110 protein-coding genes, 3 tRNA genes, 1 pseudogene and 1 riboswitch (2 of these 115 running past the window's edge) are annotated in these 113,087 nt (G+C 59.4%); of the genes and pseudogenes, 62 read left to right on the top strand and 52 right to left on the bottom strand.

Features of this window, described 5'->3' with window-relative positions; translation table 11 throughout:
* On the top strand, positions 1 to 817 hold the 3' portion of the coding sequence (locus tag LGL98_RS04195; protein WP_136029190.1) for a nickel/cobalt transporter. 140 nt of this gene lie to the left of the window's left edge; only the last 817 of its 957 coding nucleotides appear in the window; its start codon lies beyond the left edge, outside the window; the stop codon is at positions 815 to 817.
* Here the strand turns inward: LGL98_RS04195 and LGL98_RS04200 are convergent.
* Positions 814 to 1,320: a MarR family winged helix-turn-helix transcriptional regulator gene (locus tag LGL98_RS04200; RefSeq protein ID WP_020805182.1), complete on the bottom strand. Its 507-nt coding sequence runs from the start codon at positions 1,318 to 1,320 to the stop codon at positions 814 to 816. The genes LGL98_RS04195 and LGL98_RS04200 overlap by 4 nt on opposite strands.
* 81 nt (positions 1,321 to 1,401) lie before the next feature.
* Between LGL98_RS04200 and LGL98_RS04205 the strand changes: the two genes are divergently transcribed.
* Positions 1,402 to 2,298 (top strand): EamA family transporter, encoded by an 897-nt coding sequence (locus tag LGL98_RS04205; protein ID WP_136029192.1) that lies wholly within the window; start codon positions 1,402 to 1,404, stop codon positions 2,296 to 2,298.
* 95 nt (positions 2,299 to 2,393) lie between these two features.
* Here the strand turns inward: LGL98_RS04205 and LGL98_RS04210 are convergent, their stop codons facing one another.
* Complete coding sequence (locus LGL98_RS04210) at positions 2,394 to 2,603, bottom strand: YdgH/BhsA/McbA family protein (protein ID WP_002916131.1); 210 nt, start codon at positions 2,601 to 2,603, stop codon at positions 2,394 to 2,396.
* A 704-nt stretch (positions 2,604 to 3,307) separates the two neighbouring features.
* Here LGL98_RS04210 and mrkA point away from each other — a divergent pair.
* The 5 genes from mrkA to mrkF all read left to right on the top strand — a co-directional run bounded on the left by mrkA (position 3,308) and on the right by mrkF (position 8,846).
* On the top strand, positions 3,308 to 3,916 hold the full coding sequence (mrkA, locus tag LGL98_RS04215; RefSeq protein ID WP_136029194.1) for a type 3 fimbria major subunit MrkA: 609 nt from the start codon (positions 3,308 to 3,310) through the stop codon (positions 3,914 to 3,916).
* A gap of 95 nt (positions 3,917 to 4,011) precedes the next feature.
* Complete coding sequence (mrkB, locus tag LGL98_RS04220) at positions 4,012 to 4,713, top strand: type 3 fimbria chaperone MrkB (RefSeq protein WP_136029196.1); 702 nt, start codon at positions 4,012 to 4,014, stop codon at positions 4,711 to 4,713.
* 11 nt (positions 4,714 to 4,724) lie between these two features.
* Positions 4,725 to 7,211 (top strand): type 3 fimbria usher protein MrkC, encoded by a 2,487-nt coding sequence (mrkC, locus tag LGL98_RS04225; protein ID WP_136029197.1) that lies wholly within the window; start codon positions 4,725 to 4,727, stop codon positions 7,209 to 7,211.
* The gene (gene mrkD / locus LGL98_RS04230; RefSeq protein ID WP_136029199.1) at positions 7,202 to 8,197 is read left to right on the top strand and encodes a type 3 fimbria adhesin subunit MrkD; all 996 of its coding nucleotides are present in this window, start codon (positions 7,202 to 7,204) and stop codon (positions 8,195 to 8,197) included. Before mrkC ends, mrkD begins: the two co-directional genes overlap by 10 nt.
* Positions 8,198 to 8,210: 13 nt before the next feature.
* Positions 8,211 to 8,846 carry a type 3 fimbria minor subunit MrkF gene (mrkF, locus tag LGL98_RS04235; protein WP_136029202.1) on the top strand — a complete coding sequence of 212 codons (636 nt, stop codon included), beginning with the start codon at positions 8,211 to 8,213 and terminating at the stop codon, positions 8,844 to 8,846.
* A gap of 34 nt (positions 8,847 to 8,880) precedes the next feature.
* Here the strand turns inward: mrkF and mrkJ are convergent, their stop codons facing one another.
* The 6 genes from mrkJ to LGL98_RS04265 all read right to left on the bottom strand — a co-directional run bounded on the left by mrkJ (position 8,881) and on the right by LGL98_RS04265 (position 14,228).
* On the bottom strand, positions 8,881 to 9,597 hold the full coding sequence (gene mrkJ / locus LGL98_RS04240; RefSeq protein WP_136029204.1) for a cyclic-di-GMP phosphodiesterase MrkJ: 717 nt from the start codon (positions 9,595 to 9,597) through the stop codon (positions 8,881 to 8,883).
* A gap of 143 nt (positions 9,598 to 9,740) precedes the next feature.
* On the bottom strand, positions 9,741 to 10,325 hold the full coding sequence (gene mrkI, locus LGL98_RS04245) for a transcriptional regulator MrkI (RefSeq protein ID WP_136029206.1): 585 nt from the start codon (positions 10,323 to 10,325) through the stop codon (positions 9,741 to 9,743).
* Positions 10,326 to 10,330: 5 nt separating this feature from the next.
* Positions 10,331 to 11,035 (bottom strand): transcriptional activator MrkH, encoded by a 705-nt coding sequence (gene mrkH / locus LGL98_RS04250; RefSeq protein WP_136029208.1) that lies wholly within the window; start codon positions 11,033 to 11,035, stop codon positions 10,331 to 10,333.
* A gap of 380 nt (positions 11,036 to 11,415) precedes the next feature.
* Positions 11,416 to 12,294 (bottom strand): oxidoreductase, encoded by an 879-nt coding sequence (locus LGL98_RS04255; RefSeq protein ID WP_136029210.1) that lies wholly within the window; start codon positions 12,292 to 12,294, stop codon positions 11,416 to 11,418.
* 119 nt (positions 12,295 to 12,413) lie between these two features.
* Positions 12,414 to 13,643, bottom strand: a complete 1,230-nt coding sequence (locus LGL98_RS04260) for an amino acid permease (protein ID WP_136029212.1) — start codon at positions 13,641 to 13,643, stop codon at positions 12,414 to 12,416.
* Between the two features lie 123 nt (positions 13,644 to 13,766).
* Entirely contained in the window at positions 13,767 to 14,228 is a 462-nt protein-coding gene (locus LGL98_RS04265) for a multidrug/biocide efflux PACE transporter (RefSeq protein WP_136029214.1), read from the bottom strand.
* Positions 14,229 to 14,330: 102 nt separating this feature from the next.
* Between LGL98_RS04265 and LGL98_RS04270 the strand changes: the two genes are divergently transcribed.
* The 3 genes from LGL98_RS04270 (at position 14,331) to ompK26 (ending at position 17,442) form a co-directional block, all read left to right on the top strand.
* On the top strand, positions 14,331 to 15,194 hold the full coding sequence (locus LGL98_RS04270) for a LysR family transcriptional regulator (protein ID WP_136029216.1): 864 nt from the start codon (positions 14,331 to 14,333) through the stop codon (positions 15,192 to 15,194).
* Positions 15,195 to 15,318: 124 nt separating this feature from the next.
* A complete protein-coding gene (locus LGL98_RS04275) occupies positions 15,319 to 16,497 on the top strand; it encodes an acetyl-CoA C-acetyltransferase (RefSeq protein ID WP_136029218.1) in 1,179 nt (392 codons plus the stop codon).
* Between the two features lie 249 nt (positions 16,498 to 16,746).
* A complete protein-coding gene (gene ompK26, locus LGL98_RS04280) occupies positions 16,747 to 17,442 on the top strand; it encodes a KdgM family porin OmpK26 (RefSeq protein ID WP_136029220.1) in 696 nt (231 codons plus the stop codon).
* A 132-nt stretch (positions 17,443 to 17,574) separates the two neighbouring features.
* On the opposite strand, the gene LGL98_RS04285 is transcribed toward ompK26, so the two are convergent.
* Positions 17,575 to 18,750 (bottom strand): oligogalacturonate lyase family protein, encoded by a 1,176-nt coding sequence (locus tag LGL98_RS04285; RefSeq protein WP_136029222.1) that lies wholly within the window; start codon positions 18,748 to 18,750, stop codon positions 17,575 to 17,577.
* A 485-nt stretch (positions 18,751 to 19,235) separates the two neighbouring features.
* On the opposite strand from LGL98_RS04285, the gene kduD reads away from it, so the two are divergent.
* Complete coding sequence (gene kduD, locus LGL98_RS04290; protein ID WP_025711277.1) at positions 19,236 to 19,997, top strand: 2-dehydro-3-deoxy-D-gluconate 5-dehydrogenase KduD; 762 nt, start codon at positions 19,236 to 19,238, stop codon at positions 19,995 to 19,997.
* A gap of 295 nt (positions 19,998 to 20,292) precedes the next feature.
* Positions 20,293 to 21,714 (top strand): arabinose-proton symporter AraE, encoded by a 1,422-nt coding sequence (gene araE, locus LGL98_RS04295; protein ID WP_136029224.1) that lies wholly within the window; start codon positions 20,293 to 20,295, stop codon positions 21,712 to 21,714.
* On the opposite strand, the gene LGL98_RS04300 is transcribed toward araE, so the two are convergent.
* Complete coding sequence (locus LGL98_RS04300) at positions 21,711 to 22,706, bottom strand: LacI family DNA-binding transcriptional regulator (RefSeq protein WP_136029226.1); 996 nt, start codon at positions 22,704 to 22,706, stop codon at positions 21,711 to 21,713. The genes araE and LGL98_RS04300 overlap by 4 nt on opposite strands.
* Positions 22,707 to 22,779: 73 nt before the next feature.
* Here LGL98_RS04300 and LGL98_RS04305 point away from each other — a divergent pair, with 73 nt between their 5' ends.
* The 4 genes from LGL98_RS04305 to LGL98_RS04320 all read left to right on the top strand — a co-directional run bounded on the left by LGL98_RS04305 (position 22,780) and on the right by LGL98_RS04320 (position 27,107).
* Positions 22,780 to 22,935 carry a hypothetical protein gene (locus LGL98_RS04305; RefSeq protein ID WP_226651851.1) on the top strand — a complete coding sequence of 52 codons (156 nt, stop codon included), beginning with the start codon at positions 22,780 to 22,782 and terminating at the stop codon, positions 22,933 to 22,935.
* A gap of 12 nt (positions 22,936 to 22,947) precedes the next feature.
* Positions 22,948 to 24,189, top strand: a complete 1,242-nt coding sequence (locus LGL98_RS04310) for an MFS transporter (RefSeq protein WP_136029228.1) — start codon at positions 22,948 to 22,950, stop codon at positions 24,187 to 24,189.
* 19 nt (positions 24,190 to 24,208) lie between these two features.
* Positions 24,209 to 25,642 (top strand): glycoside hydrolase family 32 protein, encoded by a 1,434-nt coding sequence (locus LGL98_RS04315; protein ID WP_136029434.1) that lies wholly within the window; start codon positions 24,209 to 24,211, stop codon positions 25,640 to 25,642.
* Positions 25,643 to 25,763: 121 nt separating this feature from the next.
* Complete coding sequence (locus tag LGL98_RS04320; protein WP_136029230.1) at positions 25,764 to 27,107, top strand: carbohydrate porin; 1,344 nt, start codon at positions 25,764 to 25,766, stop codon at positions 27,105 to 27,107.
* A 58-nt stretch (positions 27,108 to 27,165) separates the two neighbouring features.
* Here LGL98_RS04320 and LGL98_RS04325 read toward each other — a convergent pair whose 3' ends face one another.
* From LGL98_RS04325 to LGL98_RS04345, 5 genes are all read right to left on the bottom strand, one after another.
* The gene (locus tag LGL98_RS04325; RefSeq protein ID WP_136029232.1) at positions 27,166 to 28,452 is read right to left on the bottom strand and encodes an ABC transporter substrate-binding protein; all 1,287 of its coding nucleotides are present in this window, start codon (positions 28,450 to 28,452) and stop codon (positions 27,166 to 27,168) included.
* Between the two features lie 16 nt (positions 28,453 to 28,468).
* Positions 28,469 to 29,596: an ABC transporter ATP-binding protein gene (locus LGL98_RS04330; RefSeq protein WP_136029234.1), complete on the bottom strand. Its 1,128-nt coding sequence runs from the start codon at positions 29,594 to 29,596 to the stop codon at positions 28,469 to 28,471.
* 12 nt (positions 29,597 to 29,608) lie between these two features.
* Positions 29,609 to 30,511 carry a carbohydrate ABC transporter permease gene (locus LGL98_RS04335; RefSeq protein WP_002915996.1) on the bottom strand — a complete coding sequence of 301 codons (903 nt, stop codon included), beginning with the start codon at positions 30,509 to 30,511 and terminating at the stop codon, positions 29,609 to 29,611.
* The gene (locus tag LGL98_RS04340; protein ID WP_002915995.1) at positions 30,504 to 31,394 is read right to left on the bottom strand and encodes a carbohydrate ABC transporter permease; all 891 of its coding nucleotides are present in this window, start codon (positions 31,392 to 31,394) and stop codon (positions 30,504 to 30,506) included. Before LGL98_RS04340 ends, LGL98_RS04335 begins: the two co-directional genes overlap by 8 nt.
* 452 nt (positions 31,395 to 31,846) lie before the next feature.
* Positions 31,847 to 32,173 carry a cupin domain-containing protein gene (locus tag LGL98_RS04345; RefSeq protein WP_136026068.1) on the bottom strand — a complete coding sequence of 109 codons (327 nt, stop codon included), beginning with the start codon at positions 32,171 to 32,173 and terminating at the stop codon, positions 31,847 to 31,849.
* Between the two features lie 139 nt (positions 32,174 to 32,312).
* Here LGL98_RS04345 and LGL98_RS04350 point away from each other — a divergent pair, with 139 nt between their 5' ends.
* On the top strand, positions 32,313 to 33,026 hold the full coding sequence (locus tag LGL98_RS04350; RefSeq protein ID WP_136029238.1) for an aspartate/glutamate racemase: 714 nt from the start codon (positions 32,313 to 32,315) through the stop codon (positions 33,024 to 33,026).
* Here LGL98_RS04350 and LGL98_RS04355 read toward each other — a convergent pair.
* A complete protein-coding gene (locus tag LGL98_RS04355) occupies positions 32,992 to 33,918 on the bottom strand; it encodes a LysR family transcriptional regulator (protein ID WP_004205422.1) in 927 nt (308 codons plus the stop codon). The genes LGL98_RS04350 and LGL98_RS04355 overlap by 35 nt on opposite strands.
* A gap of 136 nt (positions 33,919 to 34,054) precedes the next feature.
* Here LGL98_RS04355 and lysA point away from each other — a divergent pair, with 136 nt between their 5' ends.
* Entirely contained in the window at positions 34,055 to 35,317 is a 1,263-nt protein-coding gene (gene lysA, locus LGL98_RS04360) for a diaminopimelate decarboxylase (RefSeq protein ID WP_136029240.1), read from the top strand.
* Here lysA and LGL98_RS04365 read toward each other — a convergent pair.
* Positions 35,310 to 36,311, bottom strand: a complete 1,002-nt coding sequence (locus LGL98_RS04365; RefSeq protein ID WP_004229436.1) for a LacI family DNA-binding transcriptional regulator — start codon at positions 36,309 to 36,311, stop codon at positions 35,310 to 35,312. The two genes, lysA and LGL98_RS04365, sit on opposite strands and share 8 nt — an antisense overlap.
* Before the next feature lie 299 nt (positions 36,312 to 36,610).
* On the opposite strand from LGL98_RS04365, the gene LGL98_RS04370 reads away from it, so the two are divergent.
* From LGL98_RS04370 to LGL98_RS04385, 4 genes are all read left to right on the top strand, one after another.
* A complete protein-coding gene (locus tag LGL98_RS04370; protein ID WP_136029242.1) occupies positions 36,611 to 37,948 on the top strand; it encodes a PTS sugar transporter subunit IIC in 1,338 nt (445 codons plus the stop codon).
* A gap of 7 nt (positions 37,949 to 37,955) precedes the next feature.
* The gene (locus LGL98_RS04375) at positions 37,956 to 39,383 is read left to right on the top strand and encodes a glycoside hydrolase family 1 protein (protein ID WP_136029244.1); all 1,428 of its coding nucleotides are present in this window, start codon (positions 37,956 to 37,958) and stop codon (positions 39,381 to 39,383) included.
* A 67-nt stretch (positions 39,384 to 39,450) separates the two neighbouring features.
* Positions 39,451 to 40,224 (top strand): GntR family transcriptional regulator, encoded by a 774-nt coding sequence (locus tag LGL98_RS04380; RefSeq protein WP_002915985.1) that lies wholly within the window; start codon positions 39,451 to 39,453, stop codon positions 40,222 to 40,224.
* A complete protein-coding gene (locus LGL98_RS04385; protein ID WP_136029246.1) occupies positions 40,221 to 40,700 on the top strand; it encodes a GNAT family N-acetyltransferase in 480 nt (159 codons plus the stop codon). Before LGL98_RS04380 ends, LGL98_RS04385 begins: the two co-directional genes overlap by 4 nt.
* Here the strand turns inward: LGL98_RS04385 and galR are convergent.
* Positions 40,661 to 41,677, bottom strand: a complete 1,017-nt coding sequence (gene galR, locus LGL98_RS04390; RefSeq protein ID WP_002915981.1) for an HTH-type transcriptional regulator GalR — start codon at positions 41,675 to 41,677, stop codon at positions 40,661 to 40,663. The genes LGL98_RS04385 and galR overlap by 40 nt on opposite strands.
* A gap of 621 nt (positions 41,678 to 42,298) precedes the next feature.
* Between galR and aas the strand changes: the two genes are divergently transcribed.
* Entirely contained in the window at positions 42,299 to 44,458 is a 2,160-nt protein-coding gene (aas, locus tag LGL98_RS04400) for a bifunctional acyl-ACP--phospholipid O-acyltransferase/long-chain-fatty-acid--ACP ligase (protein ID WP_087804657.1), read from the top strand.
* A complete protein-coding gene (lplT, locus tag LGL98_RS04405) occupies positions 44,451 to 45,644 on the top strand; it encodes a lysophospholipid transporter LplT (RefSeq protein WP_136029248.1) in 1,194 nt (397 codons plus the stop codon). Before aas ends, lplT begins: the two co-directional genes overlap by 8 nt.
* 103 nt (positions 45,645 to 45,747) lie before the next feature.
* On the opposite strand, the gene LGL98_RS04410 is transcribed toward lplT, so the two are convergent.
* The 5 genes and pseudogenes from LGL98_RS04410 to LGL98_RS04430 form a co-directional block, all read right to left on the bottom strand.
* On the bottom strand, positions 45,748 to 46,788 hold the full coding sequence (locus LGL98_RS04410) for an NADP(H)-dependent aldo-keto reductase (protein WP_136029250.1): 1,041 nt from the start codon (positions 46,786 to 46,788) through the stop codon (positions 45,748 to 45,750).
* 220 nt (positions 46,789 to 47,008) lie between these two features.
* Positions 47,009 to 47,227 carry a YgdI/YgdR family lipoprotein gene (locus tag LGL98_RS04415; protein WP_002915974.1) on the bottom strand — a complete coding sequence of 73 codons (219 nt, stop codon included), beginning with the start codon at positions 47,225 to 47,227 and terminating at the stop codon, positions 47,009 to 47,011.
* A 123-nt stretch (positions 47,228 to 47,350) separates the two neighbouring features.
* Entirely contained in the window at positions 47,351 to 48,064 is a 714-nt protein-coding gene (locus LGL98_RS04420; protein ID WP_004205441.1) for a TerC family protein, read from the bottom strand.
* Between the two features lie 62 nt (positions 48,065 to 48,126).
* Complete coding sequence (gene mutH / locus LGL98_RS04425) at positions 48,127 to 48,822, bottom strand: DNA mismatch repair endonuclease MutH (protein WP_136029252.1); 696 nt, start codon at positions 48,820 to 48,822, stop codon at positions 48,127 to 48,129.
* 88 nt (positions 48,823 to 48,910) lie between these two features.
* Positions 48,911 to 49,051: pseudogene (locus LGL98_RS04430) on the bottom strand (hypothetical protein); the annotation flags it as partial.
* A gap of 453 nt (positions 49,052 to 49,504) precedes the next feature.
* On the opposite strand from LGL98_RS04430, the gene rppH reads away from it, so the two are divergent.
* From rppH to recD, 12 genes are all read left to right on the top strand, one after another.
* On the top strand, positions 49,505 to 50,035 hold the full coding sequence (gene rppH / locus LGL98_RS04435) for an RNA pyrophosphohydrolase (RefSeq protein ID WP_004205443.1): 531 nt from the start codon (positions 49,505 to 49,507) through the stop codon (positions 50,033 to 50,035).
* A 12-nt stretch (positions 50,036 to 50,047) separates the two neighbouring features.
* Positions 50,048 to 52,294: a phosphoenolpyruvate--protein phosphotransferase gene (gene ptsP, locus LGL98_RS04440; protein ID WP_002915935.1), complete on the top strand. Its 2,247-nt coding sequence runs from the start codon at positions 50,048 to 50,050 to the stop codon at positions 52,292 to 52,294.
* Between the two features lie 245 nt (positions 52,295 to 52,539).
* Positions 52,540 to 53,415, top strand: a complete 876-nt coding sequence (lgt, locus tag LGL98_RS04445) for a prolipoprotein diacylglyceryl transferase (RefSeq protein ID WP_002915934.1) — start codon at positions 52,540 to 52,542, stop codon at positions 53,413 to 53,415.
* A gap of 6 nt (positions 53,416 to 53,421) precedes the next feature.
* Positions 53,422 to 54,216 carry a thymidylate synthase gene (gene thyA / locus LGL98_RS04450; protein WP_136029256.1) on the top strand — a complete coding sequence of 265 codons (795 nt, stop codon included), beginning with the start codon at positions 53,422 to 53,424 and terminating at the stop codon, positions 54,214 to 54,216.
* Positions 54,217 to 54,402: 186 nt separating this feature from the next.
* Positions 54,403 to 54,954 carry a prepilin peptidase-dependent protein gene (locus tag LGL98_RS04455; RefSeq protein WP_136029436.1) on the top strand — a complete coding sequence of 184 codons (552 nt, stop codon included), beginning with the start codon at positions 54,403 to 54,405 and terminating at the stop codon, positions 54,952 to 54,954.
* Positions 54,951 to 55,508, top strand: a complete 558-nt coding sequence (locus tag LGL98_RS04460) for a prepilin peptidase-dependent protein (protein ID WP_136029258.1) — start codon at positions 54,951 to 54,953, stop codon at positions 55,506 to 55,508. The genes LGL98_RS04455 and LGL98_RS04460 overlap by 4 nt, the downstream gene beginning before the upstream one ends.
* Entirely contained in the window at positions 55,505 to 55,912 is a 408-nt protein-coding gene (locus LGL98_RS04465; protein WP_136029260.1) for a DUF2509 family protein, read from the top strand. The genes LGL98_RS04460 and LGL98_RS04465 overlap by 4 nt, the downstream gene beginning before the upstream one ends.
* A complete protein-coding gene (locus LGL98_RS04470; RefSeq protein ID WP_136029261.1) occupies positions 55,897 to 56,220 on the top strand; it encodes a prepilin-type N-terminal cleavage/methylation domain-containing protein in 324 nt (107 codons plus the stop codon). The genes LGL98_RS04465 and LGL98_RS04470 overlap by 16 nt, the downstream gene beginning before the upstream one ends.
* Before the next feature lie 12 nt (positions 56,221 to 56,232).
* On the top strand, positions 56,233 to 59,610 hold the full coding sequence (gene recC / locus LGL98_RS04475) for an exodeoxyribonuclease V subunit gamma (RefSeq protein WP_136029263.1): 3,378 nt from the start codon (positions 56,233 to 56,235) through the stop codon (positions 59,608 to 59,610).
* Between the two features lie 120 nt (positions 59,611 to 59,730).
* The gene (gene ptrA, locus LGL98_RS04480) at positions 59,731 to 62,616 is read left to right on the top strand and encodes a pitrilysin (protein WP_136029265.1); all 2,886 of its coding nucleotides are present in this window, start codon (positions 59,731 to 59,733) and stop codon (positions 62,614 to 62,616) included.
* Positions 62,613 to 66,149, top strand: coding sequence for an exodeoxyribonuclease V subunit beta (gene recB / locus LGL98_RS04485; protein ID WP_136029267.1), 3,537 nt, complete (start codon positions 62,613 to 62,615; stop codon positions 66,147 to 66,149). The genes ptrA and recB overlap by 4 nt, the downstream gene beginning before the upstream one ends.
* Positions 66,146 to 67,990, top strand: a complete 1,845-nt coding sequence (recD, locus tag LGL98_RS04490; RefSeq protein ID WP_136029268.1) for an exodeoxyribonuclease V subunit alpha — start codon at positions 66,146 to 66,148, stop codon at positions 67,988 to 67,990. Before recB ends, recD begins: the two co-directional genes overlap by 4 nt.
* 58 nt (positions 67,991 to 68,048) lie before the next feature.
* Here recD and LGL98_RS04495 read toward each other — a convergent pair whose 3' ends face one another.
* The 3 genes from LGL98_RS04495 to argA all read right to left on the bottom strand — a co-directional run bounded on the left by LGL98_RS04495 (position 68,049) and on the right by argA (position 70,318).
* On the bottom strand, positions 68,049 to 68,369 hold the full coding sequence (locus tag LGL98_RS04495) for a hypothetical protein (protein ID WP_136029270.1): 321 nt from the start codon (positions 68,367 to 68,369) through the stop codon (positions 68,049 to 68,051).
* 67 nt (positions 68,370 to 68,436) lie between these two features.
* A complete protein-coding gene (locus LGL98_RS04500) occupies positions 68,437 to 68,757 on the bottom strand; it encodes a hypothetical protein (protein WP_136029272.1) in 321 nt (106 codons plus the stop codon).
* Between the two features lie 229 nt (positions 68,758 to 68,986).
* Positions 68,987 to 70,318 carry an amino-acid N-acetyltransferase gene (gene argA / locus LGL98_RS04505; RefSeq protein WP_004149616.1) on the bottom strand — a complete coding sequence of 444 codons (1,332 nt, stop codon included), beginning with the start codon at positions 70,316 to 70,318 and terminating at the stop codon, positions 68,987 to 68,989.
* 227 nt (positions 70,319 to 70,545) lie between these two features.
* On the opposite strand from argA, the gene amiC reads away from it, so the two are divergent.
* On the top strand, positions 70,546 to 71,799 hold the full coding sequence (gene amiC / locus LGL98_RS04510; protein WP_136029274.1) for an N-acetylmuramoyl-L-alanine amidase AmiC: 1,254 nt from the start codon (positions 70,546 to 70,548) through the stop codon (positions 71,797 to 71,799).
* Positions 71,800 to 71,816: 17 nt separating this feature from the next.
* Positions 71,817 to 72,893 (top strand): threonine-phosphate decarboxylase CobD, encoded by a 1,077-nt coding sequence (gene cobD / locus LGL98_RS04515; protein ID WP_136029276.1) that lies wholly within the window; start codon positions 71,817 to 71,819, stop codon positions 72,891 to 72,893.
* A gap of 3 nt (positions 72,894 to 72,896) precedes the next feature.
* Here cobD and LGL98_RS04520 read toward each other — a convergent pair whose 3' ends face one another.
* The 21 genes from LGL98_RS04520 to pduA form a co-directional block, all read right to left on the bottom strand.
* The gene (locus LGL98_RS04520) at positions 72,897 to 73,763 is read right to left on the bottom strand and encodes an L-threonine kinase (protein WP_136029278.1); all 867 of its coding nucleotides are present in this window, start codon (positions 73,761 to 73,763) and stop codon (positions 72,897 to 72,899) included.
* Between the two features lie 91 nt (positions 73,764 to 73,854).
* Positions 73,855 to 75,069 (bottom strand): acetate/propionate family kinase, encoded by a 1,215-nt coding sequence (locus tag LGL98_RS04525; protein ID WP_136029280.1) that lies wholly within the window; start codon positions 75,067 to 75,069, stop codon positions 73,855 to 73,857.
* On the bottom strand, positions 75,066 to 75,506 hold the full coding sequence (pduV, locus tag LGL98_RS04530) for a propanediol utilization protein PduV (RefSeq protein ID WP_136029282.1): 441 nt from the start codon (positions 75,504 to 75,506) through the stop codon (positions 75,066 to 75,068). The genes LGL98_RS04525 and pduV overlap by 4 nt, the downstream gene beginning before the upstream one ends.
* A gap of 4 nt (positions 75,507 to 75,510) precedes the next feature.
* A complete protein-coding gene (pduU, locus tag LGL98_RS04535) occupies positions 75,511 to 75,861 on the bottom strand; it encodes a propanediol utilization microcompartment protein PduU (protein ID WP_002915850.1) in 351 nt (116 codons plus the stop codon).
* Positions 75,861 to 76,415, bottom strand: coding sequence for a propanediol utilization microcompartment protein PduT (gene pduT / locus LGL98_RS04540; protein ID WP_136029284.1), 555 nt, complete (start codon positions 76,413 to 76,415; stop codon positions 75,861 to 75,863). Before pduT ends, pduU begins: the two co-directional genes overlap by 1 nt.
* A 10-nt stretch (positions 76,416 to 76,425) precedes the next feature.
* Positions 76,426 to 77,790, bottom strand: a complete 1,365-nt coding sequence (locus tag LGL98_RS04545; protein WP_136029286.1) for a 4Fe-4S dicluster domain-containing protein — start codon at positions 77,788 to 77,790, stop codon at positions 76,426 to 76,428.
* Entirely contained in the window at positions 77,787 to 78,899 is a 1,113-nt protein-coding gene (gene pduQ / locus LGL98_RS04550) for a 1-propanol dehydrogenase PduQ (RefSeq protein ID WP_136029288.1), read from the bottom strand. The genes LGL98_RS04545 and pduQ overlap by 4 nt, the downstream gene beginning before the upstream one ends.
* A gap of 11 nt (positions 78,900 to 78,910) precedes the next feature.
* Positions 78,911 to 80,299, bottom strand: coding sequence for a CoA-acylating propionaldehyde dehydrogenase PduP (gene pduP, locus LGL98_RS04555; RefSeq protein WP_136029290.1), 1,389 nt, complete (start codon positions 80,297 to 80,299; stop codon positions 78,911 to 78,913).
* Positions 80,296 to 81,312 carry a two-domain cob(I)yrinic acid a,c-diamide adenosyltransferase PduO gene (gene pduO, locus LGL98_RS04560; protein WP_136029292.1) on the bottom strand — a complete coding sequence of 339 codons (1,017 nt, stop codon included), beginning with the start codon at positions 81,310 to 81,312 and terminating at the stop codon, positions 80,296 to 80,298. Before pduO ends, pduP begins: the two co-directional genes overlap by 4 nt.
* A gap of 10 nt (positions 81,313 to 81,322) precedes the next feature.
* Positions 81,323 to 81,598 (bottom strand): EutN/CcmL family microcompartment protein, encoded by a 276-nt coding sequence (locus LGL98_RS04565; protein WP_002915814.1) that lies wholly within the window; start codon positions 81,596 to 81,598, stop codon positions 81,323 to 81,325.
* 3 nt (positions 81,599 to 81,601) lie between these two features.
* Positions 81,602 to 82,093 carry a microcompartment protein PduM gene (gene pduM, locus LGL98_RS04570; protein ID WP_136029294.1) on the bottom strand — a complete coding sequence of 164 codons (492 nt, stop codon included), beginning with the start codon at positions 82,091 to 82,093 and terminating at the stop codon, positions 81,602 to 81,604.
* Positions 82,090 to 82,722, bottom strand: coding sequence for a phosphate propanoyltransferase (locus LGL98_RS04575; RefSeq protein WP_136029296.1), 633 nt, complete (start codon positions 82,720 to 82,722; stop codon positions 82,090 to 82,092). The genes pduM and LGL98_RS04575 overlap by 4 nt, the downstream gene beginning before the upstream one ends.
* Positions 82,722 to 83,168, bottom strand: coding sequence for a BMC domain-containing protein (locus LGL98_RS04580; protein WP_136029298.1), 447 nt, complete (start codon positions 83,166 to 83,168; stop codon positions 82,722 to 82,724). Before LGL98_RS04580 ends, LGL98_RS04575 begins: the two co-directional genes overlap by 1 nt.
* Positions 83,169 to 83,189: 21 nt before the next feature.
* Positions 83,190 to 83,465, bottom strand: a complete 276-nt coding sequence (pduJ, locus tag LGL98_RS04585) for a propanediol utilization microcompartment protein PduJ (protein WP_002915806.1) — start codon at positions 83,463 to 83,465, stop codon at positions 83,190 to 83,192.
* A gap of 18 nt (positions 83,466 to 83,483) precedes the next feature.
* Positions 83,484 to 83,834 (bottom strand): glycerol dehydratase reactivase beta/small subunit family protein, encoded by a 351-nt coding sequence (locus LGL98_RS04590; protein ID WP_136029300.1) that lies wholly within the window; start codon positions 83,832 to 83,834, stop codon positions 83,484 to 83,486.
* On the bottom strand, positions 83,824 to 85,656 hold the full coding sequence (locus LGL98_RS04595; protein WP_136029302.1) for a diol dehydratase reactivase subunit alpha: 1,833 nt from the start codon (positions 85,654 to 85,656) through the stop codon (positions 83,824 to 83,826). The genes LGL98_RS04590 and LGL98_RS04595 overlap by 11 nt, the downstream gene beginning before the upstream one ends.
* Before the next feature lie 12 nt (positions 85,657 to 85,668).
* Positions 85,669 to 86,193 (bottom strand): propanediol dehydratase small subunit PduE, encoded by a 525-nt coding sequence (gene pduE / locus LGL98_RS04600; protein WP_136029304.1) that lies wholly within the window; start codon positions 86,191 to 86,193, stop codon positions 85,669 to 85,671.
* 14 nt (positions 86,194 to 86,207) lie between these two features.
* Positions 86,208 to 86,888, bottom strand: coding sequence for a propanediol dehydratase medium subunit PduD (gene pduD / locus LGL98_RS04605; RefSeq protein WP_136029306.1), 681 nt, complete (start codon positions 86,886 to 86,888; stop codon positions 86,208 to 86,210).
* A 10-nt stretch (positions 86,889 to 86,898) separates the two neighbouring features.
* On the bottom strand, positions 86,899 to 88,563 hold the full coding sequence (gene pduC, locus LGL98_RS04610; RefSeq protein WP_002915744.1) for a propanediol dehydratase large subunit PduC: 1,665 nt from the start codon (positions 88,561 to 88,563) through the stop codon (positions 86,899 to 86,901).
* An 18-nt stretch (positions 88,564 to 88,581) separates the two neighbouring features.
* Positions 88,582 to 89,394, bottom strand: coding sequence for a propanediol utilization microcompartment protein PduB (pduB, locus tag LGL98_RS04615; protein ID WP_136029308.1), 813 nt, complete (start codon positions 89,392 to 89,394; stop codon positions 88,582 to 88,584).
* Entirely contained in the window at positions 89,391 to 89,675 is a 285-nt protein-coding gene (gene pduA / locus LGL98_RS04620) for a propanediol utilization microcompartment protein PduA (RefSeq protein ID WP_002915737.1), read from the bottom strand. Before pduA ends, pduB begins: the two co-directional genes overlap by 4 nt.
* Before the next feature lie 523 nt (positions 89,676 to 90,198).
* On the opposite strand from pduA, the gene pduF reads away from it, so the two are divergent.
* The 21 genes from pduF (at position 90,199) to cobT (ending at position 108,444) form a co-directional block, all read left to right on the top strand.
* Complete coding sequence (gene pduF, locus LGL98_RS04625) at positions 90,199 to 91,008, top strand: propanediol diffusion facilitator PduF (RefSeq protein ID WP_136029309.1); 810 nt, start codon at positions 90,199 to 90,201, stop codon at positions 91,006 to 91,008.
* 203 nt (positions 91,009 to 91,211) lie between these two features.
* Positions 91,212 to 92,123: a transcriptional regulator PocR gene (gene pocR, locus LGL98_RS04630; protein ID WP_136029311.1), complete on the top strand. Its 912-nt coding sequence runs from the start codon at positions 91,212 to 91,214 to the stop codon at positions 92,121 to 92,123.
* 281 nt (positions 92,124 to 92,404) lie between these two features.
* Positions 92,405 to 92,582: riboswitch (cobalamin riboswitch) on the top strand.
* Positions 92,583 to 92,675: 93 nt separating this feature from the next.
* Complete coding sequence (locus LGL98_RS04635; RefSeq protein ID WP_136029313.1) at positions 92,676 to 94,052, top strand: cobyrinic acid a,c-diamide synthase CobB; 1,377 nt, start codon at positions 92,676 to 92,678, stop codon at positions 94,050 to 94,052.
* Positions 94,049 to 95,008, top strand: a complete 960-nt coding sequence (cbiB, locus tag LGL98_RS04640) for an adenosylcobinamide-phosphate synthase CbiB (protein WP_136029315.1) — start codon at positions 94,049 to 94,051, stop codon at positions 95,006 to 95,008. The genes LGL98_RS04635 and cbiB overlap by 4 nt, the downstream gene beginning before the upstream one ends.
* 10 nt (positions 95,009 to 95,018) lie before the next feature.
* Entirely contained in the window at positions 95,019 to 95,654 is a 636-nt protein-coding gene (locus LGL98_RS04645) for a cobalt-precorrin-8 methylmutase (protein ID WP_025713323.1), read from the top strand.
* Positions 95,651 to 96,790, top strand: a complete 1,140-nt coding sequence (gene cbiD, locus LGL98_RS04650; RefSeq protein WP_136029317.1) for a cobalt-precorrin-5B (C(1))-methyltransferase CbiD — start codon at positions 95,651 to 95,653, stop codon at positions 96,788 to 96,790. The genes LGL98_RS04645 and cbiD overlap by 4 nt, the downstream gene beginning before the upstream one ends.
* The gene (locus LGL98_RS04655; protein WP_136029319.1) at positions 96,784 to 97,389 is read left to right on the top strand and encodes a cobalt-precorrin-7 (C(5))-methyltransferase; all 606 of its coding nucleotides are present in this window, start codon (positions 96,784 to 96,786) and stop codon (positions 97,387 to 97,389) included. The genes cbiD and LGL98_RS04655 overlap by 7 nt, the downstream gene beginning before the upstream one ends.
* Complete coding sequence (locus tag LGL98_RS04660; protein WP_110216635.1) at positions 97,379 to 97,948, top strand: decarboxylating cobalt-precorrin-6B (C(15))-methyltransferase; 570 nt, start codon at positions 97,379 to 97,381, stop codon at positions 97,946 to 97,948. Before LGL98_RS04655 ends, LGL98_RS04660 begins: the two co-directional genes overlap by 11 nt.
* Entirely contained in the window at positions 97,941 to 98,714 is a 774-nt protein-coding gene (locus LGL98_RS04665; RefSeq protein ID WP_004149602.1) for a cobalt-precorrin-4 methyltransferase, read from the top strand. The genes LGL98_RS04660 and LGL98_RS04665 overlap by 8 nt, the downstream gene beginning before the upstream one ends.
* Positions 98,695 to 99,750, top strand: a complete 1,056-nt coding sequence (gene cbiG / locus LGL98_RS04670) for a cobalt-precorrin 5A hydrolase (protein WP_136029321.1) — start codon at positions 98,695 to 98,697, stop codon at positions 99,748 to 99,750. Before LGL98_RS04665 ends, cbiG begins: the two co-directional genes overlap by 20 nt.
* A complete protein-coding gene (locus tag LGL98_RS04675; RefSeq protein WP_004143930.1) occupies positions 99,750 to 100,475 on the top strand; it encodes a precorrin-3B C(17)-methyltransferase in 726 nt (241 codons plus the stop codon). Before cbiG ends, LGL98_RS04675 begins: the two co-directional genes overlap by 1 nt.
* Entirely contained in the window at positions 100,472 to 101,257 is a 786-nt protein-coding gene (locus LGL98_RS04680) for a cobalt-precorrin-6A reductase (protein ID WP_136029323.1), read from the top strand. The genes LGL98_RS04675 and LGL98_RS04680 overlap by 4 nt, the downstream gene beginning before the upstream one ends.
* A 10-nt stretch (positions 101,258 to 101,267) precedes the next feature.
* The gene (gene cbiK / locus LGL98_RS04685) at positions 101,268 to 102,062 is read left to right on the top strand and encodes a sirohydrochlorin cobaltochelatase (protein WP_136029325.1); all 795 of its coding nucleotides are present in this window, start codon (positions 101,268 to 101,270) and stop codon (positions 102,060 to 102,062) included.
* Complete coding sequence (locus tag LGL98_RS04690) at positions 102,059 to 102,772, top strand: cobalt-factor II C(20)-methyltransferase (protein WP_136029327.1); 714 nt, start codon at positions 102,059 to 102,061, stop codon at positions 102,770 to 102,772. The genes cbiK and LGL98_RS04690 overlap by 4 nt, the downstream gene beginning before the upstream one ends.
* Positions 102,769 to 103,506, top strand: a complete 738-nt coding sequence (gene cbiM / locus LGL98_RS04695; RefSeq protein ID WP_004143926.1) for a cobalt ECF transporter S component CbiM — start codon at positions 102,769 to 102,771, stop codon at positions 103,504 to 103,506. Before LGL98_RS04690 ends, cbiM begins: the two co-directional genes overlap by 4 nt.
* Before the next feature lies 1 nt (position 103,507).
* The gene (locus LGL98_RS04700) at positions 103,508 to 103,789 is read left to right on the top strand and encodes an energy-coupling factor ABC transporter substrate-binding protein (protein ID WP_012967312.1); all 282 of its coding nucleotides are present in this window, start codon (positions 103,508 to 103,510) and stop codon (positions 103,787 to 103,789) included.
* Positions 103,776 to 104,453 carry an energy-coupling factor ABC transporter transmembrane protein gene (locus LGL98_RS04705; RefSeq protein WP_136029328.1) on the top strand — a complete coding sequence of 226 codons (678 nt, stop codon included), beginning with the start codon at positions 103,776 to 103,778 and terminating at the stop codon, positions 104,451 to 104,453. Before LGL98_RS04700 ends, LGL98_RS04705 begins: the two co-directional genes overlap by 14 nt.
* Before the next feature lie 8 nt (positions 104,454 to 104,461).
* Positions 104,462 to 105,286, top strand: a complete 825-nt coding sequence (locus LGL98_RS04710; RefSeq protein ID WP_136029331.1) for an energy-coupling factor ABC transporter ATP-binding protein — start codon at positions 104,462 to 104,464, stop codon at positions 105,284 to 105,286.
* On the top strand, positions 105,283 to 106,806 hold the full coding sequence (locus LGL98_RS04715; protein WP_136029332.1) for a cobyric acid synthase: 1,524 nt from the start codon (positions 105,283 to 105,285) through the stop codon (positions 106,804 to 106,806). Before LGL98_RS04710 ends, LGL98_RS04715 begins: the two co-directional genes overlap by 4 nt.
* Positions 106,800 to 107,345 carry a bifunctional adenosylcobinamide kinase/adenosylcobinamide-phosphate guanylyltransferase gene (gene cobU / locus LGL98_RS04720; RefSeq protein ID WP_136029335.1) on the top strand — a complete coding sequence of 182 codons (546 nt, stop codon included), beginning with the start codon at positions 106,800 to 106,802 and terminating at the stop codon, positions 107,343 to 107,345. Before LGL98_RS04715 ends, cobU begins: the two co-directional genes overlap by 7 nt.
* A 43-nt stretch (positions 107,346 to 107,388) precedes the next feature.
* The gene (gene cobT / locus LGL98_RS04725) at positions 107,389 to 108,444 is read left to right on the top strand and encodes a nicotinate-nucleotide--dimethylbenzimidazole phosphoribosyltransferase (protein ID WP_136029337.1); all 1,056 of its coding nucleotides are present in this window, start codon (positions 107,389 to 107,391) and stop codon (positions 108,442 to 108,444) included.
* Between the two features lie 95 nt (positions 108,445 to 108,539).
* Here the strand turns inward: cobT and LGL98_RS04730 are convergent.
* From LGL98_RS04730 to LGL98_RS04740, 3 genes are all read right to left on the bottom strand, one after another.
* A tRNA-Met gene (locus tag LGL98_RS04730) sits at positions 108,540 to 108,616 on the bottom strand.
* 32 nt (positions 108,617 to 108,648) lie between these two features.
* A tRNA-Met gene (locus LGL98_RS04735) sits at positions 108,649 to 108,725 on the bottom strand.
* 33 nt (positions 108,726 to 108,758) lie between these two features.
* Positions 108,759 to 108,835: transfer RNA gene (locus tag LGL98_RS04740), tRNA-Met, on the bottom strand.
* A gap of 210 nt (positions 108,836 to 109,045) precedes the next feature.
* Here LGL98_RS04740 and mltA point away from each other — a divergent pair.
* Positions 109,046 to 110,143: a murein transglycosylase A gene (mltA, locus tag LGL98_RS04745; RefSeq protein ID WP_008806279.1), complete on the top strand. Its 1,098-nt coding sequence runs from the start codon at positions 109,046 to 109,048 to the stop codon at positions 110,141 to 110,143.
* An 87-nt stretch (positions 110,144 to 110,230) separates the two neighbouring features.
* A complete protein-coding gene (gene tcdA, locus LGL98_RS04750) occupies positions 110,231 to 111,040 on the top strand; it encodes a tRNA cyclic N6-threonylcarbamoyladenosine(37) synthase TcdA (RefSeq protein ID WP_008806278.1) in 810 nt (269 codons plus the stop codon).
* A 141-nt stretch (positions 111,041 to 111,181) separates the two neighbouring features.
* Here tcdA and csdE read toward each other — a convergent pair whose 3' ends face one another.
* Together csdE and csdA are read right to left on the bottom strand one after the other, a co-directional pair.
* Positions 111,182 to 111,619 carry a cysteine desulfurase sulfur acceptor subunit CsdE gene (csdE, locus tag LGL98_RS04755; RefSeq protein ID WP_136029339.1) on the bottom strand — a complete coding sequence of 146 codons (438 nt, stop codon included), beginning with the start codon at positions 111,617 to 111,619 and terminating at the stop codon, positions 111,182 to 111,184.
* Complete coding sequence (gene csdA, locus LGL98_RS04760; RefSeq protein ID WP_136029341.1) at positions 111,619 to 112,824, bottom strand: cysteine desulfurase CsdA; 1,206 nt, start codon at positions 112,822 to 112,824, stop codon at positions 111,619 to 111,621. The genes csdE and csdA overlap by 1 nt, the downstream gene beginning before the upstream one ends.
* Before the next feature lie 197 nt (positions 112,825 to 113,021).
* On the opposite strand from csdA, the gene LGL98_RS04765 reads away from it, so the two are divergent.
* Positions 113,022 to 113,087 carry the 5' portion of a YgdI/YgdR family lipoprotein gene (locus LGL98_RS04765; RefSeq protein ID WP_002915549.1) on the top strand. The gene runs 159 nt beyond the window's last position, so only the first 66 of its 225 coding nucleotides appear in the window; the start codon lies at positions 113,022 to 113,024; the stop codon falls past the right edge of the window.

Genomic DNA, 113,087 nt, shown 5'->3' on the forward strand with positions numbered 1-113,087 from the left:
GCATCGCTATCTGGTGATGTACCTTCTGTTGCTGAATAACCATCAGTACAGCGGCGGTATCTGGCTGCTGGTGGGGGCCTTTCTCTATGGCGTGCTGCACGCCGTCGGACCGGGACACGGTAAATTTATCGTGACGACCTACCTGAGCACCAATCAGGAGAGCCTGACGGCGGCGCGAGTGGTGCCCTTTCTCGGCAGCCTGTTGCAGGGCGTCACTGCGATACTTTTCGTCTTTATTCTTGCGGTGGGGCTGAATCTGGCCGCCGGCGATCTTAGCGCCAGCCGCTGGTACGTCGAGAAGATCAGCGCCCTGACCATCGGCGTCTTTGGGGCTTATGTTATCTTTCGCGCTCTGCAAAGCCTGTGGCCGGCAAAACAGGTGATTCGCCGTCTGACGCCAGCGCATCAGCATGACGCCTCGTGCGGCTGCGGCCACCACGGCGTGGGGCAGGATCTGCAGGGCGCTGACTGGAAGACGCGCCTTGGCGTGGTGCTGGCTATCGGCGTTCGGCCCTGCAGCGGGGCGATCATGATTTTATTATTCGCCAACGCGCTGGGGATTGTCAGCTGGGGCATCGCCGCGGTGATGAGCATGGCGCTGGGCACCGCGCTCTCGATCCTCGGTCTGTCGCTGCTGGTTCACTATGCGCGTCATCGCACGGTCAAACGATTGGCCACGAATCACCGCCCGCGGCCCTGGCTGGTACCGCTGGTGAAGATCCTCGGCGGTCTGGCGCTGATCCTCTTTGCCGTGGGATTGTTTTTCACCGTGGTGCCGATCAGCGCCAACGGCGACTTTATCGCGGCTGGCTGTTAGCCCGTTTCCAGCAGTCGCATCAACACCCGCAGCGCCTGATCCAACTGCTGGCGTTCACCGTCACTGAGTCCTGCCAGCAGTTGTCGTTCGTTGTCGACGTGGGTTTCCACTGCGGCATCGATTCGTTCGCGTCCGGCGGGCGTCAGGGCGACCAGCATACTGCGGGCGTCTTCCGGATTGGGCAGGCGGGTAATAAACCCGCGTTTCTCCAGCGCCTTCAGACGATGGGTCATGGTGCCGGAAGTAATCATCAGCGTAGAGAAGAGCTGGGTTGGCGAAAGTACGAAAGGCGCCCCGGCGCGCCGCAGCGTCGCCAGCATGTCAAACTCCCAGCGCACCAGATCGTGGCGCGTAAAGGCCACTTCCACTTGCGGCTCCAGCAGCATAGCGCATCGTTTCAGGCGACCTATCGGCCCCATCGGGCTGCAGTCCAGATCTGGCCGCTCCCGCTGCCACTGGGCGAGGATGCGATCCACGGCGTCGATCGGCGGTGATTTGTCCATCAGTGCTCACTTGTCTTGATATCAAGATACTTGGCGGTACATACTTCAGGCACCAATTTACCTTGAAGTGAAGATAAAATCATGGCTTTTCTCTCACGTAATCTGATGATCGACTTATTGCTCACCGCGCTGGCGCCCGCTATCTGGGGAACAACCTACATCGTCACCTCCCAGTTTCTTCCCCCTGATCGACCCTTTATCGCTGCGCTATTGAGGGTGCTGCCGGCAGGTATCGCCCTGCTGATCTGGAGCCGTCGCTTTCCGCAGCGCGGCGAATGGGTAAAGCTTATCGTCACCGGCATGTTAAATATCGGCGCGTTTCAGGCGCTGCTGTTTATCGCCGCCTATCGCTTACCCGGCGGGCTGGCGGCGGTGATCGGTGCGATCCAGCCGCTACTGGTGATGCTCCTCGCCTGGTGCGTAGACCGACAGCGTTCGCCCTGGCTGGCGGTGTTCTCCGCCATCGCCGGCATACTCGGTATGGCGATGCTGCTGCTGTCGCCGGGATCCGTCCTTGATGCGCTGGGCATCGGCGCGGCATTTCTTGGGGCGCTCAGTATGGCGCTGGGCACCTGGCTCTCCCGGCGCTGGGCGCTCTCCCTGCCGATCGTCGCGCTGACCGGCTGGCAGCTGACGATCGGTGGGGTAGCGCTGGCCCCGCTGGCGCTACTGATTGATCCACCTTTACATCAGGTGACAGCGCTACAGGTGGCTGGCTATCTGTGGCTATGCGTGGCGGGTGCGATGCTGGCCTATGGTCTGTGGTTCCGGGGGATTGGCCGCCTCTCGCCGGTGGCGGTATCGGCGATGAGTCTGCTGAGCCCGGTGACCGCCGTGGTACTGGGATGGATATTCCTCGGACAAAAGATCCAGGGAATGGCGCTGGTGGGACTGATCGTGGTGCTGGCGAGCGTGTTGTCTATCCAGCGCGCGCTGGCGCGCCAGGCAGCGGGAGCAAAAACGAAAAAAGCCCCGTAACGGGGCTCGACATTGCTGCGTATGGGGTGGGCGGCGGGAGCCAGACCAGCCACCCGCAGGCGGCCTGTCCGGCAGCTCCCTCTGCAACCATTCGCTTATTTAGACAGCTCGGCGGTCATATGGACCTGGTTGCCGGTGTAGGCTTCGGTGATGTGGTAGGAAGCGCCTTGTTCTTTCGCAATGGTTGCGATTTTCGCTTCTGCGCTGTCCAGGGTGTCAGCGGTCACGCTCACCGGATGAGCGAAGCTAGCGAAAGAAACCAGAGAGAGCATACCGGCAGCGGCGAGTAATTTTACGTTTTTCATGGTGTTTATCCTTTAAACTTTTATGGTGGAAAGCGTGTTTGCTTTCGATGGGTTTATAATAAGTCTGCTAACTATAACGTGCGTTGCAAAAAGTGCGATTTAGATCACGTTTTTGTGGCGGAGGGATGATAAGGGTAGCGGTGTTTATCTATTTTTTAATTTAAAAACAATGATTTGATGATAGTGTTATGCAAGGAATATCACGCGAGCTGCTTGCGTACACAGGAAGGAATGCGCCTCATTTACCTCTATATCATTCATTGCGTGAATTAGTTGGTGTTATTTTCCTCGCTACCAAGGAGGTTTAGGACTTATCGCGATGGCGCCGTGTCGGCTTTTGCGGCAGTCTGATCGGCTTCATTTCCCCTTGCGCGGCGTTAGACATTCTGCGCTGTAAATAACCACAGTCTCGTTTTCATCTATCAATAATCATTTATTAATAGCTTACGCTTGTTTGTTATATATCTTAATGAAACGTGAACAAATGTATATTTGTCGGCGAATGAATAGCATTCTTTGACGCCGATAGCACCAGCGAACTTATATTTTTAGGTTCGTTACCTGACGCCTTAAATATTGCGGCTCCCGGTCAGTCGAAGATTCTATTAGCAGTGGCATAAATCAGCATCGCCTGATGTTTCTGGTTCTATGCGAATTCACAGTGTGCTCATTGATTCGTAATTCACTCTGACAAGGAAATGGCAATGAAAAAGGTTCTTCTCTCTGCAGCAATGGCAACCGCGTTTTTTGGCATGACTGCTGCCCATGCAGCTGATACCACTGTTGGCGGCGGCCAGGTTAATTTCTTCGGTAAAGTTACCGACGTATCCTGTACTGTTTCCGTTAACGGCCAGGGTAGCGATGCGAACGTTTACCTGTCTCCGGTAACCCTGACTGAAGTTAAAGCGGCAGCAGCGGATACTTACCTGAAACCGAAATCTTTCACCATTGACGTCTCTAACTGCCAGGCTGCCGATGGCACCAAACAGGATGACGTAAGCAAACTGGGCGTGAACTGGACCGGTGGTAACCTGCTGGCTGGCGCAAGCAGCAAGCAGCAGGGCTACCTGGCGAACACCGAATCTGCTGGCGCGCAGAACATCCAGCTGGTGCTGTCGACTGACGACGCCACCGCGCTGACCAACAAAATCATCCCAGGCGACAATACTCAGCCGAAAGCGAAAGGCGATACTTCCGCTGTAGCCGATGGCGCGCGCTTCACCTACTACGTTGGCTATGCCTCCAGCACGCCGGACACTGTGACCACCGGTGTGGTCAACAGCTACGCGACTTACGAAATTACTTACCAGTAATTCCGCCAGAAAATAAAACTGCCCCGCTATGGGGCAGTTAATAACAATAATAAAGCGGCGATGACCGCCGCTTCTATTTTTATTCTGAGGTCAGCATGAAGCGTATTGCCCTTTTTTTCTGTTTCATTTTTAGTTTTGCGGCCCATGCCAACAACATTATTGTTAACGGTACCCGCTTTATTTATCCCGGAAATGAAAAAGAAATAACGGTACAGCTTTCAAATAACGCCGACCGTCCGGCGCTGGCGCAGGCCTGGCTGGATAATGGCGATGCCGACGCGACACCGGATACCATTACCACCCCGTTTATTATCACCCCGCCGATCTCGCGTGTTGACGCCAAAAGCGGCCAGACACTGCGTATTAAACTCGGCAGCAATGCCGGCCTGGCGAAAGATAAAGAAACGCTGTGGTGGCTGAACCTGCTGGAAATTCCACCTGTGGTGGCCGATCAGAAAAATGAAGGCCAGAACGTGCTGCAGCTGGCGATCCGTTCCCGATTTAAATTTATCTACCGTCCTGCGGGGTTAGGCAACCGCGATGCGGCGGCCGAAAAGCTGGTTTTGACCGCCAGCGGCAGTAGCCTCGGCATGAATAACCCGACGCCGTTTTACATCACCGTTAGCCGTATTTCCCGCGACGGCGGCAAAGCCCTGAACAGCAAAACCGTGATGCTGGCGCCGCAGTCCAGCCAGACGGTAGCGCTCTCGTCCGCTGTCAACCGCGGTGAAACCTTGACCATTAATAACATCAATGACTATGGCGCCGATGTCGCAGTGAAAGTGGCCGTTAAATAAGGGAAACGCTAATGAAGCAGAGGTCATTCTGCCCGGGAAGATTAAGCACCGCGATCGCCCTCGCGCTGTGCTGCTTTCCGCCATTTTCCAGCGGACAGGAAAACCCGGGAACGGTATATCAATTTAACGACGGCTTTATTGTCGGCAGTCGCGAAAAGGTCGACCTGTCGCGCTTTTCGACCAGTGCGATTAGCGAAGGCACATACTCCCTTGATGTCTATACCAACGACGAGTGGAAAGGGCGTTACGATCTGCGCATCGCGCGTGACAAAGACGGTCAACTCGGCGTCTGCTACACCAAAGCGATGCTGGCGCAGTACGGCATCGCTGCGGAAAAGCTCAATCCGCAGCTGAGCGAGCAGGAAGGCTACTGTGGCAGCCTCAAATCCTGGCGTAACGAAGAAAACGTCAAAGATAACCTGGTCCAGTCCTCTCTGCGACTGAACATCTCGGTGCCGCAGATCTATGAAGATCAACGGTTGAAAAACTATGTCAGCCCGGAATTCTGGGACAAAGGCATTACCGCACTTAATCTTGGCTGGATGGCCAACGCCTGGAACAGTCACACCTCTTCGGTAGGCGGATCGGATAACAGCAGCGCCTATCTGGGCGTTAACGCTGGTCTGTCATGGGACGGCTGGCTGCTGAAGCACATCGGTAACCTGAACTGGCAGCAGCAGCAGGGTAAAGCGCACTGGAACAGTAACCAGACCTATCTCCAGCGCCCCATTCCGCAGCTCAACTCCATTGTCAGCGGCGGACAGATTTTTACCAATGGTGAATTTTTCGACACCATCGGTCTGCGTGGGATCAACCTTTCTACCGATGACAATATGTTCCCGGACGGCATGCGCTCCTATGCTCCGGAAATTCGCGGCGTGGCGCAAAGCAACGCCCTCGTCACCGTGCGCCAGGGCAGCAACATCATCTATCAGACCACCGTTCCGCCCGGGCCGTTTACCCTGCAGGATGTCTATCCTTCCGGCTATGGCAGCGACCTTGAGGTTTCGGTGAAAGAGGCGGATGGCTCGGTGGAAGTCTTTAGCGTGCCTTACGCTTCCGTCGCCCAGCTGCTGCGCCCGGGAATGACCCGCTACGCGCTTTCTGCCGGTAAAGTGGACGACAGTTCTCTGCGCAACAAGCCGATGCTCTATCAGGCCACCTGGCAGCACGGGATCAATAACCTGCTGACCGGCTACACCGGGGTCACCGGTTTCGATGACTATCAGGCCTTCCTGGTGGGGACCGGGATGAACACCGGCATCGGCGCGCTCTCCTTTGACGTGACCCATTCGCGGCTGAAGAGCGATACCTATGATGAATCGGGTCAGAGCTATCGCGCGACTTTTAACCGCATGTTTACCGATACTCAGACCAGCATCGTGTTGGCGGCGTATCGCTACTCGACGAAAGGCTATTACAACCTCAATGACGCGTTATACGCCGTCGATCAGGAAAAAAACAGCCGCAGCAACTACATCCTGTGGCGGCAAAAAAACGGCATGACCTTCACCGTGAACCAGAACCTTCCGGAAGGCTGGGGCGGGTTTTATCTCAGCGGCCGTATCTCCGATTACTGGAACCGTTCCGGGACCGAGAAGCAGTATCAGGTCAGCTACAACAATTCCTTTGGCCGTCTCTCCTGGTCGGCGAGCGCCCAGCGCGTCTATACGCCAGACAGCTCCGGTCATCGCCGCGACGATCGCATTTCACTCAACTTCAGCTACCCGCTGTGGTTTGGCGATAACCGCACCGCCAACCTGACGTCGAACACCTCGTTCAATAACTCGCGCTTTGCCAGCTCGCAGATTGGCATCAACGGTTCGCTGGACAGTGAAAACAACCTGAACTACGGCGTGTCGACCACCACGGCTACCGGCGGCCAGCACGATGTGGCGCTCAACGGCAGCTACCGTACGCCATGGACCACGCTCAACGGCAGCTACAGCCAGGGCGAAGGCTATCGTCAGAGCGGCATTGGCGCCAGCGGGACGATGATCGCCCACAGCGGCGGCGTGGTGCTTTCGCCGGAAAGCGGTTCGACGATGGCGCTGATTGAAGCCAAAGACGCGGCCGGTGCGATGCTCCCAGGTTCGCCAGGCACCCGTGTGGACAGCAATGGCTATGCCATCCTGCCGTATCTGCGCCCGTACCGGATTAACGCCGTCGAGATCGATCCGAAAGGCAGCCATGACGACGTGGCCTTCGATCGCACCGTGGCGCAGGTTGTGCCATGGGAAGGCAGCGTGGTTAAGGTGGCGTTCGGCACTACGGTGCAGAACAACCTCACCCTGCAGGCGCGCCAGGCGAACCACGAGCCGTTGCCGTTCGCCGCAAGTATTTTCTCCCCTGAGGGTAAAGAAATCGGTGTCGTTGGCCAGGGCAGCATGATGTTTATCAGCGATGCGAACGCCAAACGCGCGATTGTGAAGTGGAGCGGCGGGCAGTGTTCGGTGGAACTGGGACAGCAAACAACAAAGGATAGCGTATGTCGCTGAGGAAATTACTGACGCTTTTTATCGTCTTAATGGCGCTGGGAACCACCTCGTCCTGGGCCGTCTGTACGCGTCTCTCTTCGCCAACGGTGATGCTGGACATGGTGGTGGGCAGGGTGGTGGTGCCCCCGGATCTGCCGGTGGGATCGGTGATCCTCACCCGCGACTGGACGATGAGCGCCCCCGGCGGCGCGAGCTATCGCTGTACCTCCGGCACCAACCGCTTTGCGGCGAAGATTGTTGCGCCAGGGGCCACGGACCTCGGGAATAAAATCTATTCCACCAACGTGCCGGGTATCGGCATGCGTTTCAGCCGCGGCGGCGCGACGGTCAATATCGTCTATCCCGACGTCTTTTCGTCGCGGGTATCGGGTACTACCAGCTATTCGCTGGAGGGGTCGCGCTTTACGCTGGAGATAATCAAAACCGCGGCAACTACCGGCAGCGGCACTCTGGCGGCGGGGAAATACACCTCCTATGACTGGGAGAGCGGCGGTAACCCGATCCTCGAAACCTATTTAAGCGCCAACGCCATCACCGTGGTTTCGCCCTCCTGTACGGTGATGAGCGGGAAGAATATGAATGTCGATGTGGGCTCCATCCGGCGCAGCGATCTGAAAGGTGTGGGAACCACTGCGGGCGGGAAAGATTTTAATATCGATCTGCAGTGCAGCGGCGGTTTGAGTGAAACCGGGTATGCCAACATCAGCACCTCGTTCTCCGGAACGCTGGCTACCAGCACTACAGCGACCATGGGCGCCTTGCTGAATGAAAAGGCTGGCAGCGGCATGGCGAAAGGCGTCGGTATCCAGGTGCTGAAGGATGGAACGCCGCTGCAGTTTAATAAGAAATACACCGTCGGCCGCTTGAACAACCAGGAGACTCGCTACATCACCATACCGCTGCACGCGCGCTTTTATCAGTATGGCCCGACGACCAGTACCGGCGAGGTGGAGTCGCATATGATCTTTAACCTGACGTACGATTAATACGGGAGGGGGAATGAAGGGATTGCCGAAACACACTATCGCGTGGCTGCTGTTTTGTGGCTGCCTCGCCGCCCCCTCGGCGTGGGGTTTTGAGACCAATTATGACCGGGGACGTGTCGATTTTGCCGGGCGGGTAACAGATATCTCCTGCAGCGTTGCGCTAAACGGGGGTCAGCATGCTGGCAGCGGTAATGTCTGGCTGGCGCCGGTCAGCCTGGCGGAAGTCCACGATCGCGGGGCCGGGGCGTTTATGAAACCGCAGCCGTTTACCCTGGCACTGTCAAACTGCCAGCTGCGCCATGACGGTGGGGCCGCCTCGCAGGATGAGGTGCGTCGGGTCAGCGTGCGCTGGGTCGATGGTTTTTTACTGACGGCGGTTGGCAACGAAAACGCCGGCTATCTGGCCAATACCTTGCCAGATGGTGCGCAGAATATTTATCTGGCGCTATCGACTAACGATAATAATACGCTGGATAAGAGTAATAAAATTGTCCCGACGGACCCGCAGCAAAATCAGGTGCGTTTGCAGGAAAGCGCGGTCAGCGGCGGCCTGTTTACTTATTACGTTGGCTATGTTTCGCCCACGCCAAAAAGCGCCACCAGCGGGCCGATTACCAGCTGGGCAACGTGGGAATTAGTTTATAATTAAGTAATGTCAAAAAAGCCGGGAATTCCCGGCTTTGTTACATGGCAATATCGTCGGCGACCAGTTGTTCAATACTGACTTCCCGCCAGTAATGTCCCTGGATAGCAAACCACTCCATTCCCTGCAGCCATTCTTTATGGGCTTCGCTTTCTACACCTTCAATAATCACATTATGATGATTGCGCGATAAAAAGGTCACCAGCGCATCCATCAACTGACGGCCGGACTCTTTGCGCATCAGGTGCCAGAAAAAATCCTTATCAATTTTCACATAGTCAAAATGATAACCGCGAATAGCATTAATCCCGGCGTAGCCGGAGCCGAAGTCGTCGAGCCACAGGGAGGTATCCTGTGGATTCTGCCAGGCGGCAAGAGAATTATGCAGCAGATTCTCGGCGTTTTCGGTTACCTCAAAATGGACGCAGGTCAGGGCGGCGACTTTGGCTTTTATATCCTTCTGGCGCAACAGGTTCAGGATATGGTCATCAACGTTAATTGTTGCGGAAATATGGTTACGTAAAAACCATGCTTTATGCTTTTCAATCAGCGCCAGTTGTTCGAGAAAAATACGTTCCCGAACAGCGGCGGTAGCATGGCGGAAAAAATCTTCGGGGGAAATAGAAAGATTATCAAAGCGGCTTAAACATTCCACCGCGACCAGAGTGCCTTGTGGGGAAAACATTTTCTGAAAGACGTAGCGTACAGCGATATCATTACGAGATGAAATGTTGTCTTCGGATATTTTAGTGTTCATTATCCCTCATCAAGAGGTTAGTCAGACAATAGGTAGAGGATACATGAATTATAGGCTACCTGATGATTAATGGGAATGGCGTGAAATGTAAATCAGCAGCGAATAAGTACGCTTTCTCCGCTACCGATTTACCTCATTTACATTTAACATTGATGCAGGGCGGCAATACGCTGATTCATGGTACGGGAATTATCTATACCCAGTTTTTGCATGATATGGATTCGGTGGCTATGAACCGTTTTATGGGCAATACCGAGCAGGGCCGCAATACGCTTATTGTTATTGTTGGCAATCAATAATTCCAGTATCTGGCATTCGCGTTGCGACAGCTGTTTGCGCAATCGCTGCGGTGGTAGTTGACTGACGCCGCTCGCGCGCTGGGCGATAGAGGCAAACAGGGTGAGTGGTGATTTTTCAGTAATAATCATCGCATTATCAATCTTTATCAACTCCCTGCACAGCCCGGCAATCTCGCTTTTTACCACCAGCACCGGCTGCTGGTAGCGCAGCAGGGAAAAGCGCAGCGTATTCAACAAGCCCACCAGTCTGATGACAGAAATATCCTTATTGATTAAATTGAAAATAACCGTCTGAGCGTCCGGATTATGATTCCCATGGAGAAAATCCTCATAGCTCAGACGGGTGGCATTTTCATCGCTATCAATAAGGTAGTGATAGATTGAATGACCAATAAGATTATCATTGGTGTACAACAATATACTGTCCAAGGTTATCAGATTCTCTTTTTGCGCTTGGCTTCTAAGATCAGGTCCAGCAGTATCTTCTCTATTCTGCGTTGGTCATCGAGATGGCGAAACTTAAACTGACAGGATATCTGATAGTAACTTTCGCTCTCTTCATTGGTGTTATCCAGGGTGATAACAATGACATTCTTTACCATCAGGTCGATGGTGATCTCACCATATTCCGCCAGCATCAGTACGGCGTTTTTCAGCAACGCGTTATGGCTGAGGAATTTCAGATTTGGCGTCTTGGTTATCAATGCGCAACCGCCGTCAGAAATGTCTTTGATCTCGAAAAGATAGTTTTCGCCATTCTTATGGCGGCCGCGACAATAAAAGTCATGTTCATGGCGTAAACGAAAGCGGGGATCGCGGCGACGCTGTACGACCTGGAGGCATTCAGGCAATGAAAAAGCATAGCGGATACCCTTGTCCACACCGCTATTGTCATGTTTTGTCAGCGTTGCATTAAACTCTATTTTCCCTGAATCACTATGCAGGAGAAAGCGAGTCTTATGGCCTGACGGGATTTTACGATGGGTCTGAATATGAAACTCGGCAAAATCCACGCGTGTTAGTTGGGTAATGATACTGGTGTTGTTAAAAAATATTTCAATTTCAGTACGTTTGCGCAACTCCTCGCGGAAAATAGCAATAATTTCATACTTACTGGTCTTTATCGTTCCCTCTGTCATGTGCATCCCTTGTAAATAGTTGTGATGAAGCGTTTGATTTTTCTTATAGCAATAGCAACATTCTGATTGGGTTAATCAGATGTTTTTATGAGCGTTTGATGTTATTGGCTATCTTTGCAGCCAGATTGATTTGTATAAACTTGGAATTCGATATTGTTTTTCCTGTAATCAAGAGTTTCCAATTTTGGTCGTGACAAAAACGACAACGGCCTCCAAGCTGGAGACCGGTCGAAGGATATAAACTTAAGATTGATTATCGGGGACGATGAGAAAAGATCGTCGATCATGCCCCATTTGTAGGATCTATAGTGCCAGCAGTGTTGGGGTTTTTCCAGGCAAATATTGAGGAGGGAGGGGGCCCCTCCATTTCGTCTGGTGGGTCAGGGGTGCGTACTGGCAGCAATATTATCCAGAATACGCAAGGCCTCCGCCGGCAGGGCCAGTTCGGCGGCGGCTATATTTTCCGCCAGGTGCGTCCGGGATGAGGTGCCGGGGATCAACAAAATATTAGGCGAACGCTGGAGCAGCCAGGCGAGGGCGACCTGCATCGGCGTTGCCGCAAGCGAGGCCGCGACGTCGTTCAGCTCTTGTGCCTGCAGCGGTGTAAAACCGCCCAGCGGGAAGAAGGGCACCCAGGCGATGTGCTGGGCGGCGAGCGCGTCCACCAGCGCGTCGTCGGCGCGATGGGCGATGTTATAGAGGTTTTGTACGCAGACGATGGGCGTCATTTTCTGTGCATCGGCGACCTGTTTCGCCGTCACGTTACTCAGGCCGATATGGCGGATCAAACCCCGCTCCTTAAGCTCCAGCAACGTAGCGAGCGGCGCCTCCAGCGACCCTTCCACCGGGCCATGGGGGCTCAGCATACTGCGCAAATTGACCACCTCCAGCACGTCGAGCCCCAGATGACGCAAATTGTCCTCGACGGCCTGGGTCAGTTCGGCAGGCGACATGGCCGGCAGCCAGTTGCCTTTCTCGTCACGGCGGGCGCTGACCTTGGTGACAATGCACAGATCGTCAGGGTAGGGGTGGAGCGCTTTGCGGATCAGCTGATTGGTAATATGCGGCCCGTAAAAATCAGAGGTATCGATATGGTTGACTCCGGCCTCGACGGCGGCCTGCAGTACGCGCACCGCCTCCTCGGGATCTTTCGGCGGGCCGAAGACGCCGGGGCCAGCCAGCTGCATTGCGCCATAACCCAACCGATAAACCTGGCGATCGCCGAGCGTGCCGCGACCGGATAAGGTGACACTGGACATACGAACTCTCCTCACGATGGCTAAGCCGTAAGTGTAATCCGCTCAGGGGAAAGGAAAGGGCGAGAATATTGTCAGAATGTGCGACAGCGGCTCAGGCAAGCCGCTGTCGCCAGAGGCGATTAGCCGAAGAACATCACGGAGACGCAGAGCAGGCCGACCGCCAGCGTAATGGCGTTACCCACCGAGCGGTACGGCTTCAGCGCCGGTATGAGCCAGGTCGACAGCGTGGGCATAATAAACAGGATCATGGCGATAAGCGGCCCGCTGATGGCGTAGATCATGGAGATAGCATTCGGGTTGATGAAGCACACCGCAAAGGTGAAGGCGGAAACCAGCAGGATCGACATTGCCCGGTTGAAGGCGCGGCTCTTGCGTACGCCCAGCAGGCCCAGCGAGCTTTTGACGATTTCGCTGGCGCCTTCAATCACCCCGAAGTAGGTGCCGAGAAACGATTTCGACATGGCGACCACGGCGACGATGATGCCGGTTACCGCCAGCCAGCCCGGTGCGCCCGGCACCATCGACAGGGCGGAGAGGATGGTCACTCCCTGATCGCGGGCGGTCTCTATATAGGTCGCCGGGATCGCCAGCAGGCAGCTGAAAACAAAAAACAGCACGCTGGCGCAGATGATGGTGTAGGCCACCTTCATGATTTTTTTGCATTTACCCATGGCCAGGTCGCCGTGTTTCTCCTGCTGGTCGATAGCAAAAGTCGAGATGATCGGCGTATGGCTAAAAGCGAAAACCATCACGGGAATGGAGATCCAGACCTGGTGGAGGGTTTGAGTGCTGAACTGCATCTGGCTGGTGAGATGCTCCGGATGCCAGTCGCGGATTAAATAAAGGGAGAGGAACAGGAAGCAGGCGATAAGCGGGAAGACCAGAAAGCCCATCACCTTAATGGTGACCTGCCGTCCCATGAGAAAGATCAGATTGAGAACCAGCACAACGCCCAGGCTCAGCAGCGCCCGCAGCGCAGGCGTCATCGGCATGTGATGCGCCACCTGCTCGGCCAGCGAGTTGGTGATGGCCACGGCGTAGATGAGCACTACCACAAAGAAGGCGAGGAAGTAGAGGCCAGTGATCAGGTTGCCAATTTTCTTACCATAATAGTGATTGACCGCGCCGGTGATCCCGGTGCCCGGCGCGATATTGGCCGAAAGAATAAACTGGCTTAACGCTTTATGGGGCCAGTAAGTGAGCGGCCACGCTACCAGCGCGGTGATGAAAAGGACAATGGCGCCAGCCGAACCCAGCTGGATCGGTAGAAATAGCGTCCCAGCGCCTACTGCAGTGCCATATAAGGCAAAACTCCAAAGAGTTTCTTCTTTAGACCAAATTTTAGACATTATGCGACTTTATCAACCGTCAAACCAAAAAAAAGGAGTGCAATTTACCATATTTATGGTTTGCCTGTTGCGATAGTTTTTGGTGATAAAGTCGCGGCGGATCGCGCAGGATCCGCTCCGGAGTTACCCGCGCGCCGCCTGGCGCGGGCGGCGATGACGAATAACGCGCTCGCGAAGGGTGTCCCATACCCAGTTAAATGCCATGGTGTAGGGCAGGAAGAAGAGCATAAAGCCGATCTCCAGCATAAACGCCTGCAGCAGCGAGACGCCCAGCACAATGGCTACCATGGTGACGCCGATAATGACGAATCCGGTCTCAAAGCCAAGCGCGTGCAGGGCGCGCACTTTTAGCTGACGGGGAAAGCGGGCGACCGGCCACAGGCGATCGAACGCCGCGTTATAGATGATGTTCCATACCATCGCCAGGGTGGCGAGCAGAATGCTCAGCCCGCCCATCTCCACCACCGAGCGCTGCATTAGCCAGGCGGCGGTGGGGGCGAGGATCAGCGTCGCCAGTCCTTCGAAGGTGATGGCATGGATAACGCGTTCGGTGAGCGTCTTGCGCTGATGTGGGGTCTGTTGCATGGCGAGCTACCTCCAGTTTGAGCCTGAACAGGAAATTACCCGGCAGTTTATGGAAAAATATGATAAACAAAAGATAGAACCCATCGATAAAGTAGATACTTCATGCGTTATTCACCGGAAGCGTTAACCGCCTTTGTAGAGGCGGTCGACAGCGGGTCGTTTTCCGCGGCCGCCCGCCGCCTGCGCAAAAGCCAGTCGACGATCAGTACCGCCATCGCCAACCTGGAGGCCGATCTTGGGGTCACCCTTTTCGATCGGGCAACGCGGCAACCGACGCTGACCCCGCAGGGGGAACAAGTGCTGAGCTATGTCAAAGCGATCCTTGCCGCCAGCGAGCGGCTGGACGAACTGGCAGTGTCGCTGTCCGGCGAGACGGAGCCGCGGCTGACCTTTGTGCTCTCGGATACCTTGCACCCGGACGTGCTGGAAGATCTGCTGGTGCAGTTTGACCGCCGCTTCCCTCATACCGAGTTTGAGTGTTTGATTGGCGAAGACGAAGATGTCATCGATCTCCTGCAAAAATCCCGTGCTCAGGTCGGGCTGATTGAAGCGAGGGATCGCTACCCTGGTGACATCGGCAGCACTCGCCTGCCGCTGCAGACGGCGATGGGCATTTACGTGGCCCCTGAACATCCGCTGGCGGCGCAGGGTAAGGTTGCCTGGGACGAGCTGCACAGCTGGCGCGAGCTGCGTTTAAGCACCTTTCTGGCAAGTGCCACGGAGCCGGCACGTGGCCAGGTCTGGTCGGCGCCGAACTACCTGCTGCTGCTCAGCATGGCGGCGCAGGGATTCGGCTGGTGCATTCTGCCCTGCGCGCTGGTAGCGGAGTTTGCACCACAGGGCAGGCTGGTGGCGCTTGATATTCCCGGCTGGCCGCGCTCGATTTCGGTCGACCTGCTGTGGAATAAGAACGCGCCGCCGGGAGCGGCCGGCAGCTGGCTACGTGAGCATCTGCAGCGGCGTTAAGGTTAAGGGAAGGATATTTCTTTGTGATTGGCTTCACTTTTTTTAAACAATTACAAAGTTTTTTGATAACAATTATCTAGTATATCGCTGTTTCTTTGCGCAAAAGCATGGGCAGGGGTAGAGGATGAAGGATGTCGTGATCGTCGGGGCGCTGCGAACGCCGATTGGCTGCTTTCAGGGCGCCTTATCGCGCCATTCAGCCGTCGAGCTGGGGAGCGTGGTGGTGAAAGCGCTGGTTGAGCAGACGGGGATCGATCCGCACAGCGTGGATGAGGTGATCCTCGGCCAGGTACTGACCGCCGGTACCGGGCAAAACCCGGCGCGTCAGTCCGCTATTCGCGGTGGGCTGCCTAACACCGTATCGGCGATCACCATTAATGATGTCTGCGGTTCCGGCCTGAAGGCCCTGCACCTCGCCACCCAGGCGATCCAGTGCGGGGAAGCGGACGTGGTGATCGCTGGCGGTCAGGAGAACATGAGTCGCGCTCCGCATGTCCTTACCGATAGCCGCACCGGCGCCCAGCTGGGCAACAGCCAGCTGATTGATAGTCTGGTGCATGACGGCCTGTGGGACGCCTTCAACGATTATCATATGGGCGTCACGGCGGAAAACCTGGCCCGGGAATATGGCATCAGCCGTGAGCTGCAGGATGCCTGGGCGCTCAGCTCGCAGCATAAGGCGCGCAAGGCGATTGATTCCGGGCGCTTTCGTGACGAGATTGTCCCGGTGGTTACAGAGTATAACGGTATGCCACGCACCGTGGATACTGATGAACAACCGCGGGTGGATGCCAGCGCGGAAGGGCTGGCCAGCCTGCAGCCCACCTTCGATCGCCTCGGGTCAGTCACCGCCGGCAATGCCTCCAGCATCAATGATGGCGCAGCGGCGGTGATGATGATGAGTGAAGCCAAAGCCCTTGAACTGGGGCTACCGATCCTCGCGCGGATCCGCGCCTTCGCCAGCGTCGGGGTCGATCCGGCGCTGATGGGCATCGCGCCGGTGCACGCTACCCGCCGCTGTCTGGAGCGGGCCGGCTGGCGACTGGACGACGTCGATCTGATCGAAGCCAATGAGGCCTTCGCTGCTCAGGCTATCTCGGTGGGCCGGGTCCTGGAGTGGGATGAGCGCCGGGTCAACGTCAACGGCGGCGCGATCGCCCTCGGCCATCCCATCGGCGCCTCCGGCTGTCGGATCCTGGTGTCGCTGGTACACGAAATGATCAAGCGCGATGCGCGTAAAGGACTGGCGACGCTGTGTATCGGCGGCGGCCAGGGCGTGGCGCTGGCGGTAGAGCGCGCCTGACGCTCTGTCTTGATCTCCATGGCCTCCTGCGGGAGGCCTTTTTTATGCGCCGCGCTTTACTGAATCCTGCTTCTTTCTCCTGTATTTCACTCTCCCACCTGCAGATTTATTGAGCTACGTCACGTCTTGTTGTGCCACCTTTTTTGAAACAAATAACTACGATCTTGGTCACTAAAACAATGGTACTTAAAAAATAAAATGATGTTTCATAAAAACGAAATGACATTTTATTTATTGTAAGGGTACCCTATGTTAAAACGAGCTCTGGTCCTTGCCGCCCTCTGCGGTATGTCTTTTGCGGCAACTGCGGTAACGATAGATTTACGTCATGAATTTATTGATGGCGGAAAGAGCGATAAAAGTAATGCCGACCGCGTCTCCGTTTCCCACCGCTTTGCCAATGGTTTAGGCTTTACCGTCGAGGCCAAGTGGCGTTCAGGTGGCGACAACGGTTCGCAACCCTATTCGGACGTGGTGGGCAATGGCCATGAAGACACCATCAGCTGGCGCTGGAAAGCGACGTCCAACCTGTTCCTCACCCCCGGGTTTACCATAGAGAGCAACGACAGCCGCTCCATCTACAAGCCGCACCTGCACGTACAGTACAGTTTCGACAATGGCTTCTATGTCGCCGCTCGCTATCGCTATGAGTACACCCGCTATCCGAACGATGCCGGCAAAGATGATGACAAGGTGAATCGCGGCGACGCATGGGCTGGATTTGTCCTCGGCGACTGGCGTACCGAGCTGAACTATGTCTATGCCCGCAGCTCGGAAGGGGTGAACCGTAACGACAACAAACCCTACTCGCAGGAATATAACGTGAAGGTGGCCTATAAGCTGGATAACAACTGGTCGCCGTATGGTGAAATCGGCAACGTCGGCGTGAATGACCGCAGCGATCGCCAGACCCGCTTCCGCGTTGGGGTGGCCTACTCATTCTAACCCACTCCCGGACCTCATCGTCTGTTTTCCCCGGCGCGGTCAGCCGGGGTTTTTTATGGGCGAAAAAGAGAAGAAAAAAAAGCCCTCCGCGAAGGAGGGCAAGGCCAGTTACAGAAATAAGTGTGGCGTGGATCAGGCGTTCAGCATTGACGGATGCTCGGGTAATTTCGCGATATAGATGGCCGGCTTACCGTCTTTATCGGAGCTGAACAAAATGGCGCTGTCGTCCGGGGTAAACGAGGGGTGCGGGTGCGTCACCTGGCGGCTGTTGGCCACCGTCGCCCATGAGGTATCATGGCGCGCGACGCGGAAATAGCGCTTTTGCGCCACGTTAAAGACATACAGCCAGGGATCGTTATCAATGGAATAGCTGCCGGTGTCTTTGACATCCACCGGCGTGCCTGAGCCATCGCCCACCAGCAGCGTGCCGTCGAAATTGCTCATCAGATGCGAGCAGGCCGGCATGGTCATCAGGGCTTCGTTGACGCCGCTTTCAGGATCGAAGCGATAGATGGTTCGCCCCTGCTGGCCTTTCAGATAGGAGACATAGATCAGCGCCGAACCGTCCGGTACCCAGAATTCATGGGTGCAGCTTTCGCCCGGGGCATGCGCTTTGACTTTGCGAACATGGCTGCCATCCTCGTTGACCAGCCACATGCGGGCGTCCACCAGATCGTGCGGCCCTTCATGGCAGAAGGCGACGGTATGGTCGTCGAAGGGACGATAGATCGGGTGTCCCAGCCAGATTTTTTCCTCATGGATCACCTGGCTTTCACCGCTGCGCAGATCGACGCGCAGCAGGCGGCAGTGCGGTCCTTTATGGAAGAAGTCATGGAAAATCTGCCAGTCGTTGAGCGGCGTCCAGTCGCGTTTCGCAATCTCAATGCCCACCAGTTTGCTGCAATCGCTGTTTGCCACCCAGGTGCCATACCCGACCCAGTCATCGCTGACGCGGTAGACTTCACGTTCGGCGAGGGTGGTGAGGTTGACTTCCAGCAGGGTGCGGTCATTTTTCACATAATAGAGCGACTTATCATCCGGGGAGAGGAAGCCGCCGAAGGTGTTATCCCCGGCGCCTTCCGTCAGCTGGACGGCCTCGGCGCTGGCGATATTCAGCAGATAGTAGTTCCAGTGGCCGTCAAACTCGCCGGCGAACAGTAAATGGCTGCCATCGTTAAAAAAGCACTTCTGATAGAAGTAGTTGCGATGACAGGTGACCTCCGGAGGGGTTAAGCGGGTAACTTCCGCCCCGGTATCCGGATCGTGGCTGACGTGATAATTCAGTTTGACCCGCATGCCTTTAGCCATGTAGTGCTCCTTTGTTTCCTGCGATGCCGCTGGACCAGAGGCGTGTCGCTGAGTTGTGTGTTTTAAAAGATGGGTGTTAATTTATCAAAACATCGTTTCATTATTTGTGATGTCTCACGCAGTTCAGGCTAATTCCCACCTTTTCAGCGGTCTGCTGCCCTCTGTTCGGCCATCTCTCCAGGCAACTGGTTGAATCGTCATCCTTTTAAAACCGCTTCCCGCCTGGCGCTTACCGTCATGTACCTCCGCTTTTTCTTTTTTTGTAATCTTCATCATAAAAAATGAAACATCGTTTTAAATATTGTTGAAAATGATGTTGGCCGAGACTAAGATGGCCATCATCAGCAAAACGGAACTCTGTTTTATTTTTTTTAGCTGGGCAATGCCCGAGAGTTCTCCCAATGCTCAGCCTCGCCGCTGGCGCGGCCCGGGCCGACAGAACCTTGCCTGCAAACTGCAGGCTCAGAACGACAAAGGAACACATTATGATTCTTGATGCATTCTCCCTGCAGGGAAAAGTGGCCGTCGTGAGCGGATGCGATACCGGTCTGGGTCAGGGCATGGCCCTTGGGCTGGCGGAAGCGGGTTGCGATATTGTCGGTATCAATATCGTCGAACCGGTGGAAACCATTGAGCGGGTGACAGCGCTGGGACGCCGTTTTCTCAGCCTGACCGCCGACCTGCGTCAGATCGACGGTATTCCCCGGCTGCTGGAGCGGGCGGTGGCGGAGTTCGGCCATATTGATATTCTGGTTAACAACGCTGGCCTGATCCGCCGCGAAGACGCGCTGGCGTTTAGCGAAAAGGACTGGGACGACGTGATGAACCTCAACATCAAGAGTGTATTTTTTATGTCCCAGGCGGCGGCGAAGCACTTTATTTCCCAGGGCAGCGGCGGGAAGATCATTAACATCGCTTCCATGCTGTCATTCCAGGGCGGGATCCGCGTGCCATCGTATACCGCATCCAAAAGCGCGGTGATGGGCGTGACCCGCCTGCTGGCAAACGAATGGGCCCAACACAATATCAACGTCAACGCCATCGCCCCGGGGTATATGGCGACCAACAATACCCAGCAGCTACGCGCCGATGAGCAGCGTAGCAGCGAAATTCTCGACCGCATTCCCGCCGGGCGCTGGGGACTGCCGGCCGATTTGATGGGGCCGGTAGTGTTCCTGGCCTCCTCAGCCTCCGACTACATCAATGGCTACACGGTGGCGGTGGACGGCGGTTGGCTGGCGCGCTGACCCGTTGCAATGGCCGGGGCGGTGAGTCACGCTCCGGCCGTTTGAGTAATAATTGTCCATACCGCAAAATTCGGATCGTCCATATCCATGACCGCCTGATTAATGTTAGCGCCCTGTATGAGCAGGGTTATAAACTATGGGAAACGCATTTTTTGTTACTTTGAAAGTTTAATGTCCATCACAAAACCCATCCTGCCAGCAATATAGTCCATATCTTTGGCTTATCCTGCCTGACTAATTTATCCACCAGTCACGTACTTTCGTCTTATGTCTTACTCTGTGTGGCAGGAAAAAAATGACTTCAATCAGTAACGACTCTACATTATCGCCGCGGACGCAACGTGATACCCGGCGGATGAACTGGTTTGTTTCTATCGCCGCGGCGGTGGCAGGGTTGCTCTTTGGCCTGGATATCGGCGTGATCTCCGGGGCGCTGCCCTTTATTACCGATCACTTCACCTTATCCAGCCAGCTTCAGGAGTGGGTGGTCAGCAGCATGATGCTGGGGGCGGCGATAGGCGCGCTGTTTAACGGCTGGCTGTCGTTCCGCCTCGGCCGTAAATACAGCCTGATGGCAGGGGCCGTGCTGTTCGTTGCCGGCTCTATCGGCTCCGCTTTCGCCGCCAGCGTGGAAGTGCTGCTGGTGGCCCGCGTAGTGTTGGGGGTGGCCGTCGGGATCGCTTCCTATACCGCGCCGCTGTACCTCTCCGAGATGGCCAGCGAGAACGTGCGCGGGAAAATGATCAGTATGTACCAGCTGATGGTTACCCTTGGTATTGTGCTGGCGTTTCTTTCCGATACCGCCTTTAGCTACAGCGGTAACTGGCGCGCCATGCTGGGTGTGCTGGCGCTGCCGGCGGTGATCCTGATTATTCTGGTCGTCTTTTTGCCGAACAGCCCGCGCTGGCTGGCGGAGAAGGGGCGCCATATCGAAGCGGAAGAGGTGCTGCGGATGCTGCGCGATACCTCGGAAAAGGCGCGCGACGAGCTTAACGAGATCCGTGAGAGCCTGAAGCTGAAGCAGGGCGGCTGGGCATTGTTTAAGGTCAATCGTAACGTGCGCCGGGCGGTGTTCCTGGGCATGCTGCTGCAGGCGATGCAGCAGTTCACCGGCATGAACATCATCATGTACTACGCGCCGCGTATCTTTAAAATGGCGGGCTTCACCACGACTGAACAGCAGATGATCGCCACCCTGGTGGTGGGCCTGACCTTTATGTTTGCCACCTTTATTGCGGTGTTCACAGTGGATAAAGCGGGACGCAAGCCAGCGCTGAAAATCGGCTTTAGCGTGATGGCGCTGGGTACCCTGGTGCTGGGCTACTGCCTGATGCAGTTCGACAATGGCACCGCCTCCAGCGGCCTCTCCTGGCTCTCCGTCGGCATGACCATGATGTGTATTGCCGGGTATGCGATGAGCGCGGCGCCGGTGGTGTGGATCCTCTGCTCCGAGATCCAGCCGCTGAAATGCCGCGACTTCGGTATCACCTGCTCGACCACCACCAACTGGGTGTCGAACATGATCATCGGCGCCACTTTCCTGACGCTGCTTGACGCGATTGGCGCCGCCGGCACCTTCTGGCTCTACACGGTGCTCAACGTGGCCTTTATCGGCGTCACCTTCTGGCTGATCCCGGAAACCAAGAATGTCACCCTCGAGCATATTGAGCGCAACCTGATGGCGGGCGAGAAGCTGCGCAACATCGGTAATCGTTAATGTGAGGCGCGCGGCAACCACGGGCTGGCGACTTTACGTGTCTCCCGATGGTTGTCGCCGTGAATGATATGCAGGGCGCTCAGGCGCCCGATGTCGTAATGCGGCAGCTGCACCGTGGAGAGCGGCGGCAGAAACAGATCGCCAATGCCCACCATATTGTCGTATCCCACCACCGCCACGTCCTGGGGAATGCGTAACCCCTGACCCAGCAGCGTCTGATAAACCATAAAGGCGATGCGATCGTTACCGCAGATCACTGAGTCAAAGTCAGGTTTACCCTCGAGGATATGCGCCAGCACCACCGCCGGGATATCATGGTAATGCTCATCGCCCTGGCCCATATACGAGTGAGTCAGGCTGTCCGGTTCGATACCGGCCTCCCGGCAAGCGCGCTCCAGCCCATGGCGGCGGCGAATCGTCGCCAGCTGGCTGGCGGGTAAGTGCAGGCACAGCGGACGACGATAGCCCGCGGCAAGCAGGGCTTTTACCGCGTCGTACTGGCCCTGTTCATCGTCCGGGATATAGCTGGCCACCGGCTGGCTGAGGCTTTCGCAGTTGGCCAGCACGCAGGGCAGGGTCAGCAGTTTATCCGGCAGCGGTACCTGGCGCAGGCCCATGGTGGTAAAGATAATACCGTCCGGACGGTGGGAGAGGAGCAGGTCGACCACCGCTTCCGGACTATCGTCCGAAAACATGTTGACCACAAAGCTGTTCCAGCCGTGGGCGCGGGCGGTTTCTTCGATCGAGAGGGTGATCTCCACCGAAAAGGGCGTGGTGACGGTATCCAGCGCCAGCACGCCGATGGTGCTGGGGGTAGCGCGCGCGCCGCGGATTTTCTTCGCCGACAGGTCGGGGACGTAGTTGGTTTCGGCGATGGCGGCCTGCACGCGGGCCAGCGTCTCCGGCTTCAGCCGCTCCGGGGTGTTCAGCGCCCGCGAGACGGTCATCAAAGATACATTCGCCAGTTTTGCTACATCTTTCAGGGACGCCATTTTTTCCTCCGCCATTGCTGCAGCGTACAGGCTATACAACTAAGTCGCTGATGTAAAAGAGTGAAACGATTTTCTGCTATCGCCGTCGAGAGCGCGGTGGCGGTTAATTTTTGATCGCGATCGCATCTTTATAATGTTAACGTTAACTTTTGTGATTAACATCATATATCGCGGCGAATCCATCTGCGATTTGTTTTTTGTTAACGTTACCATAATTGCATTCCTCTAACACGAGAATGTCATGATGAAAGCGCATCACTCACACAGCTATCCGTTGCTCAGTGCCTTACTGTTTTTCTTTTTCGTGACCTGGTCGTCATCCGGCTCCCTGCTCTCCATCTGGCTTCACCAGGAGGTAGGGCTGAAAGCGGGCGATACCGGCTTCATTTACGCCGTCTTGTCGGTTTCCGCGCTGTTTGCGCAAGTTTGCTATGGCTTTATCCAGGACAAGCTGGGGCTGCGCAAACATCTGCTCTGGTATATCACCGCGCTGCTGATCCTCTCCGGTCCGGCGTATCTGCTGTTCGGCTATCTACTGAAAATCAACGTCCTGCTGGGCAGCATCTTCGGCGGGATATACATCGGCCTGACCTTTAACGGCGGTATCGGCGTGCTGGAATCCTATACCGAGCGCGTGGCGCGTCAGAGCCAGTTTGAATTCGGCAGGGCGCGGATGTGGGGATCGCTGGGGTGGGCGGTGGCTACTTTCTTCGCCGGTCTGCTGTTTAACATCAACCCGCAGCTTAACTTCCTCGTCGCCAGTTGCTCCGGGCTGGTGTTCTTTATCCTGCTGGCGCGGCTGCGGGTCTCCTCGGCGCCGCATGCGATGCAGGAGGCGGTATCGGGCGGCAAGGTGACGCTGGAAGACGCGCTGCGCCTGCTGACGCTGCCGCGGTTCTGGGCGCTGGTCTTTTTCGTCATCGGCACCTGCATCTACGGCGTCTATGATCAGCAGTTCCCGGTCTATTTCTCATCGCAGTTCGCGACCCTGCAGGAAGGCAATGAGATGTATGGTTATCTCAACTCCTTCCAGGTGTTCCTCGAGGCGGCCGGCATGTTCTGCGCGCCATGGCTGGTGAACCGCATCGGCGCCAAGAACGGTCTGATTTTCGCCGGGATGGTGATGGCGATGCGCATGGTGGCCTCCGGCCTGGTGGAGGGGCCGCTGCTGATCTCCATCACCAAACTGCTGCACGCGGTGGAGCTGCCGATACTGCTGGTGGCAATCTTTAAGTACAACAGCCTCAACTTCGATAAACGCCTTTCCTCCACCCTCTATCTGGTGGGTTTCGCCTGCACCAGCTCGATCATTGCCAGCATCTTGTCGCCGCTGGCGGGCTACAGCTATGAAAAATATGGCTTCGCCCAGTCGTATCTGATCATGGGCCTGCTGGTGTTCTGCACCACCTTTATTTCCATCTTCTTGTTGCGCTCCGGTAAATCCTCTGCCGATCCGCTGGTGTCGCAACCGACCGCTATCTGAATCAAAAAGAGTGAAAATGATGACTTACACAATCTCCAGGGCTGAACAGGTACTCCAGACACAACGCCAGGCGCTCAATCTGCGCTGGTATCCGCACTATCACCTGGCGGCCCGGGCCGGGTGGATCAACGACCCTAACGGTCTGGTGTGGTTCGACGGCTGGTACCATGCCTTTTATCAGCATCACCCGTACTCCACCCAGTGGGGACCGATGCACTGGGGGCACGCGCGCAGTAAGGATCTGGTGCACTGGGAGCACCTGCCGGTAGCCCTGGCGCCGGAGGGGCCGGAAGATAAAGACGGCTGCTTCTCCGGTTCGGCGGTGGTCGATGGCGATACCCTGGCGCTGATTTACACCGGGCATAAGTTCCACGGCGATCCTGGCGACGAAGCCAATCTGTATCAGGTGCAGTGTCTGGCCACCAGCCGCGACGGGATCCACTTTGAGCGCCAGGGTATGGTGGTCGACACCCCGCCGGGCATGCACCACTTCCGTGACCCGAAGGTCTGGCGGGAAGGGGATAGCTGGTACATGATCGTCGGCGCGCGCGAAGGCGATACTGGCCAGGTGCGGCTGTATCGTTCAGCCGATCTGCGCCAGTGGCAGGATGCGGGCGTGCTGGATGAAGCGGAAAGTACCATGGGCTATATGTGGGAGTGCCCGGACTTCTTCACCCTCAACGGCAAACGCGTTCTGATGTTTTCCCCGCAGGGGATGCAGGCCGAAGGGTTCCGTAACCGCAACCTGTTCCAGAGCGGCTATCTTATCGGCGAGTGGCAGCCGGGGCAGCGTTTTATTCGCCACGGCGAATTCCGGGAGATGGATAACGGCCACGATTTCTATGCCCCGCAAAGCTTCGCCACTCCTGATGGCCGGCGGATCGTGATTGGCTGGCTGGATATGTGGGAATCGCCGCTGCCAGAGCAGCAGGACGGCTGGGCGGGCATGCTCTCCCTGCCGCGGGAGCTGAGCCTGAGCGCCGATAACCGCCTGCAGATGCGCCCGGCGAAAGAAGTGGAGAGTTTGCGCGGCGCCTGGTTCCCGTGGCCGGTCAGCACCCTGAACAACCAGCAGACGACGATGGTCGACAACTGCGAGGCGATGGAGGTGAATCTGCGCTGGGACTGCGCCCGCAGCAGCGCCGAGCAGTATGGTCTGCGCTTTGGCGATGGCCTGCGCATCTACGTGGATGCCCAACAGCAGCGTCTGGTGCTGGAGCGGCATTATCCGCAGTATGGCCTGTGCGGAACGCGCAGCGTGCCGTTTACCGCCGGGGCGGATCTCAATTTGCGGATATTTTTCGATAGCTCTTCGGTGGAGGTTTTTGTCAATGACGGCGAGGCCTGCCTGAGCAGCCGTATCTATCCGCAGGCTCCCCGCCGTGAATTAGCGTTATTTGCCTGGAGCGGCTCGGCGGCATTAACCGAAGCTGGCGCCTGGCAGCTCGAATAATAATAAGGCTGTTGTCGTTAATAACCCGTCTTTGACGATGGGCGGGTTATTATTGCCTGCATCGTCGTGCGTTACCCATTAATAAAAAATTCAGTTCATTCCATAATAAAAGGGTTTACCGATGAATAAAATCTGGGTCGGGTGTTTTCTGACGTCTCTGTATCTGCCATCCGTTATGGCGCAGGCGCCGTTATCGCTGGAGGATCGACTGGCGCAAATGGAGCAGCGGCTAAAGGCAACGGAGGCGCGCGCCGCCAGCGCAGAGGCGGAAATTAAGACACTGAAAGGCCAGCAGCAGGCCGCGATGGTCGCTCGCGCGGCGCCTGCTTCGCCGCGTTTGCAGCTAAATGACAATGGCGAATTAAAATTTTATGGCGACGTCGAATTTAACCTCGATGGCGCCAGCCGCACCGGCAGCCTGACGTCGGTCAAAACCAGCGCGAATAAAAGCTGGGCGCCCGGCGAGAAAGAACGCTGGGATATTAATGGTCGTATTTTGCTGGGTTTCGATGGCAGACGGAATGGCGCCGACGGGCAATATGCCGGTTTCAGCGTACAGCCCCTGGCGGATATGGATGGCAAAATGAATCTTGATGATGCGGTATTTTTCTTTGGCCAGCAGGATGACTGGAAAATAAAAATAGGCCGCTTTGAAGCCTGGGATATGTTCCCCCTGAATCAGGACACCTTTATTGAATATTCAGGAAATACCGCCAACGATCTCTATTCTGACGGCTATGGCTATATTTACATGATGAAAGAGGGACGCGGGCGCAGCAGCAGCGGCGGTAACCTTCTGTTTAGCAAAACGGTGGATAACTGGTATTTCGAGGTTAATACCCTGGTGGAGGACGGCAGTTCGCTGTTTGTCGATCAGAACTATCACGGTAACGCGCTGGAAAACCGCAAAAATGTGGTGTACGTGCGGCCGGTGGCGGCGTGGCAGTCCGGCGCCTGGTCGGCGGCAGCGGCGATAGAGAGCAACCTCGTCAACAACGCTTACGGCTATCAGAGCCAGAGCGGACGCTGGGTCGACCAGTCAGACCGCACCGGTTACGGGCTGACCATGAGCTGGAACACCCTGAAAAGCGATCCGCAGGATGGGGCGGTGGTCAACCTGAGTACCGCCCTGCTGGACGCGGCGGACGAAACCGACTTCAGCGCCGGAGTTAACGCCCTGTGGCATCGCGTGGAGCTGGGCTATATCTACGCGCATAACAAAATCGACCAGTTCAATATGGCTGGGGTGAGCAGCGAATGCGATGGCGACTGCGCTATCCTCGCGCCGGGGCGCTATGACATCCATACCCTGCACACCTCCTGGCAGTTGCCGCATATCATGGCGATGCCGAACTTCAATATTTACCTTGGCGCCTACGCCTCGTGGCTCGATTCCACGGCGGCGAAGAGCGGGAATCCCGATGAACGCTACGGCGCTCGGGTACGCTTTAAATATTTCTTCTGACAGGGTACTGCAGCAGGATCTCCCGCGGTGGACGCCGCGGGAGGGTTCAGACGGCAGGTTAGCGCATCGCGCGGCGCAGAATGCGGTCGGTCTGGCGCTGGAAGTCCTCGGCCGCTTCTTCCACCGACTTTTTACCGTAATCGATGTACTGCAGGGTGGTGCCGAACTGGGCGACGATCTGCGGATCGTCGAAGTACGGGGAGACTGGCAGGGTGGTGGGCAGGGATTGCGCCAGCTTCAGGCCAGACACCGCCGGATCGTCGGCTTTGATTACCCCGTCCTCGGTCAGGTAGTTAACCGCCGCTTTACTCAGTGGTACCCCACGCTCCAGTCCGAGAATATCCACCCCTTCTTTACTGTTCAGCAGGAAGTTAATCACTTTCGCCGCCGCCTGCGGGTTTTTCGTCGATTTGCCAATCGACAACATTTGCGCGGGTTTGAAGAACAGTCCGGCGTCGGTGGCGCCCGGCAGCATTGGGTATTCCCCCAGCACCAGCTTCGCCGGCGGCTTCAGGTTATCGGAATATTTGTTGATGGTGGAGTTCCACATGTAGGTCCCGCCCCATTCACCCTGGATCCACGGCTTCATCTCGTACATGTTGCTCTTGCCGAACGAGGCATAGTAGCGGGTGTCCGGCATCACATGGCTGTCGATAAGCTTCTTATACATGCCGAAGAAATCTGCCCACTGCGCTTTGCTGTAGGAGAATTTTCGCCCTTTCTCATCGATGGCCGGCTGATTGTATTTTTGCACCATGTAAGAGTTGAGCAGGGCCAGCACGTCCTGGTGTTCGAGCACCACCGGGTAGTACTGTTTCCCGAGCTTGCTTTCGAAAGTTTTTCCCGCCGCCATGAGTTCATCCCAGGTTTTCGGGAAGGGGATGCCCGCCTTTTTCCATGCTTCGTCGTTAAAGTAGAAGACGCGGGCGGTGACGGAAATGGGAATACCGTTCAGCTTGCCGTTGACCGTGGTGGACTGCAGCTCTTTGGCATCGAACTGGCTGAGATCGATCTCGTCTTTCAGGGTATTCAGATCGTAAAAGCCCTCGCCATTTTTCGAAAAGATCGGCAGCCAGTTCCAGTTGGTCTGCATCACGTCAGGCTCGGTACCGCCGGCAATCTGGGTGGTCAGGCGCGAAAGATGGCCGTCCCAGCCGGTGTACTCTGCTTTGACGTTGATGTCTGGGTTTTGTTTGTGGAATTCCTCCAGCGCCTTGAGGGTGACCTGATGGCGGCCGTTGCCCCCCCACCAGGACATACGCAGGTCGACATCCTGCGCCAGCGAAGAGAAGGCGCTAAGGCCCAGGGTGGCGGAGAGGGTGGCGCTTATCAGCACGTTTTTCATTGTTATGCTCCAGGGTTCACAGAGAGAGGTTCTGTTCGGTTTTGGCGTCAAAGATGTGACACTTGTTGAGATCAAAGGTGAAATAGACTTTGCGATTCAGTCCCTTGGCAATCATCGGCTTCGCTTCGTCCGACGGCACGCGGGCGGTCAGCTCATAATCAGCAACCTTGAGATAAACAAAGAATTCATGTCCCATGTTTTCTACGCGTACCATTTCACCCGCGCAGGAACCCTCGGCAAAGGGGTCATCGGAGAGAGAGACAAACTCCGGGCGTACGCCAAAGAACACCTGCTGATTCTTATGGGTCTCAACTTTGCTTTGCAGCAGGTCGTTGAGCGGCAGTCGCTGATCGCCCAGTGTCAGATGCAGGCGACCGTCGTGCTCAACCAGCTGGCTGGGGCGAATATTCATCTCCGGCGCGCCGATGAATCCGGCGACAAACATATTTTTCGGCTGGTGGTAGAGATTGTCTGGGGTATCAACCTGCATAATGTGGCCGAGCTTCATCACGCAGATGCGGTCGCCCATGGTCATCGCTTCCGTCTGATCGTGGGTGACGTAGACGGTGGTTGCTGGCTTGCCGGATTTTTTCAACTGCTTATGCAGATCGGAAATGCGGATCCGCATCGAGGCGCGCAGTTTGGCGTCAAGGTTGGAGAGCGGTTCGTCAAACAGGAAAACGTCCGGTTTTTTGACGATCGCCCGGCCCACCGCCACGCGCTGCGCCTGGCCGCCGGAGAGCTGGCGCGGCAGGCGATCGAGCAGTTCCTCCAGTTCGAGAATTTTCGCCGCTTCTTCCACCTGTCTGTCGATTTGCGCCTTCGGCAGCTTGCTCAGCTTGAGGCCAAAGGCGAGGTTTTCGCGCACCGTCATATGCGGATAGAGGGCGTAGTTCTGGAATACCATCGCGATGCCACGGGATTTAGGCGCCAGGTTGTTGACGATTTTGTCCCCAATCCGCACCTCGCCACCGCTGATGGTTTCCAGACCCGCCAGCATGCGCAGGGTGGTCGATTTGGCGCAGCCGGAGGGGCCGACGATCACCATAAATTCGCCATCGGCAATCTTCAGGTCGATACCATGCACCGCTTTAAACCCGTTGGAGTAAACTTTTTCCAGTTTGTTGAAAATCACTTCAGCCATGATATTTCCCTCTTAACCTTTGATTCCGCTGCTGGTCACGCCCTGCACGAAGTAGCGTTGAGCCAGGAAGAAGACAATGATGGACGGCAGAATGGAGATGCTCGCCATTGCCAGAATTTCGTTCCACGGCGCGCCTTCCGTGACATCGATAGACATTTTTAGCGCCAGCGCGATGGGATACTTATCGACGCTGTAGACGTAGATCAGCGGACCGATAAAGTCGTTCATCGACCACATGAACTGGAACAGCGCCACCGAGATAATGGCCGGTTTGAGGATCGGCACTACCACGTACCACAGCACCTGGATGGAGTTGCAGCCGTCGATCTGCGCCGCCTCTTCCATATCGCGCGGCACGCCGCGCAGAAACTGGATCAGCATGAAGACAAAGAATCCCTGGGTGGCGAAGGCCAGCGGCAGGTACAGCGGCAGATAGCTGTTCAGCATCCCCATTTCGCGGAACATCAGGTACTGCGGGATCAGCAGGACGGTGCTTGGCAGCAGCATGGTGGTGATGAGCGTCGCGAACCAGAACTTCTTCCACGGGATCTCAAAGCGTGCGAAGCCGTACGCCACGATGGTGGAGGAGATAATCGTTAACACCACTTTCGGGATTACATACTTAAAGGTGTTCAGCATATAGTGGCCGAAATGGTATTCGGTGCCGGTCTTCCAGCCGTTGATAAACCCGTCCCAGGTGGCGTGGGCAGGCCACAGCCCGAGGGTGGTGAAGATCTCATGGTTCGGCTTAAACGAGGCGGAGAACATCCACGCCAGCGGATAGAGCATCAGCAGGCCGACGAATATCAGTACGACGTAGCGCACCACCCGGCTCACCTTTTCCCGGCGCAGCGTACGGGCGACCTCACGATCGGCGTCGCTCATCACCGGCGCCATCTGTTGAATATCAGCCATTTTTGCCTCCCTTATCGGCGGAGTAGAAGACCCAGTATTTCGATGACTTAAAGGCGATCGACGCAAAGACCGCGACCACGAGGAACAGCACCCACGCCAGCGCGGCGCCATAGCCCATGTCGAAGTACTTAAAGGCGGTATCGTAGATATAGAGCGAGAACAGGTAGGTGTAATAGGTCGGCCCGCCGCCGGTTATCACGTACGGGCCGGTAAACTCCTGGAACGCCTGGGTGGTCTGCATAATAAAGTTGAAGAAAATCACCGGGGTGATCAGCGGCACGGTGACCTTCATGAACATCTGCCACTTCGAGGCGCCGTCGATCATCGCCGCCTCATATTGCGACTGCGGAACGTTCTGCAGCGCGGCGAGGAAGATGACCATTGCGGAGCCAAACTGCCAGACGCGCAGCAGGGTGACCGACATCAGCGCCAGCGAGGGTTCCCCCAGCCAGTTGATGGCATCGATGCCAAAGACGGCGAGAAAGCTGTTCAGCAGGCCGTCAATAGCGAACAGGGCGCGCCACAGCACGGCAATCGCCACCGAGCTGCCGAGAATCGACGGAATGTAGTAGGCGGTACGGAAAAAGCCGATGCCGCGCAGTTTGAAATTGAGCACAAAGGCAATGCCGAGGGCGAAAGCCAGTTTTAAAGGAATGGTTAAAAAGACGTAGGCAAAGGTTACCCCCATCGATTTCCAGAACAGACTATCCTCGGTCAACATATAGCGATAGTTTTCGATGCCGTTAAATACCGGCGGGCTCATCAAGTCGTACTCGGTAAAACTGAGAAAGAAAGATGAAACAAAGGGAAAAGCGGTAAAGACAATCAGCCCGATAATATAGGGCGATATCCATGCCAATCCCAGCAGCTTGTTTTCATTCATACATACCTACCTGGCTTACGAGTTGTAATACGGATCCGGTGACGCGGCGCTGTTGGCTTTCTACCGCGAACAACGCAAAATGTCTGAACGCTTCCTCTGATTAACATGTCCTTGTTAATGAATGGCTTAGTATTTAATTGGTTCAGCAGGCCAGGGCGGCCAGGCCCTTCTTCTCTGCTGATATTTTTTTTATAAAACACCGTTTTAATTTCATTTTATTGCGATTTGTTTCTGCGTCATGCAGATCAGGATGGAAATGTGATCAAAGTCGAAACGATGTTTCAAAAAGGTGAGGTGGTAAGCATTTTGGCCGTATAAGAGCGCCTGAAAGGAATGAAAAATTAGGCTTAACTGAGCGGGAAATATTATTACCAGGGTAATGATTGTGACAGCATCTTTTTATTAGAGGGCGCAGGGCGGTAACCGGGGACGGCGATCGCCCCCGTTATGGATTAGCCTTCAAGGAAATCTTCGCGAATGGGAGTAAAGGTATCGAGCAGCGTGCCGGGCTGCAGGCAGACGCAGCCGTGCATGATCCCCGGCCGCTTATACAGTGTATCGCCGGCGCTGACGACGCGCGTCTCCTCGCCGATGGTGAACTCGAACTCGCCGGAAAGCACATAGGTGAGCTGTTCGTGAGGATGGTTATGCATCGGGCCGATGGCGCCGGCGGCAAAATTCACCTCCACGGCCATCATTTTGCCGTCGTGGGCCAGAATGCGGCGGGTTACGCCATTGCCGAGGTCTTCAAGGGTGGTGTCTTTATGCAAAATAAACATCGGGCGATCCTGTTGTTAAAGTGAAACATTGTTTCAATTAACTTATCTTACTCTTCGACAAAAAGAAATGTCCGGCCAGAGAAGTGGAAAGTTGATCACAAGTTTGCTTCACTGGCAGAAACGACATAAGGAGCAGAAGATGAAAACCATTGGCCTGTTAGGCGGCATGAGCTGGGAGTCCACGATCCCCTATTATCGGTTGATCAATGAGGGCGTTAAGGCGCGGCTGGGCGGCCTGCACTCTGCCAGCCTGGTGCTGCACAGCGTCGATTTTCACGACATCGAAGCCTGCCAGTCTGCCGGCGACTGGGAGCGCGCCGGGGCGATCCTTGCCGATGCCGCGGTTGGGCTGCAGCAGGCGGGGGCCGAAGGCATCGTCCTGTGCACCAACACCATGCACAAGGTGGCGGATACCATCGCCGCCCGCTGCCAGGTTCCCTTCCTGCATATTGCCGATGCCACCGGGCGGGCGATTGCCGCCAAAGGCCAGCGCCGGGTCGCGCTGCTGGGCACCCGCTATACCATGGAGCAGACCTTTTACCGCGGTCGGCTGCAGGCGCAGTTTGCCATCGAGACGCTGATCCCCGAGGCCGACGATCGGGCGCGGATCAATCAGATCATCTTCGACGAACTTTGTCTCGGCACCTTCAGCGAGGCGTCGCGGGATTATTATCTGCAGACGATTGCCGCCCTGGCGGAGCAGGGGGCGGAAGGGGTGATTTTCGGCTGTACGGAGATTGGCCTGCTGGTGCCTGCCGAGCTCAGCCCGCTGCCGGTCTTTGACACCGCGGCGATCCACGCGGAAGACGCGGTCAACTTTATGCTCTCTGCAGGACCGACGCCAGCGGCGTGAGGATCTGCGGCAGACTCTGCTGCAGGTGCGTCACGAAGGCGTCGACCAGCGCCGATCGCGGGCGGTGGAGCGGGCGGATCAGGCTGACGGTAAACGGCACCTCGACGCTAAAGCGGCGCACCACCACGCCACTATCGGCATAGTCCAGGGCGGTCAATGGATTCACCACCGAGATCCCGGCGCCGGCGCGTACCATGGCGCAGATCGAGGCCGCGCTGTGGGTTTCGACCACCATCCGCCGTTTAACCTGATGCTCGAGGAACAGGGCGTCGAGCAGCTGGCGATAGCTGTCGGTGCGCGACAGGCTGATGTAGTTTTCGCCCTGAAAATCGGCGGGGGTCAGCGTCGTCTGCGCCGCCAGCGGATGGCCGGCAGGCAGCACGCAGACTTCATTCAGCGTCAGCAGCGGGGTGCGTTCGGTGCCCGCCGGGGTATGCAGGGTCTCCGTCAGGCCAAGGTCATGGCGCTGGGCGGAGAGCCACTCCTCCAGCAGCGGCGACTCCTGGGGGACGATCTGCAGGCTGACCTCCGGGTAGCGGGCGAGAAACGGTGGCAACAGCAGCGGCAGAAAGGACTGGGAAAACACCGGCAGACAGGCGATCGACAGCTCGCCCTGGCGGAACTCGCGCAGGCTCTCGGCGGCGCTGACGATGCGGTCCAGGCCGTACCAGGATCGCTGAACCTCCTCAAACAAACGCAGGCCCTGCACCGTCGGTTGCAGACGACCGCGGGTCCGCTCAAACAGCTGCAGGCCGAGCACCTTCTCAAAACGCGCCAGTTCGCGGCTGACCGTGGGTTGCGAGGTGTGCAGCATCCGCGCCGCTTCGGTCAGGTTGCCGGTGGTCATCACCGCGTGAAAGATTTCGATATGACGCAAATTGACGGCTGGCATGCGGTCTCCCTGAGGCTCGACTGGAACCATATCATTTTTGCATAGAGTCGCGATAAAACGATATTTTTTATTGGTCTGTCACTGTGGCGTAATCAGAAAAAACAGCGACCAACACACGCACTGCACTGGAGTTCTTATGCCACACTCGCTTTACGCCACCGATACTGACCTGACCGCGGACAACCTGCTGCGCCTGCCGGCGGAATTTGGCTGCCCGGTCTGGGTCTATGATGCGCAGATTATTCGCCGCCAGATTGCCCAGCTCAGCCAGTTCGACGTGGTGCGTTTTGCGCAAAAAGCCTGCTCTAATATCCATATTCTGCGTCTGATGCGTGAGCAGGGGGTGAAGGTGGACTCGGTGTCGCTGGGGGAGATCGAGCGGGCGCTGGCGGCTGGCTACGATCCGCAGCAGGATCCAGAAGATATTGTCTTTACCGCCGATCTGATCGACGACGCCACTCTCGAGCGGGTGAAGGCGTTACAGATCCCGGTGAACGCCGGTTCGATCGACATGCTGAGCCAGCTGGGGGAGGTGTCGCCGGGCCATCGCGTCTGGCTGCGCGTCAACCCGGGCTTTGGCCACGGCCACAGCCAGAAAACCAATACCGGCGGTGAGAACAGCAAGCATGGCATCTGGTACAGCCACCTGCCGGCGGCGCTGGAAGTAATGCGTCGTTATCAGCTGCAGCTGGTCGGGATCCATATGCATATCGGCTCTGGCGTCGACTACGGTCACCTGGAGCAGGTGTGCGGCGCGATGGTGCGCCAGGTCGTCGACTTTGGCCAGGATCTGCAGGCTATTTCCGCCGGCGGCGGTCTGTCGATTCCTTACCGCGAAGGTGAAGAGGCCATCGACACCGCCCACTATTACGGCCTGTGGAACCGCGCCCGGGAGCAGATCGCGGCCCATCTGGGGCACCCGGTGAAACTGGAGATTGAGCCAGGACGCTTCCTGGTGGCCGAGTCCGGCGTGCTGGTGTCGCAGGTGCGCAGCGTGAAAGAGATGGGCAGCCGTCACTTCGTGCTGATTGACGCCGGCTTTAACGACCTGATGCGCCCGGCAATGTACGGCAGCTATCATCATATCACCGCTCTGGCGGCGGATGGCCGGGATCTCAGCGCCGCGCCGCAGGTGGAGACCGTGGTGGCCGGGCCGCTGTGCGAATCCGGGGACGTCTTTACCCAGCAGGAGGGGGGCAAAGTCGAGACCCGCCAGCTGCCAGCGGTGGCGCCTGGGGATTATCTGGTGCTCCATGATACCGGCGCCTACGGGGCTTCGATGTCGTCCAACTATAACAGTCGTCCGCTGCTGCCGGAGGTGCTGTTTGATGGCGGCAAGGCGCGGCTGATCCGCCGTCGCCAGACCATCCAGGAGCTGCTGGCCTTAGAGCTTATTTAAAAAAAGGTCCCGTCGTCACCGACTCGCGAAGCACCAGCGTGCCGGTAAACGGCGGGATCGTTTCTATCGGCTGCTGATTGGCAAGTTTGATCGCCTGGTCGATAGCCGTGGTGATCATGTTGTCGATCGGCAGATAAACCGTCGACAGCCCCGGCTCCAGCCATTTCGCGCTTGGCGCATCGTCGAAGCCAAACAGCGACACATCCTGCGGAATACGCAGCCCCGCCTGATGCAGCGCCTTTGACGCCCCCAGCGCCATATCATCGTTACAGGAAAACAGCGCGCTGAAGCGGGCTTTCTCGTCCAGCAGTTCCCGGCACAGTTCGTAGCCGCGGGTCATCGTCGAGTCCCCGTATTTCACCCGGCTCGGATCCCACTCAATACCATGTTTTATCAGTGCGTTGCGGTAGCCCTGCAGGCGCGCCTGGCCGGTAGGGGTATGCATCGGGACGGTGATGCAGGCGATATCGCGGTGGCCCTGGGTAATCAGATACTCCACGGCCTGGAAGGCGGCTTCCTGCTGTTCGAAGAACACGCAGCGTTCGCGGGCCTGCGCCACATCGCGGTTAATCACCACCAGCGGCATGGCGATCGAATTAATCAGCGACATGATCGCCTTCTCGCTCATATGGCGGGTATAGAGGATGATCGCATCGCACTGCCGGTCGGCGAGCATCTGCACCGCTTCCTCTTCGCGCTCCGGCGTATCATGGCCGTCGGTGACGATAAGCTGCTTTCCCCAGGCCTCCGTCTGGCGTGACGCCTGCTGCAGCAGACGGCCAAAGTAGAAGCCGTCAAAGGTGGAGACGACCAGCCCGATACTGTTGCTGGTCTGATTGGCCAGCGAGCGGGCAAGGAAATTGGGCCGGTAGCCCAGCTCTTCCATCGCTTTAAAGACCTGTTGGCGGGTGCTCTCTTTCACCTGACCTGTGCCGTTCAACACGCGGGAAACCGTCGCTTTCGAGACGCCTGCGCGAATTGAGACATCCAGCATTGTAGCCATTCATCGATTCCTGATTTCACGTGGTAAGGCGCAGTTTATCACAGACCGAAAAGGGACATATCGACGGGGCGGGGCGGAAAAACCATCGCGATCACGCTTTTGGCAGGAACTGACGAGTCGGCATAGTCTGGTATGCCAATGTCGATTTTATCGGATATTTGGGATACCACTGTACGCGTTGCGAGCGCTGTCACAGAACTATTTTTGCCTTGCGACTATTTTTTGGTATGCCAAAAGTCTCTGGCTGTTCACCTGGCCGCAATAAGCCCTTTACACTGAGGTACTCTTTTATGGCATTACAGGACAAACTGATCGACGCGCTGGGGCGTTTCGCGACGACATTTAACAGCTATCGCTACATTATGGCGATCAAATCGGCGTTTATTACCCTGATGCCGGTGATCATCGTCGGGGCCTTTTCGGTACTGATCTCCAACATGGTGCTGGATCCGAAGAATGGGCTCGCCAGCTTTTCCTCGCTCTCCTTTCTTGCGACGCTGAAGCCGATCACCAGCGCGCTGAACTACGCCACGCTCAACTTCCTCAATATCGGCGCCGTGTTTCTGATCGGCATTGAGCTGGGGAGGATCAACGGCATCAAAAGCCTGTTTCCCGGCCTGCTGGCGGTGATCTGCTTTATCTGCGTTACGCCGACGACGGTGGAGATGATGGTCGATGGCCAGATGCACGTGGTGAAAGATGTCCTGCTGCGCCAGTTTTCCGATACCCGCAGCCTGTTCCTTGGGATGTTCATCGCCATTCTGTCAGTGGAGATTTACTGCTGGCTGGAGGGGCGCAAGGGACTGAAGATCAAAATGCCGGATACCGTGCCGCCGAACGTCTCTGCCTCTTTTTCCGCGCTGATCCCGGCGATCATCACCACCACCGCGATTGCCACCTTTGGTTTTCTCTTTCACCAGTTGACGGGAATGTATCTCTACGATGCGGTCTACCAGGTGGTGCAGCAGCCGCTGGAGCGGGTGGTGCAGAGCCTGCCGGGGATCCTGCTGCTAATGTTCGTCGCCCAGCTGTTCTGGGTGATCGGCATTCACGGCAACCAGATGATCAAACCGATCCGCGAGCCGCTGCTGCTGGGGGCGATCACCGTCAATATGAGCGCCTTTGAGCAGGGGAAAGAGGTACCGAACATTATCACGATGCCCTTCTGGGACGTCTACATGAGCATTGGCGGCTCGGGATTGACCATCGGCCTGCTGATTGCGGTGATGATCGCCACCAGGCGCAAAGAGATGAAAGAGATCGCCAAGCTGTCGATAGGCCCGGGGCTGTTCAATATTAACGAGCCGGTGATCTTCGGGATGCCGATCATGCTCAACCCGATCCTCGCCATCCCGTTTATCATCACCCCGCTGGTGACCGGCAGCATCGGCTATTTCGCCACCCTGACCGGCTTCGCCGGCAAGGCGGTGGTGATGGTCCCCTGGACCACGCCGCCGCTGATCAACGCCTGGCTCTCCACCGCCGGCTCGATGGGGGCGGTGGTGACCCAGCTTATCTGCATCGTCGTCGCGGTGCTTATCTATCTGCCTTTCGTCAAAATTGCCTCCCGCCGTGCCGATGCCGCGCAGCGTCAGGTAGACAATCAACAAACCGCCAATCCTGTCTGAGGAGCCTATGACTACCGTACGGATGACCATTCCCGATGATTTTATCCTTGGCGCGGCGGCTTCCGCCTGGCAGACCGAAGGCTGGAGCGGGAAAAAACCAGGGCAGGACTCCTGGCCCGATCTCTGGTACAAAAACGATCGCCACGTCTGGCATAACGGCTATGGCCCGGCGGTGGCCACCGATTTTATCAACCGCTTTCAGGAAGATGTGCAGCTGATGAAGCTGGCCGGGCTGACCCACTACCGCACCTCAATCAACTGGTCGCGCTTTCTGACCGACTATGAAAACGTCACGGTGGATGAGGAGTATGCGGCCTATTACGACCAATTGTTCGACGCGCTGCTGGCCAACGGTATCACGCCGATGATCTGCCTTGAGCATTATGAATTGCCCGGCTATCTGCTGGAAAAGTATGGCGGCTGGGGGTCGAAAAAAGTGGTTGAGCTGTTTGTGCGCTACGCGGAGCAGGTCTTTGCCCGCTACCACCCGAAGGTGACCCGTTGGTTTACCTTTAATGAGCCGATCGTGGTGCAGACCCGGGTCTATCTGGATGCCCTGCGCTGGCCCTATGAGCAGAACACCAGCACCTGGATGCAGTGGAACTATCATAAGGTGCTGGCGACCGCCAGCGTGGTGAAGCGGTTTCGCGAGCTCGGCTATCCCGGGACCGTCGGCTGCATCCTCAATCCGGAGGTGACCTACCCGCGCTCACGCGCCCCCCATGACCTGCGCGCGGCGGAGATCTACGATCTGTTCTACAACCGCATGTTCCTCGACCCGCTGGTGCACGGCGTCTGGCCGCCGGCGCTTCTCGCGCTGCTTGAGCAGCATCAGGTGACGTGGGAGACCAGCGAGGAGGATCTGGCGATTATCCGCGAGCACACCGTCGATGAGCTGGGGATTAATCTTTACTACCCGCACCGGGTCAAAGCCCCGTCGCGGGCCTGGCATCCGCATACGCCGTTCCATCCGGCCTGGTATTATGAGCCGTTTGAGCTGCCCGGCCGGCGGATGAACGCCTCCCGCGGCTGGGAAATCTACCCGCAAATCATCTTTGATATGGCGATGCGAATCAAAAATGACTATCGCAACATCCCGTGGTTCGTGGCGGAGAGCGGGATGGGGGTGGAAAACGAAGGCCAGTTCCGTAACCGCGAAGGCACCATCGATGACAGCTACCGCATTCGTTTTATCAGCGAACATCTGTGGCACACCCTGCGCGCCCGCGAGGCAGGGGCCAACTGCCAGGGCTATATGCTGTGGGCGTTTACCGACAACGTGTCGCCGATGAACGCCTTTAAAAACCGCTACGGGCTTATCGAAATCGACTTGCAAAACCATCGCGCCCGGCGACCTAAAGCCTCGGCGCACTGGTTTCGTCAGCTGGGCGAACGGCGTGAACTGGTGCTGGATATCGATGATGAATACCGCTAGCCAGGGGCAATATTTGCTAAGATAGCGGCGTATTTGACTCGCAGGCATGTAACGCACAGGTGATTTTGTGGAAAAAGCGATAGTTCCGCCGGAAAAGAAGCCCTATCAGGAGATTGGTGATGACCTGCGCGCCCAGATCGCGCAGGGGCGCTACCCGGTCGGGTCGCGTTTGCCGCCGGAACGCCATATTGCCGAAACCTATGGCGTCAGCCGGACCATCGTGCGCGAAGCGCTGTTGATGCTTGAGCTGCAGGGGACGGTGGATATTCGTCAGGGATCCGGGGTGTATGTTATGCGTATTCCTCACGAGAACGACAGCGAAGAGGAGCAGCTGCTCAGCAGCGACGTCGGTCCGTTTGAAATTCTCCAGGCGCGCCAGCTGCTGGAGAGCAACATCGCCGCCTTTGCCGCGAAAATGGCCACCCGCGCTGATATCGACAATCTGAAGCGGATTATCGAGCAGGAGCAGCGGGCTATCGCCCTCAACGACACCGCGCAGGATAACGCTCGTCTGTTCCATCTGGTGCTGGCCGGGGCGACGCAGAATCAGATGCTGTTGGCGACGGTAGAGCGGATCTGGCTGCAGATGGACAGCAGCCCGCTGTGGCAGCAGTTCAATGTGCATATTGCCAGCCGCGCTTGGCGGCTGAAGTGGCTCGGCGACCGGCAGACCCTGCTCGCCGCGCTGCGGCGTCGCGATGTGATGGGCGCCTGGCAGGCGATGTGGCAGCATCTGGAAAACGTCAAAAACAGCCTTCTGGAGCTGTCCGATGAGGACGCCCCGGATTTTGACGGCTATCTGTTCGACTCGGTGCCGATTTTTCAAGGCAAGCTGGTATGACGATCCTGCCGCTGTACGCTGCGCCGCAGTTCGCCCCGCAGGTGACCGACTGGCTGTGGCAGGCCTTTGGCGGCGAGACGCTGCCGCGGCAATTCTTCGCCAGCATCGTGCAGCATAGCCAGACGGCGGAGGCGCTGCCGTTGACCTTTATTGCGGTGGAAGGCGAGCAGTTGCTCGGCACGATTGGCCTCTGGCGCTGCGATTTGATAAGCCGCCAGGATCTGTTTCCCTGGCTGGCGGCGCTGTACGTCGCGCCCGCCGCCCGCGGTCAGGGGCTGGCCGGAAAACTGCAGCGGCATGTGATCGATTATGCCCGCCGCGCGGGCTTTCGGGAGCTTTATCTCTACTCCGCCTGCCAGGATTTCTACGAACGCTTCGGCTGGCGCTACATCGGCGAGGGGCTGGATTACCCGGCTACCGCCGTGCATCTCTATCGTTACGACTTATCGCCTTCCTGCGGGGCGACCACCGAGTGACGACGCACCAGCGTCGGGCTGAACAGATGGGTGATCTCCGGCGCCGGGCGCTGCTCCGCCAGGGCTAAGGCCAGCTCGGCCGCCTGGGTCGCCATCGTAACGATCGGATAGCGGACGGTGGTCAGCCGTGGGCGGACATAGCGCGAAATCAGGACATCGTCGAAGCCGATCAGCGAAATCTCCCGCGGAACGTCGATGCCGTTGTCATTCAGCACCCCCATCGCGCCGGCGGCCATCGAGTCGTTATAGCAGGCGACGGCGCTAAAGTGGCGGCCGCGGCCAAGCAGTTCGGTCATCGCCTGTTCGCCGCCGCTTTCATCCGGCTCGGCAAACGTGACCAGCCGGTCGTTGCACGGCAGGCCGCTTTCCTCCAGCGCCGCGTAGTACCCCTGCAGCCGATCTTCCGCATCGGAGATATCATGGTTTGAGCACAGATAGCCGATACGCGTGTGCCCCTGCTGGATCAAATGGCGGGTTGCCAGCCAGGCGCCATAGCGGTCGTCCAGCGCCACGCAGCGGGTTTCATATCCGGGGAGGATGCGGTTGATCAGCACCATACCCGGGATCTGCTTCATCAGCCCGGCGAGCTCCTCATCGGGGATCATTTTGGCGTGCACCACCAGCGCCGCGCAGCGGTGGCGGATCAGCTGCTCTATCGCCTGGCGCTCCTTTTGCACGTTGTGGTAGCCATTGCCAATCAGCAAAAAATTGCCGGTGCGGTAGGCCACCTGTTCGACGGCTTTGACCATCGCGCCGAAGAAGGGGTCGGAGACATCGCCCACCACCAGGCCGACGGTTTCCGTTGACTGCTGGGCCAGCGCCCGGGCGTTCGCGTTGGGGTGATAGTTCAGGGTTTCCATCGCCGCGCCCACGGACTGACGCGAAGCTTCGCTGGCTTTGGGAGAGTTGTTGATGACGCGGGAGACGGTAGCGACGGAGACTCCTGCGAGTCGGGCTACATCCTTAATAGTCGCCATACCATGCCTTTTCTAGGGTAAGCGTTTACATACTGCTATGTTACGGGAAAGAGCGGCAGATTCAAGGCGCGGCGGCGAAGGAATGGCGCAAATGTGATTCAGCGCGGGCTTATCGGTGACCTGTTTACATTGACGCGATCGGTAATTGAAACCGGCGTAGGGAAATACAAACCTTTGCTTACACTTTGCGATGCGCTGTTGCGAATGTTCGCTGGTTTGTTCGCGGATCCGGTTGATATTCTGGCTATCCCAGAGGTATTGATAGGTGGAGTCAACGCCACGTTGACCACTTTAATTACACCAGCCTGCGCAGATGCGCAGGTTTTTTTTTGCCCGCCGTCGACGTTGTTACAGATAGCGAAAATCGTAATACCTCGTTGCACTTAGGCTCACTCCCTTGCGTTTTCCCGCTGGCTCGTTACGGCCAAAAAACGTGACAATCGAGATCCCAGAGGTATTGATAGGTGAGTTTCTTAGGTACGCTCTTCGTACTGAACGTCTTACACCGACCTGCGCGGATGCGCAGGTTTTTTTTATTCCGAAAATCTCCCCGCTGCACTGCTTTCCCATGCCTTCTCGTGTAACCTGCTTTGACTCATCAACCGGTCACATGGAGTTGTTATGCTTTTGGGATTTTTCAGACTGTTGTTCAAGGGGTTATACCGGGTCAGACTGACCGGCGACACGCAGGCTTTATACCAGCAAAAGGTCTTAATTACCCCGAACCACGTCTCTTTCCTCGACGGCATTCTGCTGGCGCTGTTTTTGCCGGTCCGACCGGTTTTTGCGGTCTATACCTCAATCAGCCAGCGCTGGTTTATGCGCGCGCTGACGCCGATTATCGATTTTGTGCCGCTGGACCCGACCAAACCGATGTCGATCAAACATCTGGTGCGCCTGATTGAGCAAGGACGGCCGGTGGTTATCTTCCCGGAAGGGCGAATTTCGGTCAGCGGCTCGCTGATGAAAATTTATGACGGCGCTGCCTTTGTCGCCGCCAAATCGCAGGCGACCATCGTGCCGCTGCGCATTGAAGGCGCTGAACTGACGCCCTTCAGCCGGCTGAAGGGGCTGGTGAAACGTCGCCTGTTCCCGCGTATTCAGCTGCATCTCCTGCCGCCTACTCATCTGCCGATGCCCGAGGCGCCGCGCGCCCGCGACCGGCGCAAAATCGCCGGAGAAATGCTGCATCAGATCATGATGGAAGCCCGGATGGCGGTGCGCCCGCGGGAAACCCTGTATGAGTCGCTGCTGGCGGCGCAGGACCGCTTCGGCGCGCGCAAACCCTGCGTGGAGGATATCAACTTCCAGCCGGATACCTATCGCAAGCTGCTGACCAAAACCCTGTTTGTCGCCCGCATTCTGGAAAAATACAGCCAGCCGGGCGAGAAGATCGGCCTGATGCTGCCTAACGCCGGCATCAGCGCGGCGGTGATTTTCGGCGCTATCGCCCGCGGGCGTATTCCGGCGATGATGAACTATACCGCCGGGGTGAAAGGGCTCAGCAGCGCGATAGCCGCCGCGGAAATCAACACCATTTTCACTTCGCGCACCTTTCTCGATAAAGGCAAACTCTGGCACCTGCCGGAGCAGCTGACTCAGGTGCGCTGGGTGTTCCTGGAAGATCTTAAAGGCGATATCACCCTCGCTGACAAACTGTGGATTTTTGGTCATCTGCTGGCGCCGCGTCTGGCGCAGGTTAAGCAGCAGCCGGAAGACGCGGCGATGATCCTCTTCACCTCCGGTTCAGAGGGCAATCCGAAAGGGGTAGTGCATAGCCATAAGAGCCTGCTGGCCAACGTCGAGCAGATCAAAACCATCGCTGACTTTACCGCTAACGACCGCTTTATGTCGGCGTTGCCGCTGTTCCACTCTTTTGGCCTCACCGTCGGCCTGCTGACGCCGCTGTTTACCGGGGCGGAGGTGTTTCTCTATCCCAGCCCGCTGCACTATCGCGTGGTGCCGGAGCTGGTCTACGATCGCAATTGTACGGTGCTGTTCGGCACCTCGACCTTCCTCGCCAACTATGCCCGTTTCGCCAATCCGTATGATTTCTACCGCCTGCGCTATGTGGTCGCCGGGGCGGAGAAACTGCAGGAGAGCACCAAACAGCTGTGGCAGGATAAATTCGGCCTGCGCATTCTCGAAGGTTATGGCGTGACCGAGTGCGCGCCGGTGGTCTCGATTAACGTGCCGATGGCGGCGAAGGTTGGCACCGTGGGCCGCATCCTGCCGGGGATGGACGCTCGCCTGCTGGCGATGCCAGGCATTGAGCAAGGGGGGCGGCTGCAGCTGAAAGGGCCGAACATCATGAAAGGCTACCTGCGGGTGGAAAACCCCGGCGTGCTGGAAGCGCCTGCGGCGGAAAACCAGCATGGCGAGATGGAAGCGGGATGGTATGACACCGGGGATATCGTGACCTTCGACGAGCAGGGCTATGTTCGCATCCAGGGCCGCGCGAAGCGCTTTGCCAAAATTGCCGGCGAGATGATCTCCCTCGAGATGGTGGAGCAGGTGGCCCTCGGCGCGTCGCCGGACAAAATGCACGCCACGGCGATTAAACAGGACGCCAGCAAAGGCGAGGCGCTGGTGCTGTTTACCACCGATAATGAACTGACTCGCGAAGCCCTGCTGCGCTACGCCCGCCAGCACGGGGTTCCGGAGCTGGCGGTGCCGCGAGATATACGCTGGCTGAAACAGCTACCGGTGCTCGGTAGCGGCAAGCCAGACTATGTCACCCTGAAAAACATGGTCGACGAGGCGGAAACAACCCATGAGTGAGTCAGTACATACTAACCCTTCGCTGTACTCGAAAGGGATGCTGGCGGTAATCGGCGCCCAGTTCCTGTCGGCCTTCGGCGACAATGCGCTTCTCTTCGCCACCCTGGCGCTGATGAAGCAGCTCTATTATCCGGAGTGGAGCCAGCCGGTCCTGCAGATGTTGTTTGTGGGCGCTTACATTCTTTTTGCTCCTTTTGTCGGCCAGTTTGCCGATAGCTTTGCCAAAGGCCGGGTGATGATGGTGGCCAACGGTCTGAAGCTGCTCGGCGCCGGCTGCATCTGCTTCGGTGTCAATCCGTTTATCGGCTATACGCTGGTGGGGATTGGCGCCGCCGCCTACTCGCCGGCCAAGTATGGCATTCTTGGCGAACTCACCACCGGCGATAAGTTAGTGAAGGCTAACGGACTGATGGAGTCCTCGACCATCGCGGCGATCCTGCTGGGCTCCATGGCCGGCGGGATCCTCGCCGACTGGCACGTGCTGGCGGCGCTGATCGTCTGCGCGCTGGTCTACGGCGGGGCGGTGGTAGCTAACCTGTGGATACCCAGGCTGCCGGCGGCGCGTCCGGGGCAGTCATGGCGTTTTAAGCCGATGACGCACAGCTTCTTCAGCGCCTGCCGCACGCTGTGGCGCAACGGCGAAACCCGTTTTTCGCTGATGGGGACCAGCCTGTTCTGGGGCGCTGGCGTGACCCTGCGCTTCCTGCTGGTGATCTGGGTGCCGGTGGCGCTGGGCATAACCAGCAACGCCATGCCTACCTATCTTAATGCGATGGTGGCGGTGGGGATTGTGCTGGGTGCCGGGGCGGCGGCGAAGCTGGTGACCCTGGAGACGGTGTCGCGCTGTATGCCGGCCGGGATTTTGATCGGTATCGCGGTGATAGCCTTTGCGGTGCAGCAGTCGCTGCTGCCGGCGTTCGGTCTGCTGTTACTGCTCGGGGTGTTCGGCGGGTTCTTTATCGTACCGCTGAATGCGCTGCTGCAGGAGCGTGGGAAACATTCGGTCGGGGCAGGTAACGCTATTGCGGTACAGAACCTCGGTGAGAACGTGGCGATGCTGCTGATGCTGGGGCTCTATTCTCTGGCGGTGAGCGTTGGCGTTCCGGCGGTCGCCGTGGGGATAGGCTTTGGCGCGGTATTCGCCGTGGCCATTGCCGCGCTGTGGGTCTGGGGGCGGCGTAAATAACCTCCCGGCTTGCGCTGCGCTTAACCGGGAGACGGGTTCACCAATATCTGCTCTTCGGTAGCCCGGGTAAGGCGTATACGCCGCTACCCGGGGCTTTGCTTTCTTACGGTGCCGGGTAGGTATAAACCTGATGCACCGCCTCAATCTCCGCTAATACCTCTTCGCTCAGCTCAAGCTGCAAACTTTCCACGTTGGTCTGCAGCTGCGTCATGGTCGTCGCCCCCAGCAGGGTGCTGGCGACAAACGGCTGCCGACGCACAAAGGCCAGCGCCATTTGCGCCGGATCGAGGCCATGGCGTTTGGCGATATCCACATAGGCCGCTACCGCTTTCTGCGACTGCTCGCTGCTGTAGCGCGTAAAGCGGCTGAACAGCGTATTGCGCGCCCCCGCCGGCTTCGCACCGTTGAGATACTTGCCGGTCAGTGTGCCGAAAGCCAGGCAGGAGTAGGCCAGCAGCTCCACGCCTTCGAACTGGCTCACTTCCGCGAGGCCGACTTCAAAGCTGCGGTTCAGCAGGCTGTAAGGATTCTGAATGGTCACGATCCGCGGCAGGTCGTGCTTATCCGCCAGGTGCAGATAACGCATCACGCCGAAGGCGGTTTCGTTCGACACGCCGATGTAGCGGATCTTCCCGGCGCGCTGGAACTCGGTCAACGCTTCGAGGGTATCCAGCAGGGTCACCGCGGGCGCGGCGTCGGCCCAGGTGTAGCCCAGCTTGCCAAAGCAGTTGGTTGGGCGCTGCGGCCAGTGAACCTGATATAGGTCGAGATAATCGGTCTGCAGCCGCTTCAGGCTGGCGTGCAGCGCCTCGCGGATATTTTTACGGTCCAGGACGTGATTGGGCCGAATGCTGCTGTCGTTATTGCGCGCGGGCCCGCTAACTTTGGAGGCCAGCACCAGCTTTTCGCGATTGCCGCGTTTCGCCAGCCAGTTGCCGACGTAGGTTTCGGTCAGCCCCTGGGTTTCCGGGCGCGGCGGGACCGGGTACATTTCGGCGACATCGATCAGGTTGATGCCATTGGCAACCGCGTAATCGAGCTGCTGATGGGCATCGGCCTCGCTGTTCTGTTCGCCAAAAGTCATGGTTCCCAGCCCGAGGGTGCTGATTTCAAGAGAACTGTGTGGGATACGGTGATACTGCATAGCCAGCTTCCTTTTTATTTATAAGGTCAGGCATTCCCCGACAAAGGAGTATCAACATGGCAGAGGGTGAGAAAAAGAGGAAGTAAAAAATCAAAAAAGCCGGGTGACGAGGAGGGGCGGTGGGTGAAACCCGCGGCGTCCTGGTATATCCCGACTCTTCTCAAAAGACTGGTGGTCGGTAAGCGCAGCGTCAACAGAAGCTGGGGCCGACAGGGAAAGATTAACGCTTAATGATTTGCGAAACGTCGTCACGATTGATCTGCATTTTATTACCCTGCTGATCTTCGTAGCTGATAAGACCGGTATCGTCATCCACGGTAGGTTTACCGTCGGTCAGGATCATTCGCCCATCTTTGGTCGCCATGACGTAATCGCTGCTGCAACCGGAAACCGAGAACGCCAGTCCTACGGCGGAAATCAATACTGCCCATTTTTTCATCGTCAACACCTCTTCAGTAGCTGCACCCCATACCCCTCTATTAATAGCCTGATTTGTGAGACATAAAAAGCAGTAAAGTCTGAAAAAGGGTTGCAGCCTGTGACCAGGCTGCAATTTTGTGGTTTATAGCGGGTTTTTCTTATTACGCAGCAGGTTAAGGCTCTCCACCGCGATAGAGAAGAACATAGCGAAATAGATGTATCCCTTCGGCACATGGACGTCGAAACTTTCCAGCATCAGGGTAAAGCCGACGAGGATCAGAAACGACAGCGCCAGCATTTTCACCGAAGGATGACGGTCAACAAAATCGCCGATAGGTCGTGCGGCGAACATCATCACCCCCACCGCGATCACCACCGCCGCCATCATGATGAACAGATGATCCGACAGGCCGACGGCGGTGATGACGGAATCGAGGCTAAAGATGATATCCAGCAGCATGATCTGCACAATGGCGCCGAGGAAGGAGTGAACGTTAGTTTTCAGCCCCTCCTCTTCACCTTCGATAGATTCATGGATCTCTTTACTGGCTTTCCAGATAAGGAACAGCCCGCCGAGCAGCAAGATCAGATCGCGAAACGAGATCTCCTGACCGAGGACGGTGAAGAGCGGATTGGTCAGCTTAACGACCCAGGCGATAGAGGCCAGCAGCGCCAGACGCATGACCATCGCGCCCATCAAACCGATCCGCCGCGCATGGGCGCGCTGGGCGGTAGGTAGCTTGGCCACGACCAGAGAGAGGAAAATAATATTATCGATCCCGAGCACGATCTCCAGCAGCGTCAACGTGCCCAGCGCCAGCCAGGCGTTAGGATCGGTTATCCATGCAAATAACATTGTTCAAAGTCCTGCAAAATAGAAAGCAGCAATTATATGCAACCCCAACGCAGAACAAAAAATTAATCGTGTTGTAACAAGAAATGGCGGGCAAGCAGGGCGGCGGTAAAATTCTTTTTCAGATAGAAACCGCGCGGCAGCGTAAGGATCGTCTCGCCGCGGGCGCCGATGGCTTCGGTCAGCGCCTTGCTGTTGGCGGCTTTCGGTCTTAACTGCAGCACCTCGCCGTGGCGGGCGGTGATGCGCTCGACTTCGCCCAGAACAATGAGATCCATCAGCTCCTCCCAGTCCATGCGCAGCTGACGCTCCTCGTCTTCGTCCGGGCTCCATAACAGCGGTGCGCCGACGCGCCGCGCCGCCAGCGGGATGGTGCGCTCCCCCTCCACCGGGATCCACAGGACGCGCTGTAGCTTATGTCGTACATGGCTGCTCTCCCAGGTGACGCCGCTATTGCCGGTTAACGGGGCGACGCAGACAAAGGTGGTTTCCAGCGGACGCCCCCGGCTGTCGATGGGGATCGTTTTGAGTTCGACCCCCAGCGCGGCGAAATCCTGTTCAGGTTTACTGCCTGCGCTGGCGCCAAGCCACAGCTCCAGCAGAATGCCCGTCCAGCCTTTATCGCGTTTAAGATCGCGCGGAATGGGGATCCCCGCCAGCGCCGCCAGCTCGCCCAGCGAATAGCCGGCCAGCTGGCGGGCCTGGGCCAGCAGCTGTTCCTGACTTTGCGGCGGTGAGGCGAGCGGAGCGATGGTGGGCATAGGGCAATACCTTTGGTTAAAAAATGAGCGCTAATTTTGCGCGTTGTGGATAGAGTTTACCGTTTTCTGAGTAACTATACCAATCACATGATTTATATGGCTTTTTAAACTTATCATGCGGCTGATGAAAACGGTGAAAACGGGTTTTCCAGAACTGGTCACTGACAATAAACAGGATCTTACACCATGTTATCCACAGAAAAGTGGGATAACTGGGGAAAAGCCCCACTACTGGTTCGATTTACAGCCTTGACGTGCGACGAAAATCGAAATTTTAGAGAAAATCTGCCCGAGGCCTGCGCGTAATCTGTGGATAAAATCGACATTGCTCGATCTTTCATCAGTCGCCGGATCGCATATGTGATGATCGTCACGTTATGCTGTAATAAGTGAAAGGAATATATTCTAACTTAATGAATATGCTATCATTATTTTAAGGTGCTAGCGATGCGATGTTCGGATTACTCTGGGTTTTCCCGGGTTAATTCCGTACTTCTTCACAACTCTATCCACAGAAAAAGTGAATAAAATCGGCTGTCACGCGCTTTCATTGTTTATAACTCTGGCCATTACTGTGAGTTATTCAAATGTTATCCGTTCTCAGTGTGCGAACAGAGTGGTTTACCGTTTCCGGCGAGTGTGAAACAATCATTCACATTGAAGCTTATCTTGAGGTAGTCCGGTGATTGATGACGATGGCTACCGCCCAAATGTCGGTATTGTAATCTGTAATCGTCAGGGCCAGGTGATGTGGGCCCGACGCTATGGTCAGCACTCGTGGCAGTTCCCGCAAGGGGGCATAAATCCAGGAGAATCCGCAGAGCAGGCGATGTATCGGGAATTGTTTGAAGAGGTCGGGTTAAGCCGTAAAGATGTGCGGATCCTGGCCTCAACCCGTAACTGGCTGCGTTACAAGTTGCCTAAACGTTTGGTGCGTTGGGACACAAAGCCGGTTTGTATCGGCCAGAAACAAAAGTGGTTTCTTTTGCAGTTGATCGGCAACGATGCGGACATCAATATGCAAACCAGCAGTACACCTGAATTTGATGGTTGGCGCTGGGTGAGTTACTGGTACCCGGTTCGCCAGGTGGTGTCGTTCAAGCGCGACGTCTACCGCCGGGTGATGAAAGAGTTCGCCAGCGTGACCATGTCGCTGGCGGAGAGTGCACCTAAGCCGCAAAGCGCGCCTGCTTATCGACGTAAAAGAGGTTAAGCCACGCACATTATGCTCACTCGGTTGCGAGAAATAGTCGAGAAGGTCGCGAGTGCGCCGCGTTTAAACGAGGCGCTGGATATTCTGGTGACGGATGTCTGCCAGGCGATGGAGACGGAAGTCTGCTCGGTTTACCTGGCTGACAATGACCGACGCTGCTATTACCTGATGGCCACCCGCGGGTTAAAAAAACCTCGCGGGCGCACCGTTGCGCTGGCGTTCGATGAAGGCCTGGTGGGGCTGGTCGGCCGCCTGGCAGAGCCCATCAACCTCGCTGATGCGCAAAAACACCCCAGCTTCAAATATATCCCTGCCGTCAAAGAGGACCGCTTCCGCGCCTTCCTTGGCGTGCCGATCATTCAGCGCCGCCAGCTGTTGGGCGTGCTGGTGGTCCAGCAGCGCGAGCTGCGTCAGTTTGATGAAAGCGAAGAGTCTTTCCTCGTCACCCTCGCCACCCAGATGGCGGCGATCCTCTCCCAGTCCCAGCTGAACGCCCTGTTCGGCCAGTATCGTCAGACGCGTATTCGCGCTCTGCCAGCCTCCTCCGGGGTGGCAATCGCCGAAGGCTGGATGGACGTCAGCCTGCCGTTGATGGAGCAGGTGTATGAAGCCTCGACGCTGGATACCGCCTCGGAACGCGAACGCCTGACCGGCGCGCTGGAAGAGGCGGCCAACGAGTTTCGTCGCTACAGCAAACGCTATGCTGCCGGAGCGCAAAAAGAGACGGCGGCGATATTCGATCTCTACTCGCACCTCCTCTCCGACGCCCGCCTGCGTCGCGAGCTGTTTGCCGAAGTCGATAAAGGCGCGGTGGCCGAGTGGGCGGTCAAAAAGATCATTGAGAAGTTCGCCGAACAGTTTGCCGCGCTCAGCGACGGCTATTTGAAAGAGCGAGCCGGCGATCTGCGTACCCTGGGTCAGCGTCTGCTGTTCCATCTCGATGACAGTATTCAGGGGCCCAACACCTGGCCGGCGCGCATTATCCTCGTGGCGGACGAGCTGTCGGCCACCACCCTCGCCGAGGTGCCGCAGGATCGCCTGGCCGGCGTGGTGGTGCGCGATGGCGCTGCCAACTCCCATGCCGCTATTATGGTGCGCGCCCTCGGGATCCCGACGGTGATGGGGGCCGATATCCAGCCCTCTCTGCTGCATGGCCATACGCTGATTGTCGATGGCTATCGCGGTGAGCTGCTGGTGGATCCTGAACCTGTCCTGTTGCAGGAGTATCAGCGCCTTATCAGCGAAGAGAACGAACTCAGCCGCCTGGCGGAGGACGATCTCCAGCGCGCGTCGGAGCTGAAAAGCGGTGAGCGGGTGAAAGTCATGCTCAACGCCGGCTTAAGCCCGGAGCACGAAGAGAAGCTCGGCAGCTTTGTTGACGGCATTGGCCTCTACCGCACCGAAATTCCCTTTATGCTGCAGAGCGGCTTCCCCTCAGAGGAGGAGCAGGTCGCCCAGTATCAGGGCATGCTGCAGATGTTTAACAGCAAACCGGTGACCCTGCGTACCCTGGACATCGGCGCCGATAAACAGCTGCCGTATATGCCGATCAGTGAAGAAAACCCATGCCTCGGCTGGCGCGGGATCCGCATCACCCTCGATCAGCCGGAGATCTTTTTGATCCAGGTGCGGGCGATGCTGCGCGCCAACGCCGCCACCGGCAACCTCAGCATTTTGCTGCCGATGGTGACCAGTCTGGAGGAGGTGGATGAGGCCCGTCGGCTGATCGATCGCGCCAGCCGGGAAGTGGAAGAGATGATCGGCTACGCCATCCCACGTCCACGTCTGGGGGTGATGCTGGAGGTCCCGTCGATGGTCTTTATGCTGCCGCAGCTGGCCAGCCGGATCGATTTTATCTCGGTAGGGACGAACGACCTGACCCAGTACCTGCTGGCCGTCGACCGCAACAATACCCGCGTCGCCAGCATGTATGACAGCCTGCATCCTGCGGTATTGCGGGCGCTGGCGATGATTGCCCATGACGCGGAGCGCTTTGGCATCGATCTGCGACTATGCGGCGAGATGGCGGGCGACCCGATGTGCGTGACGATCCTCATCGGTCTCGGTTACCGCCATCTGTCGATGAACGGCCGCTCGGTGGCGAGGGTGAAGTATCTGCTGCGCCGCATCGATATCGAAGAGGCGCAGGAGCTGTCGCGTCGCAGCCTCGATGCCCAGATGACCGCCGAGGTCCGCCATCAGGTGGCGGCCTTTATGGAGCGTCGTGGTCTCGGCGGCCTGATCCGCGGCGGGCGGTAACGGTAGCCCGGGTGAGGCGTAAGCCGTAACCCGGGGATCCTCTGTTCGCACCCTCCGGCAAAATAGGGTACCGCCGGGAAAACGGCATTCTGTTAGCATCCGTATACATATCTTTTACACGTTCGGCGCGGATCGCTCTTGTGGCTTATGCTATGATTCGCCTCCTTCGGCGTGCCCGTTTTGTTCGGGCATGGATCATCACCGCTGTCCACTTTCGGCGGAATAACAAGTCTTTATGGTGACAGATGAATAGTGGCTACCTGCATTTTCCGGAGTTCGATCCGGTCATTTTTTCTCTAGGCCCGGTCTCCCTCCACTGGTACGGTTTGATGTACCTGGTGGGCTTTGTCTTTGCGATGTGGCTGGCCACCCGTCGGGCGAATCGTCCGGGCAGCGGCTGGACGAAAAATGAAGTGGAAAACCTGCTTTACGCGGGCTTTCTCGGCGTCTTCCTGGGCGGCCGTATCGGCTACGTGCTGTTTTACAACCTGCCGGTATTTCTTGCCGATCCGCTGTATCTGTTCCGTGTCTGGGACGGCGGCATGTCGTTCCACGGCGGCCTGATCGGCGTGATCCTGGTGATGATTATCTTCGCCAGACGCACTAAACGCACCTTCTTCCAGGTCTCCGATTTTATCGCGCCGCTGATCCCATTTGGTCTTGGCGCCGGGCGTCTGGGCAACTTTATCAACGGCGAGCTGTGGGGCCGCGTGGACCCGAGCTTCCACTACACGATGATTTTCCCGGGCTCCCGTGCCGAAGACCTGGCGCTGCTGCCGACGCATCCGGAATGGCAATCGCTGTTCGATACCTACGGCGCGCTGCCGCGCCACGCGTCGCAGCTTTACGAGCTGGCGCTGGAGGGCGTGGTGCTGTTCCTGATCCTGAACCTGTTTATCCGCAAACCGCGCCCAACCGGCTCCGTTTCCGGCCTGTTCCTGATTGGCTATGGCCTGTTCCGCATCATCGTGGAATTCTTCCGCCAGCCCGACGCCCAGTTCACCGGCGGCTGGGTGCAGTACATCAGCATGGGGCAGATTCTTTCGATCCCGATGGTGCTTGCGGGTATCATCATGATGGTTTGGGCTTATCGCCACCGTCCGCAGCAACAGAATTCTTGAGGAACCATGAAACAGTATCTTGATTTGATGCAGAAAGTGCTCACCGAGGGCACGCCAAAAAATGACCGCACCGGCACTGGCACGATCTCTATTTTCGGCCATCAGATGCGTTTTAACCTGCAGGAAGGCTTCCCGCTGGTGACCACCAAGCGCTGTCATTTACGCTCCATCATCCATGAACTGCTGTGGTTCCTGCAGGGAGACACCAACATCGCCTATCTGCACGACAACAACGTCACCATCTGGGATGAGTGGGCAGATGAAAATGGCGACCTGGGGCCGGTTTACGGTAAACAGTGGCGTTCCTGGCCTGCGCCGGATGGCCGCCATATCGACCAGATCAGCACGGTGATGAACCAGCTGAAAAACGACCCGGATTCCCGCCGGATCATCGTGTCGGCGTGGAACGTCGGTGAACTGGATAAAATGGCGCTGGCGCCGTGCCACGCCTTCTTCCAGTTCTACGTCGCCGACGGCAAGCTCTCCTGCCAGCTGTATCAGCGCTCCTGCGACGTATTCCTCGGCCTGCCGTTCAATATCGCCAGCTACGCGCTGCTGGTGCATATGGTGGCGCAGCAGTGCGATCTGCAGGTCGGTGATTTCGTCTGGACCGGCGGCGATACTCACTTGTACAGCAACCATCTCGAGCAGACTCACCTGCAGCTGAGCCGCGAACCGCGTCCGCTGCCGAAGCTGGTCATCAAGCGCAAACCGGCGTCGATTTTCGACTACCGCTTTGAAGACTTCGAGATTGAAGGTTACGATCCGCACCCAGGCATTAAAGCGCCGGTAGCGATTTAACCCCCCCGTAGAGATAACCAACCGGCGCCCGATGGCGCCGGTTTTTTTATGCCCTTTGCACCACATCCCGATGGGGTATCTCCATTGCCGCAGGGATAAGATCGATTTCACCTGATCCCAGGCCACAGACGGTTGCGGTGGGGGAAGTTGGGTAGATGCTCGCAAAAAAATGTTCTGCTGTTGGTGATACAAACCTTTTTTGCGTATCTGGCCGGAAAAGCCATTTTCCGTCGTCGCGCCAGGGCCAATCGCCGCGGCATACTCGACACCATGAACAGAGAACATGGTTATACCCTGATGGAAACCCTGGTAACGCTGACGTTAATGATGATCCTCAGCGTCGGCGGCCTGTACGGCTGGCAGCGCTGGCAGCAGCAGCAACGACTGTGGCAAACCGCCGCCCAGGTGCGGGATTTTCTGCTCTTTCTGCGCGATGACGCCAACGCGTACAACCGGGACCGTTTGCTTCGCATCGGCCAGGACGAGGCGGGCTGGTGCCTGAGTGCGCAGGGGGAAGGGGCGGACTGCACCGCCGGGTCGGCCTTCACGCTGCGTCCGCGCTGGCCGGGGATCACGCTGGTCGGTGTTACGCCTGGTCTGGGGTTTTATGGTCTGCGCAGCACCGCCTGGGCGGGGAATCTGCGGCTGCAGAGCGCGGCCGGCAGCTGGAGCATCGTGATCTCACACTGGGGGCGGATTCGTTTATGCCCCAGCGACAGCGCAGGGGGATGTCAGTGAACAGTCGCGGATTTTCCCTGGCGGAGGCGCTGATCGCCATGGCGATCGGCTCGCTGCTGCTGATGGGGGCCTGCCGCTTTCTGCCTGCCCTGCAGCGTCATATTCTGCGCCAGGGCGAACAGCTGGCCCTGGAGAACGAGCTGTGGCAGCGCGTGCATGCCCTGGGAAAACATCTGCAGCGCGCCGGGTACTGCCGGGGAGCGTGCGGCGAAGCCGGGCTGGAGCTAGCCGCCGGCGGCGAGTGTCTGATTGTGCGCTGGGATGCGAACAGCAACGGGAGATGGGAAACCTCCCCCGCGGCAGCGGCGGAGAGCACCGGCTTTCGCCTGCGCGACGGCGCGCTGGAGACCTTGCGCGGGGCCAGCGACTGCCGCGGCGGCGGATGGGAGAAAATCACCAACCCGGGCGCCATTGTGGTGACGCGCTTCTCGGTACAACGTCAGGTCACCCCGGGCTTTGCGCCGGAGCTGAGCGTGACGCTGGCGGCGCGCTCTGCCCGGCAGGCGGGGCTGGTGAGTGAGGTGGAGCAGCGAGTGACGGGGTATAACCTGTGATCCGCCAGCGAGGAATGTCGTCGCTGCTGATGGTGCTTCTGTTGCTGACTCTCGGCAGCCTGCTTCTTGAGGGGCTTAACCTGCAGCAGCGGGCGCTGCTGGCGCAAACCGCCAGCGAAACGCAGGCGATCCGCAATACGGCGATGGCCCATTCGGCGCTGCAGTGGGGAAAACAGCAAGTCTGGTCGGCGCAGGTGGCGCTGGCCTGTCGGGAGCAGACGCAGCAGGGCTGGCGCGCCTGTCTGCGTATCTTCGGCGACGGCTCACTGTTGCTCAGCAGCGCCAGCGGCGAGGTGCAGGTCTGGCAGTCCGGCGAGGTGCGCGGTGGGCAGGTGCGTTTTTCCGCCCACGGCTGGAGCGATTTTTGCCCGCTCAGGGAGGTGAGCTTATGTCAAATGCCCTGAAGCGTCAGCGGGGGTTTAGCCTGCCGGAGACCGTGCTGGCGATGGCGCTGATGGTGCTGACGGTCACCGCGCTGGGCGGCTATCAGCGCGGAATGGCGCAAGGAACTGTCCAGTTGAACCAGACCCGTCAACTGTGGCGCGACGCGTGGCGCTATAGCCAGCTCTCCGCGCCACCGTCGCCGGCACGCGGGCAGGTAAGCCGTATGCAGACATCGAGGCAAAGATGTGTCAGCATCACGGTAACGATCAGTATGCCCGTTGCAAAGCGGGTGCAGATGACCCGGCTGCATTGCCCGGTCAGCCAGTAGTCAGGAGCAATTATGTTAAGGGTATACCACTCAAACCGGCTGGATGTTCTCGAGGCGTTGATGGAGTTTATCGTCGAGCGCCAGCGGCTGGATGACCCTTTTCAGGCCGAAATGGTGCTGGTGCAGAGTACCGGCATGGCGCAGTGGCTGCAGATGACCCTGGCCTCGCGCTTCGGGATTGCCGCCAATATCGAGTTCCCGCTGCCGGCAAGCTTTATCTGGGATATGTTCGTGCGTGTTCTGAAAGATATTCCGGGCGAAAGCGCTTTCAGCAAGCAGAGCATGAGCTGGAAGCTGATGACCCTCCTGCCGCAGCACCTGGAGGAAGACGATTTTATCCTGCTTCGCCAGTATCTGAGCGATGACGGCGACAAGCGCAAGCTGTTTCAACTCGCCGCCCGGGTGGCAGACCTCTATGACCAGTACCTCGTCTATCGCCCGGAGTGGCTGATGCGCTGGGAGGCCGGCCAGCGGGTGGAAGGCCTCGGCGATGCCCAGCAGTGGCAGGCGCCGCTGTGGAAAGCGCTGGTGAGCTACACCGCCGAGCTGGGGCAGCCGCAGTGGCACCGCGCCAATCTCTACCAGCGTTTTATCAGTACCCTGGAAAAAGCGGAAGAACCGCCCGCCGGGCTGCCGTCGCGCGTCTTCATCTGCGGGATTTCCGCGCTGCCGCCGGTCTATCTGCAGGCGCTGCAGGCGTTGGGTAAGCATGTCGATGTCTATGTCTTGTTTACCAACCCCTGCCGCTACTACTGGGGAGATATTAAGGATCCGGCGTTTCTGGCGAAGCTGCTATCGCGTCAGCGGCGTCATCACCGCGAGGCGCGCGCGCTACCCCTGTTTCGCGACACCGAGCAGGCGCCGGGGTTGTTTAATGACGCCGGGGAACAGGATGTCGGCAACCCGTTGCTCGCCTCCTGGGGCAAACTGGGGCGCGACTATATCTACCTGCTGGCAGGGCTGGAGCGCTATGAGGAGCTGGACGCTTTTGTCGACATCGCCCCCGATAACCTGTTGCATAACCTGCAGTCGGATATCCTCGAACTGCGCAACGCGGCGGTGGCCGGGCAGAGCGCAGAGGCGTTCGCCCACAGTCGCGACAAACGTCCGCTGGCGCTGGATGACCGCAGTCTGAGCATACACGTCTGCCACAGTCCGCAGCGCGAAGTGGAGGTTCTGCACGATAGGCTACTGGCGATGCTGGAGGCAGATCCGACGCTCACACCGCGGGATATCATCGTCATGGTGGCGGATATCGACAGCTACAGCCCCTATATACAGGCGGTGTTTGGCGCTGCCAGCGGCGATCGCTGGCTGCCGTGGGCAATCTCCGACCGGCGCGCCCGCGAGTCACACCCGGTGCTGCAGGCGTTTATTACGCTGCTCTCGCTGCCGGACAGCCGCTTCGCCAGCGAAGATGTGCTGGCGCTGCTGGACGTCCCGGTGCTGGCGGCGCGCTTTAATATCACGGAAGAAGGGCTGCGCTACCTGCGCCAGTGGGTGAACGAGTCCGGCGTCCGCTGGGGAATGGATGACGACAACGTCCGCGAGCTGGATCTGCCGGCGACCGGGCAGCATACCTGGCGGTTCGGCCTCACCCGCATGCTGTTGGGCTACGCGATGGACAGCCGCGAGGGAGAATGGCAGTCGGTGCTGCCGTATGACGAATCCAGCGGTTTGATCGCCGAACTGGTGGGCAACCTCGCGTCGCTGCTGATGCAGCTTAATCTGTGGCGACGCGGCCTGGCCCAGCAGCGGCCGCTGGCGGAGTGGCTGCCGGTCTGTCGCGATCTGCTCAATGACTTTTTCCTGCCGGACAGTGAGACCGAAGCGGCGCTGGCGCTGATTGAGCAGCAGTGGCTGGCGGTTATTGATAGCGGTCTGGAGGCGCAGTATGGCGAGCAGGTGCCGCTGACGCTGCTGCGCGATGAGCTGGCCCAGCGCCTCGATCAGCAGCGGATCAGCCAGCGCTTTCTTGCCGGCCCGGTCAACATCTGCACCCTGATGCCGATGCGTTCGATTCCCTTTAAGGTGGTATGCCTGCTGGGGATGAATGACGGGGTTTATCCGCGCACGCTGCCGCCGCTGGGCTTTGATTTAATGAGTCAGAAGCCGCAGCGCGGCGACCGCAGCCGGCGCGATGATGACCGCTATCTGTTCCTCGAGGCGCTGATGTCCGCCGAACAGACGCTGTATATTAGCTATATCGGACGTTCGATCCAGGACAACAGCGAGCGCTTTCCTTCGGTGCTGGTGCAGGAGCTGGTGGATTACATTGGCCAGAGTCACTGTCTCGCTGGCGACGAGGAGCTTGATTGCGACGCCAGCGAGGCGCGGGTTAAAGCCCATATCACCCACCTGCATACACGCATGCCGTTCGACGTCGCTAATTTCCAGGAAGACGAGAACAAAAGCTACGCCCGCGAATGGCTGGCCGCCGCCGGCCAGCAAGGGGAAGCGCATAGCGACTTCATTCAGCCGCTCACCGCGCCGCCGATTGACAGCCTGCCGTTCGATCAGCTCTTACGCTTCTGGCAGCACCCGGTACGCGCGTTCTTTCAGCAGCGTTTGCGGGTCAATTTCCGCGCCGAAGAGGACGATATTCCAGACGACGAGCCCTTCACTCTTGAAGGGCTGAGCCGTTATCAACTGAATCAGCAACTGCTTAATACGCTTATCGAGGAGCAGGACGTCTCAGCCATGTTCCGCCGCTTTCGCGCCGCCGGCGAGCTGCCGTATGGCGCCTTTGGCGAGCTGGTCTGGGAGACGCAGCGCCTGGAGATGCAGGCCCTGGCCGAGCGGGTGATGGCCGAGCGCCAGCAGGCGCAGAGCATGGAGATCGATCTCCAGTGCGGCGGCGTGAACCTGACCGGCTGGCTGCAGCAGGTGCAGCCGGACGGTCTGCTGCGCTGGCGGCCTTCGCTGCTGAGCGTCTCCCAGGGGATGCAACTTTGGCTGGAACACCTTGTCTACTGTGCCAGCGGCGGCACCGGCGAGAGCCGGCTGTTTGTGCGGAAAGAGGGAGAGTGGCGCTTCCCGGCGCTGGCGCCCGCCGAGGCGCAGGCGTACCTTAATGCGCTGGTGGATGGCTATTTGCTGGGGATGTCGCAGCCGCTGCTGCTGCTGCCGGAAAGCGGTGGCGCCTGGCTGAAAGCCTGTTACGACACCGAAAAGGATGTCATCTTAATGGACGAAGAGACGCAGCAGAAAGCGCGGAGCAAATTCCTGCAGACCTACGAAGGTAACATGGTGGTCAGCGGGGAGGGCGCCGATATCTGGTATCAACGCCTGTGGCGTTCGCTGGAGCCGAAGCATTACGAAGAAATCATTGCCCAGACGCAGCGTTATCTGTTACCGCTATATCGTTACCATCGGTCCACACAAATTTAAATAGTATAAAAATTGCGCAGTGAATGGCGGTTCATTTAATATGCGCAACGTATCACGGACTGATGGACATAAAAGGCTGCACGCTGTGCAGCGCAAGTTTGTTAATGATGAGGTTCGTGAATGCCCCGCAGTTTATGGTTCAAGGTTTTTGTTGTGCTGGCCGCCCTCTGGGCGCCGTTTAGTCAGGCCGACACCGGATGGCAGCCGATTCAGGAGACGATCCGCAAAAGCGAAAAAGATACGCGTCAGTATCAGGCGATCCGCCTTGATAACGACATGGTCGTGCTGCTGGTTTCCGATCCGCAGGCGGTGAAATCGCTGTCGGCGCTGGTGGTGCCGGTGGGATCCCTGCAGGATCCGGCCGATCATCAGGGGCTGGCGCATTTTCTGGAACATATGACGCTGATGGGGTCGCAAAAATATCCCCAGCCTGACAGCCTTGCAGAGTTTCTTAAACTGCACGGCGGCAGCCATAACGCCAGCACCGCGCCTTACCGCACCGCGTTTTATCTCGAAGTGGAAAATGATGCGCTGGACGGGGCCGTAGATCGCCTGGCCGACGCTATCGCCGCGCCGCTGCTGGATAAAAAATATGCCGACCGCGAACGTAACGCGGTCAACGCCGAGCTGACGATGGCCCGGACGCGAGACGGGATGCGCATGGCCCAGGTCAGCGCGGAGACCATCAACCCGGCTCACCCGGCGGCCCACTTCTCCGGTGGCAACCTCGAGACGCTCAGCGATAAGCCCGGCAGCCCGGTACTTGATGCGCTGCATACCTTCCGCGATAGCTGGTACTCCGCCAACCTGATGAAAGCGGTGATCTACAGCAACAAGCCGTTGCCGGCGCTGGCGCGGATGGCTGCTGACACCTTTGGCCGCGTGCCGAATCGTCAGATCAGCAGGCCGGAAATTACCGTCCCGGTGGTCACGGATGCGCAAAAAGGCATCATTATTCACTATGTGCCGGCGATGCCGCGTAAAGTGCTGCGCGTCGAGTTTCGCATCGACAACAACAGCGATCGCTTCCGCAGTAAAACTGATGAGCTGGTCACCTATCTTATTGGCAACCGCAGCCCGGGTACGCTCTCTGACTGGCTGCAAAAGCAGGGGCTGGCGGAAGGGATCCGCGCCGATTCCGATCCGGTGGTAAACGGCAACAGCGGCGTACTGGCGATCTCTGCCACCCTCACCGATAAAGGCCTGGCGCACCGCGACGAAGTGACGGCGGCCATTTTCAGCTACCTCAACCTCCTGCGTACTCAGGGTATCGATAAACGGTACTTCGACGAACTGGCGCATGTGCTGGCGCTGGATTTCCGCTATCCGTCGATCAACCGCGACATGGACTACGTGGAATGGCTGGCGGATACCATGATCCGAGTGCCGGTCGAGCATGCGCTGGACGTAGTGAATATTGCCGACCAGTACGACCCGCAGGCGATCAAAGACCGGCTGGCGATGATGACCCCGCAGAACGCCCGTATCTGGTATATCAGTCCCCAGGAGCCGCATAACAAGACGGCCTATTTTGTCGATGCGCCGTATCAGGTGGATAAGATTAGCGAGCAGACCTTCGCTGACTGGCAGCAAAAATCACAGGCCATCAAGCTGCAGCTGCCGGTGCTCAACCCCTATATTCCGGATGATTTCACCCTCATCAAAAGTGATAAAGCCTGGCCGCATCCGCAGCTGATCCTTGATGAACCGACGCTGCGGGTGGTGTATGCCCCGAGCCAGTATTTTGCCAGCGAGCCGAAGGCGGACATCTCCCTGGTGCTGCGTAACCCCCAGGCGATGGACAGCGCTCGCCGGCAGGTGATGTTTGCCCTCAACGATTATCTCGCCGGCATCGCCCTCGACCAGCTCAGTAACCAGGCGGCGGTCGGCGGCATTTCGTTCTCCACCGGCGCTAATAACGGATTAATGGTTAATGCCAACGGCTATACCCAGCACCTTCCGGCGCTGTTCAGCGATTTGTTGCAGGGATACTTCAGCTATACGCCGACCGAGGAGCAGCTGGAGCAGGCCAAATCCTGGTATGCGCAGATGATGGACTCCGCCGAGAAAGGCAAAGCCTACGATCAGGCGATAATGCCGATCCAGATGGTCTCCCAGGTGCCGTACTTCCAGCGCGAAGTGCGCCGGGCGCTGCTGCCCTCCATCACCCTTAAAGAGGTGCTCGACTACCGCGCCAACCTGAAAACCAAGGGGCGTCCTGAACTGATGGTGATCGGCAATATGACCGCCGATGCCGCCACGACGCTGGCCCGCCAGATCCAGCAGCAGCTGGGCGCTGACGGCAACGAATGGTGCCGTAATAAAGACGTGGTGGTGAACCGGCAGCAGCTGGCGATCTTCAACAAAGCGGGCAACAGCACCGACTCTGCGCTGGCCGCGGTGTTCGCGCCGCCCAACGTGGATGAGTTCAGCAGCACCGCCGCCAGCACCCTGCTGGGGCAGATTATTCAGCCGTGGTTCTACAACCAGCTGCGTACTGAAGAGCAGCTCGGCTACGCGGTCTTTGCCTTCCCGATGAACGTGGGGCGCCAGTGGGGCATGGGCTTCCTGCTGCAGAGTAGCGATAAGCAGCCAGCCTTCCTCTGGCAGCGGTTCCAGGCCTTCTTCCCCACCGCGGAGGCGAAGCTGCGGGCGATGAAGCCGGAAGAGTTTGCCCAGCTCCAGCAGGCGGTGATAAGCCAGATGCTGCAGGCACCGCAGACGCTGGGCGATGAAGCCTCGAAACTGAGCAAAGATTTCGATCGCGGTAATATGCGTTTTGATTCACGTGATAAAGTAGTGGCTCAGATTAAACTGCTGACGCCGCAAAAACTTGCCGACTTCTTCCATCAGACGGTGGTGGATCCGCAGGGCATGACGATATTGTCCCAGATTTCCGGTAGCCAGAATGGCAAAGCGGACTATGCCCAGCCGAAAGGCGGCAAAGTGTGGGAAAACGTCAGCGCATTGCAGCAATCCTTACCCCTGATGCGAGAGAATGAATGACCGATACCGCTGAGTCTTTGGATCCCCTGCGCTTGCCCCTGATCGGCGAGCGCCTGATAGAAGCCTCTGCGGGCACCGGAAAAACCTTTACCATCGCCGCGCTATATCTGCGGCTGCTGTTGGGGCTGGGCGGTGAGGCCGCCTATCCCCGCGCCATCAGCGTTGAAGAGCTACTGGTGGTGACCTTTACCGAGGCGGCGACCGAAGAGCTGCGCGGGCGTATCCGCAGCAACATCCACGAACTGCGCATCGCCTGCCTGCGCGGCGAATCCGACAATCCGCTCTACAGCGCGTTGTTGGCGGAGATCGCTGATAAAGACGACGCTGCGAAGACGCTGCTGCTGGCTGAACGGCAGATGGACGAGGCGGCGGTATTCACCATCCACGGCTTTTGCCAACGGATGCTGAGCCTTAACGCCTTCGAGTCGGGCATGCTGTTCGAGCAGCAGCTGATCGAGGATGAATCCCGCCTGCGCTATCAGGCATGCGCCGATTTCTGGCGCCGCCACTGCTATCCCCTGACCCGTGATATCGCGGCGGTGATCCACGACGTCTGGAAAGGGCCGCGCGATCTGCTGAAGTCCCTTGACCGCTGGCTGCAGGGCGAAGCGCCGCAGCTTAAGTCGCCGCCAGCCCCCAACGAGACGCTGGCCGAACGCCATCAGCAGATCATCGCCCGCATTGACTCGCTCAAGCAGCAGTGGCGCGAGCAGGTGGGCGAGATCGAAAGCGTGCTGGAAAATTCCGGCCTTGACCGGCGGAAGTTTAATCGCGGCAACCAGGGCAAGTGGATGGAGAGAGTGAACGCCTGGGCGCAGGAAGAGACGTTGAGCTACCAGTTGCCCGACGCGCTGGAGAAATTTGCCCAGTCGTTTCTGCTCGAGCGCACCAAAGCCGGTGGCGAACCGCCAGTGCATCCCCTGTTTAGCGCCGTAGAGTCGCTGCTGGCCTCCTCGCTGACGCTCACCGATCTGGTACTGGCGAGAGCGATGGTCGAGATCCGCGATGCAGTCGCGCGCGAAAAGCGCCGCCGCGGCGAGCTGGGGTTTGACGATATGCTCAGCCGGCTTGACGAGGCGCTGCGCGGCGACAGCGGCGAGGCGCTGGCCAGCGCCATTCGCCAGCGTTTTCCGGTGGCGATGATCGATGAATTTCAGGACACCGACCCCCAGCAGTACCGGATTTTTCGCCGCATCTGGCGCCAGCAGCCGGAGACGGCGCTGCTGCTGATCGGCGATCCGAAGCAGGCCATCTACGCCTTTCGCGGCGCCGATATCTTTACCTATATGAAAGCGCGCGGCGACGTTGCCGCGCACTACACCCTTGATACCAACTGGCGCTCATCGCCGGGCATGGTGGGCAGCGTCAATCGGCTGTTCAGCCTCAGCGATAACCCCTTCATGTTCCGCGAGATCCCGTTTCTGCCGGTGAAGGCGGCGGCAAAGAATCAGGGCCTGCGCTTTACCGTGGATGCGGCGGACGTACCGGCGATGAACGTCTGGCTGATGCCCGGCGACACCGTCGGGTCTGGCGATTATCAGACCTTTATGGCGCAGCTCTGCGCCACGCAGATCCGCGACTGGCTGAGCGCCGGTCAGCAGGGGCGCGCGCTGCTGTGGCGCGGGGAAACCTCGCGCCCGGTGCAGGCTTCAGATATTACCGTGCTGGTGCGCAACCGGCTGGAGGCGGCGCAGGTGCGTGAAGCGCTGCAGACGCTGGGCATCCCCTCGGTCTACCTCTCCAACCGCGACAGCGTTTTTGAGACGCTGGAGGCCCAGGAGCTGCTCTGGCTGCTGCAGGCGGTGCTGGCCCCGGAGCGGGAAAATACCCTGCGCAGCGCGCTGGCGACCTCCATGTTTGGCCTGACCGCGCTGGATATTGAAAATCTGAACCAGGACGAGCAGGCGTGGGACGCGCTGGTAGAGGAGTTCAGCGAATACCGCCAGATCTGGCGGCAGCTCGGGGTGATGCCGATGCTGCGGGCGTTGATGACGGCCCGGCATATCGCCGAGAATCTGCTGGCGACGCGCGGCGGCGAGCGGCGCTTAACCGACATTCTGCATATTAGCGAATTGCTGCAGGAGGCGGCCAGCCAGCTGGAAAGCGAGCATGCCCTGGTGCGCTGGCTGGCGCAGCATATCGCCGAGCCGGACAGCAACGCCGCAAGCCAGCAGATGCGTCTCGAAAGCGATAAGCACCTGGTGCAAATTGTCACCATTCACAAGTCAAAAGGGCTGGAATACCCCCTGGTCTGGCTGCCGTTTATCGCCCGGTTTCGTAAACAGGACCAGGCGTTTTACCACGATCGCGAGACGTTCGCGGCGGTGCTGGATTTGGGCCAGGATGAGGCCAGCCTCGAGCTGGCGGAGGCGGAACGACTGGCGGAAGATCTGCGCCTGCTGTACGTCGCCCTGACCCGCGCGGTCTGGCACTGCAGCCTCGGCGTGGCGCCGCTCAGTAGCCGGAAATCCGGCAACAGCGATTTCCACCTCAGCGCGCTGGGGCGGCTGTTACAGGCGGGCGAAGCCATGGACGCCGCCGGGCTGACCGCGCAGCTGGCAGACTTCTGTCATGGCGATATTGCATTACAGAGACCGGGCGAGCTGGATCTCACCCCGTGGCAGGCGCCCGCGGCGACCATCCCCCCGCTGTCGGCGCGTGAGCTACAGCGCCGTATCGCCGACGACTGGCGGGTGACCAGCTACTCCGGGCTGCAGCAGCATGGTTTCAGCGGCGGGCAGGATCTGCTGCCGCGTCTGGATGTCGATGCCGCCGGCGTCGGTGAAGTGGTGGAAGAGCCGCAGTTGACTCCGCACCAGTTCCCGCGCGGCGCCGCGCCGGGGACCTTCCTGCACAGCTTGTTTGAGGAGCTGGACTTCACCCAGCCGGTGCCGGACGGATGGATGGCGGAGAAGCTGCAGCTGAGCGGGTTTGACGCGCAGTGGGCGCCGGTGCTGACCGACTGGCTGGGCGGCGTGCTGAAGACCCGCCTGCCGGGGCCGGATATCGCGCTCAATCAGCTTGCGGCGCGGGATAAACAGGTGGAGATGGCGTTTTACCTGCCCATCGCCCAGCTGCTGACGGCGGAGCGCCTTGACGCGCTTATCCGCCAGTACGATCCCCTTTCCGCCGACACGCCGCCGCTGGATTTCCGCCAGGTGCGCGGCATGCTGAAGGGCTTTATCGATCTGGTCTTCCGCCACGAAGGCCGCTATTACCTGCTGGATTACAAATCCAACTGGCTGGGGGAAGATCGCGAGGCCTATACCCGGCCGGCGATGGAGCAGGCGATGCGTGCCCACCGCTACGATCTACAGTATCAGCTGTATAGCCTGGCGCTGCACCGCTATCTGCGCCACCGGCTGGCCGATTATGACTATGACCGCCACTTCGGCGGCGTGATTTATCTTTTCCTGCGCGGCATGGACGGGCAGGAGGGGGGGCAGGGGATCTTCACCACCCGGCCGGTGAGACCGCTGATTGACGGTCTGGATCAGCTTTTTGCCGGAGAAACTCAGGAGGAGGCCTCATGACTTTCGAACAACTACTGCTGGCGGCGGTGGAGCAGCATCTGCTGCGGCCATTGGACGTCCAGTTTGCCCTGATGGTGGCGCAAAACGACCCGCCAGCGGTTAAGCTGGCGGCGGCCTTGCTGAGCCGCGATGCCGGCGAGGGGCACGTCTGCCTGCCGCTCTCGCGGTTGAGCGGTGACGAGGCGCTGAGCGGTAAAGCGGGGGAGATCCGCGATCGGTTGCTGGCCGAAGCTGGCGCGCCGGAGGACTGGCCCGGGCTACTGCTCGCTTCGTCGGCGGTGAGCTGCGGCGATGCTCCGGCGCCGATGATTTTGTGCGGCGACCGGCTCTATCTGAACCGGATGTGGCGCAACGAGCTGACCGTCGCCCGCTTCTTCAATGAAGCCAACCGGGTGCTGGAGATGGATGAAGCCCGGCTGGCGTCAACCCTGAATGCCCTGTTCCCTGCCACCGGCGAAACCGACTGGCAAAAAGTGGCCGCGGCGGTGGCGCTGACCCGCCGTATCTCGGTGATCTCCGGCGGTCCCGGGACCGGGAAGACCACCACCGTGGCTAAGCTTCTGGCGGCACTGATTCAGATCGAAGACAGCCCGCGCTGTCGTATTCGCCTGGCGGCACCGACGGGGAAAGCGGCGGCGCGCCTGACCGAATCGCTGGGCGCGGCATTAAGAAAGCTGCCGCTAACCGACGCGCAGAAAGCGTTAATACCCACCGAGGCCAGCACGCTGCATCGTCTGCTGGGCGCCCAGCCCGGCAGCCAGCGGATGCGCTATCACGCCGGCAACCCGCTGCATCTGGACGTGCTGGTGGTGGATGAGGCCTCGATGATTGACCTACCGATGATGTCGCGGCTCATCGACGCGCTGCCGGCCCACGGGCGGGTGATCTTCCTCGGCGATCGCGACCAGCTGGCCTCCGTGGAAGCGGGAGCGGTGTTGGGGGATATCTGCGCCTGGGCGAGTTCGGGCTATACCGCCGCGCGGGCGCAGGAGCTGACCCGGCTGACCGGTTCGCCGGTACCGGCGGGCGAGGGGGCTATCGCGGGCGCGCTGAGAGACAGTTTGTGCCTGTTGCAAAAGAGCTATCGCTTCGGCAGTCACTCCGGCATCGGGAGCCTGGCGCGGGCGGTGAACGCTGGCGCGCGCGCGGAGGTGAAGGCCACGCTGCGCCAGCCGTTTGACGATATCGCGCTTCATCCCCTCAGCACGACTGAAGAGTACGAAGCCATGCTCGGCGCGGCTCAGCAGGGCTATGAACGCTACCTGCAGCTGCGCCGCGAGCGGGCCGAACCGCAGGCCATGCTGGCCGCTTTCAGCGAATTCCAGCTGCTATGCGCGCTGCGCGAAGGGCCGTACGGCGTGAGCGGCGTCAATGAGCGGCTGGAGCAGCGGCTCAACCGCCAGCGGGCGATCGCCCTGCCGCGCCACTCCCGCTGGTATGACGGCCGACCGATCATGATATCGCGCAACGATAGCGCGCTGGGGCTGTTTAACGGCGATATCGGCATAGCGCTGGAGCGCAACGGCGAGCTGCGGGTGTGGTTCCTGATGCCCGACGGCGCCATCAAGTCGGTGCAGCCGAGCCGTCTGCCGGAGCATGATACCGCCTGGGCGATGACCGTGCATAAATCGCAGGGCTCGGAGTTCGAACATGCGGCGCTGATCCTGCCGGCGCGCAGCGTCCCGCTGGTGACCCGCGAACTGGTCTACACGGCGATCACCCGCGCGAAGAAGCGATTGTCGCTCTATGCCGACGAGCAGGTGCTCTCCCAGGCCATTGTGACGCGCACCGAGCGGCGCAGCGGCCTGGCGGAGATTTTCGCCGGGCGCGAAGCCCCCTGAGACGCCGGGTCCGGGCGATGGGAAAATGCTGCAGCCGTTGCCCGGACTGGCGGAAAAATCAGTAACTGAAGAACAGGGGGATAAGCCAGAGCGCCGATATCGAGTTCATGGCCAAAAAATACCACCCATAGCGCATGGGGAGTGATGTCGTTGAGAGATCGGCAATAACGATAATAGCCAGTGAAATTAGCAGATTGGCTATCGACATGACGATGAACAGCAACACCACCATCAGCCCGGCCGCCATGGCGCCGGATGAGGGGCCTCCGCTACCCGCCATCATCGTTATCAGCAACAGTGCCCAGGGATAGAGGGAGATGACCAGCACGATGTTTTTGATGTTTCTGATCACCCAGTTGGGCTGTTTTTTCGTCGTCATTATCTGTCCTTAGCGTAATGAAATATTTATCGTGTTTTTCACCTGAATCATCATGACGGTGGGGCCCTTAAGGCCATATGGCCAGCAGTACGAGCCACCATAGTGATATTGAATTCATCGCGAAAAAGCGCATTGCCGCGCCGCTGGCCAGCGGTGGGGTGGAACAGCGGGCACAAAAAATCACCAGCGAGGAGATGAGGAAATTAATGCCGGATGTCAGGGCCAGCAGAAATAATATCGCGATGGCGGCGCCGAGCGCGGCATAGCCATGCTGAGGATGACGCTGGTTATCCCAGAGCAGCAAAATCAACAGCAACCACGGATAGAGGGCGACCGCGGCGGTAATGAGGTTGATATGTCTGACCAGCCAGTTCGGTTTGGTTTCCATTCTTTCAGCGATCCTTGCAGGGCGGGGGGTGGCCGTGGCGCCAGTCGACATCCTGTCGACAGCCAATAGCATATCGGTGAGCCAGCGGGAAAGGAATGGCCTGCGCGGAAACCAGGAATTTAGCCCGCGTGTCGCAGATAAGCGCCGACGCGAACAGGGTGGAGACTGGCCCAGGATAAAGCGATAAGTGTCGCGCTATCCCGGGCCGTTAGGTAAAGAGGAGATGAACTTAAGCGAGGTCGGCCATCAGCACCTTCGACCGGCGCTGATAGTTATACATTTGCTTTTTACTCTCCGGCAGCAGGTCAATATCTACCGGCGTGAAGCCGCGCTCCTGGAACCAGTGGATACTGCGGGTGGTTAACACGAACAGCTTGCTCAGCCCCATCTGCCTGGCCTGAGCGGCAATACGCTCCAGCAGCACCTCTCCCCGCGACGAGCTCCGGTAATCCGGATGCACCGCCACGCAGGCCATTTCGCCGATCTTCTCTTCCGGGAAAGGATAGAGGGCGGCGCAAGCGATAGTGGTATTATCGCGCTGAATAATGGTGAATTTGTCGATCTCCATCTCCAGCTGTTCGCGGGAACGGCGTACCAGGATGCCCTGCTGCTCGAGCGGGCTTATCAGCTCAAGAATACCGCCGATATCATTGATGGTCGCCCGACGGATCTGCTCCGCGCTCTCCATGACGATCTGAGTGCCGATGCCGTCGCGTGAAAACAGCTCCTGCAGCAGCGCGCCATTTTCCTGATAGCTGATCAGGTGGCAGCGCCGTACGCCGCTGCGGCAGGCCTTCACCGCCCCGCGCAGGAAGCGCACGGTGCCGGAGTTGTAGTCTTCGTCTGCTTCCAGCTCTTCGACGCGGGCCTGCGCTTCATTAGGGAACAATTCGGAGACAATTTCCCCGGCCTGGTTGTAAACCCCTTGCGACGAACAGAAGCCGATCATCTTCTCCGCCTTCAGCTTGATGGCCAGCTGGGTAGCGATCTCTTCCGAAGTCAGGTTAAAGCTCTCGCCGGTGACCGACACCGCGACCGGCCCCATCAGGACAATGGCGCCGCTATCGAGCTGACGATGAATCGCCTCTTCGTCAATGCGGCGAATGCGTCCGCTGTGACAATAATCGACGCCGTCATCGACGCCTAGCGGTTGGGCAATGATAAAGTTGCCGCTGACGACGTTGATATGGGCTCCCTGCAACGGGGTGTTGTTGAGGCTCATCGACAGGCGGGCGGTGATCTCCAGCTGCAGCATCCCCGCCGCCTGCTTAACCAGCTCGAGCGTTTTGGCGTCAGTCACTCGCGTCTGCTTGTGATAGACCGGCTCGTGATGGTGCTCGGCGAGGTTAGCGTCAATCTGCGGGCGGGCGCCATAGACCACCACCAGGCGAATGCCCAGGCTATGCAATAATCCTATGTCATTGACAATATTTGAGAAATTTTCATGCTCAATGGCTTCGCCGCCCAGCATGATGACAAACGTTTTTCCCCGATGGGCATTAATATAGGGAACAGAATGGCGGAATCCTTCTACCAGTTCAGTGCGACGTTCCTTCACCATGACAAACCCTCAATGCATGATTATTCGTAATTATTGTATTTTTATTCTGTTTTGCTGTTAAACGCAAGCCCCAATTTTAGGCTAAGTCACGAAAAACATGTGACCCGGCGCAGGGTGTCAATGAATGTTTACCCTTTTATAGATGACAGGTTATATGCCTTTCGTTAAAGTTTCTGGTCAATCTGTTTGTTTTGGGTATAAATGCGTTTTTATTGCTTGGGAGTGGCATGTCGGGAAACAACTCTGGATTAAGCCGTCGCCGTTTATTGCAGGGGGCGGGCGCCATGTGGTTAATGAGCGTGAGCCCTGTCGGGCTGGCCGCCGCCGCGCGGGTGGTCGCTGTTCGCGTCTGGCCAGCATCGACCTATACCCGCGTTACGGTGGAATCGAATCATGTGCTGAAATACCGGCAGTTTGCCCTCAGTAATCCGGAACGAGTAGTGGTCGATCTGGAGGGGGTTAACCTGAACTCGGTACTGAAGGGCATGGGAGGGCAGATCCGCGCTGACGATCCCTTTATTAAGTCCGCCCGCGTGGGCCAGTTTGATCCGCAAACCGTGCGCATGGTCTTCGAACTCAAGCAGAATGTTAAGCCGCAGCTGTTTGCCCTCGCGCCGGTGGCCGGCTTTAAAGAGCGTCTGGTGATGGATCTCTATCCCTCCAACGCCACCGATGTTCAGGATCCGCTGCTGGCGCTGCTCGAGGATTACAACAAAGGCGATCTGGAGCGGCAGGTGCCGCCGGCGCAAAGCGGGCCGCAGCCGGGCAAAGCCGGGCGCGACCGACCGATTGTCATCATGCTCGATCCCGGGCACGGCGGCGAAGACTCCGGCGCCGTGGGGAAGTATCGCACCCGCGAAAAAGATGTGGTGCTACAGATCGCCCGTCGCCTGCGGGCGCTGATCGACAAAGAAGGCAATATGAAGGCCTATATGACCCGCAACGAAGACGTGTTTATCCCGTTGAAAGTGCGTGTCGCCAAGGCGCAGAAGCAGCGCGCCGACCTGTTCGTGTCGATTCACGCCGACGCCTTTACCAGCCGCCAGCCCAGCGGCTCTTCGGTGTTTGCCCTCTCCACCAAGGGGGCCACCAGTACCGCGGCAAAATATCTCGCCCAGACGCAGAACGCCTCCGATCTGATCGGTGGGGTCAGCAAGAGCGGTGACCGCTACGTCGACCACACCATGTTCGATATGGTGCAGTCCCTCACCATCGCCGACAGCCTCAAATTTGGCAAGGCGGTGCTGGAGAAAATGGGCAACATCAATAATCTGCACAAGAATCGGGTAGAGCAGGCGGGCTTTGCGGTGCTGAAGGCGCCTGATATCCCCTCCATTCTGGTGGAGACGGCGTTTATCAGTAACGTGGAAGAAGAGCGGAAACTGAAAACAGCCAAATTCCAGCAGGAGGTGGCCGAGTCGATCCTCGCCGGGATTAAAGCCTACTTCGCCGACGGCGCGACGCTGGCCCGCCGCGGATAACCACACAGGAAAGGGACATGGCCTTACTGAAAAGCGCCCATGGCGGTAACATCCGCGAGGCCGCCGCCCTGCTGGGCATAGCCCCCGGCGAGCTGCTGGATTTTAGCGCCAACATCAATCCGCTGGGGATGCCTGCCTCGCTCAGACAGGCGATCGTTGACAATCCAGGCTGCGCCGAACGCTACCCTGACGTCGAGTATCAGCAGCTGCACCTGGCGCTGGCTGCCCACCATCAGCTACCGGCGGCGCATATCCTCGCCGGCAACGGCGAAACTGAATCGATCTTCACCCTCGCTCACGGTCTTAAGCCGCGGCGGGCGATGATCGTCATTCCCGGTTTTGCGGAGTACCGGCGGGCGCTGCAGACGGTGGACTGCGAGGTGGTGGAGTATGCCCTGCGGGAGTGCGATGGCTGGCAGCTGACTGACGCCATCCTCGATGCCCTGACTCCGGCGCTGGACTGCCTGTTTCTTTGCACCCCGAACAACCCCACCGGCCTGCTGCCGGAGCGGGGCCTGCTGGAAGCCATTGCGCAGCGCTGCCGGGCCCTGAATATCAGCCTGATCCTCGATGAGGCCTTTCTTGATTTTATGCCCGACCAGCCGGGATTTATTCCCCTGCTGGCGCAGTACCCGCACGTCTGGGTTCTGCGCTCGCTGACCAAATTTTATGCTATTCCGGGGCTGCGTCTCGGCTATCTGCTCAACGCTGACGCGCAGGCAGTGGCCCGACTGCGCGAGCGACAAATGCCGTGGTCCATTAATGCCTATGCCGCCCTGGCCGGGGAAATTATTCTCCAGGATCGGGCGTATCAGCGGGCCACCTGGCAGTGGCTGCAGGAGGAGGGAGCGCGTTTCTATGCGCAGCTGCAGGAGATGGCCGGGCTGACCGTGTGGCCCGGGCGTGCTAACTACCTGTTCTTGCGCTGCGACAGACCCGATCTTGACCTGCAATATGCCATGCTGCGCCAGCACGTGCTGATCCGCAGCTGCGCCAACTACCCGGGGCTGGATAGCCGCTATTTCCGGGTGGCGATCCGCAGCGCCGAGGAAAACGACCAGCTGCTGGCGGCGCTGCGCCGGGCGCTGGCCTGAGGCCTACTGCAGGGTGACGCCCCCGGGCACCATCGCCAACAGATGCTGCTGCGGCCAGTGGGCGGCGATGTCGCTGTCTGCCAGCCGCCATTGCAGAAATTCGACGTCATGACGACGGCGGTCCAGCAGCAGGCCGACGACGCTGCCGCTGTGCGCGACGTTGAGGCCATAGAGCCCTGCGTTTTCCACCAGGTCCAGCAGTACGTCAAATCCCGGCTTAGGCAACAGCTGCTGGCTGGCAATGGCGCTGATGGTTGCTGCTTCGCCCAGCAGCTGCGGGTTGCCGCAGTGGCAGGCCTGCTGCACTTTCTCCCACGCCAGCTGCAGCCGGGAGGCGTTTGCCAACAGGCCCGGCTCGCGCGGTAGCTGGTGATAGTCGGTGGTGCGCAGCGTCAGCGGGCTCTCCAGCACTAACAGGTCGAGCGCCGGCGGAGGGGGACAGGCGATTTGCGTGGCGGCGGTATTATGATCGAACAGTGTCAGCTGGCGAAACAGGGTGCTGTCGGTAGGCTCCAGCGCGACGCACAGGCGCGCCAGCGTCGGCTCATCCAGTAGATGGCCCAGATGATGGGCGGTGGCGACGGCGGTGGCAGCGATATCGGCGGTGCTGCTGGCCATCCCTTTGGCCACCGGGATCGTTGAGTGCAGGGTGATGCGGATCTGCTGGCTCAGCGCTGGAGGATAGCCCCAGTGGGCCAGCAGCTGGTCGACCATCGCCCGCGACAGCGGCCGCTCGTCTTTTCGTGGCACCCCGGTCTCGACCTCGACGGTGCTGTACCAGTCCACCGGACAGGAGACCAGCTTTTCGCTGCCGAGGATCCAGCCCTGGATAAGTTCTCCGCACGAGGCGGGACATTGTGCAACAGCCACGTTTTCACCTTTCCGCTTACCTTCGCCAGGGCGCATAGTGGCATGGCGGCCCGCCGGTTACCATGATTCTCCGCAAGAGGAGGTGCGTCGTTTATGCCGACACCGCCAGCTCGCGCGCCTGCGGCAATGCAAGACGCATGACGTCGCGGGCAATCATTAGCTCTTCATTGGTGTTGATCACCGCCACTTTGACCAGCGCATTATCCGCCTGAATAAAGGTCGTGCTCCGCTGGTTTTTCTCGTCGTCCAGCGCGAGGCCGAGAAAGTGCAAATTGCGGCAGATCGTCGCCCGCGCCCGGGCGGAATTCTCGCCTATGCCGCCGGTAAAAATCAGCGCGTCCAGACCCCCCATCTGCATGATATAGCTGCCGATAGTCGCGCGAATGCGTTCGGCAAACAGCGACAGCGCCAGAGCCGCCCGTTCGTTGCCGGCGTCAGCTGCCTGTTCGACGTCGCGGTAATCAGAGGATACACCGGAGACGCCAAGCAGCCCGGATTCATTATTCAGCAACTGGCTGAGCTGCTGGGCGGATTTCCCTTCTTTCTCCACCAGCCAGGGAAGAATCGACGGGTCGATATCGCCGCTGCGGGTGCCCATCATCACCCCGGACTGCGGGGTAAAGCCCATTGAGGTATTCACCGACTGCCCGCCTTTGATGGCGCAGACGCTACAGCCATTGCCCAGATGGCAGCTTACTACCCGCAGGGCGCTCAGCGGTACGCCCAGCTTTTCCGCCAGCGCGCTGCTGACATAGTGATGGCTGGTACCGTGAAAACCGTAGCGGCGAATGCCCAGCTCGGCGTAATAGCGCCAGGGGAGGGGATAGAGCCAGGCCTCCGGCGCCAGGGTCTGGTGAAAGGCGGTATCAAAAACTGCCACCGCCGGTACCGCGGGTAACAGCTGGCGAAAAAGACGAATGCCCAGCGCATTGACCGGGTTATGCAACGGCGCCAGCTCCGCCAGGCGCTCGATCTCCCGCAGGGTATCGTCGCAGACCAGCGCGGCGTCTTTGAAGCGTTCGCCGCCGTGGGCGACGCGGTGGCCAACGCCGTCGATCTCCTGCAGGCTGCTCAGGATCCCGCGGCCGGTCAGCGCCTCCAGCAGCAGGGTCACTGCCTCATGGTGATCAGCGATGGGCAGCGTCTCCTGCCATTTCTGTGCCGACGTTTTCAGCGTGAAGCGGGCCTCGGGCAGGCCGATACGTTCGATCAACCCCTGACAGAGCAACGCCCCCTGCGGCATGTTAAGCAGCTGAAACTTCAGGGAGGAGCTGCCGGCGTTAATCGCCATGATTTTATAGGTCATTGATATTCCTCTGTATTCAGGCAGGCGAACAGGTCATCAAGCCCGTCGCCGGTTAACGCGCTGGTGATAAAGATATGTCCGGCGCCCGCCGCGTCGAGCCATGCCCGGACCTGTTGCAGACGGGGCGGGGCGGCCAAATCGGCTTTGGTGATCACCCCGATGACCGGGCGGTTCATCGGGGCGGTAAACCCCGGAGAAAAAGGTGACCAGGGCGCATCGGCATTCAGTACCAGCGCGATGACATCGGCCTCGCAGGCGCTGGTTAACAGCGCGCTGTACAGGCAGCGATTTTCCAGATATTCCCCGGGGGTATCGATGGTGGTCGGCGTCCAGACGATGGCCTGCGTTTTCTGATAACGCAGCGTTTCGCCACGCAATACCTGGGTCAACGAGGTTTTGCCGCACTGGCTGGGTCCGATAAGCATCAGGCGTTTTATGGGCTCAGGTCCGGGTAATTGGGCAAGCGGTGAAGCGCATCAGCTCACCGAGGGTGCGTGTGACCTGCCTGAGCGCGTACTCCACGGCGGAGACATCGCCGGTCAACACCACCGCGCCGGTGAAGCGATCGAGAAAGCCGATCTCCACCGCGCCGGATTTGGTGGCGATGTCGCAGGCGATAATCGATGCTTCACTGGGGGTAATGGTAAGAATGCCGATGGCGGAGACCGCGTCCGGCAGACCCAGCTTTTTGAACAGATCTTTGCCAGGATTGGCAATGAGATGCGCCAGAGTGACCTGTTTGCCCGGGACATACTCCTGGATCATGCGTTCGGTAGGGGTTTGCGGTTCCATTATCCCTCCATCAGCTGTTGCCACAGCGCATCGTGCGGTCGCGGGATCACTGCCCGGTAAACCAGTAATCCTTTCTCGCCTGCGCTGTCGCTGGCCACCGTGACGGCGTTGTCGACATCGGCGATATCACCCGCCACCACCATGTAGCATTTGCCGCCGATACCAAACGCCATATGGACCCGCACCAGGGTGACGTTGGCGGCTTTCACCGCGCGGTCGGCGGCGCTGATGCACGCCGCTACGCTCCAGGTTTCGACGATCCCCGCCGCCTGTCGCTGCTCGACCACGTTGAGACCGCTGATCGCCGGTAGGATGCTGGGGTGAATGTTGGCCAGCACCAGGCTGTCCACCAGCATTTCCCCGGCGCGCGCGGTGCCGGCGGCGATTGCCTGCTGCACGGCGCCGACGTCGCCGCCGAGCATCAGCAGGAATTTCCCGGGGCAAAGGGTTCTGCAGAGCAGGAGCTGTACGTTCGCGCTTTTCAGCATGACGTCGCCCAGCTCCATCCCCCTGGCGATGCTGGTCAGTTCTAAAATTCCGATAGCCTGGGTCATGATTAACCTCTTACAAGCGTAATGAACCTCTTACAAGCGTAATGGCCTGCTCCGTGATGGCGGAGACCAGGCCGTCAATACTGGCGTGTACCGGCGCGCCGAGGGCGTCGGCAGGGATATCTGCCAGCAGCTGGCCACGCGTCACCTGCTCTCCCGGCGCGACGCAGGGCACGGCGCTGATGCCGATATGCTGGCGCAGGGGCAGGGTGACGCAGGTCACCCCCGGTTCCACCGCCGTCAGCGGCGCCTCCTGATACCAGGGATCAAGCCCCAGTTTGCTGATGAGCCGCTTGACCGGCACCAGCCGATGCTTCGCCATCTCGTCCGCCGGTCGCAGCGGCCCGTCGTAGCGCAGATTTTTCGCCCTCAGCTCACGTTTCAGCAGACGGTTGATGCGCATGGGGGAAATACCCACCGGGCAGGCGACGCTCTCGCAAACGTTGCACTCCGAACAGGTCAGGGCGCTGAGCAGCAGCGACGGGGTGGCCGCCTGGCGATAGTTCACCGCCCGTACCAGCAGATGAGGGGAAAGCTCATGGCCGATCAGGTGCCGGGGGCATAAATCTGTGCATAAACGGCACTGTTCACAGACAGTGCGGGCGATGGCGAGCAGCGTTCTCTCATCCTGCCGCCGTCGCTGGATCAATGGATGGTTGCCCGGGAGCACCAGCAGGCCGCCGGTGGTTTTGGTGACCGGTGTCTCGAGGGAGGTAATAAGCGAGCCCATCATCGGCCCGCCGTTGATAAACCCCGGATCGTCAACCGTCGCGCCACCGGCCAGATCCAGCACCTCGTGCAGCGACATGCCCAGCGGTACGGTCAGCGTCAGCGGACGGGCGACGGCGCCATTGACGGTCAACGTCCGGCGAGTTACCGGATAGCCTTGCTCTACGGCTCTGGCGATATTGAGTACTGTCTGCACGTTATTGACCACCACGCCGACGCTGACCGGCAGTGCGGCAGGCGGTACGCGGCGTCCCGTCGCCAGCCAGATAGTGAGCACCTCATCCCCGGCCGGATAGACGTCAGGCAGAATATGCAGCCGGGCCCATCCCGGGAGTCGCGGGGTTAAGGCCGCAATCGCCGCAGCATATTTCGCCTTCAGGGCAATGATCCCTTCCCGGGCACCGGTGGCGGTCATTGCGTAACCCAGGCCGCGAATCAGTCGGTCAGCCTGCTGCGCCATCAGCTGTTGATCAACCTTCAGCATCGGTTCGCATTCGGCGGCGTTCACCAGCACGGTGTCCACCAGGGCCTGCAGTTTGATGTGGGTCGGAAAGCCTGCGCCACCGGCTCCCACGACGCCGGCAGCCCGGACGCGCTCGCGGATCTCCGCCGCGTCCATGTCTGGTAGTGGCACTATCGTTTCCCTCATTGCAGGCTCTCCAGCAGTTGCGCAATGGCCGCGCCATCGGCCGGGCGCGGGTTGGTGCGCAGGGTGGCGTCGGCCAGCGCGGCCGGCACCATGGCGGGAATTCGCGATAAGAACAGGGGATATTTTTCCTGCAAGGCGCCCTTGAGGGTGGGAATGGCACACTGCTGTTTCAGCGTTTCCACCGCGGCAATCAGCGCCTGGACAGCCTCCTGCTCGCCAGCTTCGGGCGGGCAGAAGCGGCAGGCCCTGGCCAGGCGCGCATAGCGCTTCGCCGCTCGCGGCTCGCCGGCGTTGAAGCGGATCACCGAGGTCAGCAGCAGCGCGTTGGCCAGGCCATGGGGGAGGTGAAACTGGCCGCCAAGCTGATGGGCGATCGCATGATTGAGCCCAAGGCCAGCCTGGCTAAAGGCCATGCCGGCAAGGGTTGAGGCATTGTGCATTTTACTGCGGGTCGCGACGCAGTCGCCCTGGCGAACCGCAACGGGCAGGGCGCGAAACACCAGCCTGGCGGCCTTTTCCGCCAGCGCATCGGTAAAATCGGTGGCCTGCGGCGAGACCCATGCCTCAAGCGCGTGGGTTAGCACGTCCAGCCCGGTATGGGCTGTGATCGTGGGCGGTACGCTGACCACCAGCGTCGGGTCGATGATCGCCATGTCGGGACAGAGCGCCTCATGGAACAGCGGGTACTTGATCCCTTTTTCCGGGTCGCTGATGACGCAGGCGCTGGTCACTTCCGAACCGGTACCGCTGGTGGTGGGGATCGCCACGCAGGTGTCGACAGGCAGCCCGCCCTGTTGACTGAACCAGACGATAGCCTTGGCGGCATCCATCGCCGAGCCGCCGCCGAAGCCGATCACCACCTGCGGACGCAGGGCCTGCATCTGCGCTATCCCTTTCGCTACGGTATGAATGGTCGGATCCGGCGTAATATCGCTGAACACGCTGATGCGGTTGCTGGCGGGCAGCGCGGCGCGCAGCCGGTCAAGCAGCGGTGAGCGAGCCAGGAAGCCGTCGCAGACGATCCAGATATGCTGATGGCTAAAGCGCTGCAGCGCGGCCAGGCTGCCCGGGCCGCTGTAGAGGCGCGTTTGCAGAGAAAAGGTGTGCATGGCGCCCCCGGTTAGCGAATGGAAAAACCGTTGGTCAACACGCAGCGCCGCAGGCGGGCGAACGTCCGCGCGGAGGTGGTGCCTTCCCCGGTTGGCGTGGCGATGGTGAAGGTGGTAAACCCTTCGCCACCAACGCCGATTCCCGCGTAAGACGGGCCATTTTTGACAAAGATGGAGGTCTGTAGCGTGCGTGCCGCCAGATTGAGTCGCGAGACGTTCTGTGAGTGCATGATGGCGGTGTGGTGCAGACCCTCCTCAACGCGCAGGGCTAGCGCCAGGGCGCTGTCAAAGTCGACGACCCTGACGATCGGCAGCACCGGCATCAGCTGCTCGCAGGTTACCCAGGGGTCGTTCGCCTCCACCTCGGCTATCAGCAGGCGAGGGGGGCGAGGCGGAACGGCGAGACCCGCCGCCGCCAGCAGCGCAGCCGGGCTTTTACCGACCAGTTTTTTATTCGCCGCGCCGTCCGGCAGGCAGACGGCACGCAGGGTATCGGCCTCCTGTCGGCTCAACAGCAGCGCGTCAAAATCCTGCATCTGCTGGATCAGGCGGTCAGCGACGGAGGCGACGACGATCAGGCTTTTTTCGGCGATACAGGGCAGGTTGTAATCGAAGGCGGCGCCGCTGATGATATCTTCGGCGGCTTTGACGAGATCGGCCGTTTCATCAACGATGCACGGTGGATTGCCGGCGCCAGCGCCGATCACTTTTTTACCGCTTTTCATACCCATTGCCACAATGCCAGGGCCGCCGGTGATAGCCAGAACGGCAATCAGCGGGTGGGACATCATTTGCTGGGTGGCTTCAAAGGTCGGCTCGGCAACGGTCACCACCAGGTTACGGATCCCGCTGCAGCGGTAGGCGATCTCTTCGATCCTGGCGATAAGCTTCAACGAGACCTTTTTCGCGCCGGGATGGGGGCTGAAATAGACGCTGTTACCCGCCGCCAGCATGCTGATACTGTTGTTGATAATGGTTTCCGTTGGGTTGGTGCTGGGCGCCACGGCGCCAATAACCCCGAACGGCGAGTACTCAAACAGCACCATCCCGCCATCGCCGGTGAGGGCGCTGGTAGTGAGATCCTCTATGCCCGGCGTGTTTTCAAGAGCGGCTTTATTTTTCAGATGCTTATCTTCTTTGTTGCCCATGCCGGTTTCCGTGGCGCTCTCCTCCGCCAGCGTTGCCAGCTCGGGGGCCAGCGTCTCCCGCAGGGCGCTGATAATGGCGCTGCGGGTTTTTAGCGGACACTGCTGATAGCGGAGAAAAGCCTGATGAGCGGCGTCGATGGCGCAGCCGACGTCGCGAAAAATGCCCTGCTCTTGCTGAGGGGCAGGGGGCGTCGGCGCGAGCTTTTCACTGAGGATGGTGCGGATAAGGGTTTCCAGTTCTGCTGTATTCATTGATGTGTTCTCACGTTAATGGCCGCCATGGCAGCCTGTGCAATAGCCATATCCTGCTCGACGCTGCCGCCGCTAATCCCGAGGCCGGCTATTAGCTGGCCATCGCGCCACAGCGGATATCCGCCGCCAAAGGTGACGACTTTGCCCAGCAGATGGCTCTCCAGACCGTACAGCGCAGCGCCTGGTTGTACGGTTGTCGCGAGCTCGTGGGTGGCGGTTTTCATGGCGACGGCGGTCCAGGCTTTTTTCGGCGCCAGCTCGCTGCTGACCAGCAGCGCATCGGGCATTCGCCAGGTCACGGTTTCGGTGCCATGTGCGTCAACGATGCTGATTACTACCGGCACCTGTAGTTGGCGGGCGTGTTCGATGGCCTGCCGTATGAGCTGATGCAGCTCGTGAAAGGAGAGCGACCCGGCCTGGGCTTCGGGCGCGTCGGGCGAAGGCGACCCGCTGACGGTCAGATAGCGGGCCGCGATCTCCGTAACAAGGCGGCGCTGGTGATCGGCATGATCCTCGCCGCGCGCCAGCGCATACAAACAGTCTGATAGCCGGTTGAGATAGCGAAGCAGTATCTGACGGATAGTGACCTCTGCCGCCAGCTCGACCAGCCGGCGCTCCGCTCGTCTGGCAACGGTGCGGGCCAGGTGCAAGCGACTGGCGGCTTCACAGCGTCCGGGCAACACAAACTGGTGCAGCGCCGGCACGCGGGCCATCTCGCGATCGATGGTCTGCTCCAGCAGGGCAATTTCTTCGCTGCTGATATAGCGCTGGCCGGGTGATGGCTGTTCGCTGTCGCTGGCGAGCTCCGCGCTGAACCAGAAAATGTGCTGCTGCAGGGCTTCGAGCAGGGTGCGCTGTTCCTCTTCAGCGACGGCGCAGACGCACAGGCTCAGTATGGCGTTCAGTTCATCCAGGGTGCCGTAGGCTTCGACGCGCGGATGCGTCTTGCTGACCCGCTGGCCGGTAAAGAGTGATGTACTGCCGGCATCGCCGGTTCGGGTATAGATAGCCACAGGCGCCCCCTTAGCGTGAAAGTGAGTCAACAATGCCCACGACGGCAAGATCGATGGCCTCATTCGGGCCGCTGAAGACGTGGCGTGCACTCGAGCCGCTGCAGAGCAGCACCAGCTCGCCGACGCCAGCGCCAACCGAATCTACCGCCACTTCATCGCCGCTCGTGGGGAGAATCGGACGATCGTCGTCCGCGCTTACCCGGCGAACCAGCAGCAGTTTTTTGCCGTTCAGAGAGGGGGACTTTTGCGTCGAGACGACGGCGCCGGTCACGCGTGCCAGATGCATAGTTCACTCCTGCTTAATCAATTGAACATGCCGCGCGACGGCCGCTTCGCGGGCGAGGGCGGTGATAATGGGGCGGCGACGCAGCACCAGATAACCTCCGTGGAGGCGGGCTACATCGGCGTAGGTGAGCACCGACGCGGCGTGAAGCCTGACGGGCTGGCCAAGCGGGTCGCTGAACGTCAGCGGCAAGCGGGCGAGTTTTTTTACCGCCAGCGCGGGGAGCAGCGCGGGAAGCAGCGTTAACTGTACCCGAACGCCCCAGGCCATCGCCTCGTGCAGTGCGCACCCGGCGGCCGCCAGCGCACGCTGGCCGGTAAGCTGTTCCAATAGCGGTAAATCCACTTGCACGATGCGTAGCGAAGCGTGCTGGCACAGCAGGCTGCGGATATCCGCTTCGCCGAGCTGGGCCACGCTGAGCGTGGCCGTACTCAGGGCGCGACGGCGCAGGCGGGCGGCGACCTCCTCGACGATACGCTGCAGCATCGCGTGGTTCATGGCTTCGTCACCAGCGTAGCCCAGGCCTGCGCAGCGTCAGCGCCTGCAGCATTGGCTTCGTCAGTATCGATATGCATTTCAAGACGCATATCCGGAGCTACGCGGACCGCTACGTTGTCGAAGATAAGCCGCCTGTCGCTGCCTTCGATCGCCACCGCAACGCTATCACCATGGGCGACGCGCAGGATCAACGCATCAAGTGGCGACATATGAATATGTCGCTGGGCAACAATCGTCCCGCAGCTCAGCTCCAGTTCGGCAAAGGGGCTTATCAGGCGGATCCCCGGTGTGTCCTGCAGATTGCCGGACATGCGCAGCGGCGCGGCGATACCGAGAGTCCGGGCGTCGGTGCGTGAGATTTCCACCTGGCTGGTCTGGCGCAAAGGGCCGAGCAGGCGCACGTTATTTAATCGCCCTTTGGGGCCAACCAAAGTCACCGTCTGCTCTGCAGCATATTGTCCCGGCTGCAGCAGCGCTTTTTTCGGCTGGATGGGCTGCGCGGGAAAAAGCCTGGCGTAGTCCGCAGCCGCTAAATGGATATGACGACTGGAGATACCGATTGGAATGGGACGCTGACGCATCTCATCCAGCACTTTGTTGACTGTCGAAGCCAGCTGTTGTTTATCCATTACGCGTCACCTCGTTTACCGGCGTGCAGGCACTGCGAGCGGGGATCGCCTTTTTGTCGTGGGCAGTGTGGGTCCAGGCACAGGTTGCAGGTCACTCGCTCCGTAGAGTGGGAGGGGGGGTCTGTGGGGGCCGTGTTCTCCCCCGTCACGGCGACGTCAGGCGCTGGTGAAGGCGCCTGGACGCGAGCTGGCAGCAGGCCTGCACCGGGCCTGGCGATAACTTTCTGCGCTACCAGCCCCTGCTGCCGTTCGGCGAGTTCGGCCCCGGTCATCACCGCCGCCTGGACAGAGGCCACATCACCGGCGATCTTCACCACCATCCAGCCGGAACCGTTGGTCTTTTCCAGGGCGAGCAGCGTGATGGCGGCCGCTTTCGCCATAGCGTCGGCGCAGGTGATGGCCAGGGCCAGACCGCTGACCTCAAGTAATCCCAGTGATTGCTTCACGCGGTGCTCCTTTTTTGAGGGTCAGACAGATTTCGGCAGAATGGCCTCAACATCGCTATGCGGGCGCGGGATCACATGGCTGGACTTGACCTCGCCGACCACGCTGGCCGCCGCGCTGCCGGCGTCAACGGCGGCTTTGACCGCGCCGACGTCGCCGCGGACCATCACGGTAATCAGCCCGGAGCCAATTTTTTCGTAACCAATCAACTGCACGTTGGCGGATTTCACCATTGCATCAGCGGCTTCAATGGCGCCAACCAGGCCTTTTGTTTCAACCAGTCCTAGTGCGTTATTCATACTGCGTTCTCCTGTGGATTAAGCATTGCGATCCCGAAATGGGATCCCTTTGACGAGACGAGCCGCATTGTTGCCAGTGTTACGTCGGGCCAGCCTGTCCTGGTGATACATCAGCGAAAACAGTGGCGCTGATGCGGGTAAATTTTTGTAGTGCACGATGAGCTGTTCCCGGTCGCAGGCGATGCCCACCTGCAGCGGCGAACGCTGTGCCGCCTGCCAGGCGTGATGGACAAGATCGCCCCCGGTCTGCGGCTGCAGAACAAAAGGTATGCCTTCCTCTTCAATGCCCAGCAGGACATCGCGCCACTGTTCGCTGCATTCGTCAGTGACGGCAATGACGATGGCGGGGGCGACTACGCTACTCTCCATGCGTGCCTCCTTTTTGCCATGAAAGGAGTAATCCGCTGGCGACCGCATTGCGCGGGCCTTCACAGCCGCGGATGTTGCCGCGCCCGGCAACCAGCCGGTAGTGCGCCAGCGCGTCGGTGACCAGCTGGGGGATCTCGAAATCGAGGGACGAGCCGCCCACCAGCACCACGAACGGGATGTCGCGAATGTTGCCGGTAGGGCTCACCTGGCGTAACGCTCGCAGGGCGTTGGTGACGAAGACGCGTGATTTGGCGCTACGACGAATGGCGCGCACTTTCTCCAGCGGCAGATCGCCAGGCAGGGGAACCAGTTCATCCGGTTTCACCACGCAGACGCGGGCAAATACCGCCGGTGGTAAGGCCGACGGAAAAAACTGGACGCTGCCGTCTTCATGACGCAGATGAAACAGGCTTTCAACTTTTGCCAGCGGATATTTTTTGATCTCTTCCGCCAGGTAGCGGTCCTCAAGCCCCAGCTCGCGGGCGATGATCATCGTGACCATATCGCCGGCACCGGCCAGGTGGGTGGCGCTGATCTCTCCCTGCGCATTGATAATGGAGGCGTCGGTCGACCCGGCGCCCAGATCGAGGATCGCCAGCGGGCGCGTGGTGCCGGGAGTAGTGAGCGCCCCAAGAATGGCCGCCTCCGCTTCCGCGCCGCCCACCTGAACCGCGATCTGCAGCTTGTGTTCAATTTCACGGGCGATGAGGGCCATCTGCAGGCGATCCGACTTGACCATCGAGGCGATACCCACCGCTTGCTCCAGCGAGAACTCCCCCGCAAGACCGCCGGTCACGCTGACCGGTACCGCCGTATCAACGGCCAGCAGATCCTGAATGCGGATCTCCTGAGCTGGCTTATTGGTAAGCTCCGCCATGGTCTGGCGCACGTGCTCAAGCATGCCGCCGATATTAGTGCCCGCTTCTCCCGCGACGTTGTCCAGTTTGCCGCAGCCGTCAACCGCCTTCATGATGGCTTCCGCCCCGGCGGCCACATCAACCTGTACGCTGCGGCCCTGAGCGATGAGCAGCAGATTACCTGCCGGAATAGTGCGGGCCTTGACGTCGCCGGAGGGGGTTTTCACCACCACGGCCGAGCGGTTGCCAATCAGCGCCCGCGCCATTGGCACGATATTTTTGGTCTCCTCGGCGTTGAGATCGAAAACGGTCGCAATACCGTAGGGGTTGGAGAGCGTTTCGATGATCTTACCGGGTAAAGCGACCTCGACGGCCGCCAGCATGCCAAGTGGAATCCGGTCGATATGCTGAACTTCGTCGATCACCGGCAGCGGTTGCTGTAGCCGGTTATTGACCAGCACGCCGTCATCCTGCTGCAAAATAATGCCGGTTATCTGATAGCCCGCTGCCGTTGCCGCATTGACCATCGCGGCGACATCGGCAAAGTCAAAGGCCGAGGAGACCACCAGAATATAGGGCGTGTCCGCGGAGCAGGACAGCAGCGCCTCTGGTGTGATGGTGATGCCGACCCCCAGCCCGACGCCGCCGGGTGTCTTCGGGTTATGGCCGATCATAGTGGACTCGGTGATGATGGTTTCCGTAATGGTCTCCATCGCCACATCGCCAATGACCGGCGTGGCTTCGTTAATGCGAATAAGCGAGATATCGCTGACCTGAATGCCGGCCGCTTTTGCCGCCTGCGTTAGCGCCTCCTGAATACCGAACACATTACGTAATGTGCCTTTAATACCGGTGGTTTCAGCCAGCGCGCTGTGGCGGATGTTCAGCACACCTGCGTCATCGACCGTCGCCAGGGCGACCTCTGTCGATGAGTTGCCAATATCAATGCCAGCGATATAGCGCATGCTTGCCCCCTGTTAATCGTCGCCTTTCAGTTTTTTACGCTCGACGTACAGCCCGGCCGCTTCCCGAACAAAGGCGGCACAGAGTCGAGCCTGGTAGCGCTGCTCGAGGTCATCAGCGATCGCCAGTAGCTCCGCCTGGGTGGAACGGTATGGGCGCAGGGCGTTGTAGATCTCAAGGATCCGGTCGTCAGGAACCGCGGTGAGCTCTGCGGCCCGCTCAAAGTTCATCGCCAGCCGATCGCGTCCGGCATCCTGGGCGATCGCCGCCTGCATACGCAGCGTTTCCGGGGTGATGCGCATATCCTGCGCCGTAACGCGATCGCTCAATACGCTCTCCAGCGTCAGGTCATCGAGCGTTTTATTGGTAGCGGTTTTGACCCACTCCGGATGGCGGGTCGCTAACGGGTAGTCGCTTACTTTTGGCTGGCGAATGGTGTCGTTTGTCGGCGTGGCTGGCGCGGGCGTTACCCCGTCCTGTAGGCTGTTCATCCGGCTCAGCACGTCGCGTACCATGGATTCAATTGCGTCGGTATTCATCGGGATATCCTTTGTTAAAGCGCCACGCGCAGTTCCTGCGGGTTTTTGCCCGTCACCACGTATTTGGTCTCTTTAATGTGCAAAATGGCCGACTTCGCCTGGTATTTGGGACGAGCCATCTGATCGTTAAGCGTCGGCACCGGCTGCGGCGACTCGCGTTTGGCGTAGCGGGCGGCGTTTTTGCCAATCTGGCGGTAGGTTTCCAGCGTCAACAGCGGCGCCTGCGGGAAGAGTTCCAGATTGGAAAGCGGCGGCAGGCCGCGCTGGTGAATGACGGTGGTGCCTTTCGACTGAATACCGATCGAGATGCCGGAGCCGCTCAGTCGGTTGCCTTCCACCGCCACGAAGGCGACATCAGAAGACTTAAAGCAGCGGATCACCCGGGCTTTGATGCCTTCTTCTTCAATGCCGGCGATCACTTCGCGCAGAATATTTTTATGCGGAATGCCGACGATATTGGCGGTTTGCGCCAGACCAAACGCTGGCCCGACGGCAATAATGACTTCATCCTGCTGCGTGCCGGGTTTGGCTTCGCCGACTTCCGTCAGGAAGCTGTCGCCGGACACAGGCGCAACGGCGACCGGTGCGGCAGAGGCGACAGGCGCGCTAAACGAGACCGGCTTATCTGCGCCTGTTTTCATCTCCACCAGTACCTCTTCGATAATCTGGCGCAGCAGCGTTTCGTTAATTTCCATTTTTCACCCCTTAGCCAAGTTCATTGGGATCGAGCGCGCCCGGGATATTTTTAATCTCTTCCCAGCGCTCGCCTTGCAGGCGATAGCCTGTTGCCGGACCGGCATAATCGTTCACGTCATTCACGGCCGAGAGCACCTGGCCCTCGCCAACAATGATGGCGGAGGTATGCAGGTAGTCGCCGGTGAGCTTGGCTTTCTGAATATTGAGCATGTCCTGGGCAACATCGGGGAAGCCGCCTTTCGCCAGGGCTTTCACCACCTCCAGGCCGTTGCGGTTTTTGTTGATAATCTCCTGGGCAAACTTGATGTCCTCGACGATATTGCGCTCAGGCATATCTTTTGAACCGTGGGCGTAAGTGGCGGCCTCCACTTCTTCATCCGTAATGGGTGGCAAACCCATGCCGGCAAATACCGCTTGCAGCGCGCGGGCGGCTTTATTACGAATGGCGATCACGTCCTCTTCACGCACCGGCCGCAGGCCGCCATCGACCTTCAGGTCGCGCTGGATCACGTTGTAGTCATCGAAGTCTTCGGCATCTTCGTTGGAACCGGCGAACATGTTGTCGTAGTTCGGCACCGCCGAGTAACCGGAGGAGATGAAGTCGGTACCTGGCAGGAACTGCATCAGCAGACGCGCGGTACGCCGCATATCCGAGTGGGTAAAGGTTTGATCGTTACTGGAGGCGCACTCCAGATCCAGCGCTGAGCAAATCAGGTTTTCCGCCAGTACGGCGCGGATCCCGGACGGCACGGCGGACGGCACGCCGATACAGCTGACGGAGCCATTCTGCAGGCCTTGCACCCCGGCGGCTTTGGTGATGTAGATGCAGCGCGCTTCGAGATAAAGCATTGATTTGCCTTCGGCATAACCCATCTGCACTTCAGAGCCTGAACCGGAGGTAAAGCGCATTTTCAGGCCGCGCGAGGCGTAGGAGGAGGCGAGGAAGCCTTTCGACCACGGGGTGTCATCGCCATCGGTGAACACCGGTTCCGTACCGTAGACCGAAATGGTTTCGGCATAGCAGGTGTGGCCCAGCATGCCTAGTTTCAGCTCGGTGGCTTCTTCCAGTGAACACTGGGTGAGGACGCCGGGGCGACCCACCTGTGAACCGACCAGCAGGGCGATGGCGTTGAACGGCGCGTAGCGCGCCACGGCGACGGTGGTCTCCTGCTCGTCAAAGCCTCGCCATGCGCCTTCAGCGGCGTCGGCGGCAATCTGTACCGGGTTATCTTTGATATTGGTGACATGCGCCTGCTGGGATGGCGTGCGGCGGGCGCGCATTTTTTGCATCGCCATCATCATCTCGACCACGTTCATATGCGACACCACTTCGACGATTTTCGCCGGGGTCATCGCGGTAGTAAGCGGCACGATGTCGCTGCGTTTAACGTTCGGGTCGCAGAGCATGTTGGCGAGCTTGACCGAATCCATGGCCATCACTTCTTCGGCCCGGGCGAGATTAATGCCGTAGCGCGCAATAAAGTGGTCAATCAGGTCGAACTGCTCAACCGGTTTGCCGTCGAGTTCGGTCACCGCGCCGTTGACGATGCGGATAGAGGGTTTGGGATCGTTAGGGCTTTCCATCGCGATAAAGCCCTCTTCGATCCACTCCTTAACGAAACCATCCTGATTCACAGGACGTTTCGCCAGTGCTTCAAATCTTTTCGATCTCATGAATCAGCCTCGCGGATATTAAATGTAGGAGGGGCGATCGTTTTTCGGTTCGGCACCCAGCGTCCCCAGTACGGCTTTGCCGATCTCCCGGGCGGAGATCACCGCCTGGCGCACCGCGCCAGAGTCGCCGGAAATCACCAGAATGGCTTCGTTGCTGAAACTGGTGCCGTGGGCCGGTGAGCTGTAAGCCACCACCTCGACGTTGGCTGATTTCAGCGCAGTATCTGCCATCAGCACGCCAACGGACGCCGGGGCGCCGACGATAATGCCGCAGGCGCGGCCGAGCGGGGCGCCGAACGCTTTTTCCAGGGCATAACTGGCGCGCGCGGTATACTGCAGTTCAATATGACCCGCTTCATTGCCGTAGACATCGCCGAAGGTACGGTCCAGCTCTTTCAGCGCGACCTCAATCCCGCGTTTGACGTCTGAAACATCGTTCCCGCCCAGCACAATCAGCGAGCCATGGCCGGCGCCGCCCTTGGTGTCGCGAGGAAGTTCAATGCTGACCACTTCGGTGTTGGTGGCTTTGACCGCTTCATCGGCGGCCATAATGTGCGGTCCGGCACCGGTGCGAGCGCCGAGGATGCCGATAGAGCGATAGCGTTTTTCGAGCTTCATCGCCTCCAGCAACGCGGCATCCACGTTGGCGATGACCAGTCCGAGGGTGTCGCCAATGGCGGTCCCGACAAACTCTGTTAAGCTGCAGCTTTTCTCTGCCATAGCCGTCTCTCCTGTGGGATGGGGGGTATCCGGAAGCGCCTGCTGCTCTGGCGTCGCCACACGGGCTATTACTTGCGCCATGATCTGTTCAACCAGCTCATTGCTGCTCATTGGCTATTCCCCTTGGGTAAGATTTTTTCAACATCGGTATGGGGGCGGGGAATGACGTGTACGGCTTTCACCTCGCCCACATGGCGGGCTGCGGCGGCACCGGCGTCGGTGGCGGCTTTGACTGCCCCAACATCGCCACGAACGATGACGGTCACCAGGCCTGAACCGATCCTTTCATAGCCAACTAATAAGACGTTAGCCGACTTAACCATTGCGTCAGCGGCCTCTATGGCTGCGGTTAAGCCTTTGGTTTCTACCATTCCTAATGCTTCTTGTTGCATAAAGACCTCGCAGGTATGTTCCAGTGAGGAAACTATATGTCGCTGCGGCGAAAAAGAATGGCTGAGTTGACGTTGGAGAGCGAGAAAATAGTAGTTTTTATATAATATAAAATTGATTTATTTTGTTTTATCTTGTTGTTTTTATTTAATTTTATTATTTTTTTAAATGTGATTATATTGCAATGCACGTTCCGCATTTACATTTTAAGAGGTGATTTTTTAAATTGTTTTTGCTATGCGATATTTTGCGTGGTGTGATATTTGTTGGAAAATAAGCACTGCGCTTTCGCAATTTTTTATCATTGAGTTGGAAATAAAAATTCCCCCTGAACGCCCGCCATTGCTGTATGGATTCGCGAGCAATTAGCAATAAATTATTCTTCTTCGGCGACTTTACGCCGCCCGATTTCCGCAGGATGCCAACACTTTGCCGCCGCCGGTTTCTATAGTGGGCCTCGCCGTACCCAACGAGCCAGCGGATGGTTGGCTGGCCTGGACACGAACTTCGTCACGAGGTGTCACAATGAATGGTTCTTTACGCGCGCAATGCATTGCCGAGTTTTTAGGCACCGGGCTGTTTCTGTTTTTTGGTATCTGCTGCCTGAGCGCCCTGAAACTGACCGGCGCCAGCCTGGGGCTGTGGGAGATCTGTATTATCTGGGGACTGGGTATTTCTCTGGCGGTATATCTGACCGCCGGCATTTCGGGGGGGCACCTTAACCCCGCGGTCACCGTGGCGCTGTGGCTGTTTGCCTGCTTCCCGGGCAGAAAAGTGGTGCCTTATATCGTGGCTCAGGTCGCCGGCGCGTTTGGCGGCGCTGTACTGGCCTGGATACTTTACAGCACCCTGTTTACGCACTTTGAAACGGTGCATCATATGGTGCGTGGCAGCCTGGAAAGCCTGCAGCTGGCCAGCATTTTCAGTACTTATCCAGCGCCTGAGCTGAGCGTCTGGCATGCGGCGCTGGTGGAGGTGGTGATCACCTCGATGCTGATGGGGATGATCATGGCGCTCACCGATGATGGCAACGGCGTACCCAAGGGGCCACTGGCGCCGCTGTTGATTGGCATTCTGGTGGCGGTGATCGGCGCCTCGACCGGGCCGCTTACCGGCTTCGCGATGAATCCGGCACGCGATTTTGGCCCGAAATTGTTCACCTGGTTCGCCGGGTGGGGCAATATCGCCATGACCGGGGGAAGAGATATTCCCTATTTTATCGTGCCCATTATCGCACCGTTGTTGGGGGCCTGCCTCGGCGCCGCAATTTATCGCTTTCTTATCGCCAATAATCTGCCGTGTCATACCTGCGTGGAGGAAGAAAATACGCGTTAGCGTCATAGAAGGAATGTATCAGTGAAATAGCCAGGCTATTTTCATGAACCGATATCACGAACCGCTCAAAAAGTCTCCCCGGGTTGGGAGACTTTTGTTATTGTCAATGCACTTTTTTATCGTCGACGGGATCTGATGCTAAAAAAGGTAAATATGAAAAATATGTTTTATTTATAACAAAAAATTAACTGAGGGGTTTTATCATGATTTCTGCGAGTACCCTGAACTCAGAACTCATCAATAAAATCGCACAGGATTTTGCGCAAGCCACCAGTCTGGCGGTTGTGGTCGTCAATATTCACGGTGATGAGATTTCTGAATTGTTTAATTTCACGCCGTTTTGCCAGCTGATGCGTCAGCACCCGGAGCACAGCGGACGCTGTCGCATGAGCGACCGCTGCGGCGGGCTGGAAGCCTCGAAAAAAGACCAGTTGTGCATCTACCGCTGCCACGCGGGCCTAACCGATTTTTCCATCCCGCTGGTAATCGCCGGCCACCTGGTCGGCTTCGTGCTGTGTGGCCAGGTTCGTCTAAGCAATGATGTTGAGCTGGTTGATATCCTGAACGTCGATGATCGCTGGCAGGACGATCCGGTGCTGGTCCAGGCGTTCCGCGATGTACCGGAGATGGACTATTCCCGGGTTATCGCTTCGGCGGATTTGCTGAAGCTGATTGTGGAAAATTGCCTGAAAAAACAGCTTAACTTTGTGGTTATCAAAGATAATCCGCCGCAGAACGACCCAGCGCAGGTCAGCAGGGCGCCCTCGCCGCACGATGGCAAAATGAAGAAGGCGCTGCGCTATATCGACGCGCATCTCTCTGATGAGCTGCGTCTGGAGGACGTGGCGGCACATGTCTATCTCAGCCCGTACTACTTCAGCAAACTGTTTAAAAAATATCAGGGGATTGGTTTTAACGCCTGGATCAATCAGCAGCGGATGGCGAGCGCAAAAGAGCTGCTATGTCACAGCGACTGGAGCATCGCCAGCATCGCGCGGAATTTAGGTTTTTCGCAAACCAGCTATTTTTGTAAAGTGTTTCGCCAGACCTATCAGGTAACGCCGCAGGCGTTTCGTCAGCAAATTAATGCCGGATCACAAACTGAGTCATTTTAAATGACAATATTTTGTTATTGCCGATTTTTGATATCCCGGAGTATCTTCATCAATATAAAATGAAAAAAACGAAAGTAGAGCAATAAATTGTCATAGCGCAACAAAATAGTGATATTCGAGGGATAAACTACACCAGTTTTTATTTTTGTGATGAGATAGAGTGTCCGTTAATACGAGACAGATGATTATTACAAAACCGCTTTCCTTCACTGACGTCATAGTGACGAGTGATGAAACGGTAAAAGAAAACATAAAGTATTACCCGTCGATGCAGGGCGCATCGGCGAAACAAACCGACAGGTTCGACACCAGTTTGGTGTCAGGGAAGGGGGTGTAAATCCCCCGCAGCCCCCGCTGCTGTGATGCTGACGACCCCGCAAAAACCACTGATCGAAAGATTGGGAAGGGCGGGTGAGAACGAGGCTAAGCCAGAAGACCTGCCTGCCGGTAACTGACCAACAACTTCGGTGGGAAGTGGGTGGCTTAGCGGTGCGTGGTCGCAGGACCAGGCATGCGCGCAGCTATACCCTGACCGCCAGAACAGGACAGGGTATGGCAACCAGGCGTGCGTTCATTCTTGCGGGTACCGGCAGCGGTTGTGGCAAAACCACCGTTACGCTCGGCCTGCTCAGCTTGCTCCAACAGCGCGGTATGCGGGTGCAACCCTGTAAAGTAGGGCCTGACTACCTGGACACCGCCTGGCACACCGCCATCAGCGGCATCGCTTCCCGCAATCTCGACAGCTTTATGCTTCCTGGCCCGATACTCAACGCGCTGTTTACCGAACAGCTACAGCAGGCCGACATCGCGGTTATCGAAGGGGTGATGGGCCTGTATGACGGCTACGGCACCGACCCCAACTATTGCAGCAGCGCGGCAATGGCTAAGCAGCTTGGCTGCCCGGTGATTTTGCTGGTGGATGGCAAAGCGGTGTCGACTTCCATCGCCGCCACGGTGATGGGCTTTCAACACTTTGATCCGGCCCTCAACATCGCTGGCGTTATCGTCAATCGCGTCAATAGCGACACGCACTTCCAGCTGCTGAAAAGCGCCATTGAGCGCTACTGTCAGGTGCCAGTGATCGGCTATGTACCGCGCGTGGAAGGCGTGGCGCTGCCCGAACGGCATCTGGGGCTGGTCACCGCCCGCGAGTCGGTGGTCAATCAGCAGGCATGGCGGGATTTTGCCAGTCTGCTGGGACGCACCCTCGACATTGACCGGCTGCTGGCCATCAGCGAACTAGCGACCTTGCCGGTGGGCGAGTGGGGGGAGACGCTTGCCGCCGATGCCGGCGAAGGACTGACCCTGGCCCTCGCCGACGATGAGTCCTTCAATTTTTATTACCCCGATAACCTGGCGCTGCTGGCGCGCTGCGGCGTGAAGATTGTGCGCTTTAGCCCACTGCGCGATCGCCAGCTGCCGGCCTGCCAGATGATTTGGCTCGGCGGCGGCTATCCGGAGCTGCATGCGGCCGGGCTATCCGCTAACCACGAGATGCTGACACAGCTTCGCGCGGCGCACCGGCGCGGGGTGGCGATCTACGCCGAGTGCGGCGGCCTGATGTATCTGGGCACGACCCTGGAAGTCACCAGCGGCGAGCGCTACACGATGGCGGATATTATTCCCGGACACAGCCGAATGGGGACGCGTCTGACCCGGTTCGGCTACTGCGAAGCGCAGGCGCAGCAGCAGACGCTGCTGGCCGCCCCTGGTGAGTGGCTGCGCGGCCATGAATTTCATTACTCCGATTTTTCTCCCGCCACCCCCGCCGTACTGGCCTGCCGTAAACAGCGTGATGGTAAGACGCTTCAGCAGTGGCAGGGAGGATGGCAGTCCGGCAGCGCCTTTGCCAGCTATCTCCATGTCCACTTTGCCCAGCGCCCCACCATGCTAAACCACTGGCTGCGGGCAGCAAGGAGGGCGCAATGACCCTTCTCGCCTGGTGTGTAGCCTGGATACTTGATGTCGTCATTGGCGATCCGTCGCACTGGCCGCATCCGGTGCGCTGGATAGGTCGCCTGATCGCCGTCAGCCAGCGTGTAGTGCGACGCGTCTGCCATAGCGACCGGGCGCTGCGCATCGGCGGCGGGGTGATGTGGCTGGTGGTTATCGGCCTGACATGGGGCGTGGCCTGGGGCGTACTGGCGCTGGCGCACGGGATACACCCCTGGCTTGGATGGCTGGTGGAAGTGTGGATGATCTTCACCGCGCTGGCGGGACGCTGTCTGGCACAGTCGGCGATGGCAGTGGCCCGGCCGCTGCAGGTCGGAGATCTCGCCGAAAGCCGGCATAAGCTCTCCTGGATTGTCGGGCGCGATACCTCTCAGCTCCAGCCGGCGCAGATCAACCGTGCGGTGGTGGAGACCGTGGCAGAAAACACGGTGGATGGCATTATCGCGCCGCTCTTTTTCCTGCTCCTCGGCGGCGCGCCGCTGGCCATGGCCTATAAAGCGGTCAACACCCTCGATTCCATGGTCGGCTATAAACACGAAAAATACCGAGCGATCGGCATGGTCAGCGCCCGTCTTGATGATGTAGCCAACTTCATTCCCGCCCGGCTGAGCTGGCTGCTGTTCAGCCTTGCCGCGGTGCTATGCCGGGAAAATGGCGCCCGGGCGCTGCGCACGGGCTGGCGCGATCGCTATCAGCACAGCAGTCCTAACTGCGCGTGGCCGGAAGCGACCGTCGCCGGCGCGCTGGGGGTCCGCCTTGGCGGCCCGAACGATTACTTCGGCCAGCGCGTTGAAAAGCCCTGGATAGGCGACGCCGTCCGCGACATCGCGGTGGACGATATTTCCCGAACAATTCGATTAATGTGGGTGGCGTCAAGCCTGGCGCTGGCGCTGTTTATCGGCGTGCGCTACTGGCTGGTCGGCGTGGCCTGAGGAGAACCTGATGCAGTACATCCAACAACCGCAGGCGATCGAGGCGAAAAGCTTCGACATCATCAGCGAGATCATCGCCGAAACGCGGCCGGACTACCATTTCGCCAGCCCACTGCACGAGGCGATTATCAAGCGGGTGATCCACACCACCGCTGACTTCGACTGGCTGGATATTCTGTGGTTTTCTCCGGATGCCCTGATCGCGCTGAGTGAGGCCTTGAGCCGGCCTTGCACGCTGTATACCGATACCACCATGGCGCTGTCCGGGATCAACAAAACCCTGCTGGCCCGCTTTGGCGGCGAATGCCGTTGCTATATCAGCGACCCGCGGGTGGTGCGCGAGGCGCAAAGCCGGGGGATGACCCGCTCGATGGCGGCGGTGGATATTGCGGTGCAGGAGCCCGGGGAGAAAGTGTTCGTCTTCGGCAATGCGCCAACCGCGCTGTTTCGCCTGCTGGAACATCGCGAGACGGCCATCGGCGGCGTGGTGGGGGTGCCGGTCGGCTTCGTTGGCGCCGCGGAGTCGAAAGCGGCGCTCAGCGAGAGCGGCCTGCCGGCTATCGCCGCGCTCGGCCGCAAAGGGGGAAGCAACGTGGCGGCGGCGATTGTGAACGCTCTGCTTTACCACCTGCGGGAGGCGCAATGAGCGATCAGACCTTTGACGCCCCGGTGTGGCATCACGGCAAAGCATTGCGCAAGGGCTACACCACCGGCTCCTGCGCCACGGCGGCGGCAAAAGTGGCGGCGCTGATGGTGATGCGCCAGCATCTGATTCATCAGGTCTCGATCGTCACCCCCTCCGGCGTCACCCTGTGCCTGAACGTCGAGTCTCCGCACGTCGAAGGGCAGCAGGCGGTCGCCGCGATCCGTAAAGATGGCGGCGATGATGTCGACGCCACCCACGGCATGCTGATTTTTGCCCGGGTGACCCTCAATGACAGCGGAGAAATTAGCCTGTTGGGCGGCGAGGGCATCGGCACGGTGACCCGCAAAGGGATCGGCCTGCCGACAGGCAGCCCGGCGATAAACCGCACTCCGCGGCACACCATCGAGACCGCTGTGCGTGAAGCGATTGGCCCATCCCGCGGCGCGCAGGTGGAGATCTTTGCCCCGGAAGGCGCAAGCCGCGCGCAAAAAACCTATAACGCCCGGCTGGGGATCCTCGGCGGCATCTCGATTATCGGCACCACCGGGATCGTTACCCCGATGTCGGAAGAGAGCTGGAAGCGCTCGCTCTCCCTCGAGCTGGAGATAAAACGCGCCGCCGGGCTGGAACGCGTGGTGCTGGTACCGGGCAACCACGGCGAGCGCTTTGTCCGCGAGCAGATGGGCATCGACCCGCAGATGGTGGTCACCATGAGCAACTTCGTCGGCTACATGATTGAAGAGGCGGTCCGGCTTGGTTTCCGCCAGATTGTGCTCATCGGCCATCCCGGCAAACTGATCAAAATCGCCGCCGGGATCTTTCATACCCACAGCCATATCGCCGATGCGCGGATGGAAACCCTCGTCGCTCATCTGGCGCTGCTTGGCGCGCCGCTGCCGCTGCTGACGCTGGTCAGCGAGTGCGACACTACCGAAGCGGCAATGGAGCATATCGACGCCTGGGGATACCAGCGCCTCTATAACCATCTGGCTGAGCGAATCTGCCAGCGCGTTCTTGAGATGCTGCGCTTCACTCAGCAACCGCCCACCTGCGATGCGGTTCTGTTTTCTTTTGATAACCAGGTACTGGGCAGCAGCCGTCCGCTGGAGGCGATTGCCCGGGAGCTGACATGTTGACGGTCGTGGGAATGGGCCCGGCGGGGCTGCAGTGGCTGACCCCGGCCGCGCGCGAGGCAATCGCCGCCGCCGAGGCGCTGGTGGGCGGCAGCCGCCACCTCCAGCAGTTTCCCGCCTTCGCCGGCGAGCGCTTCGCGCTGGGGGCCGATATGCCGGCGCTGCTGGCGTGGATCGAGGCCCGTACCGGGCGCCACGTCGTGGTGCTGGCCTCCGGCGACCCGCTGTTCTATGGCATTGGCACCCGGCTGATTGCCCATTTTGGCCGGGGACGGGTGCAGGTGATCCCCGGCATCAGCGCGGTGCAGTACCTCTGCGCCCGGGCGGGCATCGACATGAACGACATGTGGCTGACCAGCAGCCATGGCCGGGCGGTGAGCTTCGATGCGCTGGCCGCCCACCGGAAAGTCGCCATGGTGACCGACAGCCGCTGCGGACCGCGGGAGATAGCCGCTCAGCTGATGGCCCGCGGCAAAGGCCATCGCTGGATGGTAATTGGCGAGAACCTGGCGATGGAAAACGAGCGGATCCACTGGCTGCCGGTCAGCGCAGTGGAGGACGAATATGAGATGAATGCGGTGGTGATTCTCGATGAAAGATGAGCTGTTTTTGCGCGGCGCCCAGGTGCCGATGACCAAAGAGGCCGTGCGCGCGCTGGCGCTGGCGAAGCTGGAGCTGCACCGGGCGCGCCATCTCATTGATATCGGCGCGGGCACCGGCAGCGTCAGCATTGAGGCCGCCCTGCAGAATCCGGCGCTGCGAGTGACGGCGATTGAGCGTCAGGCCGACGCGCTGCGCCTGCTGGCGGACAACCGGCAGCGCTTTGGCTGCGACAACATCGCTATCGTGGCGGGCGTTGCGCCGCTGGCGGTCGCCGACAAAGCCGACGCGATCTTTATGGGGGGCAGCGGCGGCCACCTTACGGCATTGATCGACTGGTCGCTGGCGCAGCTGCATCCCGGCGGCCGGCTGGTGATGACTTTTATTTTGCAGGAAAACCTTCATAGCGCCCTGGCGCACCTGCGGCAGAGCGGCATCCACGAGGTGGACTGCCAGCAGCTGGCGGTTTCCACGCTGGCCACGCTGGGCAGCGGCCACTACTTCAAACCCCATAATCCCGTTTTTGTCATCGCCTGTCAGAAGGAAGAAAACCATGGCTGAGACTTTTGATCCCCATTGCGTGTGGTTCGTCGGCGCCGGTCCAGGCGATCGCGAACTGATTACTCTCAAAGGCTACCGTCTGCTACAGCAGGCGCAGGTGGTGATCTACGCCGGATCGCTGATCAACACCGAGCTACTGGCCTACTGTCCGCCACAGGCGGAGTGCCACGACAGCGCCGCGCTGCATCTGGAGCAGATCCTCGACCTGATGGAGGCGGGGGTGAAGGCGGGAAAAACGGTGGTGCGTCTGCAGACGGGCGACGTCTCGCTGTATGGCTCGGTGCGTGAGCAGGGCGAAGAGCTGACCCGCCGCGGGATCCGCTGGCAGGTGGTGCCGGGCGTCAGCGCTTTCCTCGGTGCGGCGGCGGAGCTGGGGGTGGAGTACACGGTGCCCGAAGTCTCGCAGAGTCTGATTATTACCCGTCTGGAAGGGCGCACGCCGGTTCCCGCGCGCGAACAGCTGGAGGCCTTTGCCAGTCATCAAACCTCGATGGCGATTTACCTGTCGGTGCAGCGTATTCACCGGGTGGCAGAGCGGCTGGTGGAGGGCGGCTACCCCGCGACCACCCCGGTCGCGGTGATCTACAAGGCCACCTGGCCGGAAAGCCAGACCGTCCGCGGTACCCTCGCGGACATCGGCGACAAAGTACGCGACGCCGGGATCCGCAAAACGGCGCTGATCCTCGTCGGTCCCTTCCTCGGCGATGAGTATCACTACTCAAAACTGTACGCAGCGGATTTTAGCCATGAATACCGTAAAGCCTGAATCCATTGCCCTGTTTTGCCTGACGCCCGGCGGCGTGCGGCTGGCAAAACGGCTGGCGGCCATGCTGCCGCTCACCTGTTACACCAGCGAAGCGCTGCAGGAAGAGGGGTTTATCCCCTTCAACGGTGGCTTTGCCAGCGCTGCCCGCGAGGCGTTCAGCAACTTCTCGGCGCTGATTTTTATCGGCGCCACCGGGATTGCCGTGCGGGTGCTGGCCCCGCTGGTGAATGACAAGCTCAGCGACCCGGCGGTGGTGGTGATTGATGAGCGCGCCCGGCATGTCATCAGCTTGCTCTCCGGCCATGCCGGTGGGGCGAATGCGCTGACCCGCTATCTTGCCAGGATGCTCGATGCCGACCCGGTGATCACCACCGCCACCGACGTCAACGAGCTGGCCGCCCTCGACACGCTGGCCTTCCAGCTGAACGCCCGGATGACCGATTTTCGCGCGGCGGTGAAAACCGTCAACCAGATGTTGGTGAGTGGCAAACGGGTGGGGCTGTGGTGCGACGCTGAATTTACCGGGGCGCTAAGCCGCTGCGACCGGCGCGGCTTTATCCCGGTAAGCGACCTGGCACGCTTGCCGGCGCTCGACGCCCTGATCTGCGTCACCCTGCGCCGGTCGCTACCGCCGCTGCCGGTACCTCACTGGAAGCTGGTGCCCCAGCGGGTGGTGGCGGGGATCGGCTGTCGGCGCGATACCCCCTGCGCGTTGCTCAGTACGTTGCTGGATCGCCAGCTTGCCGCTCAGCGTCTTGACCCGCTGGCGCTGAAAGCGATCGGCAGCGTGAGCCTGAAGGCAAACGAGCCGGGGTTGCGCCAGCTGGCGCACCGCTGCCGGGTGCCGTTCGAAACCTTCAGCGCCGAGGCGCTGCGCGAGCACGAGCATCGCTTTCCGGCCTCGTCTTTTGTCCGGGAGACAGTTGGCGTCGGCAGCGTCTCCGGCCCGGTGGCCTGGCTGCTGAGTCAGGGAAACCTGTCCGGCGAAACCCTGCGTGAGCAGGGCGTGACCATTACTTTGGGAGTAACACATTGATGTTAAGCGTAATCGGAATTGGCCCTGGCTCGCAGGCGATGATGACCATGGAAGCCGTGGAGGCCCTGCAGGCGGCGGAGATTGTGGTGGGCTACAAGACCTACACCCACCTGGTAAAAGCCTTTACCGGCGACAAGCAGGTGATCAAAACCGGCATGTGCAAAGAGATTGAGCGCTGCCAGGCGGCCATTGAGCTGGCGCAGGCCGGGCACAACGTTGCGCTTATCAGCAGCGGCGACGCCGGCATCTACGGCATGGCGGGGCTGGTGCTGGAGCTGGTCAATAAGCAGCAGCTGGACATTGAGGTCCGTCTGATCCCGGGGATGACGGCCAGTATCGCCGCCGCCTCGCTGCTCGGCGCGCCGCTGATGCATGACTTCTGCCATATCAGCCTTAGCGATCTGCTGACGCCCTGGCCGGTGATTGAAAAACGCATAGTCGCCGCAGGGGAAGCGGACTTCGTTATCTGTTTTTACAACCCCCGCAGTCGCGGCCGCGAAGGGCATCTGGCGCGCGCCTTTGCGCTGTTGGCGGCCAGTAAAAGCGCAGATACGCCGGTCGGCGTAGTCAAATCCGCCGGGCGCAAAAAACAAGAGAAATGGCTGACCACCCTCGGAGAGATGGATTTTGCCCCAGTGGATATGACCAGTCTGGTGATCGTCGGCAACAAAGCGACTTACATCGACAACGGTCTGATGATCACCCCGCGAGGCTACGCGCTGTGAATCACGGCGACGTGCTGGTTATCGGGGGCACCAGCGATGCGCGGGCGATCTGCCAGCAGCTGGACGCCGCCGGTGTGCGCTACACCCTGTCGGTGGCGACCCCTACCGGCGAGCGGCTGGCCGGCGATATCGGCGGGCGGATACGCTGCGGGCGTATGGAGTGGCAGCAGATGGCGGCGTGGCTCAGCGCGCAGCGCACCCGCTGGGTGATCGATGCCTCTCACCCCTACGCCGAGGTGGTCAGCCAGAATATTGTGCGCGCCTGCGCCAGCGTCGGGGTTCTGCTCAGCCGCTATCAAAGGCCGGAGCAGCTGAGCGATCTGCGCCATCCGCTACTTTACGTGGTCGGCGACCTGAACGAGGCCTGCGCGGTGGCGCGTCGCCTCGGCGAGCGGATCCTGCTGACCACCGGCAGCAAAGATCTGGCGGCCTGGCGGGCGGGACTGGCGGAGAAAACGCTGCTCGCCCGGGTGCTGCCGGTGCCGGAAGTGGTTCAGCACTGCAGCGATCTGGGGTTTGGCGTTGGGGAGATCTTTGCCCTCTGCGGGCCGTTCAGTGCCGAATTTAACGCCGCCTTTTATCGCCAGTGCCGGGCCGATGTCGTGGTGACGAAAGCCTCGGGGGCGGAAGGGGGCTATCAGGAAAAAGTACAACCCTGTCTCGATGCGGGGATCCCCTGCATCGTCATTACCCGCCCGGCGCCGCTGGTGACGGGCGATGAACTACTGCAAAGCCAGGCCGATTTCGCTGCGCGGCTGACGCGCTGGCTGTCGGCGACTTGAGGAAGAGGATATGAAAAAAGCACTTCTGGTGGTGAGCTTTGGCACCAGCTATCACGACACCCGCGAGAAGAACATTACCGCCTGCGAGCGCGATTTGGCCGCCAGCTGCCCGGACCGCACGCTGTTCCGCGCTTTCACCTCGGGGATGATTATTCGCAAACTGCAGCAGCGCGACGGTATCCATATCGATACTCCGCTGCAGGCCCTGCAAAAGCTGGCCGAGCAGGGGTACCAGGATGTGGCGATCCAGTCCCTGCACATTATCAACGGCGACGAGTACGAGAAGATTGTTCGCGAAGTGCAGAGCATGCGCCCGCGCTTTCAGCGTCTGACGCTGGGCGTGCCGCTGCTGAGCGGGCATGGCGATTATGTGCAGCTGATGCAGGCCCTGCGCCAGCAGATGCCGCCGCTGGCGGCGACGGAGCGAGTGGTGTTTATGGGCCACGGCGCCAGCCACCACGCCTTCGCCGCCTACGCCTGTCTGGATCATATGATGGCAGTGCAGGGTTTTCCGGCGCGGGTGGGGGCAGTGGAAAGCTATCCCGAAGTGGACATCGTCATTAACGAACTCTCCCGCCAGGGGGTGACCGGCGTGCATCTGATGCCGCTGATGCTGGTGGCCGGCGATCATGCCATTAATGATATGGCCTCTGATGAAGACGATTCGTGGAAAACCCGCTTCAATGCCGCCGGTATCCCCGCCACGCCGTGGCTGAACGGGCTAGGGGAAAATCCGGCGGTGCGGGCGATGTTTGTCGCCCATCTGCAGCAGGCGCTGAATAACACGATGGAGAAAGCAGCATGAGCGGCAAACTATACGCCCTGAGCACCGGGCCGGGGGCGGCCGATCTGATCACCGTGCGTGCGGCGCGGATCCTCGGCCAGCTGGATGTGCTGTATGCGCCAGCCGGCCGCAAAGGCGGCGACAGCCTGGCGCTCTCCATCGTACGCGAGTACCTCGGCGCACACACGGAGGTCCGCTGCTGCCATTTTCCAATGAGCGCCGACAGCGCGGAAAAAGAGGCGGTGTGGAACGATGTCGCCGCGGCCCTGGTCCAGGAGGTGGCGGCGGGCAGGCAGGTCGGGTTTATCACCCTCGGCGACGCCATGCTGTTCAGCACCTGGGTCTTTCTGCTGCAGCGGATTGGCTGCCCGGACTGGCTGGAGATTGTCCCTGGCGTTACCTCTTTCGCCGCCATTGCCGCGCGGGCGAAAACCCCGCTGGCCATGGAGCAGCAGTCGCTGGCGGTGATCTCCTGTACCGCGCCGGAAGCGGACATCGCCGCGGCGCTGCGCCAGCATGACAGTCTGGTGCTGATGAAAGTCTACGGCCGCTTCGCCCGCATAAAGGCGCTGCTGGCGCAGGCGGGGCTGCTGGATGCGGCGCTGATGATGTCAGAGGCCACCCTGCCGGGCGAGCAGTGCTGGCGCCGTCTGCGCGAGGTCAGCGATGACCAGCCGCTGCCCTATTTCTCGACCATCCTGGTTAACAAACAGTGGGAGGACGCGCAATGAATCAGGTGAAATCGCTGAAGCAGCTTTCGTATGGGGGGCTGGCGGCGGCTGTTCTGCTGATCATCGTCCCGCAGGAAGCGTTCGCCATGCATATCATGGAGGGCTTTTTGCCACCGATGTGGGCGCTGGCGTGGTGGCTGCTGTTTTTACCCTGCCTGTGGTACGGCCTGGTGCGACTGCGGCGTATCGTCCAGGAGGAGAGCAATCAGAAGGTGCTGCTGGCCCTCTGCGGGGCGTTTATTTTTGTCCTTTCGGCGCTGAAGATCCCGTCGGTGACCGGCAGCTGTTCGCACCCGACCGGCGTCGGTCTGGCGGTGATCCTCTTCGGGCCGGGCGTGGTGGCGGTACTGGGGGCAATCGTTCTGCTGTTTCAGGCGCTGCTGCTGGCGCATGGCGGCCTGACCACCCTTGGCGCTAACGGGATGTCGATGGCGGTGATCGGCCCGATGGTCGGCTATCTGGTGTGGAAACTGGCCTGCCGGGCGGGGATCCGTCGCGATGTCGGGGTCTTTCTCTGCGCCATGCTGGCGGATCTGATGACCTACTTTGTCACCTCCGTCCAGCTCGGGGTGGCCTTTCCCGATCCGGCCACCGGGGCAGGTGGATCGATCGCCAAGTTTATGGGGATCTTCTGCCTGACGCAGATCCCGATCGCCATCGCGGAAGGCTTACTCACCGTGATGATCTACGATCAGCTAACCAAACGGCGACTGATCGCCGCGGAGGGACATTAATATGAAAAAGACCCTGATCCTGTTGGCGATGGTGGTCGCCCTGATGATCCTGCCATTTTTTATTAACCACGGCGGCGAGTTTGGCGGCTCGGACGGTGAAGCGGAGAGCCAGATCCAGGTAGTGGCGCCGGATTATCAACCCTGGTTCCAGCCGCTATATGAACCGGCGAGTGGCGAGATTGAGAGCCTGCTGTTTACCCTGCAGGGCTCGCTGGGCGCAGCGGTGATTTTTTACATTCTCGGATATGCGAGGGGCAGACAGCGCCGTGATGACCGGGTTTGACCGACTCAGCTACCAGAGCCGCTGGCTGCAGGTGGCGCCAGAGCGGAAGTTTCTGCTCTGGCTGCTGCTGATGGTGCTGGCCTTTACGCTGCCGGCGTGGGGCCAGGCGCTGACGCTGGCGCTGACCGCCGCGCTGACCTGCTGGCTGCTGCGGGTCTCATTCTGGCGCTGGTGCCGCTGGATGGTGCTGCCCTTTGGCTTTTTGCTGGTCGGCGTGCTGACCATTGTGTTCAGCGTCAGCCGCGACCCGCAGATGCTGTTAGCGAGCTTTCGACTGGGCGCTTTCTCGATAGGGATTTCCGCCCCGGGGCTGGCCGTGGCTGGAGAGACCTTCTGGCGCAGCCTGGCGGCGATGGCGGCCACGCTCTGGCTGGTGCTTAATTTGCCTTTCCCGCAGCTGATTATTTTACTCAAGCGCGGTCGCGTACCGCGGCTGTTGACGGAGCAGATCCTGCTGACCTGGCGCTTCATTTTTATTCTGTTGGACGAGGCGATGGCGATTCACCGCGCGCAAACTCTGCGTTTTGGCTATGGTAGCGTGCCGCAGGGCTATCGCTCGCTGGCGATGCTGGTGGGACTGCTGTTCACCCGCGTCCTCCTGCGCTATCAACAGATGAGCACGGCGCTGGATATCAAATTGTACCAGGGTGATTTTCACCTCTAAGGATAAGTATGCTTGCCACAACCGATCTCTGGTTTCGCTATCAGGATGAGCCGGTACTTAAAGGGCTGACGCTGGATTTTTCCCGCCACGCGGTGACCGGCCTGGTGGGGGCCAACGGCTGCGGAAAGTCGACGCTGTTTATGAACCTGAGCGGCCTGCTGCGCCCGCAGCAGGGGGCGGTGCTGTGGCAGGGAGAGGCGCTGAATTACAGCAAGCGCGGTCTGCTGGCGCTGCGCCAGCAGGTGGCGACGGTGTTTCAGGATCCGGATCAGCAAATCTTTTATACCGATATCGACAGCGATATCGCTTTTAGTCTGCGTAACCTCGGGGTGGCGGAAGAGGAGATCGCCCGCCGGGTAGATGAGGCGTTGACCCTCGTCGATGCCCAGGGGTTTCGCCAGCAGCCGATCCAGTGCCTCAGTCATGGGCAGAAAAAACGGGTGGCGATCGCCGGGGCGCTGGTGCTGCAGGCGCGCTACCTGCTGCTTGACGAGCCCACCGCGGGCCTCGATCCCCGTGGGCGGGCGCAGATGATCGCCATCATCCGGCGCATTGTCGGGCAGGGGCGACGCGTGGTGATCTCCAGCCACGATATCGATCTGATCTATGAGGTGAGCGACGCCGTTTACGTTTTGCGTCACGGCGAAGTACTGGCCGAGGGGGATCCCGGCGAGGTATTTTCCTGCGCGGAGACCATGGCCCGGGCGGGATTGACGCAGCCGTGGCTGGTGAAACTTCATAGCGAACTGGGGCTGCCGCTGTGTAAAACCGAGGCGGAGTTTTTTCAGCGGATGCACAACAACGCGATAGGCGCGATAAAGGAGGCGTCATGACGCTGGCAGTGATGTTGCAGGGCACGGCTTCCGACGTTGGGAAAAGCGTGCTGGTGGCGGGACTGTGCCGCATTTTTTATCAGGATGGGCTGCGTACCGCGCCGTTTAAATCACAGAATATGGCGCTGAATTCAGGCATTACGCCGGATGGCAAAGAGATGGGCCGGGCGCAGATTTTCCAGGCCGAAGCGGCCGGGATTGCGCCGGATGTCCGCATGAATCCGGTTTTGCTCAAGCCCACCAGCGACCGTCAGGCGCAGGTGGTGCTGATGGGGCAGGTGGCGACCAGCATGGATGCGGTGAGCTATCATCAGTACAAGCCGCGCCTGCGCGAGCAGATCCTCGCGGTCTACCAGAGCCTGGCCGGAGAGTATGAGGCGCTGGTACTGGAAGGCGCCGGCAGTCCGGCGGAGATTAACCTGCGCGACCGCGATATCGTCAATATGGGCATGGCCGAGATGGCGCAATGCCCGGTGATCCTGGTGGCCGATATCGACCGCGGCGGGGTGTTTGCCGCGATTTACGGCACGCTGGCGCTGCTGCAGCCTCAGGAGCGGGCGCGGGTGAAAGGGGTGATCATCAATAAATTCCGTGGCGATGTGGCGCTCCTGCGCTCAGGGATAGAGCAAATCGAGGCGTTGACCGGGGTGCCGGTACTGGGCGTTATGCCGTGGCTTGACGTGGATCTCGAGGATGAGGACGGCGTCGCGCTGCAGGCCGGGAAATACCATCGCACCGACCGACGCGATATCGACATCGCCGTGGTTCACCTGCCGCATATCGCCAATTTTACCGACTTTAACGCCCTGGCGGCGCAGCCAGACGTCCGGGTGCGCTATGTCCGCGATCCGCAGGCGCTGGCCGACGCCGACCTGGTCATTCTCCCGGGCAGTAAAAATACCCTCGGCGATCTATGCTGGCTGCGCGAGTGCGGCATGGCGCACGCGGTCGAGCAGGCCAGGCAGCGCAAGGTGCCGCTGCTGGGGATCTGCGGCGGCTATCAGATGCTGGGAGAAACCATTATCGATGAGGTGGAGTCTGGCCTTGGCACCCAGCCCGGACTGGGGGTGCTGAAGACTGTGACCCACTTCGCCCAGCACAAAACCACCACCCAGGTGCAGGCGACCCTGGGGTCTGCGCTCCCGGATTGGTTAGCCGACGCGGCGGGGCTGCGCATCAGTGGCTACGAAATTCATATGGGCGAGACGCGCCGCGAGGCAGGCTGCCCGCCGCTGCTGCAGCTGCATAAAGCGGGGCAGGCAGTGGACGACGGGGCGATAAGCGATGACGGCCTGGCGTTCGGCACCTATCTCCACGGCCTGTTCGACAGCGATGCTTTTACCCGGGCGCTGCTCAACGGCCTGCGCCAGCGCAAAGGGCTGGCGCCGCTGGACAGCGCCCTGGAGTATGCCCGCTATAAAACCCGGCAGTTTGATCGGCTGGCGGAGGCCATGCGCGAACATATCGCCATCGATAAAATTTACGCCATCATGCGCCAACATCAGGAGCCCCTATGCTGACTCTGGTTACCGGCGGCGCGCGCAGCGGTAAAAGCCGCCATGCCGAGGCGCTGATTGCCGATGCGCCGCAGGTGTTATATATCGCCACCTCGCAAATCTTTGACGATGAGATGGCCGCAAGGATCCAGCATCATCGCGACGGCAGGCCGGTCCACTGGCGCACCGCCGAGCGCTGGCAGCAGCTTGATGAACTGATCACCCCGGCTATCGCCCCAGAGGAGGCCATTCTGCTGGAATGCATCACCACCATGGTTACCAACCTGCTGTTCGCGCTCGGCGGCGACAGCGACCCCGACGGCTGGGATTACGCCGCCATGGAACGGGCTATTGATGACGAAATTGGCGTGCTGATTGCCGCCTGTCAGCGCTGTCCGGCGCACGTGGTGCTGGTGACCAACGAGGTGGGGATGGGCATTGTGCCGGAGAACCGCCTGGCGCGGCATTTTCGCGATATCGCCGGGCGGGTCAATCAGCGCCTGGCGGCAGCGGCGGATGCGGTCTGGCTGGTGGTCTCTGGCATCGGCGTCAAAATCAAATAACTCAATCGCTGGCTGACCGGGCCAGCCCTGGCAGGGATTCTGTATGCAAAATTTAAACACGGTTCTGCGGGCGATCCCCGCGCCGGACGCCGACGCCATGGCGCGGGCACAACACCATATCGACGGCTTACTCAAGCCCCCCGGCAGCCTCGGGCGTCTGGAGGCGCTGGCGGTGCAACTGGCGGGAATGCCCGGCCTGGGCGGTCAGCCGCAGGTGGCGAAAAAAGCCCTGCTGGTGATGTGCGCCGACCATGGAGTGTGGGACGAAGGGGTGGCGATTTCGCCGAAGGCGGTCACCGCCATCCAGGCGGCAAATATGACCCGCGGCACCACCGGCGTCTGCGTGCTCGCTGCCCAGGCCGGAGCGAAAGTGCATGTGATTGATGTCGGTATCGATAGCGAACCGCTCCCCGGCGTGGTGAATATGCGGGTGGCGCGGGGCTGCGGCAATATTGCCCGCGGCCCGGCGATGAGCCGTGAGCAGGGGCAGGAATTGCTGCTGGAGGTGATGCGCTACACCCGCGCGCTGGCCCAGGAGGGCGTTACTCTGTTTGGCGTCGGCGAACTGGGGATGGCCAATACCACGCCGGCGGCGGCGATCGTCAGCGTCCTGACCGGTAGCGATGCGCAGGAGGTGGTCGGGATTGGCGCCAATCTGCCGCTGGCGAAGGTTGGCAACAAGGTGGAGGTGGTGCGGCGGGCTATCGCCGTCAATCAGCCCGACCCGAATGATGGCCTTGATGTGCTGAGCAAAGTCGGTGGTTTCGATCTGCTGGGAATGACCGGTGTCATGCTGGGGGCGGCGTCCTGTGGGCTGCCGGTGGTGCTGGATGGCTTTCTCTCCTACGCTGCGGCGCTGGCGGCGTGCCAGATAGCGCCGGCGGTAAAACCGTATCTGATCCCGTCCCACTATTCGGCGGAGAAGGGGGCGCGTATCGCGCTGGCGCACCTGGGCCTCGAACCGTATCTCAATATGGGCATGCGTCTGGGAGAAGGCAGCGGCGCGGCGCTGGCGATGCCGATCGTCGAGGCGGCCTGCGCGATGTACCATCGCATGGGCATGCTGGCGGCAAGCAATATTGTGTTACCGAAGGGGTAAGCAGGAGATGGGGGCGGCAATGGCCGTTCCCGTTTTCGGCAGAGGTTTTGCCGACGGCAGAAACAAAAAAACACCCTTGAGGGTGTTTGTAATGTTGGTTGCGGGGGCCGGATTTGAACCGACGACCTTCGGGTTATGAGCCCGACGAGCTACCAGGCTGCTCCACCCCGCGTCACCGTACTGCTTCACTTTGTCAAATTTGATTGGTTGCGGGGGCCGGATTTGAACCGACGACCTTCGGGTTATGAGCCCGACGAGCTACCAGGCTGCTCCACCCCGCGTCACCGTACTGCTTTACTTCATCAAATTTTAATTGGTTGCGGGGGCCGGATTTGAACCGACGACCTTCGGGTTATGAGCCCGACGAGCTACCAGGCTGCTCCACCCCGCGTCCGTGGAAGCGCACTATACTCCGCTAGCGAGATGATGCAACCTTTTTTCGACCAAATCGACATTTTTGTAAGAATTGGCTTATAAAACGCCACGTTGTGGTGTTTTTTTACACAAATCTGTGCCATCGATGAGATCGCGCATTTCAATAGCCCCGGCGCTTTGTTATCTTCAACACGCACTAAGGCTTCGCAGCAAAAGATGAGATACCATGAAAGGACGTTGGGCAAAATATGTAGCGACGGGGGCAATGCTGGCCATGCTCGCCGCCTGTTCCTCAAAACCGACCGACCGCGGTCAGCAATATAGCGATGGCAAGTTCACCCAGCCGTTTTCACTGGTAAACCAGCCGGATGCCGTCGGGGCGCCGATCAACGCCGGCGACTTCTCCGAGCAGGTTAATCAAATTCGTAACGCCTCGCCACGCCTCTATAATAGCCAGAGCAACGTCTATAACGCCCTGCAGGAGTGGCTGCGCGCCGGCGGCGACACCCGCACGCTGCGCCAGTTTGGCATCGACGCCTGGCAGATGCAGGGCACAGACAACTATGGCAACGTCCAGTTTACCGGCTATTACACGCCGGTGGTGCAGGCGCGCCACACCCGTCAGGGCGAATTCCAGTACCCCATTTACCGTATGCCGCCGAAGCGCGGTAAGCTGCCGTCCCGCGCCAGCATCTATGCCGGCGCGCTGAGCGATAACTATGTGCTGGCGTACAGCAACTCGTTGATGGATAACTTCATCATGGACGTGCAGGGCAGCGGCTATATCGACTTTGGCGATGGTTCGCCGCTCAACTTCTTTAGCTATGCCGGGAAAAACGGCTGGCCCTATCGCAGCATCGGCAAAGTGCTGATCGACCGCGGGGAAGTGAAGAAAGAAGATATGTCGATGCAGGCGATCCGCGAGTGGGGTGAAAAGCACAGCGAAGCGGAAGTGCGTGAGCTGCTGGAGCAGAACCCGTCGTTCGTGTTCTTTAAACCGCAGTCTTTCGCGCCGGTGAAAGGGGCCAGCGCTGTGCCGCTGATCGGCCGCGCCTCGGTGGCCTCCGACCGGTCGATTATTCCGCCAGGAACCACCTTGCTGGCCGAGGTGCCTCTGCTGGATAATAACGGCAAGTTTAACGGCCAGTACGAACTGCGCCTGATGGTCGCCCTCGACGTCGGCGGGGCCATCAAAGGCCAGCATTTCGACATCTATCAGGGCATTGGGCCTGACGCAGGCCACCGTGCCGGCTGGTATAACCACTATGGCCGCGTATGGGTGCTGAAAAACGCCCCGGGCGCGGGGAATGTTTTTAGCGGCTAACTCCCCTGGCCGTGCCTGTTGACCAGGGCGCCCGGATGACGCCGCTTGCGGCGGCCTCCGGGCGCTGTCATTTTGTTCTGAGGTTCTATGTCTGTTGTAATCAGCGATGCCTGGCGCCAGCGTTTTGGCGGTACGGCACGTTTATATGGTGAAAAAGCGCTGCAATGTTTTGCCGACGCCCACGTCTGCGTGGTCGGGATCGGCGGGGTCGGCTCCTGGGCGGCGGAAGCGCTGGCGCGGACCGGCATCGGGGCGATCACCCTTATCGATATGGACGATGTCTGCGTCACCAACACCAATCGTCAGATCCACGCCCTCAGCGGCAACGTAGGGCTGGCGAAAGCGGAAGTGATGGCGGAGCGTATTCGCCTGATCAACCCGGAGTGTCGGGTGACGGTGGTGGATGATTTCGTGACCCCAGAAAACGTGGCGGAATATCTTGGCGTCGGCTTTAGCTATGTTATCGACGCTATCGATAGCGTCCGGCCGAAAGCGGCGCTTATCGCCTGGTGTCGCCGCTACAAGGTGCCGCTGGTGACTACCGGCGGGGCGGGTGGCCAGATTGACCCAACGCAGATTCAGGTCGCTGACCTGGCGAAGACCATCCAGGATCCGCTGGCGGCCAAACTGCGCGAGCGGCTGAAAAGCCAGTTTGGGGTGGTGAAAAACAGCAAAGGTAAGCTCGGTGTGGACTGCGTCTTCTCTACCGAAGCGCTGGTCTACCCGCAGGCGGACGGCAGCGTCTGCGCAATGAAGAGCACGGCGGAAGGGCCGAAGCGGATGGACTGCGCTTCCGGTTTTGGCGCGGCGACGATGGTGACCGCGACCTTCGGGTTCGTCGCGGTGTCGCATGCCCTGAAGAAGATGCTGGCGAAGGCGGAGCGGCAGACGACGTAAATTCCCGGGTCGCGGCGCAGGCGCCTTACCCGGTCTACAGAACAATTCCCCGGAGGCGGCGCTGCGCACCTGTCCGGGCGACAAAACTGCATGAGCCCGTAGCCCGGGCAAGGCGCGTCAAGCGCCGCCCTCGGGATGAGCTTAAACCTCAACCTCGCGGGCGGCGGCAAGCACCGCCTCACTCAGCGCATTCAGGCCCTGGCTGCGCGAGGCGCTGAGCTGGCCGCGCAGCCCCAGCTCGTCGAACAGCGCCAGCGGATCCTGCGCCATGATCCCGGCGCGGGTCTTTCCTTCCACGGCGGTTAAAAGTACCGCCAGCAGACCGCGCACAATCCGTCCTTCGCTGTCGCCAAAGAAGTGCAGCCTACCCTCGGCGTCCTCCTCATAGCCCAGCCAGACGCGGTTCTCACACCCGGCAATCTCATGGGCCTGCGCTTTGCGCTCGTCGGTCAGCGTCGGCAACTTTTTGCCCAATAAAATCAGCTGACGGTATTTATCCTCCCACTGGATCAGCGGGGCGAAGGTCTGGCGCAGCGTAGCGTCGGTAATGGTTGTGCCGAAGGGGTGCAGAGTTGTCATTAATCCACCAGAATTTCCAGGGCGCGATCCACCGCGTGGACCAGCGCCGCAACATCGTCTTGGGTATTGTAGGGGGCGAAAGAGGCCCGCAGGGTGCCGCTGACCCCTAAGGCCGCCAGCAGCGGCTGGGCGCAGTGTTGCCCGGCGCGCAGGGCAATGCCGGACTCCGCCAGCAGCGTCACCAGATCGCTGTGATGAATACCCGTAAATTCAAAGGCCAACAGGCTTGACTGCTGGCAGCGGAAAGAGCGGAAGCCCGGCCGTTTCGCCAGTTCCTCTTCCGCCAGGCTCGCCAGACTGCGGCTCCAGTTTTCCGCCTGGCCGATATCGCTCTGCGCCAGCCACTCCAGCGCGGCGCTGAGGCCGATCACCCCGGCGACATTCGGCGTACCGGCCTCGAGGCCATAGGGGGCCGGCTGTGGCGTAAAGCCGTCAAAGCTGACCTCGGCGATCATTTTCCCGCCGCCGAGCCAGGGCGACATCGCCGCCAGCAGCTCGCTTTTGCCGTACAGGGCGCCGATCCCGGTCGGGCCATACAGCTTATGGCCGGAAAAGGCGTAAAAATCGATATCCAGCGCCTGCACGTCCGCCGGGAAATGCACCGCCCCCTGGGCACCGTCGACCATCACCACCATCCCGGCGGTGTGGGCAAGGCGGATAGCCTGGGCCAGGTCCGGGCAGCCGCCGGTAACGTTGGACATCTGGCCGATGGCCAGCACCCGGCTGCGCGGGGTAATCAGCGCGCTGAGGCTGGCGATATCCGGCAGACGGTCGGCGCCAAGCGGCAGTTTGACCACTCTGGCGCCGGTCTGCCCGGCCACCATCAGCCAGGGCACGAGGTTGGCATGATGCTCGGCTTCGCTAACGATAATTTCATCGCCAGGCTGCAGGCGCGGCCGGACGTAGCTCTGCGCCACCATATTGATGGCCTCGGTGGTCCCCCGCGTCCAGACGATATCTTTGCCGGAAGGGGCGTTAAGCCACGCTGCCACGCGATCGCGGGCCGCCTCGTAGCGCTCGGTCAGCCGCTGGGCGGCGGCGAACTGGCTGCGATGGACATTGCCGGCGCTCAGGCGATAAAACTGGTCGCTGGCATCGATCACCGCCAGCGGTTTGAGCGCTGTCGCCGCGCTGTCGAGATAGACGCCGGCATCGGCCAGAGCCGGAAACTGCGCGCGAAAGTGCACCGGGTTGAATGCGTTCATGGAATTCCTCGTATTAATACCGCGATCGTCGCGCAATTTGCCGGGCGTGACAAGGTCTCTGCGTCCTGTGGAATTGTCCGAATGTGACTCCACGTCCGTCAAAGAGGGTTATGCTGAAAAGTGTTGGGTTTGTGTTTTAACCTATTACTTAACGAGTTACGAATAGTATAAATAGCCGTAAGGAGAGAAGAATGAAAATGACTAAGGCCGCTGCGATTATCTCTGCCTGTATGCTGACTTTAGGCCTGAGCGCCTGTTCCTCT

It is taken from the genome of Klebsiella africana, assembly GCF_020526085.1.
In the GTDB taxonomy this organism is placed as follows: Bacteria; Pseudomonadota; Gammaproteobacteria; order Enterobacterales; family Enterobacteriaceae; genus Klebsiella; species Klebsiella africana.

Bases quoted from the DNA above. Each gene is read 5' to 3' on its own strand.
- LGL98_RS04200 (WP_020805182.1), bottom strand. From the start codon at position 1,320: ATGGACAAATCACCGCCGATCGACGCCGTGGATCGCATCCTCGCCCAG.
- LGL98_RS04205 (WP_136029192.1), top strand. From the start codon at position 1,402: ATGGCTTTTCTCTCACGTAATCTGATGATCGACTTATTGCTCACCGCG.
- LGL98_RS04210 (WP_002916131.1), bottom strand. From the start codon at position 2,603: ATGAAAAACGTAAAATTACTCGCCGCTGCCGGTATGCTCTCTCTGGTT.
- mrkA (WP_136029194.1), top strand. From the start codon at position 3,308: ATGAAAAAGGTTCTTCTCTCTGCAGCAATGGCAACCGCGTTTTTTGGC.
- mrkB (WP_136029196.1), top strand. From the start codon at position 4,012: ATGAAGCGTATTGCCCTTTTTTTCTGTTTCATTTTTAGTTTTGCGGCC.
- mrkC (WP_136029197.1), top strand. From the start codon at position 4,725: ATGAAGCAGAGGTCATTCTGCCCGGGAAGATTAAGCACCGCGATCGCC.
- mrkD (WP_136029199.1), top strand. From the start codon at position 7,202: ATGTCGCTGAGGAAATTACTGACGCTTTTTATCGTCTTAATGGCGCTG.
- mrkF (WP_136029202.1), top strand. From the start codon at position 8,211: ATGAAGGGATTGCCGAAACACACTATCGCGTGGCTGCTGTTTTGTGGC.
- mrkJ (WP_136029204.1), bottom strand. From the start codon at position 9,597: ATGAACACTAAAATATCCGAAGACAACATTTCATCTCGTAATGATATC.
- mrkH (WP_136029208.1), bottom strand. From the start codon at position 11,035: ATGACAGAGGGAACGATAAAGACCAGTAAGTATGAAATTATTGCTATT.
- LGL98_RS04255 (WP_136029210.1), bottom strand. From the start codon at position 12,294: ATGTCCAGTGTCACCTTATCCGGTCGCGGCACGCTCGGCGATCGCCAG.
- LGL98_RS04260 (WP_136029212.1), bottom strand. From the start codon at position 13,643: ATGTCTAAAATTTGGTCTAAAGAAGAAACTCTTTGGAGTTTTGCCTTA.
- LGL98_RS04265 (WP_136029214.1), bottom strand. From the start codon at position 14,228: ATGCAACAGACCCCACATCAGCGCAAGACGCTCACCGAACGCGTTATC.
- LGL98_RS04270 (WP_136029216.1), top strand. From the start codon at position 14,331: ATGCGTTATTCACCGGAAGCGTTAACCGCCTTTGTAGAGGCGGTCGAC.
- LGL98_RS04275 (WP_136029218.1), top strand. From the start codon at position 15,319: ATGAAGGATGTCGTGATCGTCGGGGCGCTGCGAACGCCGATTGGCTGC.
- ompK26 (WP_136029220.1), top strand. From the start codon at position 16,747: ATGTTAAAACGAGCTCTGGTCCTTGCCGCCCTCTGCGGTATGTCTTTT.
- LGL98_RS04285 (WP_136029222.1), bottom strand. From the start codon at position 18,750: ATGGCTAAAGGCATGCGGGTCAAACTGAATTATCACGTCAGCCACGAT.
- kduD (WP_025711277.1), top strand. From the start codon at position 19,236: ATGATTCTTGATGCATTCTCCCTGCAGGGAAAAGTGGCCGTCGTGAGC.
- araE (WP_136029224.1), top strand. From the start codon at position 20,293: ATGACTTCAATCAGTAACGACTCTACATTATCGCCGCGGACGCAACGT.
- LGL98_RS04300 (WP_136029226.1), bottom strand. From the start codon at position 22,706: ATGGCGTCCCTGAAAGATGTAGCAAAACTGGCGAATGTATCTTTGATG.
- LGL98_RS04310 (WP_136029228.1), top strand. From the start codon at position 22,948: ATGATGAAAGCGCATCACTCACACAGCTATCCGTTGCTCAGTGCCTTA.
- LGL98_RS04315 (WP_136029434.1), top strand. From the start codon at position 24,209: ATGACTTACACAATCTCCAGGGCTGAACAGGTACTCCAGACACAACGC.
- LGL98_RS04320 (WP_136029230.1), top strand. From the start codon at position 25,764: ATGAATAAAATCTGGGTCGGGTGTTTTCTGACGTCTCTGTATCTGCCA.
- LGL98_RS04325 (WP_136029232.1), bottom strand. From the start codon at position 28,452: ATGAAAAACGTGCTGATAAGCGCCACCCTCTCCGCCACCCTGGGCCTT.
- LGL98_RS04330 (WP_136029234.1), bottom strand. From the start codon at position 29,596: ATGGCTGAAGTGATTTTCAACAAACTGGAAAAAGTTTACTCCAACGGG.
- LGL98_RS04335 (WP_002915996.1), bottom strand. From the start codon at position 30,511: ATGGCTGATATTCAACAGATGGCGCCGGTGATGAGCGACGCCGATCGT.
- LGL98_RS04340 (WP_002915995.1), bottom strand. From the start codon at position 31,394: ATGAATGAAAACAAGCTGCTGGGATTGGCATGGATATCGCCCTATATT.
- LGL98_RS04345 (WP_136026068.1), bottom strand. From the start codon at position 32,173: ATGTTTATTTTGCATAAAGACACCACCCTTGAAGACCTCGGCAATGGC.
- LGL98_RS04350 (WP_136029238.1), top strand. From the start codon at position 32,313: ATGAAAACCATTGGCCTGTTAGGCGGCATGAGCTGGGAGTCCACGATC.
- LGL98_RS04355 (WP_004205422.1), bottom strand. From the start codon at position 33,918: ATGCCAGCCGTCAATTTGCGTCATATCGAAATCTTTCACGCGGTGATG.
- lysA (WP_136029240.1), top strand. From the start codon at position 34,055: ATGCCACACTCGCTTTACGCCACCGATACTGACCTGACCGCGGACAAC.
- LGL98_RS04365 (WP_004229436.1), bottom strand. From the start codon at position 36,311: ATGCTGGATGTCTCAATTCGCGCAGGCGTCTCGAAAGCGACGGTTTCC.
- LGL98_RS04370 (WP_136029242.1), top strand. From the start codon at position 36,611: ATGGCATTACAGGACAAACTGATCGACGCGCTGGGGCGTTTCGCGACG.
- LGL98_RS04375 (WP_136029244.1), top strand. From the start codon at position 37,956: ATGACTACCGTACGGATGACCATTCCCGATGATTTTATCCTTGGCGCG.
- LGL98_RS04385 (WP_136029246.1), top strand. From the start codon at position 40,221: ATGACGATCCTGCCGCTGTACGCTGCGCCGCAGTTCGCCCCGCAGGTG.
- galR (WP_002915981.1), bottom strand. From the start codon at position 41,677: ATGGCGACTATTAAGGATGTAGCCCGACTCGCAGGAGTCTCCGTCGCT.
- aas (WP_087804657.1), top strand. From the start codon at position 42,299: ATGCTTTTGGGATTTTTCAGACTGTTGTTCAAGGGGTTATACCGGGTC.
- lplT (WP_136029248.1), top strand. From the start codon at position 44,451: ATGAGTGAGTCAGTACATACTAACCCTTCGCTGTACTCGAAAGGGATG.
- LGL98_RS04410 (WP_136029250.1), bottom strand. From the start codon at position 46,788: ATGCAGTATCACCGTATCCCACACAGTTCTCTTGAAATCAGCACCCTC.
- LGL98_RS04415 (WP_002915974.1), bottom strand. From the start codon at position 47,227: ATGAAAAAATGGGCAGTATTGATTTCCGCCGTAGGACTGGCGTTCTCG.
- LGL98_RS04420 (WP_004205441.1), bottom strand. From the start codon at position 48,064: ATGTTATTTGCATGGATAACCGATCCTAACGCCTGGCTGGCGCTGGGC.
- mutH (WP_136029252.1), bottom strand. From the start codon at position 48,822: ATGCCCACCATCGCTCCGCTCGCCTCACCGCCGCAAAGTCAGGAACAG.
- ptsP (WP_002915935.1), top strand. From the start codon at position 50,048: ATGCTCACTCGGTTGCGAGAAATAGTCGAGAAGGTCGCGAGTGCGCCG.
- lgt (WP_002915934.1), top strand. From the start codon at position 52,540: ATGAATAGTGGCTACCTGCATTTTCCGGAGTTCGATCCGGTCATTTTT.
- thyA (WP_136029256.1), top strand. From the start codon at position 53,422: ATGAAACAGTATCTTGATTTGATGCAGAAAGTGCTCACCGAGGGCACG.
- LGL98_RS04470 (WP_136029261.1), top strand. From the start codon at position 55,897: ATGTCAAATGCCCTGAAGCGTCAGCGGGGGTTTAGCCTGCCGGAGACC.
- recC (WP_136029263.1), top strand. From the start codon at position 56,233: ATGTTAAGGGTATACCACTCAAACCGGCTGGATGTTCTCGAGGCGTTG.
- ptrA (WP_136029265.1), top strand. From the start codon at position 59,731: ATGCCCCGCAGTTTATGGTTCAAGGTTTTTGTTGTGCTGGCCGCCCTC.
- recB (WP_136029267.1), top strand. From the start codon at position 62,613: ATGACCGATACCGCTGAGTCTTTGGATCCCCTGCGCTTGCCCCTGATC.
- recD (WP_136029268.1), top strand. From the start codon at position 66,146: ATGACTTTCGAACAACTACTGCTGGCGGCGGTGGAGCAGCATCTGCTG.
- LGL98_RS04495 (WP_136029270.1), bottom strand. From the start codon at position 68,369: ATGACGACGAAAAAACAGCCCAACTGGGTGATCAGAAACATCAAAAAC.
- LGL98_RS04500 (WP_136029272.1), bottom strand. From the start codon at position 68,757: ATGGAAACCAAACCGAACTGGCTGGTCAGACATATCAACCTCATTACC.
- argA (WP_004149616.1), bottom strand. From the start codon at position 70,318: ATGGTGAAGGAACGTCGCACTGAACTGGTAGAAGGATTCCGCCATTCT.
- amiC (WP_136029274.1), top strand. From the start codon at position 70,546: ATGTCGGGAAACAACTCTGGATTAAGCCGTCGCCGTTTATTGCAGGGG.
- cobD (WP_136029276.1), top strand. From the start codon at position 71,817: ATGGCCTTACTGAAAAGCGCCCATGGCGGTAACATCCGCGAGGCCGCC.
- LGL98_RS04525 (WP_136029280.1), bottom strand. From the start codon at position 75,069: ATGACCTATAAAATCATGGCGATTAACGCCGGCAGCTCCTCCCTGAAG.
- pduU (WP_002915850.1), bottom strand. From the start codon at position 75,861: ATGGAACCGCAAACCCCTACCGAACGCATGATCCAGGAGTATGTCCCG.
- pduT (WP_136029284.1), bottom strand. From the start codon at position 76,415: ATGACCCAGGCTATCGGAATTTTAGAACTGACCAGCATCGCCAGGGGG.
- LGL98_RS04545 (WP_136029286.1), bottom strand. From the start codon at position 77,790: ATGAGGGAAACGATAGTGCCACTACCAGACATGGACGCGGCGGAGATC.
- pduQ (WP_136029288.1), bottom strand. From the start codon at position 78,899: ATGCACACCTTTTCTCTGCAAACGCGCCTCTACAGCGGCCCGGGCAGC.
- pduP (WP_136029290.1), bottom strand. From the start codon at position 80,299: ATGAATACAGCAGAACTGGAAACCCTTATCCGCACCATCCTCAGTGAA.
- LGL98_RS04565 (WP_002915814.1), bottom strand. From the start codon at position 81,598: ATGCATCTGGCACGCGTGACCGGCGCCGTCGTCTCGACGCAAAAGTCC.
- pduM (WP_136029294.1), bottom strand. From the start codon at position 82,093: ATGAACCACGCGATGCTGCAGCGTATCGTCGAGGAGGTCGCCGCCCGC.
- LGL98_RS04575 (WP_136029296.1), bottom strand. From the start codon at position 82,722: ATGGATAAACAACAGCTGGCTTCGACAGTCAACAAAGTGCTGGATGAG.
- pduJ (WP_002915806.1), bottom strand. From the start codon at position 83,465: ATGAATAACGCACTAGGACTGGTTGAAACAAAAGGCCTGGTTGGCGCC.
- LGL98_RS04590 (WP_136029300.1), bottom strand. From the start codon at position 83,834: ATGGAGAGTAGCGTAGTCGCCCCCGCCATCGTCATTGCCGTCACTGAC.
- LGL98_RS04595 (WP_136029302.1), bottom strand. From the start codon at position 85,656: ATGCGCTATATCGCTGGCATTGATATTGGCAACTCATCGACAGAGGTC.
- pduE (WP_136029304.1), bottom strand. From the start codon at position 86,193: ATGAATACCGACGCAATTGAATCCATGGTACGCGACGTGCTGAGCCGG.
- pduD (WP_136029306.1), bottom strand. From the start codon at position 86,888: ATGGAAATTAACGAAACGCTGCTGCGCCAGATTATCGAAGAGGTACTG.
- pduC (WP_002915744.1), bottom strand. From the start codon at position 88,563: ATGAGATCGAAAAGATTTGAAGCACTGGCGAAACGTCCTGTGAATCAG.
- pduB (WP_136029308.1), bottom strand. From the start codon at position 89,394: ATGAGCAGCAATGAGCTGGTTGAACAGATCATGGCGCAAGTAATAGCC.
- pduA (WP_002915737.1), bottom strand. From the start codon at position 89,675: ATGCAACAAGAAGCATTAGGAATGGTAGAAACCAAAGGCTTAACCGCA.
- pduF (WP_136029309.1), top strand. From the start codon at position 90,199: ATGAATGGTTCTTTACGCGCGCAATGCATTGCCGAGTTTTTAGGCACC.
- pocR (WP_136029311.1), top strand. From the start codon at position 91,212: ATGATTTCTGCGAGTACCCTGAACTCAGAACTCATCAATAAAATCGCA.
- LGL98_RS04635 (WP_136029313.1), top strand. From the start codon at position 92,676: ATGGCAACCAGGCGTGCGTTCATTCTTGCGGGTACCGGCAGCGGTTGT.
- cbiB (WP_136029315.1), top strand. From the start codon at position 94,049: ATGACCCTTCTCGCCTGGTGTGTAGCCTGGATACTTGATGTCGTCATT.
- LGL98_RS04645 (WP_025713323.1), top strand. From the start codon at position 95,019: ATGCAGTACATCCAACAACCGCAGGCGATCGAGGCGAAAAGCTTCGAC.
- cbiD (WP_136029317.1), top strand. From the start codon at position 95,651: ATGAGCGATCAGACCTTTGACGCCCCGGTGTGGCATCACGGCAAAGCA.
- LGL98_RS04655 (WP_136029319.1), top strand. From the start codon at position 96,784: ATGTTGACGGTCGTGGGAATGGGCCCGGCGGGGCTGCAGTGGCTGACC.
- LGL98_RS04660 (WP_110216635.1), top strand. From the start codon at position 97,379: ATGAAAGATGAGCTGTTTTTGCGCGGCGCCCAGGTGCCGATGACCAAA.
- LGL98_RS04665 (WP_004149602.1), top strand. From the start codon at position 97,941: ATGGCTGAGACTTTTGATCCCCATTGCGTGTGGTTCGTCGGCGCCGGT.
- cbiG (WP_136029321.1), top strand. From the start codon at position 98,695: ATGAATACCGTAAAGCCTGAATCCATTGCCCTGTTTTGCCTGACGCCC.
- LGL98_RS04675 (WP_004143930.1), top strand. From the start codon at position 99,750: ATGTTAAGCGTAATCGGAATTGGCCCTGGCTCGCAGGCGATGATGACC.
- cbiK (WP_136029325.1), top strand. From the start codon at position 101,268: ATGAAAAAAGCACTTCTGGTGGTGAGCTTTGGCACCAGCTATCACGAC.
- LGL98_RS04690 (WP_136029327.1), top strand. From the start codon at position 102,059: ATGAGCGGCAAACTATACGCCCTGAGCACCGGGCCGGGGGCGGCCGAT.
- cbiM (WP_004143926.1), top strand. From the start codon at position 102,769: ATGAATCAGGTGAAATCGCTGAAGCAGCTTTCGTATGGGGGGCTGGCG.
- LGL98_RS04700 (WP_012967312.1), top strand. From the start codon at position 103,508: ATGAAAAAGACCCTGATCCTGTTGGCGATGGTGGTCGCCCTGATGATC.
- LGL98_RS04705 (WP_136029328.1), top strand. From the start codon at position 103,776: ATGACCGGGTTTGACCGACTCAGCTACCAGAGCCGCTGGCTGCAGGTG.
- LGL98_RS04710 (WP_136029331.1), top strand. From the start codon at position 104,462: ATGCTTGCCACAACCGATCTCTGGTTTCGCTATCAGGATGAGCCGGTA.
- LGL98_RS04715 (WP_136029332.1), top strand. From the start codon at position 105,283: ATGACGCTGGCAGTGATGTTGCAGGGCACGGCTTCCGACGTTGGGAAA.
- cobU (WP_136029335.1), top strand. From the start codon at position 106,800: ATGCTGACTCTGGTTACCGGCGGCGCGCGCAGCGGTAAAAGCCGCCAT.
- cobT (WP_136029337.1), top strand. From the start codon at position 107,389: ATGCAAAATTTAAACACGGTTCTGCGGGCGATCCCCGCGCCGGACGCC.
- mltA (WP_008806279.1), top strand. From the start codon at position 109,046: ATGAAAGGACGTTGGGCAAAATATGTAGCGACGGGGGCAATGCTGGCC.
- tcdA (WP_008806278.1), top strand. From the start codon at position 110,231: ATGTCTGTTGTAATCAGCGATGCCTGGCGCCAGCGTTTTGGCGGTACG.
- csdE (WP_136029339.1), bottom strand. From the start codon at position 111,619: ATGACAACTCTGCACCCCTTCGGCACAACCATTACCGACGCTACGCTG.
- csdA (WP_136029341.1), bottom strand. From the start codon at position 112,824: ATGAACGCATTCAACCCGGTGCACTTTCGCGCGCAGTTTCCGGCTCTG.